This window comes from Tateyamaria sp. syn59 (assembly GCF_007995245.1).
Lineage (GTDB): Bacteria > Pseudomonadota > Alphaproteobacteria > Rhodobacterales > Rhodobacteraceae > Tateyamaria.
Genome location: NZ_VCBA01000004.1, coordinates 228723 through 340111 on the forward strand (window position 1 = coordinate 228723; position 111389 = coordinate 340111).

The 111389-nt window shown below is 61.7% G+C and carries 115 protein-coding genes and 1 pseudogene (2 of these 116 cut by a window edge); 60 read left to right on the forward strand and 56 right to left on the reverse strand.

The window, feature by feature from the left end; all coding sequences use genetic code 11:
- Positions 1–986, reverse strand: the 5' portion of a protein-coding gene (locus FD715_RS09680; RefSeq protein ID WP_189799454.1) for a substrate-binding domain-containing protein. Its footprint begins 52 nt before the window's first position; the window shows 986 of its 1038 coding nt (coding positions 1–986); its start codon is at positions 984–986; the stop codon falls past the left edge of the window.
- 414 nt (positions 987–1400) lie between these two features.
- Here FD715_RS09680 and FD715_RS09685 point away from each other — a divergent pair, with 414 nt between their 5' ends.
- A complete protein-coding gene (locus tag FD715_RS09685; protein ID WP_147108789.1) occupies positions 1401–2963 on the forward strand; it encodes an ABC transporter substrate-binding protein in 1563 nt (520 codons plus the stop codon).
- A gap of 39 nt (positions 2964–3002) precedes the next feature.
- Here the strand turns inward: FD715_RS09685 and FD715_RS09690 are convergent, their stop codons facing one another.
- Positions 3003–4805 (reverse strand): OmpA family protein, encoded by a 1803-nt coding sequence (locus FD715_RS09690; protein ID WP_147108792.1) that lies wholly within the window; start codon positions 4803–4805, stop codon positions 3003–3005.
- Positions 4806–4948: 143 nt separating this feature from the next.
- Here FD715_RS09690 and FD715_RS09695 point away from each other — a divergent pair, with 143 nt between their 5' ends.
- Genes FD715_RS09695 through FD715_RS09705 form a run of 3 tightly spaced genes read left to right on the forward strand, consistent with a single transcriptional unit; the run spans position 4949 to position 7351 of the window.
- Complete coding sequence (locus FD715_RS09695) at positions 4949–5929, forward strand: ABC transporter permease (RefSeq protein WP_147108795.1); 981 nt, start codon at positions 4949–4951, stop codon at positions 5927–5929.
- A 1-nt stretch (position 5930) separates the two neighbouring features.
- Entirely contained in the window at positions 5931–6884 is a 954-nt protein-coding gene (locus tag FD715_RS09700; RefSeq protein WP_147108798.1) for an ABC transporter permease, read from the forward strand.
- Positions 6884–7351 carry a hypothetical protein gene (locus tag FD715_RS09705; RefSeq protein ID WP_147108801.1) on the forward strand — a complete coding sequence of 156 codons (468 nt, stop codon included), beginning with the start codon at positions 6884–6886 and terminating at the stop codon, positions 7349–7351. Before FD715_RS09700 ends, FD715_RS09705 begins: the two co-directional genes overlap by 1 nt.
- A gap of 80 nt (positions 7352–7431) precedes the next feature.
- Here FD715_RS09705 and FD715_RS09710 read toward each other — a convergent pair whose 3' ends face one another.
- Both FD715_RS09710 and FD715_RS09715 read right to left on the reverse strand, forming a co-directional pair.
- The gene (locus FD715_RS09710; RefSeq protein ID WP_147108804.1) at positions 7432–7620 is read right to left on the reverse strand and encodes a hypothetical protein; all 189 of its coding nucleotides are present in this window, start codon (positions 7618–7620) and stop codon (positions 7432–7434) included.
- Positions 7621–7636: 16 nt separating this feature from the next.
- Positions 7637–7852: a hypothetical protein gene (locus FD715_RS09715; RefSeq protein WP_147108807.1), complete on the reverse strand. Its 216-nt coding sequence runs from the start codon at positions 7850–7852 to the stop codon at positions 7637–7639.
- Positions 7853–8022: 170 nt separating this feature from the next.
- On the opposite strand from FD715_RS09715, the gene FD715_RS09720 reads away from it, so the two are divergent.
- Positions 8023–9735: an ABC transporter ATP-binding protein gene (locus FD715_RS09720; protein ID WP_147108810.1), complete on the forward strand. Its 1713-nt coding sequence runs from the start codon at positions 8023–8025 to the stop codon at positions 9733–9735.
- A 131-nt stretch (positions 9736–9866) separates the two neighbouring features.
- Here the strand turns inward: FD715_RS09720 and FD715_RS09725 are convergent, their stop codons facing one another.
- The 5 genes from FD715_RS09725 to FD715_RS09745 all read right to left on the reverse strand — a co-directional run bounded on the left by FD715_RS09725 (position 9867) and on the right by FD715_RS09745 (position 14446).
- Complete coding sequence (locus FD715_RS09725) at positions 9867–11081, reverse strand: MFS transporter (protein ID WP_223274816.1); 1215 nt, start codon at positions 11079–11081, stop codon at positions 9867–9869.
- Between the two features lie 145 nt (positions 11082–11226).
- A complete protein-coding gene (locus FD715_RS09730) occupies positions 11227–12105 on the reverse strand; it encodes a cupin domain-containing protein (protein ID WP_147108813.1) in 879 nt (292 codons plus the stop codon).
- A 4-nt stretch (positions 12106–12109) separates the two neighbouring features.
- Positions 12110–13204, reverse strand: coding sequence for a patatin-like phospholipase family protein (locus FD715_RS09735; RefSeq protein ID WP_147108816.1), 1095 nt, complete (start codon positions 13202–13204; stop codon positions 12110–12112).
- Positions 13205–13361: 157 nt separating this feature from the next.
- On the reverse strand, positions 13362–14156 hold the full coding sequence (locus FD715_RS09740; RefSeq protein WP_189799455.1) for an N-acyl homoserine lactonase family protein: 795 nt from the start codon (positions 14154–14156) through the stop codon (positions 13362–13364).
- Entirely contained in the window at positions 14153–14446 is a 294-nt protein-coding gene (locus tag FD715_RS09745; RefSeq protein WP_147108823.1) for a putative quinol monooxygenase, read from the reverse strand. Before FD715_RS09745 ends, FD715_RS09740 begins: the two co-directional genes overlap by 4 nt.
- Positions 14447–14577: 131 nt before the next feature.
- On the opposite strand from FD715_RS09745, the gene FD715_RS09750 reads away from it, so the two are divergent.
- The 3 genes from FD715_RS09750 to FD715_RS09760 are packed head-to-tail and all read left to right on the forward strand — an operon-like array spanning position 14578 to position 17326.
- Positions 14578–15654 carry an isocitrate/isopropylmalate dehydrogenase family protein gene (locus FD715_RS09750; RefSeq protein WP_147108826.1) on the forward strand — a complete coding sequence of 359 codons (1077 nt, stop codon included), beginning with the start codon at positions 14578–14580 and terminating at the stop codon, positions 15652–15654.
- On the forward strand, positions 15651–16664 hold the full coding sequence (locus tag FD715_RS09755; RefSeq protein ID WP_147108829.1) for a Gfo/Idh/MocA family protein: 1014 nt from the start codon (positions 15651–15653) through the stop codon (positions 16662–16664). The genes FD715_RS09750 and FD715_RS09755 overlap by 4 nt, the downstream gene beginning before the upstream one ends.
- The gene (locus FD715_RS09760) at positions 16664–17326 is read left to right on the forward strand and encodes a GntR family transcriptional regulator (RefSeq protein ID WP_147108832.1); all 663 of its coding nucleotides are present in this window, start codon (positions 16664–16666) and stop codon (positions 17324–17326) included. The genes FD715_RS09755 and FD715_RS09760 overlap by 1 nt, the downstream gene beginning before the upstream one ends.
- Here the strand turns inward: FD715_RS09760 and FD715_RS09765 are convergent.
- The 4 genes from FD715_RS09765 to FD715_RS09780 form a co-directional block, all read right to left on the reverse strand.
- The gene (locus tag FD715_RS09765) at positions 17323–18102 is read right to left on the reverse strand and encodes an IclR family transcriptional regulator (RefSeq protein WP_147108835.1); all 780 of its coding nucleotides are present in this window, start codon (positions 18100–18102) and stop codon (positions 17323–17325) included. The two genes, FD715_RS09760 and FD715_RS09765, sit on opposite strands and share 4 nt — an antisense overlap.
- Positions 18103–18116: 14 nt before the next feature.
- The gene (locus FD715_RS09770; protein ID WP_147108838.1) at positions 18117–19478 is read right to left on the reverse strand and encodes a TRAP transporter large permease; all 1362 of its coding nucleotides are present in this window, start codon (positions 19476–19478) and stop codon (positions 18117–18119) included.
- The gene (locus FD715_RS09775; RefSeq protein WP_147108841.1) at positions 19475–20146 is read right to left on the reverse strand and encodes a TRAP transporter small permease; all 672 of its coding nucleotides are present in this window, start codon (positions 20144–20146) and stop codon (positions 19475–19477) included. The genes FD715_RS09770 and FD715_RS09775 overlap by 4 nt, the downstream gene beginning before the upstream one ends.
- A 146-nt stretch (positions 20147–20292) precedes the next feature.
- Positions 20293–21525 carry a TRAP transporter substrate-binding protein gene (locus FD715_RS09780; protein ID WP_147108844.1) on the reverse strand — a complete coding sequence of 411 codons (1233 nt, stop codon included), beginning with the start codon at positions 21523–21525 and terminating at the stop codon, positions 20293–20295.
- 109 nt (positions 21526–21634) lie between these two features.
- Between FD715_RS09780 and FD715_RS09785 the strand changes: the two genes are divergently transcribed.
- Entirely contained in the window at positions 21635–23230 is a 1596-nt protein-coding gene (locus FD715_RS09785; RefSeq protein ID WP_147108847.1) for a GMC family oxidoreductase, read from the forward strand.
- On the opposite strand, the gene FD715_RS09790 is transcribed toward FD715_RS09785, so the two are convergent.
- On the reverse strand, positions 23227–24240 hold the full coding sequence (locus FD715_RS09790) for a LacI family transcriptional regulator (RefSeq protein ID WP_147108849.1): 1014 nt from the start codon (positions 24238–24240) through the stop codon (positions 23227–23229). The two genes, FD715_RS09785 and FD715_RS09790, sit on opposite strands and share 4 nt — an antisense overlap.
- A gap of 275 nt (positions 24241–24515) precedes the next feature.
- Here FD715_RS09790 and FD715_RS09795 point away from each other — a divergent pair, with 275 nt between their 5' ends.
- The 5 genes from FD715_RS09795 to FD715_RS09815 all read left to right on the forward strand — a co-directional run bounded on the left by FD715_RS09795 (position 24516) and on the right by FD715_RS09815 (position 30827).
- On the forward strand, positions 24516–25862 hold the full coding sequence (locus tag FD715_RS09795; RefSeq protein ID WP_147108853.1) for an ABC transporter substrate-binding protein: 1347 nt from the start codon (positions 24516–24518) through the stop codon (positions 25860–25862).
- Positions 25863–25931: 69 nt separating this feature from the next.
- Positions 25932–27164: a carbohydrate ABC transporter permease gene (locus FD715_RS09800; protein ID WP_147108856.1), complete on the forward strand. Its 1233-nt coding sequence runs from the start codon at positions 25932–25934 to the stop codon at positions 27162–27164.
- Positions 27165–27294: 130 nt separating this feature from the next.
- Positions 27295–28509 (forward strand): carbohydrate ABC transporter permease, encoded by a 1215-nt coding sequence (locus tag FD715_RS09805; RefSeq protein WP_147108859.1) that lies wholly within the window; start codon positions 27295–27297, stop codon positions 28507–28509.
- Between the two features lie 8 nt (positions 28510–28517).
- Complete coding sequence (locus FD715_RS09810) at positions 28518–29771, forward strand: hypothetical protein (RefSeq protein WP_370455376.1); 1254 nt, start codon at positions 28518–28520, stop codon at positions 29769–29771.
- A gap of 3 nt (positions 29772–29774) precedes the next feature.
- On the forward strand, positions 29775–30827 hold the full coding sequence (locus tag FD715_RS09815; protein ID WP_147108862.1) for an ABC transporter ATP-binding protein: 1053 nt from the start codon (positions 29775–29777) through the stop codon (positions 30825–30827).
- 131 nt (positions 30828–30958) lie between these two features.
- On the opposite strand, the gene FD715_RS09820 is transcribed toward FD715_RS09815, so the two are convergent.
- Positions 30959–31609: an aldolase gene (locus FD715_RS09820; RefSeq protein ID WP_147108865.1), complete on the reverse strand. Its 651-nt coding sequence runs from the start codon at positions 31607–31609 to the stop codon at positions 30959–30961.
- Entirely contained in the window at positions 31606–32838 is a 1233-nt protein-coding gene (gene otnK / locus FD715_RS09825) for a 3-oxo-tetronate kinase (RefSeq protein ID WP_147108867.1), read from the reverse strand. The genes FD715_RS09820 and otnK overlap by 4 nt, the downstream gene beginning before the upstream one ends.
- A 207-nt stretch (positions 32839–33045) precedes the next feature.
- On the opposite strand from otnK, the gene FD715_RS09830 reads away from it, so the two are divergent.
- The 3 genes from FD715_RS09830 to FD715_RS09840 all read left to right on the forward strand — a co-directional run bounded on the left by FD715_RS09830 (position 33046) and on the right by FD715_RS09840 (position 35209).
- Positions 33046–34173, forward strand: coding sequence for a beta-ketoacyl-ACP synthase III (locus FD715_RS09830; protein ID WP_147108870.1), 1128 nt, complete (start codon positions 33046–33048; stop codon positions 34171–34173).
- A 215-nt stretch (positions 34174–34388) separates the two neighbouring features.
- Positions 34389–34646 carry a YjhX family toxin gene (locus FD715_RS09835; RefSeq protein ID WP_147108873.1) on the forward strand — a complete coding sequence of 86 codons (258 nt, stop codon included), beginning with the start codon at positions 34389–34391 and terminating at the stop codon, positions 34644–34646.
- Positions 34647–34669: 23 nt separating this feature from the next.
- Positions 34670–35209, forward strand: coding sequence for a GNAT family N-acetyltransferase (locus FD715_RS09840; protein WP_223274817.1), 540 nt, complete (start codon positions 34670–34672; stop codon positions 35207–35209).
- Positions 35210–35247: 38 nt separating this feature from the next.
- Here FD715_RS09840 and arsH read toward each other — a convergent pair whose 3' ends face one another.
- Together arsH and FD715_RS09850 are read right to left on the reverse strand one after the other, a co-directional pair.
- Positions 35248–35961: an arsenical resistance protein ArsH gene (arsH, locus tag FD715_RS09845; protein WP_255450640.1), complete on the reverse strand. Its 714-nt coding sequence runs from the start codon at positions 35959–35961 to the stop codon at positions 35248–35250.
- Positions 35954–36409 carry a hypothetical protein gene (locus tag FD715_RS09850; RefSeq protein ID WP_147108882.1) on the reverse strand — a complete coding sequence of 152 codons (456 nt, stop codon included), beginning with the start codon at positions 36407–36409 and terminating at the stop codon, positions 35954–35956. The genes arsH and FD715_RS09850 overlap by 8 nt, the downstream gene beginning before the upstream one ends.
- A gap of 433 nt (positions 36410–36842) precedes the next feature.
- On the opposite strand from FD715_RS09850, the gene FD715_RS09855 reads away from it, so the two are divergent.
- Positions 36843–37424: a thymidine kinase gene (locus FD715_RS09855; RefSeq protein WP_147108885.1), complete on the forward strand. Its 582-nt coding sequence runs from the start codon at positions 36843–36845 to the stop codon at positions 37422–37424.
- Here FD715_RS09855 and FD715_RS09860 read toward each other — a convergent pair.
- On the reverse strand, positions 37421–38740 hold the full coding sequence (locus FD715_RS09860; RefSeq protein WP_147108888.1) for an aspartate aminotransferase family protein: 1320 nt from the start codon (positions 38738–38740) through the stop codon (positions 37421–37423). The genes FD715_RS09855 and FD715_RS09860 overlap by 4 nt on opposite strands.
- A gap of 329 nt (positions 38741–39069) precedes the next feature.
- Here FD715_RS09860 and FD715_RS09865 point away from each other — a divergent pair, with 329 nt between their 5' ends.
- From FD715_RS09865 to FD715_RS09875, 3 genes are all read left to right on the forward strand, one after another.
- Complete coding sequence (locus tag FD715_RS09865) at positions 39070–40038, forward strand: TAXI family TRAP transporter solute-binding subunit (RefSeq protein WP_147108891.1); 969 nt, start codon at positions 39070–39072, stop codon at positions 40036–40038.
- Between the two features lie 111 nt (positions 40039–40149).
- Complete coding sequence (locus tag FD715_RS09870) at positions 40150–42777, forward strand: TRAP transporter permease (protein WP_147108894.1); 2628 nt, start codon at positions 40150–40152, stop codon at positions 42775–42777.
- Positions 42778–42789: 12 nt separating this feature from the next.
- Entirely contained in the window at positions 42790–43215 is a 426-nt protein-coding gene (locus FD715_RS09875; protein ID WP_147108897.1) for a universal stress protein, read from the forward strand.
- A gap of 70 nt (positions 43216–43285) precedes the next feature.
- On the opposite strand, the gene FD715_RS09880 is transcribed toward FD715_RS09875, so the two are convergent.
- Positions 43286–45832, reverse strand: coding sequence for an ATP-binding protein (locus FD715_RS09880; protein ID WP_147108900.1), 2547 nt, complete (start codon positions 45830–45832; stop codon positions 43286–43288).
- 42 nt (positions 45833–45874) lie between these two features.
- Complete coding sequence (locus FD715_RS09885; protein WP_147108903.1) at positions 45875–46363, reverse strand: molybdopterin-dependent oxidoreductase; 489 nt, start codon at positions 46361–46363, stop codon at positions 45875–45877.
- Positions 46364–46513: 150 nt separating this feature from the next.
- Here FD715_RS09885 and FD715_RS09890 point away from each other — a divergent pair, with 150 nt between their 5' ends.
- From FD715_RS09890 to FD715_RS09900, 3 genes are all read left to right on the forward strand, one after another.
- Entirely contained in the window at positions 46514–47131 is a 618-nt protein-coding gene (locus FD715_RS09890) for a response regulator transcription factor (RefSeq protein WP_147108906.1), read from the forward strand.
- Between the two features lie 71 nt (positions 47132–47202).
- Positions 47203–47562: a hypothetical protein gene (locus tag FD715_RS09895; protein ID WP_147108909.1), complete on the forward strand. Its 360-nt coding sequence runs from the start codon at positions 47203–47205 to the stop codon at positions 47560–47562.
- A gap of 71 nt (positions 47563–47633) precedes the next feature.
- Positions 47634–49019 (forward strand): PepSY domain-containing protein, encoded by a 1386-nt coding sequence (locus tag FD715_RS09900; RefSeq protein WP_147108913.1) that lies wholly within the window; start codon positions 47634–47636, stop codon positions 49017–49019.
- A gap of 212 nt (positions 49020–49231) precedes the next feature.
- Here the strand turns inward: FD715_RS09900 and FD715_RS09905 are convergent, their stop codons facing one another.
- From FD715_RS09905 to FD715_RS09920, 4 genes are read right to left on the reverse strand one after another with little or no spacing between them, the layout of a single operon-like run.
- Complete coding sequence (locus FD715_RS09905) at positions 49232–50182, reverse strand: D-glycerate dehydrogenase (protein WP_147108918.1); 951 nt, start codon at positions 50180–50182, stop codon at positions 49232–49234.
- Positions 50182–50520, reverse strand: coding sequence for a tRNA-binding protein (locus tag FD715_RS09910; protein ID WP_147108921.1), 339 nt, complete (start codon positions 50518–50520; stop codon positions 50182–50184). The genes FD715_RS09905 and FD715_RS09910 overlap by 1 nt, the downstream gene beginning before the upstream one ends.
- The gene (proC, locus tag FD715_RS09915) at positions 50513–51325 is read right to left on the reverse strand and encodes a pyrroline-5-carboxylate reductase (RefSeq protein ID WP_147108925.1); all 813 of its coding nucleotides are present in this window, start codon (positions 51323–51325) and stop codon (positions 50513–50515) included. Before proC ends, FD715_RS09910 begins: the two co-directional genes overlap by 8 nt.
- A gap of 30 nt (positions 51326–51355) precedes the next feature.
- The gene (locus tag FD715_RS09920) at positions 51356–51856 is read right to left on the reverse strand and encodes a YbjN domain-containing protein (protein ID WP_147108928.1); all 501 of its coding nucleotides are present in this window, start codon (positions 51854–51856) and stop codon (positions 51356–51358) included.
- A 358-nt stretch (positions 51857–52214) separates the two neighbouring features.
- On the opposite strand from FD715_RS09920, the gene FD715_RS09925 reads away from it, so the two are divergent.
- Positions 52215–52694 (forward strand): hypothetical protein, encoded by a 480-nt coding sequence (locus FD715_RS09925; protein ID WP_147108930.1) that lies wholly within the window; start codon positions 52215–52217, stop codon positions 52692–52694.
- A gap of 24 nt (positions 52695–52718) precedes the next feature.
- Here FD715_RS09925 and FD715_RS09930 read toward each other — a convergent pair whose 3' ends face one another.
- The 3 genes from FD715_RS09930 to FD715_RS09940 all read right to left on the reverse strand — a co-directional run bounded on the left by FD715_RS09930 (position 52719) and on the right by FD715_RS09940 (position 54898).
- Positions 52719–54086, reverse strand: coding sequence for a GntP family permease (locus tag FD715_RS09930; protein ID WP_223274818.1), 1368 nt, complete (start codon positions 54084–54086; stop codon positions 52719–52721).
- A 74-nt stretch (positions 54087–54160) separates the two neighbouring features.
- Positions 54161–54484, reverse strand: a complete 324-nt coding sequence (locus tag FD715_RS09935; protein ID WP_147108934.1) for a hypothetical protein — start codon at positions 54482–54484, stop codon at positions 54161–54163.
- 174 nt (positions 54485–54658) lie between these two features.
- The gene (locus FD715_RS09940) at positions 54659–54898 is read right to left on the reverse strand and encodes an accessory factor UbiK family protein (protein WP_039684264.1); all 240 of its coding nucleotides are present in this window, start codon (positions 54896–54898) and stop codon (positions 54659–54661) included.
- Positions 54899–54994: 96 nt separating this feature from the next.
- On the opposite strand from FD715_RS09940, the gene lgt reads away from it, so the two are divergent.
- From lgt to FD715_RS09960, 5 genes are all read left to right on the forward strand, one after another.
- Positions 54995–55891, forward strand: coding sequence for a prolipoprotein diacylglyceryl transferase (gene lgt, locus FD715_RS09945; RefSeq protein ID WP_147108937.1), 897 nt, complete (start codon positions 54995–54997; stop codon positions 55889–55891).
- Positions 55888–56949 carry a class I SAM-dependent methyltransferase gene (locus FD715_RS09950; protein ID WP_147108940.1) on the forward strand — a complete coding sequence of 354 codons (1062 nt, stop codon included), beginning with the start codon at positions 55888–55890 and terminating at the stop codon, positions 56947–56949. Before lgt ends, FD715_RS09950 begins: the two co-directional genes overlap by 4 nt.
- Complete coding sequence (gene pgeF, locus FD715_RS09955; protein WP_147108943.1) at positions 56946–57701, forward strand: peptidoglycan editing factor PgeF; 756 nt, start codon at positions 56946–56948, stop codon at positions 57699–57701. Before FD715_RS09950 ends, pgeF begins: the two co-directional genes overlap by 4 nt.
- Before the next feature lie 234 nt (positions 57702–57935).
- Complete coding sequence (locus tag FD715_RS22500) at positions 57936–58076, forward strand: hypothetical protein (RefSeq protein ID WP_189799456.1); 141 nt, start codon at positions 57936–57938, stop codon at positions 58074–58076.
- 325 nt (positions 58077–58401) lie between these two features.
- Positions 58402–59040 (forward strand): Hint domain-containing protein, encoded by a 639-nt coding sequence (locus FD715_RS09960; protein ID WP_223274821.1) that lies wholly within the window; start codon positions 58402–58404, stop codon positions 59038–59040.
- On the opposite strand, the gene FD715_RS09965 is transcribed toward FD715_RS09960, so the two are convergent.
- A complete protein-coding gene (locus tag FD715_RS09965) occupies positions 59037–59537 on the reverse strand; it encodes an Lrp/AsnC family transcriptional regulator (RefSeq protein ID WP_039684255.1) in 501 nt (166 codons plus the stop codon). The two genes, FD715_RS09960 and FD715_RS09965, sit on opposite strands and share 4 nt — an antisense overlap.
- Positions 59538–59739: 202 nt before the next feature.
- Here FD715_RS09965 and trxB point away from each other — a divergent pair, with 202 nt between their 5' ends.
- The 3 genes from trxB to FD715_RS09980 all read left to right on the forward strand — a co-directional run bounded on the left by trxB (position 59740) and on the right by FD715_RS09980 (position 64740).
- The gene (gene trxB / locus FD715_RS09970) at positions 59740–60705 is read left to right on the forward strand and encodes a thioredoxin-disulfide reductase (protein ID WP_147108949.1); all 966 of its coding nucleotides are present in this window, start codon (positions 59740–59742) and stop codon (positions 60703–60705) included.
- Positions 60706–60836: 131 nt separating this feature from the next.
- On the forward strand, positions 60837–62534 hold the full coding sequence (locus tag FD715_RS09975; protein ID WP_147108952.1) for an adenylate/guanylate cyclase domain-containing protein: 1698 nt from the start codon (positions 60837–60839) through the stop codon (positions 62532–62534).
- A gap of 130 nt (positions 62535–62664) precedes the next feature.
- Positions 62665–64740 (forward strand): bifunctional sulfate adenylyltransferase/adenylylsulfate kinase, encoded by a 2076-nt coding sequence (locus FD715_RS09980; protein ID WP_147108955.1) that lies wholly within the window; start codon positions 62665–62667, stop codon positions 64738–64740.
- Between the two features lie 48 nt (positions 64741–64788).
- Here the strand turns inward: FD715_RS09980 and FD715_RS09985 are convergent, their stop codons facing one another.
- The 5 genes from FD715_RS09985 to FD715_RS10000 form a co-directional block, all read right to left on the reverse strand.
- Positions 64789–65658, reverse strand: a complete 870-nt coding sequence (locus tag FD715_RS09985; RefSeq protein ID WP_147108958.1) for a PhzF family phenazine biosynthesis protein — start codon at positions 65656–65658, stop codon at positions 64789–64791.
- Positions 65659–65781: 123 nt separating this feature from the next.
- Positions 65782–66285, reverse strand: coding sequence for a winged helix-turn-helix domain-containing protein (locus tag FD715_RS22770; RefSeq protein ID WP_255450641.1), 504 nt, complete (start codon positions 66283–66285; stop codon positions 65782–65784).
- Entirely contained in the window at positions 66249–66503 is a 255-nt protein-coding gene (locus FD715_RS22775; protein WP_255450642.1) for a response regulator transcription factor, read from the reverse strand. Before FD715_RS22775 ends, FD715_RS22770 begins: the two co-directional genes overlap by 37 nt.
- Positions 66500–67963, reverse strand: a complete 1464-nt coding sequence (locus FD715_RS09995; protein ID WP_189799457.1) for an ATP-binding protein — start codon at positions 67961–67963, stop codon at positions 66500–66502. The genes FD715_RS22775 and FD715_RS09995 overlap by 4 nt, the downstream gene beginning before the upstream one ends.
- A 45-nt stretch (positions 67964–68008) precedes the next feature.
- The gene (locus FD715_RS10000) at positions 68009–68755 is read right to left on the reverse strand and encodes a hypothetical protein (protein ID WP_147108962.1); all 747 of its coding nucleotides are present in this window, start codon (positions 68753–68755) and stop codon (positions 68009–68011) included.
- Between the two features lie 350 nt (positions 68756–69105).
- On the opposite strand from FD715_RS10000, the gene FD715_RS22505 reads away from it, so the two are divergent.
- The 3 genes and pseudogenes from FD715_RS22505 (at position 69106) to FD715_RS10010 (ending at position 70333) form a co-directional block, all read left to right on the forward strand.
- Positions 69106–69303: a hypothetical protein gene (locus tag FD715_RS22505; RefSeq protein ID WP_189799458.1), complete on the forward strand. Its 198-nt coding sequence runs from the start codon at positions 69106–69108 to the stop codon at positions 69301–69303.
- Between the two features lie 77 nt (positions 69304–69380).
- Positions 69381–69692 (forward strand): annotated as a pseudogene (locus FD715_RS23030) (calcium-binding protein); the annotation flags it as partial.
- Positions 69693–69754: 62 nt separating this feature from the next.
- Complete coding sequence (locus FD715_RS10010) at positions 69755–70333, forward strand: calcium-binding protein (protein ID WP_147108969.1); 579 nt, start codon at positions 69755–69757, stop codon at positions 70331–70333.
- Positions 70334–70516: 183 nt separating this feature from the next.
- Here the strand turns inward: FD715_RS10010 and FD715_RS10015 are convergent, their stop codons facing one another.
- Positions 70517–71191 (reverse strand): aspartate/glutamate racemase family protein, encoded by a 675-nt coding sequence (locus FD715_RS10015; protein ID WP_147108972.1) that lies wholly within the window; start codon positions 71189–71191, stop codon positions 70517–70519.
- A 191-nt stretch (positions 71192–71382) separates the two neighbouring features.
- On the opposite strand from FD715_RS10015, the gene FD715_RS10020 reads away from it, so the two are divergent.
- The 4 genes from FD715_RS10020 (at position 71383) to FD715_RS10035 (ending at position 75533) form a co-directional block, all read left to right on the forward strand.
- Positions 71383–72621, forward strand: a complete 1239-nt coding sequence (locus FD715_RS10020; RefSeq protein ID WP_147108974.1) for an FAD-binding oxidoreductase — start codon at positions 71383–71385, stop codon at positions 72619–72621.
- Between the two features lie 33 nt (positions 72622–72654).
- Positions 72655–73629, forward strand: a complete 975-nt coding sequence (locus FD715_RS10025; protein WP_147108977.1) for a TRAP transporter substrate-binding protein — start codon at positions 72655–72657, stop codon at positions 73627–73629.
- 72 nt (positions 73630–73701) lie between these two features.
- Positions 73702–74223, forward strand: a complete 522-nt coding sequence (locus FD715_RS10030) for a TRAP transporter small permease (RefSeq protein ID WP_147108979.1) — start codon at positions 73702–73704, stop codon at positions 74221–74223.
- Positions 74220–75533: a TRAP transporter large permease gene (locus FD715_RS10035; protein WP_147108982.1), complete on the forward strand. Its 1314-nt coding sequence runs from the start codon at positions 74220–74222 to the stop codon at positions 75531–75533. Before FD715_RS10030 ends, FD715_RS10035 begins: the two co-directional genes overlap by 4 nt.
- Positions 75534–75943: 410 nt before the next feature.
- Here FD715_RS10035 and FD715_RS10040 read toward each other — a convergent pair whose 3' ends face one another.
- Together FD715_RS10040 and FD715_RS10045 are read right to left on the reverse strand one after the other, a co-directional pair.
- Positions 75944–76168: a DUF1150 family protein gene (locus tag FD715_RS10040; RefSeq protein ID WP_147108985.1), complete on the reverse strand. Its 225-nt coding sequence runs from the start codon at positions 76166–76168 to the stop codon at positions 75944–75946.
- A 3-nt stretch (positions 76169–76171) separates the two neighbouring features.
- Positions 76172–76582: an Hsp20 family protein gene (locus FD715_RS10045; RefSeq protein ID WP_147108987.1), complete on the reverse strand. Its 411-nt coding sequence runs from the start codon at positions 76580–76582 to the stop codon at positions 76172–76174.
- 157 nt (positions 76583–76739) lie between these two features.
- Here FD715_RS10045 and FD715_RS10050 point away from each other — a divergent pair, with 157 nt between their 5' ends.
- Positions 76740–76964, forward strand: a complete 225-nt coding sequence (locus FD715_RS10050) for a YdcH family protein (RefSeq protein WP_147108990.1) — start codon at positions 76740–76742, stop codon at positions 76962–76964.
- Here the strand turns inward: FD715_RS10050 and FD715_RS10055 are convergent, their stop codons facing one another.
- Positions 76965–77324 (reverse strand): hypothetical protein, encoded by a 360-nt coding sequence (locus FD715_RS10055; protein ID WP_147108993.1) that lies wholly within the window; start codon positions 77322–77324, stop codon positions 76965–76967. It abuts the gene before it with no gap.
- Positions 77325–77461: 137 nt separating this feature from the next.
- Between FD715_RS10055 and purE the strand changes: the two genes are divergently transcribed.
- A complete protein-coding gene (gene purE / locus FD715_RS10060) occupies positions 77462–77956 on the forward strand; it encodes a 5-(carboxyamino)imidazole ribonucleotide mutase (RefSeq protein WP_147108996.1) in 495 nt (164 codons plus the stop codon).
- Complete coding sequence (locus FD715_RS10065; protein ID WP_147108998.1) at positions 77949–79016, forward strand: 5-(carboxyamino)imidazole ribonucleotide synthase; 1068 nt, start codon at positions 77949–77951, stop codon at positions 79014–79016. Before purE ends, FD715_RS10065 begins: the two co-directional genes overlap by 8 nt.
- Here the strand turns inward: FD715_RS10065 and FD715_RS10070 are convergent.
- On the reverse strand, positions 79013–80164 hold the full coding sequence (locus FD715_RS10070; protein WP_147109001.1) for an alpha-D-ribose 1-methylphosphonate 5-triphosphate diphosphatase: 1152 nt from the start codon (positions 80162–80164) through the stop codon (positions 79013–79015). The genes FD715_RS10065 and FD715_RS10070 overlap by 4 nt on opposite strands.
- Complete coding sequence (locus FD715_RS10075; RefSeq protein ID WP_147109004.1) at positions 80145–80915, reverse strand: alpha/beta fold hydrolase; 771 nt, start codon at positions 80913–80915, stop codon at positions 80145–80147. Before FD715_RS10075 ends, FD715_RS10070 begins: the two co-directional genes overlap by 20 nt.
- Positions 80916–80985: 70 nt before the next feature.
- Here FD715_RS10075 and FD715_RS10080 point away from each other — a divergent pair, with 70 nt between their 5' ends.
- Positions 80986–81438 (forward strand): NUDIX domain-containing protein, encoded by a 453-nt coding sequence (locus FD715_RS10080; protein WP_147109007.1) that lies wholly within the window; start codon positions 80986–80988, stop codon positions 81436–81438.
- Here FD715_RS10080 and FD715_RS10085 read toward each other — a convergent pair.
- Positions 81404–82252, reverse strand: coding sequence for a DMT family transporter (locus FD715_RS10085; protein ID WP_147109012.1), 849 nt, complete (start codon positions 82250–82252; stop codon positions 81404–81406). The genes FD715_RS10080 and FD715_RS10085 overlap by 35 nt on opposite strands.
- A 99-nt stretch (positions 82253–82351) precedes the next feature.
- Here FD715_RS10085 and FD715_RS10090 point away from each other — a divergent pair, with 99 nt between their 5' ends.
- Together FD715_RS10090 and FD715_RS10095 are read left to right on the forward strand one after the other, a co-directional pair.
- Positions 82352–82645, forward strand: a complete 294-nt coding sequence (locus FD715_RS10090; RefSeq protein WP_147109015.1) for a putative quinol monooxygenase — start codon at positions 82352–82354, stop codon at positions 82643–82645.
- Entirely contained in the window at positions 82645–83079 is a 435-nt protein-coding gene (locus FD715_RS10095; RefSeq protein WP_147109018.1) for a MarR family winged helix-turn-helix transcriptional regulator, read from the forward strand. Before FD715_RS10090 ends, FD715_RS10095 begins: the two co-directional genes overlap by 1 nt.
- Before the next feature lie 4 nt (positions 83080–83083).
- Here the strand turns inward: FD715_RS10095 and FD715_RS10100 are convergent, their stop codons facing one another.
- The 4 genes from FD715_RS10100 to FD715_RS10115 form a co-directional block, all read right to left on the reverse strand.
- Positions 83084–83629 carry an AAA family ATPase gene (locus FD715_RS10100; protein WP_147109021.1) on the reverse strand — a complete coding sequence of 182 codons (546 nt, stop codon included), beginning with the start codon at positions 83627–83629 and terminating at the stop codon, positions 83084–83086.
- A gap of 201 nt (positions 83630–83830) precedes the next feature.
- Entirely contained in the window at positions 83831–85588 is a 1758-nt protein-coding gene (locus FD715_RS10105) for an ABC transporter ATP-binding protein (RefSeq protein WP_147109024.1), read from the reverse strand.
- A gap of 378 nt (positions 85589–85966) precedes the next feature.
- Positions 85967–87607 (reverse strand): chaperonin GroEL, encoded by a 1641-nt coding sequence (gene groL, locus FD715_RS10110; RefSeq protein ID WP_147109026.1) that lies wholly within the window; start codon positions 87605–87607, stop codon positions 85967–85969.
- A gap of 51 nt (positions 87608–87658) precedes the next feature.
- Complete coding sequence (locus FD715_RS10115; RefSeq protein ID WP_147109029.1) at positions 87659–87946, reverse strand: co-chaperone GroES; 288 nt, start codon at positions 87944–87946, stop codon at positions 87659–87661.
- Positions 87947–88161: 215 nt separating this feature from the next.
- On the opposite strand from FD715_RS10115, the gene FD715_RS10120 reads away from it, so the two are divergent.
- Positions 88162–89157 carry a TraB/GumN family protein gene (locus tag FD715_RS10120; protein WP_147109032.1) on the forward strand — a complete coding sequence of 332 codons (996 nt, stop codon included), beginning with the start codon at positions 88162–88164 and terminating at the stop codon, positions 89155–89157.
- Between the two features lie 48 nt (positions 89158–89205).
- Here FD715_RS10120 and FD715_RS10125 read toward each other — a convergent pair whose 3' ends face one another.
- Positions 89206–89880, reverse strand: a complete 675-nt coding sequence (locus FD715_RS10125; protein WP_223274822.1) for a DUF2161 domain-containing phosphodiesterase — start codon at positions 89878–89880, stop codon at positions 89206–89208.
- A gap of 234 nt (positions 89881–90114) precedes the next feature.
- On the opposite strand from FD715_RS10125, the gene FD715_RS10130 reads away from it, so the two are divergent.
- The 5 genes from FD715_RS10130 to FD715_RS10150 all read left to right on the forward strand — a co-directional run bounded on the left by FD715_RS10130 (position 90115) and on the right by FD715_RS10150 (position 94075).
- On the forward strand, positions 90115–91035 hold the full coding sequence (locus FD715_RS10130) for a manganese-dependent inorganic pyrophosphatase (RefSeq protein WP_147109038.1): 921 nt from the start codon (positions 90115–90117) through the stop codon (positions 91033–91035).
- A 111-nt stretch (positions 91036–91146) separates the two neighbouring features.
- Positions 91147–92019 carry a TIGR01459 family HAD-type hydrolase gene (locus FD715_RS10135; RefSeq protein WP_147109041.1) on the forward strand — a complete coding sequence of 291 codons (873 nt, stop codon included), beginning with the start codon at positions 91147–91149 and terminating at the stop codon, positions 92017–92019.
- Positions 92020–92108: 89 nt separating this feature from the next.
- Complete coding sequence (locus FD715_RS10140) at positions 92109–92552, forward strand: MaoC family dehydratase (RefSeq protein WP_147109044.1); 444 nt, start codon at positions 92109–92111, stop codon at positions 92550–92552.
- Between the two features lie 123 nt (positions 92553–92675).
- Positions 92676–93608: a bifunctional riboflavin kinase/FAD synthetase gene (locus FD715_RS10145; RefSeq protein ID WP_147109047.1), complete on the forward strand. Its 933-nt coding sequence runs from the start codon at positions 92676–92678 to the stop codon at positions 93606–93608.
- Complete coding sequence (locus tag FD715_RS10150) at positions 93605–94075, forward strand: YcgN family cysteine cluster protein (RefSeq protein ID WP_147109050.1); 471 nt, start codon at positions 93605–93607, stop codon at positions 94073–94075. Before FD715_RS10145 ends, FD715_RS10150 begins: the two co-directional genes overlap by 4 nt.
- A gap of 135 nt (positions 94076–94210) precedes the next feature.
- Here FD715_RS10150 and FD715_RS10155 read toward each other — a convergent pair whose 3' ends face one another.
- Both FD715_RS10155 and FD715_RS10160 read right to left on the reverse strand, forming a co-directional pair.
- Positions 94211–95035, reverse strand: coding sequence for an alpha/beta fold hydrolase (locus tag FD715_RS10155; RefSeq protein WP_147109053.1), 825 nt, complete (start codon positions 95033–95035; stop codon positions 94211–94213).
- Positions 95032–95631, reverse strand: coding sequence for a 2-hydroxychromene-2-carboxylate isomerase (locus FD715_RS10160; RefSeq protein ID WP_147109057.1), 600 nt, complete (start codon positions 95629–95631; stop codon positions 95032–95034). The genes FD715_RS10155 and FD715_RS10160 overlap by 4 nt, the downstream gene beginning before the upstream one ends.
- Before the next feature lie 104 nt (positions 95632–95735).
- Here FD715_RS10160 and FD715_RS10165 point away from each other — a divergent pair, with 104 nt between their 5' ends.
- The 5 genes from FD715_RS10165 (at position 95736) to FD715_RS10185 (ending at position 99770) form a co-directional block, all read left to right on the forward strand.
- Complete coding sequence (locus FD715_RS10165; RefSeq protein ID WP_147109060.1) at positions 95736–96755, forward strand: ribose-phosphate pyrophosphokinase; 1020 nt, start codon at positions 95736–95738, stop codon at positions 96753–96755.
- A 107-nt stretch (positions 96756–96862) separates the two neighbouring features.
- Positions 96863–97303 carry a hypothetical protein gene (locus FD715_RS10170; protein WP_147109063.1) on the forward strand — a complete coding sequence of 147 codons (441 nt, stop codon included), beginning with the start codon at positions 96863–96865 and terminating at the stop codon, positions 97301–97303.
- A 116-nt stretch (positions 97304–97419) separates the two neighbouring features.
- Positions 97420–98235: an ABC transporter substrate-binding protein gene (locus tag FD715_RS10175; RefSeq protein ID WP_147109065.1), complete on the forward strand. Its 816-nt coding sequence runs from the start codon at positions 97420–97422 to the stop codon at positions 98233–98235.
- A gap of 10 nt (positions 98236–98245) precedes the next feature.
- Positions 98246–99055 carry an amino acid ABC transporter permease gene (locus FD715_RS10180; protein WP_147109068.1) on the forward strand — a complete coding sequence of 270 codons (810 nt, stop codon included), beginning with the start codon at positions 98246–98248 and terminating at the stop codon, positions 99053–99055.
- Positions 99042–99770 carry an amino acid ABC transporter ATP-binding protein gene (locus tag FD715_RS10185; RefSeq protein WP_147109071.1) on the forward strand — a complete coding sequence of 243 codons (729 nt, stop codon included), beginning with the start codon at positions 99042–99044 and terminating at the stop codon, positions 99768–99770. The genes FD715_RS10180 and FD715_RS10185 overlap by 14 nt, the downstream gene beginning before the upstream one ends.
- On the opposite strand, the gene FD715_RS10190 is transcribed toward FD715_RS10185, so the two are convergent.
- From FD715_RS10190 to FD715_RS10220, 7 genes are all read right to left on the reverse strand, one after another.
- Positions 99767–101212 carry a calcium-binding protein gene (locus FD715_RS10190; RefSeq protein WP_147109074.1) on the reverse strand — a complete coding sequence of 482 codons (1446 nt, stop codon included), beginning with the start codon at positions 101210–101212 and terminating at the stop codon, positions 99767–99769. The genes FD715_RS10185 and FD715_RS10190 overlap by 4 nt on opposite strands.
- Positions 101213–101291: 79 nt before the next feature.
- The gene (locus FD715_RS10195) at positions 101292–101642 is read right to left on the reverse strand and encodes an H-type lectin domain-containing protein (RefSeq protein WP_147109077.1); all 351 of its coding nucleotides are present in this window, start codon (positions 101640–101642) and stop codon (positions 101292–101294) included.
- Between the two features lie 116 nt (positions 101643–101758).
- On the reverse strand, positions 101759–102184 hold the full coding sequence (locus FD715_RS10200) for a F0F1 ATP synthase subunit epsilon (RefSeq protein ID WP_147109080.1): 426 nt from the start codon (positions 102182–102184) through the stop codon (positions 101759–101761).
- Between the two features lie 92 nt (positions 102185–102276).
- Complete coding sequence (gene atpD, locus FD715_RS10205; RefSeq protein ID WP_147109083.1) at positions 102277–103701, reverse strand: F0F1 ATP synthase subunit beta; 1425 nt, start codon at positions 103699–103701, stop codon at positions 102277–102279.
- A 20-nt stretch (positions 103702–103721) separates the two neighbouring features.
- On the reverse strand, positions 103722–104594 hold the full coding sequence (locus FD715_RS10210) for a F0F1 ATP synthase subunit gamma (protein ID WP_147109086.1): 873 nt from the start codon (positions 104592–104594) through the stop codon (positions 103722–103724).
- Positions 104595–104606: 12 nt separating this feature from the next.
- A complete protein-coding gene (gene atpA, locus FD715_RS10215; protein WP_147109088.1) occupies positions 104607–106148 on the reverse strand; it encodes a F0F1 ATP synthase subunit alpha in 1542 nt (513 codons plus the stop codon).
- Positions 106149–106709, reverse strand: a complete 561-nt coding sequence (locus FD715_RS10220) for a F0F1 ATP synthase subunit delta (protein WP_147109091.1) — start codon at positions 106707–106709, stop codon at positions 106149–106151.
- A 368-nt stretch (positions 106710–107077) separates the two neighbouring features.
- Between FD715_RS10220 and FD715_RS10225 the strand changes: the two genes are divergently transcribed.
- Positions 107078–108637, forward strand: a complete 1560-nt coding sequence (locus FD715_RS10225) for a hypothetical protein (RefSeq protein ID WP_147109094.1) — start codon at positions 107078–107080, stop codon at positions 108635–108637.
- On the opposite strand, the gene FD715_RS10230 is transcribed toward FD715_RS10225, so the two are convergent.
- On the reverse strand, positions 108634–109377 hold the full coding sequence (locus FD715_RS10230) for a class I SAM-dependent methyltransferase (protein ID WP_147109097.1): 744 nt from the start codon (positions 109375–109377) through the stop codon (positions 108634–108636). The two genes, FD715_RS10225 and FD715_RS10230, sit on opposite strands and share 4 nt — an antisense overlap.
- A 72-nt stretch (positions 109378–109449) precedes the next feature.
- Here FD715_RS10230 and gloB point away from each other — a divergent pair, with 72 nt between their 5' ends.
- Positions 109450–110217 (forward strand): hydroxyacylglutathione hydrolase, encoded by a 768-nt coding sequence (gene gloB, locus FD715_RS10235; RefSeq protein WP_147109099.1) that lies wholly within the window; start codon positions 109450–109452, stop codon positions 110215–110217.
- Between the two features lie 195 nt (positions 110218–110412).
- On the forward strand, positions 110413–111389 hold the start of the coding sequence (clpA, locus tag FD715_RS10240) for an ATP-dependent Clp protease ATP-binding subunit ClpA (RefSeq protein ID WP_147109330.1). Its footprint extends 1345 nt past the window's final position; only the first 977 of its 2322 coding nucleotides appear in the window; its start codon is at positions 110413–110415; the stop codon falls past the right edge of the window.

Sequence of the window (111389 nt, forward strand, 5' to 3'; positions counted from 1 at the left end):
GCGAAACCACCCTCTAGATAGGCGTCCGGCGCCGCATCCAATAGGAAATCAAGGAAAGCGCCCACGAGTTCCGGATCCGCACCATCATTCCGGCGTGTCGGAGCCACTGCGATTTCTCGGCCGAAGGATGCAGCTTCAGGCACCTCGACGAAAACCAGATCCTCAGGCCAATGCTCTGCATAAAAGCGCGAGAGATGGCCGAAGAGCAGGCCCACCGGTGCAATATCATTCATCACAGCGTAGGGAATATCGCGATGCTGGATCGCGAGGCGACCCGGGAAGTCACCGGTTTCTCGAGCAAGAACAGTGTTCGCGGTCTCAGTGCCGAGCAAGGCTGAGAGCGTTTCCACATATTGCATACGAGCGCCGGTTTCGCGCGGTGTCGCCATCACGAACGGCAATTCCGAGCCCGCAAACGCCTCCAAGTCTGAGACCGCTGCCGCAGCTTCGCGGCTTACAAGCATACCCATGCCGAGATGGCGGGCAAAGGTACGCGGCGGTTCAGCCAGGAGATTCTGTCCGGCCAGGCGCGCCATCGGCCCAGAGCCCAGCATCACTAAGTCGGGATAGACTGGTGTGTCCGGGGCAACGGGAAGCTGGGCGTTACCGAACCGGAAACCGCCGCTCGCAAAACCCTGCATAATCATCACCTGAGGCAAAGTCACAACCAGAATGTCTTCGCGGGAGACTGCACACCGTTCTTCTGTCTGGCACCAGGCAACGAATTCGTCGAGAACAAGCGGTAGGAGAACCGGATAGTGATTGCCCTCGGTGAAGATGGTGAGGCTCGCGCTTCCATCGACCGGTCCGACCACGTCAGGCAGAGCATTGGTGAAGCCGTCACTGCGCTCGATGCCTCCATCGACACGCATGAACTCTCGGTCTTCGCCGTAGTTGGGCCAGTCGAGCGCTTCAGCATTAGCGGCAATAGCGGCCCCAAGAACAAACGCGGTTACGGTTCCGACTCGTTTCGTCAAAAAGTTCATTACTACCTCCATGTTATAAATACATTTGAGCCTCAATACATGGATCATCGCCTTAAAACTTCTACCCTAGGTAGCATCAAATAGGCGAGAGCTGTGTTGGGCGTTTGGGTAGTGTTCAATGCATCTACATTTCGTAGTAGCCAGTCAGATCCAAAGAACCGCTTCGAGCCGCTAAGAGCTACCGCGATCCATGGCAGTGGATGTCAACAGTGAGTCCAAAGCTACATGTGCTGCGAACTGTTCGAATGACTAGATACTGCGCTTCGCCGACATTGGGGCAGACTGCAGCATAGGTTTAGGTGGGCTCCATCCAGACCTTACCAATGTCACCAGCAGAGACACCCTTCTCTTTTGCAAGCTGCTCAGGTCTACTCCTTTACACAGGCCCGCCCCTTGCCCAAAGAAAGGATCCCCATGCTCCGCTATGCCCTACCCGTCGCAGTCGCACTCCTGGCACCACCGGCCCACGCCGAAGAGTTCAACTGGGCCGAAACCACCGACCCGCAAACCATGGACCCGCACGCAGTAAACTCGGCCGCCGTTCTGGGTTTCCTGAACAACGTCTACGAAGGGCTCGTCCGCCGCGGGAAAGACATGAGCATCGAACCCGCCCTCGCGACTGCATGGGAACCCATCGGCGACGGCGAAGGCTGGCGGTTCACGCTCCGCCAGGGTGTCACCTTCCACGACGGGGCAGAGTTCAACGCCGACGACGTGATCTTTTCCTATCAACGCGCCAGCGACGAAGCCTCCGACACGCGGTCGTGGTTTGCGCCCGTGTCCGAGGTCATCAAGGTCGATGACTACACCGTCGACATCATGACCACCGCCCCCAACCCGATCTTTCCCGACAGCATCGCCAACTGGATGATGATGGACAGCGGCTGGGCCGAAGCGAACGACACAACCCTGCCCGACAAGGAAAGCGGCAACTACGCCACGCTCAACACCAACGGCACCGGCGCGTTTAAGGTCACCGCCCGCGAGCCCGGCCTGCGCACGATGCTTGAGCCCAACGCCGACTGGTGGGACGAGGCCGAACACAACATCACCCGCGCCGAACTGACCCCGATCCAGAACCCGGCCACCGCCGTCGCAGCGCTGCTGTCCGGTGACGTCGACATGATCAACCCGGTGCCCATCCAGGACGCCCAGCGCCTCGCCGCCGCAGGCAACGTGCAGGTGATCCAAGGGATCGAAGCGCGGGTCATCATGCTCGGCTTCCCGCACGAAGCGGACGCGCTGAAATACTCGTCCGAAACGACGGACGCGAACCCGTTCGCGGACGCCCGCGTCCGGCAAGCCGTGGCCCACGCCATCAACGTGCCCGCCATTCTGCAAACCATCATGCGCGGCAACGCCGAACCCGCCAGCCAACTGGTCAGCCCCGCCATGCGCGGCTACTCGGCATCCCTCGCTGACCGCCCTGCCTACGACCCGGAGCAAGCCAGGGCCCTGCTGACCGAAGCGGGCTACGAAAACGGCTTTTCCTTTGGCCTCAAATGCCCCAATGACCGCTACCTGAACGACGAAGCGGTCTGCCAAGCCGTCACGGGCATGCTGGCGCAAGTGGGCATCACCGCCGTGCTCGACGCCATGCCGGTTCAGAACTACTGGCCCGAACTGCGCGCCGACAATTACGACATGTACCTGCTGGGCTGGTCGCCGGGCACCTTCGATGCCGAACACCCGATCCGCTTCCTCGCCTCCACCCCGAACGAAGAGAAGAAGCTGGGAAGCTGGAATTTCGGCGGCTACTCGAACGCCCGCGTGGACGAACTCCTGCCCATGATCCAGTCAGAAATCGACGACACAGAGCGGCAAGCCATGCTGGATGAGGCCACCAAAATCCTGCAGGACGAGGTGGCCTACGTGCCCATGTATGTCCAACCGCTGGTCTGGGGGGCCAAGGCCAATATCGACCTGACCCAACGCCCCGATAACTTCTTCATCCTGCGCTGGGTCACGATCAACTGAACGAACACGGGCGGGGTATTCCCCGCCCGCCTTCCCAGATCACTGCGCCCGCAGCAGCGGGGTGATCTTGCGGATCGCGACACGGCGATTGATGCGCTCCGCTTCATTGGTACGGACCTTCAGGTTCGCCTCACCATAGCCCTGCACCACAAGGTTTTCCGGCGGAATGGCGAAATACTCCGTCAGCGCAAGCGCCGTCGATTCCGCACGGCGGTCCGACAGGGCAAGGTTCATGGCCGCCCCACCGACGGCATCGGTATGGCCTTCGATCAGGAACACGGCCCCCGGATCAACGGCGATCTCGTCGGCAATCAACTGCCCGATCTCGGCCAGATCACGTGCCTCTTCTGGCGCAATGACGGCAGAGCCGCTGGCGAAGTTCACCGCTTCAACGTCGATCTCGGGCACAAGGTCGCGCACGGCACGGATCTGGCGCACCTGCTGCAGCGAATAGGCGCGGTCGGTCGGGTTCTCGAGCGCAGCCAAGGCCGCCCGCAACTCGTCATTTTCAGACGCACGCAAGGCCGGACGGACATCCCCGGTTGGTAACGTCGCTACGTCCACGGGCTGTACGGTCTGCGTATCATCGAACAGCATGACCTCGCGCCCATCAGGCAGAATGCGGGTGCGCATCAACGTCTGACCGGTAGCCGAGCGGATCGTCACCACGCGCGATCCATCCTCGCGATTGACGATGGTGCGGGTCGATCCGTCATCAAACTGCTCGGTCGACACACGCGCACCGGGACGGCGCAGCAACTCGTCGTCGTTCTTGAGCACGCGGTACCCGCCCTGCCCGTCCTGCAGAACAACCCGGTCGTCCGCAGCCACGACAACGTCGTCATCCTGGTTGAGAATGGTGGCAACAGCCGCCACACCCAACGCGCCCAGCGCGAACTTTTCAAGCTTTGATAGCCCGTCGTCGTCCTCAGCCACAGCCTCGGCGCGCGCAAACTCTTCGTCCGAGGACCGCGCAGTCTCTTCGGTGACGGTCTCAACCTCCGCACCTTCGCTCGCCTCGGCGGCAACAGGAGCCGCCGCGGCTTCGGTTTCGACCTGCGCATTGGCGGCAGCGGTCGTATCTGCGGTATCGTCCTGCACAACCTCTGGCTCGGCCTCCGCGGTCGCGTCTTCGGCGGGTGCCTCATCCGCCGGTGTCTCGGCCACCTCTTCCGTGGGTGCGTCTTCGGCGGGCGTTTCGGCAACCTCCTCTGCGGGCGCCTCTTCTGCGGGCGTCTCAACAACCTCCTCCGCCGGAGCCTCCTCTGCAGGCGTTTCAACAACCTCTTCAGCCGGGGCTTCTTCCGCAGGCGTTTCGGCGACATCGTCGGCAGGCGCCTCTTCTGTCGGTGTTTCCGCCGTCTCTTCTAACGGCGCGTCTTCGGCAGGTGCTTCGGCCACACCTTCTGCGGGGGCCTCCTCCGATGGGGTCTCTGCCACCTCCTCGGCTGGTGCCTCCTCGGCCGGCGTTTCAGCGACATCGGCAGCAGGCGCCTCTTCTACAGGCGTCTCCACGACCTCTTCCGCCGGTGCATCCTCTGCAGGCGTTTCGACTGTTTCTTCAGCAGGGGCTTCCCCCACCGGGGCATCCGCCACGCCCTCGGCCGGGGCCTCTTCAGCAGGTGTTTCAACCGTCTCCTCCGCAGGCGCTTCAACACCCACCTCAGCATCCGCAGCAACGCCCTCCTCGGCTTCAACCAGGGGCACGCAGGATGCCACACCCTCCGTCACCACCGGCGTTTCACCTTCGGCACAGGCGGCTGCATCCTGTGCAAAAACCGGCGGCGTACCAAGCATAAGGGCGGTGATGGACACCGTCTGCATCAATCGGGAAAGCATCATAAGACCTCCTGTGCTGTCCGCCCAACCAACCAAGCACCGTGCAAGAGGGTTCCCTCCCCCTCACATGCAGCCCACTGCAATCGGCTTGACCCCGCTCATGGGTGCGCGGATAACCGATGGATCATCCGAACTCAGGATCCTTGATGCTTTCCTTTGTCATCCAGCGCGTTGCGCAATCCTTTCTCGTTCTTCTGGTCGTGGGCCTCGTCGCGTTTTCCATGTTCCGCTTCGTGGGCGACCCCATTGACAACCTGCTCGGGCAGGAACGGACCATCGAAGATGTCGAACGCCTGCGCGCGCAGCTCGGCCTCGATCAGCCCTTTGTCGTGCAGTACTACCGCTTCCTAGAAGGGGCCGTGCAGGGCAATTTCGGCGTCAGCTACCGCCAGGGCCGCCCCGTCGCCGACATCCTGCTGGAACGCGCGCCTGCCACACTGGAACTGGCCGCCGTCTCAGGCATCCTCGCTATCGGCCTTGGCATCGCCCTCGGCGTCTTCACCGCCATACGACGAAACGGGCTATGGGCGAACGTGATCATGTCCGCCTCTCTCATAGGCGTATCCCTCCCCACCTTCCTCATCGGCATCCTGCTCATCTACCTATTCTCGGTCGAACTGGGCTGGCTGCCCAGTTTCGGACGGGGCGAGACAGTGAGGATAGGGAACTGGACCACCGGGTTCCTGACAGAAAGCGGGCTCAAGGCCCTGATCCTGCCCGCCATCACCCTCGGCCTCTACCAGATGACGCTGATCATGCGCCTGGTCCGATCCGAAATGCTTGAGGTCTTGCGCCAGGACTACATCCGCTTCGCCCGCGCCCGAGGGCTCAAGGAACGGGCCATCAACTTCCGCCATGCGCTCAAAAACACCCTTGTTCCTGTGATCACAGTCACCGGCCTGCAATTGGGGAGCATCATCGCCTTCGCCATCATCACCGAAACGGTGTTCCAGTGGCCGGGCGTAGGGCTCCTCTTCATCAACGCGATCCAGTTCGTCGATATTCCCGTGATGGCCGCGTACCTCATGCTGATCTCGGTCATGTTCGTCGGCATCAACCTGATCGTGGACCTGCTCTATTTCGCCATCGACCCGCGCCTGCGCGTGGACCGGGCCGGAGGACACTAAGATGACCGACGCCACCCAAACCCCGACACCGGCCAAAGCACCCACCCGCTTGCAACGCTGGGCCGACAGCGACTTCTACTATCAGTTCAAGCGCTCGCCCGTGGCCATCGTCAGCTTCGCCGTCGCGATGCTCCTGATCCTCGGCGCGGTCTTCGCACCGCTGATCGCCCCCTACAACCCGTTTGACCCCGCCTCGCTCAACCTGATGAACGGCTTTTCCAAACCGATGGAGCCCAACGCCTTCACCGGTGACACATTCTGGCTGGGCACCGACGACCAGGGGCGCGACGTCTTCTCCACCATCCTCTACGGCATGCGCATCTCGCTCTTCGTGGGCGTCGCCGCCGTTCTCTTCGCCATGGTGCTCGGCATCTCTCTGGGCCTGATCGCGGGCTATGTCGGCGGCTGGACCGAAACCATCATCATGCGCATCGCCGACGTGCAACTGACGTTTCCCAGCATCCTCGTCGCCATGCTGATCTTCGGCATCGCCAAGGGCGTCACCCCCGTCGAATACCGCGACCAGATGGCCATCTGGGTCCTGATCATCGCCATCGGCCTCTCCGACTGGGTCCAATTCGCCCGCGTCGTCCGCGGCGCAACCTTGGTTGAAAAAAGCAAGGAATACGTCCAGGCCGCCCGCCTGATAGGGCGCTCAGGCCCCGCGATCATGGTGCAGCACATCCTGCCCAACGTCCTGTCGCCGGTCCTCGTGATCGCCACAATCTCGCTGGCCCTCGCCATCATCGCCGAAGCCACGCTCAGCTTCCTCGGCGTCGGCGCGCCGCCCACACAGCCATCGCTGGGCACCCTGATCCGCATCGGCCAAGGCTTTCTGTTCTCCGGCGAATGGTGGATCCTCTTCTTCCCCGCTTGCACGCTGCTGGCACTGGCACTCAGCGTCAACCTGCTGGGCGATTGGCTGCGGGACGCGCTGAACCCGAGGTTGCGGTGATGAAATTCGCGACAAAGCTATCACTCGTTGCAAGCATCGCCCTTTGCCCGAACGCTTCGCTCTCAGAAGGCGGCCACGATAGCGAGCTCGCCACTGAAGTGGTCGAACTGAGCGATCTGCAGCAAAGAGTTTTGTCGATCTCTGACGCGGCGAAAAGACTATCGCTAACCAATTTTGTGAGTTCGGATCTGCGATCTGAGGACATTAAGAAAAGGCGAACGATTGCCATAGAGGAATGGAACCGCGCCCAAGATCGCATCAAGCAGGTCTACATCGAAGCAACGGAGACAACCCTGTCGGAGACGGAACAGCGCCTGCTCTTGGATTTTTTTGAGGATCAGGCACTTCAGGTCGCTTTGTCGAAGTTAGGTAACGTCGAACAGGCGGCCTTGCCGGACCTCGCAAGGATCGTAGATGAGACGTCGGCTATCATTTCCCAACGTATCGCAGAAGAAGTGCCTGAATAAACCATGACCTCAGTTATCATGACACGCCTTTCTTCACGCGAACGCACCTCTCGCCATATCACATGTCGCGCGGGCGGACTTCAAATGACCCGCTTCGGCTCCGCATCCAGGGCGTACTCGCCAGCGCCGGTGCACCACTCGGCCCCCACGGCCAGCCAATGCACGTCACCATCCGGCAAGTGCACCACCACACGCCCGTCTTCCACTGTCAGGTTGTTCATAGACACAAGGCTCAAAAGCATTCCAAAGGACTGGGCCGTCAAACACATCTCAAATACTCCTGTCTCAGCGGCCCGTCTCGGGACCGTACTGCGGATCAATCTGCGCAAGAAAAGACGCGGGCGTGGTATGCGGCGCGCCTGTGCACCACTCGTTGACCACGTAATGCCACTCCACATCACCGGCGGTGGCGTGCACCGTAATCGTATGGGCGTCGCCCGTGACATAGGCCATCCCGAGAATGTTCAAAAAGGCGGCCAGGCTTGCAGTTGTCAGGCACATGGGCGTTCTCCTCGCGCTGCGCGGTTGCCCTCCCTGTCGTGCTATGCCCTGAACGTGCCAAGTCGCGAGAAGGTTGCCCAGACAATTCTCGCTGCGATGCAGCAAAATTGCTGCACATGCAAAATAACGCCTAATTCTTGTGCAAATCCAGTGATGGAGCGCCTGTACCCATGACAACGCCCCTGCTCAACATCTCCGACCTCTCGGTCCACTACCCGACGCGCAAGGGCACCTTCGTCGCCGTCAACGGCGCGGACCTCACGGTGGCACCTGGCGAAATCCACGGCCTCGTCGGCGAATCCGGCGCGGGCAAGTCCACCATCGGTGCTGCGGTCATGGGCCTGATCGACCCGCCGGGCCACATCGCGGGCGGCACAGTCAACTTCCGGAACGAAGAGATCTCCGGCCGCGACGCATCAGCCATGCGCGCGTTGCGCGGCGCCAAGATCTCCATGATCTTTCAGGACCCGCTCACGTCCCTCAACCCGCTCCTCACGGTCGAGGAACAGCTGACTGAGACCATCGAAGCGCACCTCAAACTCGGCGACAAAGCGGCCAAGGCCCGCGCCGTGGAGCTCCTCGACCGCGTCGGCATCCCGGATCCGGCGGAACGGGTCAAACAATACCCCCACCAGTTCTCAGGCGGCATGCGCCAGCGGGTGGTCATCGCCCTCGCCCTCTGCTCGGAACCCGATGTCATCATCGCCGACGAACCCACAACCGCGCTCGACGTCTCGATCCAGGCCCAGATCCTCGACCTGATCAAAGAGCTTGCCCGCGAACGGCAGGTCGGCGTCATCCTCATCACCCACGACATGGGCGTGATCGCAGACACCACCGACCGCGTCACCGTCATGTATCAGGGCGAGGTGGTAGAAACCGGCACCACCGCCCAGGTGATGGGCGCGCCCGAACACGAATACACCAAATCCCTCATCGCCGCCGTCCCCCGCGCCACGCTCAAGGTCCACCGTTTCCCGCAGCTTTCCTATGGCGGTCGCAGCACCCGCTTCGCCATCGAGGACCTCGCCCGCAACTGGCCCACGCCCCCCAAATCCAAAACCGGCACGCTGGTGCAGGTGGACGGGATCACCAAGGAATTCACCCAACGCGCCTCAATCATCCCCGCATGGCGCAAGATGTTCACCGCCGTGGACAAGGTCAGCTTCGACATCCGCGAGGGCGAGGTGTTCGGCCTCGTCGGCGAAAGCGGCTCCGGCAAATCCACCGTCGCCCGCATGATCGCCACGCTCTACGACACCGATGGCGGGCACATCTACTTCGACGACACCGACATTACGCAACTGGCCTCACGCGCCCAACGCGACGCCTACCGCCGCCAGATCCAGATGATCTTCCAGGACCCGTTCAGCAGCCTCAACCCGCGCATGCGCGTGGACGCCATTGTCGCCGAACCGGTCCTCCACCACAAACTCCTCACCGGCAGCGCCGTTCAAACCCGCGTCGACGAACTGCTCGACCGCGTCGGCCTCGGCGCCGAAGCAGGCCGCAAATACCCCCACGAGTTTTCCGGCGGCCAGCGCCAACGTATCTCCATCGCGCGCGCGCTTGCCACCCAACCGCGCTTCCTCATCTGTGATGAGCCCACCTCCGCCCTCGACGTGTCGATCCAGGCGCAGGTGCTCAACATCCTCAAGGACCTGCAGGAACATCTCGGGCTCACCATGCTCTTCATCAGCCACGACCTGCCCGTCGTCCGGCAAATGTGCGACCGCGTCGGCGTCATGCGCCAGGGCCAGATGGTCGAAGTGGCCGACACCGAACAGCTCTTCGCCGCCCCTAAAGCCGCCTACACCCAGGAACTCCTGCACCTCATGCCAAAGCTCGAAGGGCTCTCCACCGAAGGTCTGGAAAACGCCTGACCCCTTCTTCTCTTTGACAAATACGGTCGGGGGAGCTCGAGGGGGCAGACAGCCCCCTCGTCAGCAAAAAACAGATCACGTCGCCGCAAGGCGCCCTTTTCCTTACGCGCTTGGTACAGCGAGCGACCGGATCACCGCTCCATCTTCAGCGACAACGCCCAGGCCAACGCACTTAGCCCGACCAGCACCAACACCGACACCGTCCACCCCTGCGCCACGAACAGCTGTCCAATGACAAAGGCGCCGACGATCCCGCCCAGGTAATAGCTCGCCAGATACAAGCCATTGGCCGCCGCCGGATCCTCCCGCGCCGTGCGCCCGACATAACCGGTCGCGACAGATTGCGCGAAAAACAATCCCGCCCCGACCAACGCCAGACCAGCAAGGAACACGGCCAGCACCGGCACCAACAACAGCAAAAGCCCGACAAGCGATGCCGCCATCGCCCCGTGAAAACTCGCGCGCGGGCCAAAGCGCGCGACAGAGGCCGCCGCCAGCGGCGTCGTCAGAATGGCCGGGGCAAACACGAAATACACGACGCCAATCATCTCCTGCGGCAGGGCAAAGGGTGCCTGTGCCAGCACGAAATTGGCATAGGTAAAGGTCGCCACAAACACGAACAGCAGGATGAACCCGACCCCGACCATCGCGACAAGCCGCAGGTTGCGCAGATGCGCGGCCCACGCATCAATCACCGACGCGCCGCCTGCCACATGAGCCTCGCGCGTATCCCGCGCCCCGATATAGAAGTAGGCAACCACCGCACCTGTCAGGTTCAACGCCGCAAACCCGAAAAAGCTCTCGGCCAGCCCGACCGATCCGGCGATCTCGGACGCGAGCAACCGACCAAACAGGTTCGACGCCACGTTGCCGGTGATGTAGGCCGCCATCGCCCCGCTCACGGCCGTCAGTGAACACTCCTCGCTCAGATAGGTCAGCGTCAGGGTAAAGGCGGCCGACATGAACATGCCCTGCACAACCCGCAGCAGGGTGAAGGTCGTCAGATCATCGGTAAAGGCCAGCAAGGTGGTCGGCACGCTCAACAGCGCCAGACAGATCCAGATCCCTCGCTTGCGATCAATGCGGCGGGCAAAAACGGCCACGACCAGCGACGCCAGGGCCATCCCGATGGTCGAGGCGTTAACGGCAAAGCCCATGGCTGCAGGCGACACGCCATAGGTTTCGACCAGCGTCGGCAACAGCGCCTGCGCGCCAAAGAGGTCGATGAGCGTGAGAAAGGCAATCAGCGCGATCATCGTCGACCGGCGGATCACCATGCGCCGATCCTCCGGCGGCTTCTCCGCCAGCGCCTCGGCCATGCCGGTCATCTGCGCCGCAACAGCCATCAGACCGGCCTCCCACTGCAACTGCCTTGCGCCGGTACCGACAAAGAAACCGTGGTTAACAAGTGATTAGCGCGCCCGGCAACCCACTGAAATAAAACACTTTGACATGTTTGTCCCCGCGGGGACAGATCTGCACCACCCATGATCAATCCCCCGAATGATGGGCCTGCACGCCCACTTGTGGCACGCCCTCCGTCTCACTCAACGGCTCAACCACGCCGAAAAACAGCACCGCCGAAACGTCGCCAGTGTTCTCCCAATAAGCCTGCGCCCCACCCCCCAGATGCGCGCCCTCTTCTGCAGCCAAAGTCACGGGCGCATCCGCATCCGACCGATGCTCGGCGACGGCCCCTTCCCAAACCCAGACCTGCAACGGCTCGCCCGCATCTACAAAGCTGGGCAACACACCGCCCGGCTCGATCACCGCTCGGTAAGCAGACAGCGCCAAACCATCGCCCTGCGCGCCGTCGTAATGCGCCTCGATGTCCACGAGGCCCAACAGCTCAAGAACCGCATCGGACGGTTCCGGGAGGTCAAAGGCTTGCTGCTCCGGCGTCTCGGTCATCACCATGTCGTCCCCGCCCGCGCTGAACACGTCAAAGGCAATCAGACGCACGTCCTCGGGGCCTTCATTCAACCACCAATGTGTCACGTCGCCTTCCTCAAGGCTCAGCCCACCGGCAGAGTGCAGGATGCGGTCTTTGGCATCGCTGCGGTACTCAAAGATCTCGCCGGTCAGCGTAAAGACGATGGCGGGCCGGTCCGCGTGGCTGTGGATCGGCACGATCCCGGTGTCGCCCGAGATGTTCCAGGACCGGGTGCGCAGGTTGTACCCGGCAATCTGGCTCAGCCCCTCATCGGCCAGCGGTGCATTCGCGATGGGCTGGTTCGAGATGTTGCTTGCCCCAGCGGGACCTTCCAACCCATTCAGAACGCGCGTCTTCACGTCCGCCAGGTCAAAGGCAAAGCCGGGGGTGCCGAGCGCCGCGATCGCGAGCCCGAGTGTTGCAGTCCGAAGTGTCATGGGATCATCCCTTTCTGGATTTCAGCTCCACGACATTGGCCCCGTGCGGGGCGCCAAAGTCGTTGAACATATGCCGAAGGTCGAGCGTGCTTTCCCGCTCGATCTTGTCGAAATTCTGGGTCAGCCAGCGATCCGCATAGTCCCGTCCCAGATCGCGCAAATGGATCAGGAACGCCCATTCGGAGTTCAGCTTGGACGAGGCATCCAGCGCCAGCATGTCCTCGCACCCATCGATCATGTGCATGTTCATCACCCGGTACTCGTTGTCCGACAGCGCGCCCTCTTCGATCAGGCGGTGAATCAGGTCGATGGTGCGCAAGTCCCGCAGAAGCGAGGCGTTGAACGTGATCTCGTTCATCCGGTTCTGGATGTCGCGTGCGCGGCGCGGTGTGCCGGGGCGTTTCAGCGGGTTGATCTGCACGATCACGATGTCCGAGGACGGCGAATGGTCGATAAAGGGAAAGAGGACCGGGTTCCCCATGAACCCGCCGTCCCAATAGGGCACCCCGTTAATCTCGACCGCCTTGAACATGTTGGGCAGGCAGGCCGAGGCCATGACCACGTCCAGCGTCACCTCGTGCCGATGGAAGATGCGCGCGCGCCCGGTCTCGACATTCGTGGCCGAGATATAGAGGCCCATGTCGTCGCATTTTGCCACCTTGTCAAAGTCGATGAACTCCTGGACCACGTCACGCAGCGGATTGAACCCCATCGGGTTCAGATCATAGGGCGAGGCCATCCGGCTCATCATGTCCATCATCAGGTAGCCGGGCGAGGCATCGAGCGACCACGACCCCAGCATCATGTCCAGCGGCGTGCGCTTGATCGGGCTGCCCTGCCCCGCGACGCTCACGGCGCGCCAGAAATCCTCCAGCGCCTGCCGCGCACCGGCCGCACCGGCGTCATACATGCCTTGCGTGGCGACGACCGCGTTCATCGCGCCAGCGGAGGTGCCGCTGATCGCTTCAATCCACAGCCGGTCCTCTTCGAACATCCGGTCGAGGACGCCCCATGTGAAGGCCCCGTGTGATCCGCCGCCCTGCAGGGCGAGGTTGATGGACTTTTCGTGCCGTTTGGCCCGGCCGTTGGTGGCAGACATCGTGACGCTCCCTTTCATGTGGAACCTCGTGTGGCCCAGACCTAGGGATGCCAAAGACGCGCAACAACTTTGCGACGCGTTTCTCTCGATCACGTGAGAAAGCGCGCCGCCCCGCCACGCGATTCATGCGGTTTCGCCCGTTTTCCGGGCGCTTTTGTTACAGTGTCGGGTCGGTCATCGGCCCCACGTCCAGCCGCGTGATATGCTCGGCCATCCCCGCGGGGAAGTGCTGGCGCACCAGCGGATCATGCCCCGGCACCACGAGTTTCGGTGCGCTGGCGAGCCGCTGGATGGTCGCGAACCCGTCCAGCATATCCTGCATGTCCACCACGATAGGGAACGGCACGCCCTGAAGAAAGTTGCCGTAGAAATGCGCCGCATCGGAGGCCAGCACCAGCCAACCGGCTTGCGTGCGCACCCGCACCGCCTGCATCCCCTTTGTGTGCCCGCCGACGCGGTGGACGGTGATGCCCTCGGCAATCTCGCTGTCGCCGTCGTGGAAGGTGACCTTGCCGGAATAGAGGCGTTTCACTGCCTCGACCACGTGCCCCACGGTGAACGGAAAGCGCAGCGCGTCGTGGCACATGCAGGGGCCGGTGGCGTAGGCCATCTCGGCCGTTTGCAGGTGCAGCTGCGCGTTGGGAAAGAGGTGCAGACCGCCCGCGTGATCGAAATGGAGGTGGGTGACGATGATTTCGGTCACGTCCTCGGGTTGCAGGCCGAAAGGCTTCAGCGCCTCGCCCGGATCGAGGCGGATGGGGCGGCCGCGCGCCTGTCCTTCGGCGGCGTCAAAGCCGGTGTCGACAAGGATCACGCGCCCCTCACCCCGGATCAGCCACATGTAGAAGTCGATCGGGTCCGGCGCGTCGTGGTTGTCGTCAAACATATAGTTGTCGCCACGCACCCGCGCCGTTTGTTCGGCGTATTTGATGGCGTAGACCTCGTAGGTCATCTGTCGACTTTCTCGTATGTTTTCAGTGTCTTATTTGCGATCATATCGCCGATCTTTGGTCCGGTTTCGAGGTAGTGCGGCATCTGCTGGTGCGCCTCAAAGGCCGCCAGATCGTCGTAGAGTTCGTAGAGGAAAACCGTGTCGGGCTGCGTGGGGTCGGTGCAGACGTCGAATTGCTGGCAGCCGGGTTCGTCCCGCACCGAACAGCGCGCATTGTTCAGGATCAGCGGCATGAATGCCTCCTGCGTGCCCGGTTTGAGGTCGAAGATGACGGTGACGGCGTAGGGCATGGGGTGGTCCTTTTGGTGCCTTGCGCAGTGGATGCGGAAGGGTATTTGATAAGTTATGCGTTAATGTATACACAAGTGCATACGAGAAGCGAGTCGCTTTTCATTAGCCTATGCCGAAAGGGACCCGTGCCATGACCAAAACATTCAACATCGCCGTTTTTGAAGGGGATGGGATCGGGCCGGAGATCATGGCCCCGACGGTCGAGTTGCTGGCGCGGATGGCGGCGGGCTCGGGCTATGAGTTGGGGTGGACGCATCTGCCTGCGGGGGCTGCGCATTATGCCAAGACCGGAGAGAGCCTGCCTGCGGCGTCGATGGACGGTGCGCGTGCGGCAGATGCGATCCTGCTGTCGGCGATGGGCCTGCCGAGTATTCGCTATGAGGACGGGACCGAGATTGCGCCGCAGATCGAGTTGCGCAAGGCGTTGACGCTGTTTGCGGGGGTGCGGCCTGTTACGATCCGGCCCGGGCAGCCGACGCCGCTCGCCACGGACAGGCCGGTGGACTTCGTGCTGATCCGGGAGAGCACGGAGGGGCTGTTTTACACCCAGGGCTGCGGTGAGGTTGAAGCGGACGAGGCGCGCGAGACCTTGCGCATCACGCGCGAGATTTCGGAGCCGCTGTTCCGCTTTGCCTTTGACATGGCGCAGGCGCGCAAGGCGTCTGGTCAGGGTCCGGGCAAGGTGACCTGCGTGGACAAGGCCAATGTGTTCCGCGCCTTTGCCTTCTTCCGCGAGATGTTTGATGCGGAAGCGGCCAAGCACCCGGAGATCGAGGCGGATCACGCCTATGTCGACGCGACCGCCCTGTGGATGGTGGAGCGGCCTTGGTCGTTTGACGTGATGGTCACCGAGAACATGTTTGGCGACATTCTGTCGGATCTGGGGGCCGGGTTGATGGGGGGCTTGGGCCTTGCCCCTTCGGCGGATATCGGGGCCGATCATGCGGTGTTTCAGCCGTGCCATGGCTCGGCCCCTGACATCGCGGGCCAAGGGGTGGCGAACCCGATGGCGATGATCCTGTCGGGCGCGATGATGCTGGAGTGGCTCGCGGGTCGGCATGATGTGCCGGAGATGGCAGCCGACGCGGCGCGGCTGCGTGATGCCGTGGACCGGGTCGTGTCCGAGGGCCATGTGCGCACACGTGATCTGGGCGGCTCGGCGGGAACGGACGATGTTGCGCGCGCCATTCAGGAGGCGCTGGCATGACACGGGTCGCCTGCGTCGGGGCGGGGTATTTCAGCCAGTTTCACTATGGCAGTTGGTTCCGGATGGAGGGCGTTGAAGTTGTCGGGGCCTGCGATCTGGATATTGAGAAGGCGCGCGCCACGGGCGCGCCTGCCTTTGATGATCTGGGGGCGATGCTGACTGAAGCGGCGCCTGACTTGCTGGATGTCATTTTGCCGCCGCCCGCCCATGCCGCGACCATCCGGGCCGCGCTGGCCGCAGGGGTCAAGTGGATCATTTGTCAGAAGCCGTTTTGCATGGATCTGGACGAGGCACGCGGGATTGTGGCGGAGGCGGAGGCTGCCGGGGCGCGGTTGGTCGTGCATGAGAATTTCCGGTTTCAGCCGTGGTATCGGGCCATCAAGGCGGAGTTGGAGGCCGGGACGATTGGCAACGTGCTGAACGCGACATTTCGGTTGCGTCCCGGTGACGGTCAGGGGCCGGAGGCCTATCTGGACCGTCAGCCGTATTTTCAGGAGATGCCCCGTTTTCTCGTGCATGAGACGGCGGTGCATTGGGTGGATACCTTTGCTTACCTGTTTGGGCCTGCGGAGGCCGTTTATGCCGATTTGCGCCGCATCAATCCGGTGATTTCGGGCGAGGATTCGGGGCATGTGATCTTTGATCACGGGCCGGTGCGGGCGCTTTTTGATGGGAACCGGCATCTGGATCATGTGGCGGACAATTTGCGGCGGACGATGGGTGAGGCGTTGATTGAGGGGACGCGCGGTGTGTTGGCGTTGCATGGCGATGGATCGGTGACGCGGCGTGCGTTTGGGTCAGATGTGGTTGAGACGGTGCTCGGTCCCGATACGTGGGACGGGTTTGGTGGCGATTGCGTGCATACGCTGCAGTCGCATGTGGTTGGCGCGATGACGGGCGGGACCGCGTTGGAGAATGAGGCGCGGGAGTATTTGCGGGTGATTGCGGTGAAGGATGCGATCTATGCCTCGGCCGCCGAGGGTCGGAAAATCGTGCTGGAGGAGGCGTGATGGGGGCCATGAGCAATGTGGAACGCGCCGTGTCGGCGCTGCGCCAGATGATCTTTGCCGGGGAATTGCCGCCGGGGTCGGATCATCTGGAGACCGAACTGGCCGAGAAGTTGGGCATGTCCCGCACCCCGGTGCGCGAGGCGGCGTTGATGTTGCAGGCGCAGGGGCTGGTTGAGATGCGGCCGCGGCGGGGTATTCGCATCACGCCTGTGTCGGCGGCGGACATGGCGGAGATTTATGACATTCTGACGGAGTTGGAGAGTTTGGCGGCGGCGCGGGCAGCGGAGGCGCAGTATTCGAAGGCGGATCTGGCCAATCTGGCGACGGCCATTCGGGATATGGATGGGGCGCTTGCGCGGGATGATCTGCGGGCCTGGGCCGAGGCGGATGATCGGTTTCACCGTGAGTTGGTGCGTTTGGGCCGGAATGCGCGGTTGAGCATGGTGGTGTCCGTCATGCGTGATCAGGTGCGCCGCGCGCGGGCGACGACGTTGTTCATGCGGCCAAAGCCAAAGCAGTCGAATGAGGATCATCGGGTGGTGTATCAGGCGATTGCGCGGGGGGATGCGCAGGTGGCGCATGATACGCACCATGCGCATCGGCAGGCGGCGCGGGATATGTTGGTGGCGCTATTGGAGAAGCACCAGTTTCACGGGCTCTAGGAGGTGTGCAGCTTGGTGAGTTCTTCGGACCCGCGCCGGAGGGCGGGCAGGAAGTCGATCAGGTCCACGAGGCTTCGGCGCTGGATGGGGGCGTGGGCCGACAGCGTCGCCAGCAGCTTGCCCTGCCCGTCCCAGATCGGGACAGCGACGGCGGCCATGCCGGGCATGAATTCTTCGTTGTCGGTGGAGTAGCCGCGCAGGCGGGTGGCCTCCAACTCGGCCTTGATCTTGTCGAGGTCGGTCAGGGTGCCTTCGGTGTGCTGCTCAAGCGGGCGGGCGGTCAGGACCGTGCGCAGGATGTGGGGGCGCAGGGTTGAGAGATACATCTTGCCCGACGCGGTGCAGTGGAAGGGGACCTGGCTGCCGATGGGCAGTTGGATGCGGAGCGGCCATTGGGTTTCGACCCGGTCGAGATAGGTCATGCCCTCGCGGTCGGCGGTGGCGAGGTTGCAGGTCTCGCCCACCTCTTCAGCCACACTGCGCAGGATCGTCAGGCGCGCGGTGCGCAGATGCTCGGATGACACGGTGCTGATCGCCAGGGCCCGCAGACGGGGGCCCGGGCCGTAGCTGCGCCCGTCGAGATCGCGTTGCAGGAACCCCTCGCTCTCAGCCGTCTGCAATAGCCTGTGGACGGTGGGTTTCGGCAGACCCAATGCGTCGATCAGGTCTGTCGGTTTGACGGCCACCCCGCGCTTGGCAACCTCCTCCATCACCATCAGCAGGCGCAGATTGGTGGGGATTTGGGTGTCCTTGCGGGGGCGGTGATCGTCAGGCATGGGTCACATCAGAGTCATTTGGCAAGCTCTACCAGATAAAGCGACAGACTTGGTATCAAGGACACCAGAAGCCACACTGAAATAAGAGCAAACAGATAAGGCACGGTATACCGCAACAACTTGAAGTAGGGAACGCCCGTTACGCCTGACGCAACGTAGAGGTTCAGACCGTAAGGCGGTGTGATGAAGCCGATAGACGCCCCCACGAGGAAGATCACCGCGAAATGGATGGGATCAACACCGATACTGGCCGCGATGGGCGCCAAGATCGGGGCCAGGATGATCGTCACAGGCAGTGATTCCAGCACCATGCCGAAGATGAACACGATGGCCATGGCGGTGAAGAGAACCGGATAGAACCCACCCATCGACGTCACGAAGTTGCCGATCACCTCCTGCGCGCCCAGAAGCGACAGGATTTGCTGCATCACCACCGAGATGGCGATGAGCGGCGCGAGGATGCCCGTGATCTGCGCGGAGCGCATGACGATGCCGGGGATTTGCGGGATGGTGAACCCTTCGACCACCAGCATTGAGATGGTGGATTTCTCCGACCAATCCTTGTTCTGGTCCATCCTGAGCGTCTTGGAGATGACCCAGCTGACGAGGCCCGCGATGATGCCGAAACCCACGGTCACACCCGCCGCTTCGGTGGGCGAGAACTTACCGGTGTAGATGCCCCAGAGGACGAGGCCGATGGCGAAGAAACCAAGCCACGCGCCGAGACCCGTCTTGAACACCCGGAAGGGCGACAGGGCGATGAGATAACCCCAGCCGTTGCGCCAGCAGATGATGAAGCAGGCGAGCATCATGCCCAGAACCATGAGCGAGCCGGGGATGATACCGGCGACGAACAGGTCCGAGATCGGCAGGTTCATCAGGAAGCCGTAGACGATGAAGATGATCGACGGCGGGATGATGATGCCGACGGTGCCGCCTGCCGCTGCCGTGGCGGCAGAGAAGCGTTCGTCATAGCCGCCCTTGACCATTTCAGGGTGCAACATCGAGCCGATGGTGGCCGTGGTGGCCGAGTTCGAGCCGGAGATAGCCGCGAAGAGGCCGCAGGCCCCGAGCGAGGCCATGGCGAGGCCGCCCCTGATCCAGCCGAGGCAGGCATAGGCGAAGTCGGACAGACGCCGCGCGATACCCGAGCGGTTGATGAGGTCACCGGTCAGGATGAAGAGCGGCATGGCAAGCAGCGCAAAGCCGTCGGTGAACACGTCCTGCAGGGCCGCGCCCATGTTCAGGAGTTGCAGGTCCAGCACATAGGACATGCCGATCACCCAATAGGCGATGACGAGGAAGACGGGCACGCCCATCATGAAGAACAGGGTAACGCCGATGGAGATCAGCGTGATGAGGGTTGGATCGCTCATGCGTCACCTCCGATCACGGCGGTTTCGATCATCTGCGCGCCGCTCTTGTATTTGATGATGTCAGCGACGAGGTTTTCGAACACGCGGGCGGTCAGAAGGATAAAGGCGATGGGCACGGTGCCCAGGAACCACCACTGCATGACGTTGTCTGTGCCAAGCATGATGGCGAAGTTTGCCGCCGCACGAACGGTTTCCTGCGAGGTGGTGACAACCACGATCCACGCAAAGCAGAACCAGAGGATCGCGTCGAGGATCAAAAAGGCGAATTGGACGGCCCGCGGGGACCCGCGGCGGAATTCGGCAAAGGCGAGGTGCGTGCGCAGCTTGACGTTATAGCTGCACCCGACCCAGGTCATGATCAGGAACAGGAACGGCGGCAGTGTTGTCGACCACGCGGGTTGTCCGCTGAGATAGAACCGCTGGATCACGCCTGCAAAGATGATGTAGCCGATGGCGAGGTAGGCCACGACCATCACGGCGGGTTCCAGGTTGCGTTCGATGAAGGGTACGGCGCGGTAGAGCAGCGCCACCAGAATGCCGCCCACAAGGGTGACGATGAAACCGAGCGGCCACATTCCGGCATTGCCGCGTAGAGCGGTTTGCACCTCGAATGAGTCGCCTGTCATTAGGGCTGAGATGATCTCTCCCATGCCCGCGATCATGTCCATGATGCACCTCCCTCGTGCCGTTCAAAGCCGTTCCGACATCTTGTCGTGTCAGGACACGGAAATCCACGCCAGTGTAAACCGGCATGGATTGCTGCTTGGGCGAATTACGCCCAAGCATCTGATTTTGTGAGCAATCCGTTGCCGGATCAGCCGCGCCACCAGCGACGGGGCTCGACATTCTCGGCCAGGGTGTGCGGGTTCTGACGCACGCCGTCGTAGATTTCCTGGTAGGTGTCGATGCCACCGGCCCAGCCGTTGATCCGCTCGCGCCACTGCTCCCACAGTTGCGGCTGGAACTCGGGCGAACACATCTCTTCGGCCTTCTTGATTTCTGCATCCGACAGCGACGCAACGCGGACGTTGTTCTTGGCAAAGATCGTTTCGGGGCCCTGGTGCGGGTGGCTGAAGCCAACCGTGTTGACCAGTGCGGCTTCGTTCGCGGCCTGGACGTGCACCTGCGTCAGGTAGGACGATTCCATTACGGCGTCCTGCAGCTCACCGCCGAGGTTGTCGAAGCTTTGGGCGTTCATCGCCGTGTGCTCGGTCCCGCAGAAGAACTTGAGGTCCACACATTGGCTGACCACGGGCGACATGTTGGCGTAGGCCACGGCCGAGGCCCATGTTTCAGCGCCGTCGATCAGGCCCTGCTTCAGACCATCGAGCGTTTCTTCCCATGCGACCGGAACGGGGTTCAGGTTCAGGGCGTTCATCGCGATGCGGCCAAGCTGTGTGCCGGTCACGCGGTTCTTGGTGCCCGCCAGTTGGTCGATGGAGGTCACGGTTGGCTTGTCTTCCCACGACAGACCCAGCTGGATGCCGCGCAGTTCGGCGTGGGTGAAAAGGAACTTCAGCCCGTGCCGCTTTTCGAACGGGTCGCGCAGGATGCGTTGGCTGTCGGGGCTGTACATGAAGTAGTACTGGTCGGCCCGGCTGCGGAACATGTAGGCGTAGTCCAGCACGTTCAGGTAGGGCGCGCCACCGGCGGAGTTCTGGGTGGAGGCGGCGTAGATGTCGACGATGCCCTGTTGCGCTTTTTCAACGCAGGACAGCTGACCGCAGATCTGGTTGTTGCCGATGAATTCGACACGGATCTCCCCGTCCGTGCGCTCTTCGAGGTCGCGGGCAAACTCAAGGCAGCCGGCACGCTCGATCAGCAGGTTCTGCTGGTTGAACCCGGCAGCACCAAATTTCAGCGTGTGTTTGGGCTCTTTCGAGAAGCGTTTCTCGTAGGTCGATTCCGCGGCGGCCGCCAGATTGGCGAGGCTCATCGCACCACCGAAGCTACCCGCTGCAAGCAGCGTGGAGCTTAGGCCGTACCGACCAGCCACACGGAAAAGATCGCGGCGCGAAATGCCCGCGAGGTTTTTCTCAAGTTTCATGCAATCCTCCCTGATACGCATTATTGAGACGTTTTATCTCAGAAAAGGCTAGCGCAGCTTAAACAATCTGCCTAGTCTTTTTTTCATCTTAAAGACGGGAGGGGTCGTTTTGGAAGCCGATTATGTCATCGTGGGTGCAGGAAGTTCCGGCTGCGTGATCGCAAATCGTCTGAGCGCGGACCCGAAAAACAAGGTGGTGCTGCTTGAAGCCGGGGGACGCGACTGGAACCCGTGGATCCACATCCCGGTCGGATACTTCAAGACAATCCACAATCCGAATGTCGACTGGTGCTACAAGACCGAGCCCGATCCGGGCCTGAATGGTCGGTCCATCGAGTGGCCGCGCGGCAAGGTGCTGGGCGGGTCATCGTCGCTGAACGGATTGCTGTACGTTCGGGGCCAGCCGCAGGATTACGACCGCTGGGCGCAGATGGGCAATCGCGGCTGGGCGTGGGACGATGTGCTGCCCCTGTTCAAGCGGTCCGAGAAAAATGAGCGCGGTGCAGATGAGTATCACGGCGACCAGGGCAACCTGTCTGTGTCGAACATGCGCATCCAGCGCCCGATCACCGACGCGTGGGTCGCGGCGGCGCAAGCGGCGGGCTACAAGTTCAACCCCGATTACAACGGCGCCGATCAGGAAGGTGTTGGTTTCTTTCAACTTACTGCCCGGAACGGACGGCGCTGTTCGTCTGCCGTGGCGTTCCTGAACCCGGCCCGCAGCCGGGACAATCTGGACATCGTGACCAACGCCCAGGTCGAGAAGATCGAGCTGGACGGCACCCGCGTGACCGGCGTGTCCTACCGCGACAAGGGCGGTGTCTGGCAGGTTGTGAAGGCCCGCAAGGAGGTGATCCTGTCGGGCGGCTCCATCAACTCGCCACAACTTCTGATGCTGTCGGGGATCGGTGAGGCGGCGCAGCTACAGGAACACGGAATCGACGTGGTCGCGGACCTGCCCGGTGTTGGCAAGAACCTCCAGGATCACCTGCAGGCGCGGCTGGTTTACAAGTGCAATGAACCTACCCTGAATGACGAGGTGTCGAACCTGTTCGGGCAGGCCAAGATCGGCCTCAAATACCTGATGTTCCGGGCCGGTCCGATGACCATGGCAGCGAGCCTTGCCACCGGGTTCATGAAGACCCGCGACGATCTTGAGACGCCGGACATTCAATTCCATGTTCAGCCCCTTTCTGCAGAAAATCCCGGCAAGGGTGCTGACCCGTTTTCTGCCTTCACCATGTCTGTGTGCCAGCTGCGCCCCGAATCAAAGGGCGAGATTCGGCTCGTCAGCAAGGACGGAAAGACCTACCCGAAGATCATTCCGAACTATCTGAGCACCGAAACCGACTGTCGCACGGTCGTCGAAGGGGTGAATATCGCCCGCCGGATCGCGCGTCATGCGCCGCTGACCTCGAAAATCTCGGAAGAGTATCGGCCGCACGCGGACCTGCCCATGGACGATTATGACGCCACGCTCGACTGGGCGCGCAACAACACCGCGTCGATCTATCACCCGACAGGCACCTGCAAGATGGGGTCGGACAAGGGTGCGGTGGTAGACGAACAACTGCGCGTGCACGGCATCAGCGGCCTGCGCGTGGCGGACTGTTCGATCATGCCCGAAATCGTGAGCGGCAACACCAACGCGCCTGCCATCATGATTGGCGAGAAGGCGTCGGACCTGATCCTGGGCGCGGCCTAAGCGCTGCGCCAGCGCGCTTCGGGTTCGTGCAGGGTCTGCAATTGATCCACGGGCACGCCTGACACGCGATCAATCAGCAGACGGGCCAGTTCGCGGCCCGTCGTCACCAGATCCTCGGCCACCGTGTCGATCTGCGGATAAAGCGTCGGCAGGATGTCCGTCGTCTGGCGGCATATCAGGTCGTAGTCGCGGCCCAAGACCTGTCCCTGATCCGCCATGCCGCCCATAAGCGCCAGCGTCGCCAGTTCATTGTTGCTGATGATCGCATCGTATCGTTCGGACCTTCGGGCCAAAGCCTGACCGAACGCGCGCGCGGTATCGGTTGAAATCAGGATGCCGGTTTCCGTCGCCACCTCGCCCGTCATGCCGTGCCGGGCAAGCGCACGGTGAAAGCCGCCGGTGATTTTGGCAAAGTTGGTCGTTGCGTCGTCTTCGGCCACCAGCAGCAGCCTTTTGCGTCCACGGTTGATCAGACGCTCCACCGCCATTTCTACATAACGCTCGGCATGAAAGTCGTGAAAGGCGTGGGCGGCGTAGAATTCGGTGCGCCCGTGCGAGACAAAGGGAAAATCAGCGTCGATCAGCATCTGGACCCTAGGATCGCGCGCGCTGGTGTGGGTCAGGATGATCCCGTCCGAGGTGCGGTTTTGCAGAACGTAGCGTACCGACTCTTCTGGCGTGGCGCCCTGCAGATCGGGGATGACGTTCAGGTGGTACTTGGTGCCCGACAGGTGTGCGCCGATCCCTTCGATCATCTGACGGGTGTAGTCGATGGTGTTCTTTGCGGGTGACAGAACTAACGTCAGGACGTTGGTCTGACCCGTACGCAAACGTACGCCCGCGCGGTTGGGGACATAGCCCACCTCTGCCGCCGCGCGTGCGATCTTGTCGCGGGTTTCCTTTTTGAGGCGGGACCCGTCGCGCAAGGACAATGACACGGTCGACAGGCTGAGGCCCGTGATCTCTGCAATCGTCTTGAGTGTCGGTGGTTTGCGGGTCGGGTCGGCCATGGTCTGCTGTGTGTCGGAACGGGGGTAATGTCAAAATATCTGACCAGCACAGGCGCGTTCAATCAACCTCGAATCACATTGCATCGTTGCAACGATGTGCGGCCGATATCTTCTGCAGCGCGGCAAAAATCTGATTTTCCTCATACTTTATGCGATGCACCGCAGCGAAATTTTTTGTTGCATCGTTGCACTAATCTGCGACCATTTATGGCAGGTTCCGTTCGGGTGCTGCGCAAGCGACCGGATCAAAAAGACGTTTCATGGGAGGACACCACATGTATGCAACCAAGGGTCTGATGACCGGCACGGCCATGGCGCTGGTGCTGGGCGCAAGTGCCGCGATGGCAGAAGACATCCGTTTCTGGACGACCGAAGAACAGCCCGAGCGCCTGGCCAAGCAGCAGGAGATGGCGGCGCAGTTTGAAAAGGCCACGGGCAACGCGGTCGAAGTAATCCCGGTGTCCGAGACGGATTTGGGCACGCGCACCACCGCCGCCTTTGCGGCAGGTGACCTGCCCGACGTGATCTACCATTCGCTTCAGTATGCGCTACCCTGGGCCGAAGCAGGGATCCTCGACACCGAAGCCGCGACAGAAGTTGTTGACGCGCTGGGTCGCGACACGTTCGCGGCCGGTCCTTTGGCGATGGCGGATTTTGATGGCGACATCGCATCCGTACCGGTCGATGGCTGGACGCAGATGGTCGTATATCGTGCCGATCTGTTCGAAGAGAACGGGCTGGAGCCACCGAACACCTTTGCAAATGTTCAGGCCGCGCTTGAGGCTCTGCACAATCCGCCGGAGATGTACGGGTTTGTCGCCGCGACCAAAGTCGATGAGAACTTCATGTCCCAGGTGCTGGAGCACGTGTTCCTGGCCAATGGTGTGAGCCCGGTCGGTGACGGTGGGTTCCAGGAGCTGGATGTGGCAGCGACGACCGAGGTGCTGGAGTTCTACAAAGCGATTGCCGAAGCCTCGCCCCCCGGGGAGTTGTACTGGAAGCAGTCGCGAGAGATCTATTTTGCGGGCGATGCGGCGATGATCATCTGGTCGCCCTTTATCCTCGATGAGTTGGCGGGTCTGCGCGACAGTGCTGCGCCTACGATCAACGATGACCCGACGACCAAGGAACTGGCGGCGAAAACCGGTATTGTGACCAACTTTGCCGGGCCATCGAATCCGGACGGGGCCGCATGGGGTGACGTGCGCTACTTCGGCATCACGACGGATGCAGACACCGAAGTGGCCCAAGCCTTTGTCGAGTTTTCGATGAATGACGGCTACATGCAGACGCTGTCAATTGCGGCGGAGGGCAAGTTCCCGGTGCGGACGGGCACGGCGGATGAGCCGGGCAAGTTCTCGGCTGCGTGGTCGGAGATCCCTGTGGGTGTGGACCGCAAGGCGCCCATGAAGGACCTGTATGCCGCCGAAATGCTGGACGAGATCGTGGGTGGTCTGAAGGTCGCGCAGCGCTGGGGTGTGGCCGAAGGGCAGCTTGCGTTGGCGTCGAAGATGATCAACAGTCAGGCGATCAACCGGATTGTGCGTCAATATATCGACGGTGAGGTCGATGCCGCCGGTGCCGTGGCCGCGATGAACAGCGAGCTGTCGGCGATCAACTAGGCCCTCCGCGGTCATCGAGAGGGCGGCTGCGCCTGCCCTCTCTCTTCCCCCGCAATCGCGAGACATCCCATGACGGTCCCTACCCCACCGACCACCCGTGGTGCGCTTGAGCGCCGCGAGGCACGGTTGGCCTGGTCACTGCTGCTGCCCACGATCACCATCGTGAGCCTGGTGATCGTCCTGCCGCTGCTGGCGATCTTCTGGATCAGCTTCAAGCCTGTGGGCCTCGCTGACCTGCGCCCCGTGGCCCCGGTGATCCGCGAGAGCCTGCGCGAGCGGTCGGGCGAGATGGTGATCGAGTACCGCGTGCGCAATTCGTCCCAGCAGAAAGAGATTGTCGGGATGGGGTTCACCGATACGCTGCATGATGGTGTGACGTTGGGGGCATTGCCGGAGCCTTGTTCCGTGGACGGTGGGTTGTTGCGGTGCACGTTTGGCGATGTCGAGGGCGGGTTCAACGAGCGTATTCGCATTCCTGTCACGCTGGACGGTGACCCCGATGCGCTGGAGGAGATTGTCGAGAGGACTGAGCCCGCGGGCTTTGGGTCGGGCAACAACATCCTGACCAATACCGAGTTCACGCTCGATAATTTCGCACGCATCTTTGACGGGGATGAGTTCTGGTCCGTGCTGTGGGCGACCACATTCTACACGGTGTTCGGCACGATTGGCGCGCTGGTCGTGGGGCTGTTTGCGGCGCTGCTGCTCAACAAGTCGTTTCGGGGCAAGGGCGTGTTGCGGGGGCTTTATCTGTTTCCTTATGTTTCGCCGATCATCGCGGTTGCGTTTACCTGGGTGACGCTTCTGGATCCGTTTTCCGGGTCCTTGAACGCGCTCCTGATCCAGATGGGTGTGACCGACAGCCCAATCAATTTCTTTGGCCAACGGCCCCTGGCCCTGATCATGGTCACGGTGTTCGAGATCTGGCGGTATTTCCCACTGTCTTTCCTGTTCATCCTGGCGCGGATGCAGTCCATCGACACGGACATGTACGAGGCTGCGGATATGGATGGCGCGTCGCCTTTCCAGAAGTTCTGGTACCTGTCGCTGCCGATGCTCTTGGGCATCCTGTCGGTCCTGTTCCTGTTGCGCTTTATCTGGACCTTCAACAAGTTCGACGACATTTTCCTGCTGACGGGGGGCAATGCGGGCACGCGGACGCTGACCGTGAACGTGTACGAACAGGCCTTTGCCATTTCCAACATAGGCGCAGGTGCTGCCGTGGCCGTGGTGATCTTTGCCACGCTTCTGCTCTTCAGCTTTTTCTTCTTCAAATACATCAGCCGGGAGGAAGGGCTGTGATCGGAACCACAAAACAAGTTTGTGGTACGCCTGCGGCGGGCGGGGGAGCGCGCTGCGCGCGCAGGGGCTTTGCCCCTCGGCCTGCGGCCTCACCCCACCGTATTTTTCAAAGAGAAGAAGGGGGCATGGCATGAACCTTCTGCGTCAAGGTGCTGTGACCGGGGCAGTGATCGGGTTGTTTTGGGCCTTTGTCATGGCGATCACAGTATCCGTCACCCTGTCTTTCGCCTCGGGTCTTGGGTTTCGCCCCGGATCCCTTGGGTGTCTGATCCTTGGGATCGGTGGCGGATTGGCGGCAATCTACGTGCGCGACGCGCGGCTGGTAATCGGTGGGTTTGTTCTGCTCTGTGTTGCGCTGATGTTCACGCCGCTGTCGCCAATCCTGTTTGGTGAGGGCATGCCCGTGCTGTGGCAGGTGATGGCGGCGCTGTCCTTTGGCGTGTTTACCATCTGGCCGCTGAAAGTGATGCTGGTCGAGGCGCATCCCGGTGCACTGAGCCGCCATGCGTTCGAGGATGCGGTGATCCGGTTTCTGACCGGGTTCGGGTACATCGTGTTCACCGCCGTTGTCCTGATCCCCTTCTACGTCATGGTGATGACCAGCCTGAAGTCCCAGCAGGCGCTGCTGCGCAATCCGTTGGACTTTTCGATTGAGCTGAGCCGAGGGTGGGACCTGTTTCGCAGCTATTCCGAGCTGTTCGGACAGTTCAATTTTGGCAGCTACCTCTGGACCAGCTTCTATGTCTCGGTGCTGACCGTACTTATCACGCTGCTGTTCTCGGTCCCCGGCGCCTATGCCATAGCGCGCCTGCGGTTCCGGGGGCGGGCGGCGTTCTCACGGTCGATCCTGCTGATCTACATGGTGCCGATGATCGTGCTGGCGCTGCCGATCTACATCGCCTTTTCTATGACGGGGCTGCGCAACACGATCCCCGGCCTGCTGATGATCTATCCAGTCACGACGATCCCCGTGGCGCTCTATATGCTCCAGGGCTACTTCCGCGGTCTGCCGGGCGAGGTTGAGGAAGCGGGTCTGATGGACGGTCTCAGCCGTCTGCAGGTGATCTGGAAGATCACCCTGCCCCTGTCACTGCCCGCGATGGTGTCGGTGTCGCTTTACGTCTTTATGATCGCCTGGAACGAGTTCCTGCTCGCCTTCATGCTGCTGGACGATCCGTCGAAATTCACGCTGACCCGTGGGGTCGCGATGTTGAACTCCTCTGAAATTCCGCGCCAGCACCTGATGGCGGGTGCCGTGATCGCGACGATCCCGATCATGGCCCTGTTTTTAGGGCTCGAACGCTTCATGACGAAAGGGCTGACCGCCGGGTCGGTAAAGGGATGATGCGAGACATGACTTCCGCAGACATGCGCGACGAAGAGGCACGCGCGATCCTGAAACGCAATGACAAGGGCGGCTACACGATCCCGACCTCGGGGCTGTACCCCTACCAGTGGAACTGGGACAGCGCCTTTGCCGCCGTGGGATTTGCAGAGTTCGACATCGACCGCGCGTGGGACGAGATCGAGACGCTGTTTTCCGGCCAGTGGGACAACGGGATGGTGCCGCACATCCTGTTCCACGTGCCCGATGACGGGTATTTTCCAAACCACGATGTCTGGCAGGGCACCGGGCCGATCCCGTCCTCCGGCATCAGCCAGCCCCCGGTGGCCGCGACTATGGCCCGTCTGGTTTTGAATAAGGAACCCCAAGCCGGGCGTACGCGGGTGGCGGCGCTGTTTCCCAAGATGGTCGCCTGGCACCGCTGGTTCATGGATTGGCGGCTGGATCAGGGTGCCGTCTGCATCACCCACCCTTGGGAAGCGGGGCGCGACAATGCCCCCGATTGGGACGCGGCCATGGCCGCGATCACGCCGGAAGGTGTAGGAGACTACACGCGCCGCGACACCGCCCATGTGGACAGTTCGATGCGGCCGACAAAGTATGATTACGACCGGTACATCTGGCTGGTGCAGCGTGGCGCGCGGCTGAGATGGGACGAGGCGGCGATGCTTCGGGGCACCCCATTCCGCGTGGCTGATCCGACGATGACCTTTATCCTGTTGCGCGCCACGCGCGACCTGATCGCCCTTGGTCAGACGCTGGGCGAAGCGGTGCACGAGCTTGAGGCGTGGGTGGCCACGCTGGAAGCTGGCGCCCAAACCCTCTGGAACAGCCAGCTTGGGTGCTATGACAGCCGGGATGTGGTGGGCGGCAGCTGGTCGGGCTCCGTCTCTAACGCGTCTTTCCTATGCTGGTACGCAGGGCTGGATGCGCCTGACATGCGCATCCGTCTGGCGGAAGTGCTCGCGCTGACAAAATATGGCGTGCCGTCGCTCAGCCCCGATGATGCGCGGTTCGATGGCAAACGGTACTGGCGCGGGCCGGTCTGGGGCATGATGAACATGATGATCGGAATGGGCCTGACCGAGATGGACCTGCCCCAGGGGGACGCACTGAGGCGCAGCACTGCCGATCTGATCGCAGAGCATGGATTTGCCGAATACTTCGACCCCCGCGATGGCACGCCTGCAGGCGGTGGCACCTTCACCTGGACGGCGGCCGTGTGGCTGGCCTGGGCCTCTCCCAACACGCAAGGAGCCTGAAACATGGGCGCGATTACACTGAACGCCGTCGAGAAGTGGTACGGTGAGGTGCAGGTCATCAAGGGCGTCGACTTGGCGATCAACGATGGCGAGTTCATCGTGTTCGTGGGCCCGTCGGGCTGCGGAAAGTCGACATTGCTGCGCATGATTGGCGGGCTGGAAGATATCAGCCGAGGGTCGCTCGACATTGATGGGAGCGATGTCACGGACCAGCCGCCCAGCAAGCGGGGGCTGTCGATGGTGTTCCAGTCCTACGCGCTCTATCCGCATATGTCGGTGCGCGACAATATGGGGTTTTCGCTGAAAACGGCGGGCGCGCCCAAGGCGGAAATTGCGGAAAAGGTCGATGCGGCGGCCGAAACACTGAAGCTGGATCAGTATCTGGACCGACGCCCCAAGGATCTGTCGGGCGGCCAGCGCCAGCGTGTGGCGATTGGCCGATCCATCGTACGTGAGCCGACCGCATTCCTGTTTGACGAGCCGCTGTCGAACCTGGATGCTGCGCTGCGGGTCGAGATGCGGTACGAGATTTCCAAGCTGCACCAGGCGCTGTCAGCCACCATGATCTACGTCACCCACGATCAGGTTGAGGCGATGACGCTGGCGGACCGGATCGTGGTGTTGGATGCGGGCCGGATTATTCAGGTTGGCACGCCACGCGAGCTTTACAACCATCCCGGCAATGTGTTCGTGGCGCAATTTATCGGCAGCCCGAAAATGAATGTGTTTGCCTGCTCGGCGTCCGGTGGCACCTACGCTGTGCCCGGCGGACGGACGGGGCCGTATCCGATGGCGGATGGCGCAACGCAGATGGGTATCCGGCCAGAGCACATCTCGGTTGGTGCATCCGGCACTGGGCAGTGCGATGGGACCGTTGACGTGATCGAGTATCTGGGCGCCGACACGTTCGTGCTTCTGGATTGCGGCGAGGCCGGGCAGATCAACGTGCGGATTTCGGGTGATGCGGATTTGAGCGTTGGCGATAGAGTTGGCCTGAGCTTTGATGCAGAGCGCACGCATTTCTTTGATACGGACGGTAATACTATCCAAAGCTAGATACCTGTTGCAGACCAGATCTGCATATTTGAGGAACAATGAAATACAGGGGCGTCGCCTTAGACTTCATTGTTCCTCAAATATGCACCGCTGGTCCTGTGCAAATGGCAGAACGGTGGACTGACGCCCAATCAGTCGTCCCACTCGACTTCGAACTTTGTGACGACAGCGCGCAACTGATCTGCCGTCAGCCCCTGCGCGCCCAGTCCGCGCGTCATTAGGGCAAGCCGGGCCGTATCCTCAAGTTCTTCAATCGCGTTACACGCAGCCTCAACATCCTTGCCCGCGACCACGGGTCCATGATTGGCCAGCATCACCGCAGACCGCTTGCCCGCCAGACCGCGCACGGCCTCTCCCATCGCCGGATCGCCGGGCAGGAAGAAGGGCAAAAGCTGCACTTTGCCCAGTTTCATGATGCCGTAGGGTGTCAACGGAGGCAGGAAGTTGTCCGCATCCGCGTCCGGCAACATCGACAGGGCGACGGAATGACAGGAGTGCAGGTGCACCACCGCACCTGCCGTGCTGCGGGTGTCGTAGAACGCGGAGTGCAGCGGCATTTCCTTGGTCGGTTTGTCCCCCGCCACGTGCTTACCTTGCGGATCGAACCGGCTGAGCCGCCCCGGATCGAGCCGCCCGAAACTGGTGCCGGTGGGCGACACGAGCAGCCCGCCATCCTCAGTCCTCGCCGAGATGTTGCCGGTGGATCCATGCGTCAGCCCGCGATCAAAGAGCGATTTGGCCAGCAGGCAAATCTGTTCGCGCAACACGCTTTCTGTGCTCATCCTGCCAGCACCCTGTCGGCTTTTTCAAAGAAGTCTTCGGTCCCGAAATTTCCCGATTTCAGCGCCACCACCAGATCGGCACCAGCGCGCAAGGCGGGCACACCGGGGTCAATCTCGGGTCCGATCTCCAGTGTATCCAGGCCCAACCCTTCGACCACCGCCCCGGAGGTTTCACCCCCAGCCGTGATGATCCGTGTGGCACCGCCGTCGCGGACAGCACGGGCGACGTCGGCAAAGAACCCTTCGAGCGCCGACGCCGATACCTCACGTCCGAACCGGTCCTGCACCTGCCGGACCACATCCGGATCGGCAGAGGAATAGAGCAGCGGCACGGCGTCCTGCGCCAAGGCCCACGCCGCCGCATCGCTTGCCGTCAACCGCCCCTCGATCACGTCCGCTGCCACAACCTCTCGCGCGGGGTGACGTGCGGCGTGATACGCCACTTGCGCCCGTGTCGCGATAGAACAGGACCCCGACAGTGCAACGGCGCGACCGCTCTGCCCCGTCCACGGCACTGCCCCCGGTGCGCAGCCGAAATTCGCGGGCAGGCCCAACGCGACACCGGACCCTCCGGTGATCAGTGGCAGGTCCGCAGCCGCCGCACCGATCGCACGCAAATCCTCATCTCGGATCGCGTCCACAACGACATGGCGCTTCCCGGCATCATGTTCGGCCTCCAACGCGGCCCGGATCGCGTCGGCTCCAGCAAAGACAGACGCAGCAGCCACATGGCCTACCTCATACCGGGTTTGCGGGCCCAGCCACCGGCGGAGGTCGGGATCGGTCATGGGGGTAAGTGGATGGTTCTGCATCCCACTTTCGCTAAGCAGCACATCGTTCACAAACAGGTGGCCCTGATAGACAGAGCGCCCCGTGCCGGGAAAGGCGGGGCATACGATTACCTGGTGTGCATCAAGCGCTTCTGCCAAAGCATCCGCGACGGGACCTATATTGCCCTCGGGCGTCGAATCGAAGGTCGAGCAATACTTGAAGAAAAACTGGGTACAGCCCTGCGCGCGCAGCCACTCCAGCGCTTCCAATGACTTGGACACAGCCTCGCCCGGATCAATTGACCGGGACTTCAGCGCAACCACGCCCGCTTCCACCGACGGATCGGCTTCACCAGAGGGCACGCCGGTGTATTGTGTCACCCGCATCCCCTCCTTGGCGAGCGTGTTGGCCAGATCACTCGACCCGGTGAAATCATCCCCAATACAACCTAGTTTCAACGCCGCTCTCCCTGCCTTTATGCGCACCAAAGCACCCCATCGCCGAGATTGGCAAGCGGTGCCGCCCGCGCCCGCGAAATTTCGACATTTCATCGGCTGTTACAGGCTTGAAACATTGACAGTTCCGCTACGGCGCACCCTCTTGCAGACACCAGTGCCACCCCTGTAGGTTCGCGCAAACATCGACAAGCCTGAAAGGGGCGCGCCGTGGCTTTCACTCCAGCGATCACCGGCACGGGCGTGTTCACGCCAGAGCAATCCATTTCCAACGCCGAACTGGTCGAGGCGTTCAACGCCTATGCCGACCTCTACAACGCGGAACATGCCGATGCGATTGCGGCGGGTGAGGTAACGGCGAAGGAGCACTCGTCCGAAGAGTTCATCGTCAAAGCCTCCGGCATCGAACGGCGCTATGTGATGGACAAGTCTGGCGTGTTGGATCCCAAGGTCATGCACCCCCTGCTCCGCCAACGCAGCGATGACGAGCCGTCGATCATGGCAGAGATGGCCGTGAACGCGGCCAAGACAGCGCTCGCGCAGGCGGGCAAGACGGCGGCGGATGTGGATGCGGTGATCTGTGCAGCCTCGAACCTTGAACGCGCCTACCCGGCGGTTGCCATCGAAATTCAAGAGCTTCTGGACGTCCAAGGCTTCGCCTTCGACATGAACGTCGCCTGTTCCTCTGCCACCTTCGGCATTCAGGCGGCCGCCGACATGGTCCGCTCCGGCTCCATCCGCTCGGCCCTCGTCGTAAACCCGGAAATTTGCTCGGCCCACCTCGAATGGCGCGACCGCGACTGCCACTTCATCTTTGGCGACGTGGCCACAGCCACCCTGATCGAGCGGGTGGAGGACGCCAAAGGCGCGTATTTCGAGATCAAGTCGACCCGCTGCGGCACCGCCTTTTCCAACAACATCCGCAACAACAACGGCTACCTGCGCCGGTCCCGCCCCGATGGCATGAAAGACCGGCGCGACATGCAGTTCATGCAGAACGGGCGCAAGGTGTTCAAGGAAGTGCTGCCCATGGTGAGCAAGCACATCGCCGACCATATGGGCGACGAAGGGGTCGAGGCGGCAGACCTTAAACGGCTCTGGCTGCACCAAGCCAACAAGACCATGAACGACTTTATCGGGAAAAAGGTGCTGGGCCGCACGCCGGAACCAGGCGAGCAGCCCAACATCCTGCAGGACTACGCCAACACCTCGTCCGCCGGGTCGATCATCGCCTTTTCCAAGTACTCCGACGATCTGGGGGACGGTGACAAGGGCATCATCTGTTCCTTTGGCGCGGGCTATTCGGTGGGCTCAGTGTTGGTCGAAAGACACGGCTGACGCTGAGCTGCGCGTCCCCCACTTGTTCGCTGTGCGCACACAGCTTAGGTCACATGCAGCATAAGGCACTCGCCTGCTGCATCGGAGATTTTATGTCAGAGCCCCGGGGCTAAAACGTTCCCTGCACCACGCATCGGGAACACGTCACTTGAAGGACACTCACGCGACCGCTGAGTGATCCCTTTTTGTTGCCCCTATGACATCAAGGCACTCCGTTGAATATCTCAAAACACGAACAGCGTGTTTTGCACGAACTCGCCCTGGGTGGAGCCATCCACTACGTGCGCGGCGAGAACGGCAAGATACGTGACATCACCTGCTACACCCGCGACGGCCACGTCCTGTCGGACTGCACGATGGCGGTTTTCACACGTCTCAAGAAGCGGCGCTTCATCCACTCCCGGAACGGGCGGCCCTACCGGGCGTCTCACGCCGGGATCAAGGCAGTGCGCGCAGAGCTGAACCAGCGATGACGCGGTATAGAAGGGAACACATTTTGGACTTCACAACCCGACACAGCGGCCACGAGGCCGAGATCATTGCGCTGTTCACAGACACCTTCAGCGCGTCCGAGGGCGCGGCGGAGGGACAGTTGATCGGAAAGCTGGTCACAGACATGTTCGCGACAGTGGACGGTCGCGACATGATCGTGGTATGCGCACAGGATGGCGGGCCCCTGATCGGGTCCATCATCTTCACCCGCATGACCTATGCCGAGGATGCTCGCACCGTCTTTATCCTGTCACCCGTGGCCGTGGCGCCGGACTACCAGCGCAAGGGCGTGGGCCAAAGCCTGTTGCGCCACGGTCTGGGCGTGCTGCGCGAAACGGGCGTTGATGTGGTGCTGACTTATGGTGATCCGGCCTATTACTCCAAGGTCGGGTTCAATCAAATCACCGAAGAGACGGCGCAAGCGCCCGCTCCTTTGTCCTACCTTCACGGATGGCTGGGGCAATCGCTGACGGGCAAAGCGTTGGAGCCGCTCAAAGGCCCATCCCGCTGTGTCCCAGCCCTCAGCGATCCAGCCTATTGGTGAGCCAAAAGAACCGCAGATCCCGGAGACTGGGTCTGCGCCTAGACTTTCTTGAGTGACACGCGCTTGTGCACGTCCTCGACGCTTTCGACACGCTCGGAATAGCGGTCGACCAGGTAGTCCTTGCGCCCGCGCACCATCCACGTGAACTTCACCAGCTCTTCCATCACATCCACGACGCGGCGGTAGAATGGCCCTTCAGGCAGCCGCCCGTCCTGAAACTCCAACCACGCCTTGGCGATGCTCGACTGGTTCGGGATCGTGACCATCCGCATCCAGCGGCCCAGAATGCGCATCTGGTTGATGGCGTTGAAGCTTTGCGAGCCACCCGACACCTGCATAACGGCCAGCGTCTTGCCCTGCGTGGGTCGTATGCCGCCCTTGAGCGACAGTGGCAGCCAGTCGATCTGTGTCTTCATCAGGCCGGTCATGGCGCCGTGGCGTTCGGGGCTGGACCAGACCATCCCCTCGGCCCAGGTGGCCAGCTCGCGCAGTTCGACCACCTTAGGATGGTCATCCTCCGCATCACCCACTAAGGGCAGACCGGAAGGGTCATACATACGCGTTTCGCACCCCAGATGGCGCAGGATACGCGCGCTCTCTTCCGCAGCACGGCGGGAATAGCTGACGTCGCGCAGTGAGCCGTAGAGCAGCAGGATACGCGGCGGATGGCCCGGATCGTCCGGGGCCTTCAACGCCTCCACATCAATCTGCGGCAGCGCGTCGATCACAAGGGCGGGCAGGTCCTCAGCCACTTTCTTCTTCCAGATGCAGCTTCATGTCGATCAGCACCTGCTGTAGCAACGTGGTTTCCTTGAGCAACCGCTTGGCCTCGTTCACGGTGATCACACCGTCCTCGATGGATTGCTGGTACTCGGTCATCAGCATGGCAAAGCGCTGGCTCAGCGCGATGACATCGGAATTCACGCCTCCGGACCGCTCGGTGTTCAGGCGGCGATCATCGTGGCTTAGCGAAATGCCCTGCAACTCGGCCAATGCGCCGGTCACATGCGGATAGCTCGCTGCCTCTTCCAGCGCGATAACTGCGTCGACAGGCATAAAGCGGTCGGCATGTTCGGGATTGTCGGAATAGTAGCGCCCGAGGGTCGCCTTGGATTTTCCGGTCAACGCGCAGGCGGGTTCAATGCCCACATCCTTGACCAGCGCTTCGGTGTGTTTCTTCAGATAACTGCCAACACTCATGCACCCACCCCCCAACGTCTTGCGACACGCATCCCCTAAGTGCGGGGAAACAGGTCGATCTTTTCCCATTAATCCCCTCGCCCGCAAATGTCATTTCTAAAAACGTCCCAGCGGTTTTCGGGACGTAACAAGTACCCGGGTCCCCAAGCCCGGGTCCGGGTGGGGTCCGCTGCGTCCTCTGTCCCATGGGGGCGACAGGCCGGGGAACCGGCAGCAGGGGCGGCGGATCCGTCGGAGGTTTTGAGTATCGGGGCAGGCACCATCCCCAAAACGGGCACCTTCGGGTGTCCTCCGCCTGTCCCCAGTTCACCAAGTGCCGAAGCGGTGCTGAGGGGGGAAACGCGACGCGGGCGACAAGACCACGCGCGCACCCCCTCGCACCCACCCGGCGTGCCCTCTTGCCCCATGTTCCAGCGCGTTCTAATCAGCCGCCATGGCCAAGCTTTACTTTCACTACTCCACCATGAACGCGGGCAAATCGACGGTGCTGTTGCAGGCAGCGCACAACTACCGCGAACGCGGGATGAAGCCCTATTTGCTGACCGCCTCCTTCGATGATCGGGCGGGCCAGGGACGCATTGCCTCGCGCATCGGCATCGGCGCGGAGGCCGACACGTTCACCGCGCAAGAGGACCTGCTTGCCAAAGTCACCACGCGGCAGGGCGATGGCCCCATTGTCTGCGTTTTCGTGGACGAGGCGCAGTTCCTGACCGACGACCAGGTCTGGCAACTCGCCCGTGTGGTGGACGATCTGCAGGTTCCGGTCATGTGCTACGGCCTGCGGGTCGATTTCCGGGGCAAGCTCTTTCCCGGCTCGGCCGCCTTGCTCGCGATTGCCGACGAAATGCGCGAGGTGCGTACCATCTGCCATTGCGGAAAAAAGGCGACGATGGTGATACGGCAGGATGCCGATGGCAACGTCATCACCGACGGCGCACAAGTGCAGATCGGGGGCAACGAAACCTATGTCTCTCTATGTCGTCGGCATTGGCGCGACGCGGTGGGCAACGTCTAGGCCAGCACCTCACGCACGGCGGCATCCAATCGGCCCACCAGCAGCCCCACATCGCTGTCATCCAGAATGAAAGGCGGTGCGAGCAGCACGTGATCGCCACGCGTCCCGTCCACGCTGCCGTCCATGGGATAACAGATCAAACCCTGCGCAAACGCCGCCGCCTTAAGCCGCGCATGTACCTTGTCCGACGGATCGAAAGGCTCTTTCGTTTCACGGTCGCGGACGAGTTCGATGGCGCGAAAGAGCCCCACGCCCCTGATGTCCCCCACATGGGGATGCTGCCCAAACCGGTCGGTCAATGCGTTATGCAGAGCATCGCCCAGCGGCGTCACGCGCCCCAGCACATCGTCGTCCAACAACCGCTCTACCACGGCCAGCGCAGCGGCACAGGCCACAGGATGGCCCAGATAGGTATGCCCATGCTGGAAAAACCCCGACCCGTCGCGAATGGTGTCATGTATGTGCGCGCTGCACAGCATGGCGCCCACGGGCTGGTATCCGGCCCCCAGCCCCTTTGCGATGGCACAAATGTCGGGCGACACGCCGTGCTGCTCGGATGCAAACACGGTGCCTGTCCGCCCCATGCCACACATCACTTCGTCAAAGATCAGCAGGATGCCATACCGGTCACACAGCGCACGGATTCGGGCAAAATAGTCTCCGACAGCCGGAACAGCGCCGAGAGTTGCACCAACCACGGGTTCCGCGACAAAGGCCATAATCGTTTCCGGACCCCGTGCCTCGATCTCCGCCTCCAGCTCGGCAATCAGCCGATTTACGTACTCCGCCTCTGTCTCACCCTCGTCCTGCCCGCGATAGGCATAGCAGGGCGACACATGGCTCACCTTCATCAACAGCGGATCAAACGGCGCACGCCGTGCCGCATTGCCACCGGTGGCCAGTGCCCCCAGCGTATTGCCGTGATAGCTCTGCCGCCGGGCGATCACGTGCGACCGCTCGGGCTGCCCCACCTCGATGAAGTACTGGCGCGCGAGCTTCAGCGCCGCCTCCACCGCTTCGGACCCGCCGGACACGAAATACACACGGTCCAGCCCCTCGGGCGCGGCGGCCACCAGCCTGTCGGCCAACGTTTCGGCCGGGGCAGAAGTGAAGTACCCGGTATGGGCAAAGGCGACCTGATCCAACTGCGCCTTGATGGCCGCAGTCACATGCGCGTCCCCATGGCCCAGACAGGACACCGCCGCATCGCCGCAATTGAGGTAGGATTTGCCAGTGTCATCAAAGAGGTAAGGCCCGGCACCGCGCGACACCATGGGCGGCGGCGCCTTGGAGTGTCGGGGAAAAACGTGGCTCATGTTCAAGGCTCCGAATCTGCCGCCCGCGTGACACCCGCCCCTGTGGACGGCGGGCCATACGGACCACGCCCAATCTATGCGCACAGGATGTCCCGAAACGGGCCGTCTGAAAAGCCCGATACAGGCACGCATTCATGCGGTACAGCCACGTATCGTGCGCTAACGCATTGTTCCGCCGCGATTTCCACCCATTCCAGCGTGCAAAAACAATGCTGGGACATTTATCGCAAAGGTTGACCTTACGGCTGCTTTCCGCAGGGTAGGAGTATCAGCCGGGTTGCGCGCCCCTGCGCGTGCATCGCGGCCAAACATAAGGGAGAAAACTGAATATGTTTGCAAAACTGAAACTGGGGGCCGCCGTTGTCGCTGGTGCGCTGATGACTGCGCCCATCGCCACAGCGCAGGAATTCATCTCGATCGGCACCGGCGGCGTGACCGGCGTGTACTACCCCACAGGCGGCGCGATCTGCCGTCTGGTGAACAAGAACCGCAAGGAACATGGCATCCGCTGCGCCGTGGAATCGACAGGTGGGTCCGTCTACAACATCAACACGATCAAGGGCGGTGAGCTTGAGTTCGGCGTGGCCCAGTCCGACTGGCAGTACCACGCGTTCAACGGCACCTCCAAGTTCGAGGGCGACGCAGCCTTTCCCGATATCCGCGCCGTGATGTCCGTGCACCCCGAACCCTTCACCCTGATTGTACGCGGTGACAGCGGCATCGAAGGCTTCGAGGATCTGGCGGGCAAGCGCGTGAACGTGGGCAACCCCGGCTCCGGTCAGCGCGCCACGATGGAAGTGGTCATGGACGCCTTCGGCATCGGCATGGACGACCTGGCTCTGGCGACCGAGTACAAGGGCTCCGAGATGGCCAAGCAACTCTGCGATGGCAATATCGACGCGATGATCTACACCATTGGCCACCCCGCAGCGGCGATCAAGGAAGCGACCACGACTTGTGACGCGCGCCTTGTGTCCGTGACCGGTGCGCCCATTGACCAACTGGTCGCTGACAACCCGTTCTACCGCGTGGCGACCATTCCGGGCGGCATGTATGCGGGCACGGATGGCGACACGACCACGTTCGGCGTTGGTGCCACCTTCGTCACCTCGGCCAGCGTGCCCGAAGAGACAGTGTATGTCGTGGCCAAAGCGGTGATGGAAAACATCGACGACTTCAAGGGCCTGCACCCGGCCTTTGCCAACCTTGATCCGGCCGAAATGGTCAAGGACGGCCTGTCGGCGCCACTGCACCCCGGTGCCGAGAAAGCCTACAAAGAACTGGGCCTGCTGAACTAAGCCCAAGACCCCAGACGCCCGGAGCCACCGCTTCGGGCGTCTCACGTTTCAAGACCATAGCCAGCAGACGGGCGCATAACGCCCGCAACGTGCCTGCACAGGGGACATTTCATGACCGATCAGAACACAGTGACGCAATCCGCCGATGACCTCGTGGCCGAGGCCGACACCGGCGCGCGCAACCCCTCTGCCGCCTGGCAGGCCAAGCTGATCATAGGCACCTGCATCGCCTGGTCCCTGTTCCAATTGTACATCGCGTCCAAGGTGCCCGGCATCGTGGCCCAGGCCACCGGCATGGGCATCTTTGCCAACATCGTGGCCCAAGCCCGCTTCGTGCACCTGGCCTTTGCCATTATGCTGGCGACCCTCGCCTTTCCGCTCTTCAAATCCTCCCCCCGCGACCGCATCCCGCTGTATGACTGGGTGCTGATCGCCCTCGGGGTCGGCTCGTGCCTCTATCTCGTCGTCTTCCGGTTCGAGATCGCGGACCGCCCCGGCCTTTGGAGCACGTCTGACATCGTCATGTCCTCTATCGGCATGATCGTCCTGCTGATCGCCGTCTACCGCTCCCTCGGCCTGCCGCTGGTCATCATCGCGTCCGCCTTCGTCGCCTTCGCCTTCTTCGGCGGCTATTCCGAATGGGCGCGCGAGATCACGAATTACGGCGGCGCATCGCTGTCCAAAGCGCTCGGTCACTACTGGATGCAAACCGAAGGGGTGTTCGGTGTGGCCTTGGGCGTCTCCACCTCGATGATCTTCCTCTTCGTCCTCTTCGGCGCACTCCTCGACCGCGCAGGCGGCGGGTCGTGGTTCATCAAGGTCGCCATCGCCCTTCTGGGCGCCCTGCGCGGCGGCCCGGCCAAGGCGTCGGTCCTGTCCTCCATGCTCACCGGCATGATCTCGGGCTCGTCCATCTCGAACACGGTGACCACCGGCACCTTCACCATCCCGCTGATGAAACGCATCGGCTTTCCGGCAGAAAAGGCGGGCGCGGTCGAGGTGGCATCCTCCACCAACGGCCAGCTCACCCCGCCTGTCATGGGGGCCGCCGCCTTCCTCATGGTTGAATACGTCAACATCCCATATATCGACGTCGTCAAACACGCCTTCCTGCCTGCGGTGATCAGCTACATCGCGCTCCTCTACATCGTGCACCTCGAAGCGCTGAAAATGCAGATGCAGGGGCTGACCAAAGCGGGGCGTCACATCGGCCCCGTCCTGATCCTCATCCTGTTCCTGTCCGGTTTCATCTTCCTGGGCGCCTGCACCTTCATCATGATCGGGCTGCGCAGCGTGCTCGACAACTTCATGGCCGAAAGCGTCTACGGCGCGGTCGCTATCGTCGCCCTGCTCTACCTCGTGCTGGTTTACTTCGCCTCGCGCTACCCGGACGTGGCGATGGACGACCCCGATGGGCCACTCGAAGCGCCCCGGCTCACGCCCACGCTGCTGGGCGGAGCCTATTTCTCACTGCCGATCTTCATCCTCGTCTGGAACCTGATGGTGCGCACCGACAGCCTCGACCGTCTGTCGCCATCGCTCTCGGCCTTCTGGGCCACCATCTTCATGATCATCGTGGCCCTCACCCACCGCCCGCTCAAGGCGATGTTCCGCGGTGAAGCGTTCAGCACAGCCACCGTCGCAGGCTGGCGCGACTTTATCGAAGGGCTGATCCTTGGTGCCCGCAACATGATCGGCATTGGCGTCGCCACCGGGGCCGCTGGCATCATCGTCGGCACCATCAGCCTGACGGGCGCACACCAGGTCATCGGCCAGGTGGTCGAGGTGATCGCAGGCGGCAACATCTGGATCCTGCTGATCCTCGTGGCTGTCATGTCGCTGATCCTCGGCATGGGCCTGCCCACGACGGCCAACTACATCGTCGTGTCCTCGCTCATGGCACCGGTGATCCTGACGGTCGGTGCATCAGCGGGATACATCTTCCCGCTCATCGCCGTGCACCTTTTTGTCTTCTACTTCGGCATCCTCGCGGATGACACGCCACCGGTGGGCCTTGCCGCCTATGCGGCGGCAGCGATCTCCCGCGGCGATCCGATCAAGACGGGGGTCCAGGGCTTCGCCTACGACATCCGCACAGCCCTCCTGCCCTTCCTCTTCATCTTCAACACGGACCTTTTGTTGATCGACGTGGGCTTTGGCAAAGCGATCCTCGTCTTCTTCATATCGCTCATCGCCATGCTGCTCTTCGCGGCAGCGACCCAGGGCTACTTCATCGCCAAGAGCAAAACCTGGGAAACGGTGGCGCTACTGGTCATCGCCTTCATGCTGTTCCGGCCAGATTACCTGCTCGATCAGGTGAGCGAGAAGTACCAGACAGCCTCCGGCCCCGCGGCACTTGAACTTATGGCGAGTGCCGAGACGGACAGGGAACTGCGCGTCGTGATCGAGGGACCGGACTTTGACAATGGAAGGCTCAGGCCCACGACCATCACCCTGCCCGCCATCAACGGCGATGCCGAAGCGGCACTTGACGCGCAGGGCCTGACCATCCTGCCCGATGGCGACGTGATTGCGATGGACGAACCGTTCCCCGGCACGCCCTTCTTCGAAAGCCTTGGCAACGAATACGACTTCTACGGCGACACCCCCGTCCAGATCATGCAAGTGCAGATCGAAAACGAACGGATGCCGAAAGAGCTGTTCTTCATCCCGGCGCTTCTGCTGCTGGGTGGTCTGATCCTGATCCAGCGCCGCCGCGCCACCCAACCCGCGTTCTAAGAAAGCACACACATGTTCAAGACGCTTCTTCTTGCCGTCGACGTCAACGCGCCCGACGGGACAGCCCGCAGCGCCGAGGCGGCCATTTCAATGGCCCGGGCCGACGGCGCCATGCTGCACCTGCTGAATGTCGTGCCCGACACGGGCATGGCGATCGTCGGCGCCTCGATGGCGGCCGATAGCATGAAAAACGCACTCGCCGCCGCCAAGTCCGAACTGGAAGGCTGGGCCAAGTCCAACGTGCCCGACGATGTCACCTACAAGGTCCATGTGGCCGAGGGCACGGTCTATGACCAGATCATCCGCACCGCAAACACGTTGCAGATCGACGCCATCATCGTCGGCGCCCACCGACCCGAGCTCAAGGACTACCTGATCGGCCCCAACGCCGCCCGCGTCGCACGCCATGCGACACAATCGGTGTTTGTGGTGCGCTAGGTCTCGCCCTCGCCACCGAACCTGACCGGCCCTTGAGGTATCATTTGGTGGCGCTCGACAGCCGCGCCCGTCAGTCGGGCACCGCAGCGGCCATCGCGCGTTCAAGGCGGCGGACAAAGCGGGCCTGCGCCACGTCCGCCAGATCAACCAATGCGACCAATTGCTTTGCATGGGCCGCAACATCGTGAGCGCGGGCCTGATCCTCGCACGTGGCCAGCACCGCCTCAAGCCGGTTCAGCCCCAACAGCGCCGCCGCACCGGTTAGCTTATGCGCAGTTTCTGCCAATGCGGTCATGTCCGCCCTGTCCCGAGCATCACGCGCATCGTCGGCAAAGGCCTGCAATTCAGCGAAAAACGCATCGCCCGTGTCCCGCACTTTCCCGGCACCGAGAACGTCGATCAATTCGCCCAGCACATCATCATCACCAATGTCGTCGTAGTCGCTTGATGTCACCTCGCCCAGATCGGCAAACAGGGCGTGTAGCGCGTTCAGACGTATGGGTTTCGTGTGAAAGCGGTTCATGCCCGCCTGTTTGGCTGGCGCGCGGTATTCCTCAACACCATGCGCCGTCAGGCCCACAACCTCGCTCTGCGCATTGGGCCCGCCGCTTGCGCGCAGTTTTCGGGTCGCCTCAATGCCATCCATCACCGGCATGCTGATGTCCATAAAGATCACGTCGAAGGGCGCATGCGCTGCTTTTTCAAGGCAATCGGCACCGTTCACCGCCTCTTCCACCCGGTGCCCCATCCCCTCGAGCATATCGCGCAGAACCCTGCGATTGATGTCGTTGTCCTCCACCACAAGGACAGCGCAGCCCGGCTTGGCGCTTACGCCCTGATCATGGACGCGCGCGGGTTCGGCAGTTTGGGCGTCACATCGGTGCAGGGGCAGGATCAGGGTAAAGGTGGATCCGACACCGGCCTCGCTGTCCAGCGTGATGTCCCCGCCCATCTCGCGGGCGATCCGGCGGGCGATGGACAGGCCCAGCCCATCACCACGGCGTTGCCGGCCCACGCCTTCGGCGAGGGACACAAAATCCTCGAACACATGTTCCTGGTCTTCGGGCACAATGCCCGCGCCCGTGTCGCACACAGAAAACCGGACCGAGGTCACATCGGGTCCGTGGATGCCTTTCACGGCCACTTTCACCTCCCCCCGGTCCGTGAACTTGATCGCGTTGCCGATCAGGTTGGTCAGGATCTGCCGGATTCGGTTGTTGTCCGCGTGAAAGCGCATTTGCATCCCGTCCGCCACATGCAGCGACAGCGACAACTGCTTTTCGCGGGCCAGCGGCTCCAGCACATCGACAAGGCTGCTCATCAGAGTCTGAAGGTCGAAATCCTGGGGTGAGAATTGCAGCGCGCCGCCCTCGATACGGGTGATGTCCAGCGCCTCGTTCACGTACTCCAGCAGGATCTCACTCGACGCGGTCGCGATCTTGGCATAGCGCTCCTGCTGCGTGGTCAGCGACGTGGTCTTGAGCAGATCCAGAACGCCCAGGATTCCGTTAAGCGGCGTGCGTATCTCGTGGCTCATGACGGTCAGAAAGCGCGTTTTGGCCTTGTCCATGGTCTGCGCGCGGTCCCGCGCGTCGATCAGCTTCTGCTCGTCAATCTTGCGCTCGCTGATGTCGCGCACATAAGCAATAAAGCTTTTCTGGCCCTCGACATCCGTGGTGGTGATGTTCAGCTCGACCGGAAACTCTTCGCCGCTCTTGCGCAGCGCCGCCAGCTCGAACCGACCCGAATCGACCACATGCGGCTCACCCGTCTTCAGGTAGCGGTCCATTCCGTCGCGATGGGCCTGCCGCATCCGGTTGGGAATGATCGTGTCTTCCATCTTCTGGCCGATGATCTCGCGGCGCCGCCAGCCAAACACGCTCTCGGCGGCGCTGTTGAACCCGATGATGCGCCCCTCGCTGTCGGCGGTCACAATCGCATCCAGCGACGCCGCCACGGTCGAGGCGAGCTTGCGCGACGAGGTCAACAGCTCCCGGTCCCGCTGTGCGGCGCGGTCCAGAAGCCGGATCAGCAACTGCAGCAGGATGCCCATCAGGAACAACAGCGCAATCGCCACACCGGCAGTCCACAGCAGCTGCCGCGCAAATCCCGCGCGCCGCGCCTCCGACTGCTCGGCGCCGAGGCGCACGCCCAACACCGCGATGCCCCGCACGTCCTGGCGCACGTCGCGCAGCATCTCCTGAATGCGGCGCAAATCATCCTCGCTCAGACCGCCGGGCGCATCCAGAAGGGCAACCGTCTCCTCGGCAAAGGCATTGATGGGGGCAATCTGCCGAGCAGCGGCCGCGTTGTCGCCAAAAATCTCGGCGGCGCGGCCCGAATTGATGATGTCCACGCGGCTCAGCGCGATATCAATGCGCAGCCGCACCTCGTCGCGGGACAAACCGCCCTCGGCCACCTGCTCGGTCAGGATGGCGTTGAGATTGGCAAACTCGGTATCGAGCTGCGCAATGCTCCACTGCGTGTTGTCGCCCGCCGCCAGCGACAGGCTGCGCATCTGCGCGGCCAGGTTCGCCACCATGACGGCCAGCAGCAGCAACAGCAGGCCAAAGCCCGCCGTAATGGCAACACGGTAGCGATTTAACCCATGCGTCATGTGCACCCTCCCCCGTCAGGTCACACGAGGCACGGTGCCAATTCAATCCACTACGTTCAAACGGGTCAACTGCCAGATGCTCTGGGCGTATTTCGTTTCTGTCCGGTAACGCCAATGGCGGTCATAGGGAAACACCACCCAGAACGGCCCCTTGTCGCGAACCGACATGTATTCCCCGTTCATGCGGGTCGCGACAAGGGGCACGTCCTCTTCGAGTTCATCATAGGGCAAGGTCACCAGATAATCGTTCAACGCGATCATCTCGACTGCAGACCCCTCGACCTGCACGGCATCAAGCAGCACCTTCAACGGCACGCCCGAAAACTGGACCGCCCCATCGGTCCAGATCGTGCTGGTCGTGAACTCGGACTGTGGCAACGCGTCAAGCTGGTCGTAGTCCAGCGTGACGGTATCCCCGTTGCCATCAGCCACCTGAAGCCTGAGCGCATCCTGCGCCATGACAGGCAGCGCCCAGGCCAGGAAAAAACAGAATAGTCCGGCCAGTGTCCGCGAGTGGTGGATCCGTGCCATGGTCAATCCTCTTTCGTCCTGAAAAATGACGTAACCTTTACGTCAGGAATTGTTTGAGGGCATTGGAGTAGCCACCTATACAAAAGGATAGGGTGCCGCGAATTTGGCGCTTTTCACCGACCCCGCACTCACTTGGCCAAAGGACCCGCAATGCCGTGCATCCTGATCGCTGATGACCACGACCTGGTACGAGATACAATTGCCGCGTATCTCGAGGCGGTCGATGAATTTACGGTGATCACAGCCTCGAATTTCGAAGCTGCCCTCGGCAGCATGAAAGGGATCAACGCGGTCGACCTGCTGATTCTCGATTACAACATGCCCGGCATGAACGGCCTCGAAGGGTTGGAGCGCGCGCGCAAGTCCCATCCGGCGATCAAGGTCGTGCTGATGTCAGGCGTCGCCAACAAGGACGTGGCACAAACCGCAATGTCCATGGGCGCCGACGGGTTCATCCCGAAACGGCTGGCCGCGAAATCCATGGTCAACGCGATCAACTTCGTTCTGGCAGGCGAACGCTACTTCCCGGTCGATTTTGCCGAACCCGAACAGGCGGCCGCACCGCCCGCCAACTTCGCCGACCTGACAGAGCGCGAGATGCAAACCCTCGAACAGCTGTGCATTGGCCTCTCGAACAAGGATATCGCCCGCAATCTCGGCGTGCAGGAGGTGACGGTCAAACTCCACGTCAAGAACCTGCTGGCCAAGCTGAACGTCTCCAACCGCACACAGGCTGCGATCCTGGCCAAGGAACAGCACCTGTTCTGACAGGCGTGCCAACTGCGGCAATCGTCCGCTGTTGCGACGGCACAAATCTTGCTACTCGGAATGCCATGGTGATGCGCGCGCTCCATCTCTGCAAAACCGGCCTGATCTGTGCCGTGATGATCGCTTTGGCGACGATCGGGTTCGCACACCAAAATGCGCAACCCGACGTGTCGCCGGAATTCGCCGCCTATATCGCGGCGGGCGGATCGCTTGCCGATCTGTGCGGCTTGCCCGGCACCGGCACCCCAGCAAACGTCCAGAACTGCGAGGCCTGCCGCATCAGCGACAGCGCGTCATGGACCCGCGCCCACGGCACCGAACCGCCCGTAATACTGGCCAGTGTCTTTGCATTCAGCTTCATCGCCAAACGGCTTGCTGAAAGGGGCGACCTGGATGCCGCGCGCCTCGTCCGCGCGCCACCCCACGCCTGATCCCTTCCAAAATCCGTATCCCTTTTCCCCGTGGCCGACCAGCTGCGGACCTTCAGGCTTGGAGCCATTCAATGACCATGACCGACACAGACGCGCAGCCCCAGGGCAGCGCAAACAAAATCTATTTCGCCGCCTGGCGGTGGCACTTCTACACAGGACTGTTCGTCCTGCCGTTCCTGACCATCCTGGCCTTCTCCGGCATGATGATGCTCTGGATCGCGTGGATTGACGGGCGCGATGGCGAACGCACCCCCGTCATCCCCCAAGGGACGGTGCAGGCCGTCTCGGATCAGGCCGCAGCGGCCGTGGCTGCCGTTCCCGGCGGCATGCTGAAGCAATACGTGGCCCCGCGCACCGATGACCGCGCCGCCCTCTTCCGGGTCGATGCAGATGGCGATGCAACCATGGTCGCCGTTGATCCCTACACGGCGCAGGTGATTGAAACCTTCCCCCGCCGCAGCGGTTGGTATGACTTTTTCGACGGCATCCACGGCAACCTGATGCTTGGCGTCACCGGCGACCGCATCCTTGAAACAGCCGCGTCACTCACGCTGATGCTGGTGGCCACCGGACTTTACATGTGGTGGCCACGCGGCACCGGATGGCGCCGGGCGCTTGTCCCAACCCTGGGCAGCGGGCGAAACCTGTGGAAATCGCTGCACGGTGTGGTCGGGATCTGGATGTCGGTCTTTCTCGTGCTCTTCCTGATCTCCGGCCTCGCATGGGCCGGGATCTGGGGCGGCAAGATCGTTCAGGCCTGGAGCCAGTTCCCGGCCGAGAAGTGGGACAACGTCCCCCTCTCTGACGATACCCACGCCAGCATGAACCACGACCGGCGCGAGGTGCCATGGGCCCTCGAACAGACGCCGATGCCGGCCTCAGGCAGTGCCGAGGGGATTGATGGGATCACTGGGCCCGTCACGCTCGACAGCGTGGATGGGCTGGCCCGCGCCATCGGCTTTGACGCGCGTTATCAGCTGAACCTGCCCAGCGGCGACACTGGCGTCTGGACCCTCAGCCGCGATTCGATGAGCAATGACAGCACCGCGCCCACCACCGACCGGACAGTCCACGTGGACCAGTTCACCGGCAAGATCCTCGCCGATGTGAGATACGAGGACTATTCGCTGGCGGGCAAGGCCATGGCCGTGGGCATCGCCCTGCACATGGGCACGCTGGGATTCTGGAGCGTTCTCGCGAACACACTCGTGTGCCTCTCGGTCCTGTTTCTTTCCTTCAGTTCCGTGGTGCTGTGGTGGAAACGTCGGCCTGCCAAGGCAGGGCGCCTCGCTGCTCCACCCATGCCGCGTGAATTGCCGCTCTGGCAGGGTGCGGTTCTTGTCGGTCTGGCCGTTTGCATGGCCTTCCCCATGGCCGGTCTGGCGCTGCTGACGGTGCTCGCGATTGACCTGCTGATCCTGTCGCGCTTGCCACGCCTACGGCAAAGCCTGACCTGACCAAAACGGGCGCAGCGACAGTGGTTGTTGCGCCCGTATTTTCGCTCTGTAAGGCGGCCAGCCGGTGCCGGGATGCAGCATGCGTTTTCGCCAGTTAAAATCCGGCAAACGGCGCGTACGCCGCCCAAGTCGTTGATCAGTGGCCCGAAACCCAGACAGGTCACGAATTCGCAAACGCACCGAACGCCTTGTCCCCGCGGGGACACATCCCCTCAAACCGCGTTCGGCAGCGGTTTTCCCTCCAGAAAAGCCGCCACGTTCTCCACCGCCATCAGCCCCATCGCCTCCCGCACCTCCAGCGCCGCAGTGCCCAGATGCGGCAGCAGGGTAACGTTATCCAAGGCCGTCAAAGCCTCCGGCACCGCGGGCTCATGCTCATACACATCCAGCCCCGCGCCCCCAATGCTCCGCGCTTCCAGCGCCGCAATCAAAGCCCCCTCATCCACCACATCCCCGCGCGCGATATTGATCAGGTGCGCGTGGCTCTGCATCGCTCCAAGGACCTCCGCATCAATCAAATGCCACGTGTCTGTCCCCGCGGGGACAGCGACCACCAACACGTCAACAGCGCCCGCCAACTCGGTTAAGGAGCGCGCGCGAGAGGTCGGAAAATCCAGCGTTTTTTCGGATCGGTTGAAATACGAAACCTCCATCCCGAACCCGAAGTGACAGCGTCGCGCGATGGCCTGCCCGATGCGGCCCATCCCAACAATACCAACCCGCTTGCCCGTGACGTGCAGCCCCAGCATCTGCGTTGGATGCCAGCCCGGCCACGCGCCTGCGCGCACCAACCTTTCGCCTTCCGCCGCACGTCTTGCTGACATCAGGATGAGCATCATTCCGATGTCAGCCGTTGCGTCCGTGACGGCGCCCGGCGTGTTGCTAACCGCAACGCCGCGAGATTGTGCTGCGGTCACATCAATATGGTTATAGCCAACGCCGAAATTGGCGAGGAGCTTACAGCGAACTTCCCGCAACTCATTGAAAACGTGACGGGAAAAGACATCCCCCAGCGTCGGCAGCACCATGTCAAAGTCCGTCAGAGCACGGCGCAATTCTTCTTTGGTGAGGGGCAGTGTCTCTTGCCGCACCTCGACCTCGCACAGGGCGCGGGCCGCATCGAGAACGGTCTCCGGCAGGGGCCGCGTGATCCAGAGCTTCATCAGTGCATCCGCCCGCCTACGGGCACCTCCTTGTCCGGTGTGGCCAGCACGATGTCACCGTTGTCATCCGGGAAGCCAAGCACCAGCACCTCAGACATGAACTTGCCGATCTGGCGGGGTGGGAAGTTTACGACCGCCATGACCTGGCGGTCCACCAAAGCCTCGGGATCGTAGTGCACTGTCACCTGGGCGGAGGTCTTGCGTTCGCCGATCTCGCCGCCGAAATCGACCCACATCTTGATGGCGGGTTTGCGGGCTTCGGGGAAAGGTTCGGCTTTGGTCACGCGACCCACGCGGATGTCGACCTTGAGGAAGTCGTCGAAGGAGATTTCAGCCACGGGACAGTTCCTTTGATCGCTCACTTGCTGCTTTAACTGCGCTCGGCAACAGTTTGGGAAAGCCTGATTTTTCATCCATCAGAACCTCAAGTGCAGCCTGCGTTGTTCCGTTGGGACTGGTAACGTTGACGCGCAGCTGCGCGGGGTCTTCCACCGCCTCCATGGCGAGATGTCCGGCGCCCGCGACGGTCGCCTTGGCCAGTTGCATGGCGAGGTCTTCGGGCAGGCCTTGCGCCACGCCGCCTGCGGCCAAGGTTTCGATCAAATGGAAGACATAAGCCGGTCCCGAGCCGCTGACGCCGGTGACGGCATCCATCTGGTGCTCGCCGTCAAGCCGGACCACGTCGCCTACGGCAGAAAGCAACATCTCGGCCTCGTCCAGCGCCCCCTGACCTGCTGCGTTGGCACATATAGCGGTGATGCCGCGACCCACGGCAGCGGGGGTATTGGGCATGGCGCGGACGATGGGGGACACCGCACCGAACGCCTCTTCAAAGGCAGACAGAGGTGTTCCGGCGGCGACGGAGACAAAGACCGTGTCGCGCCCGGCAAAGGCCGCGATGGCGGGCAAGGCGTTGCCCATCATCTGGGGTTTGACGGCGATGAGGATAACCGCGGGATCAGGCGGCAAATCGGCATTCACATACACCCCCGACCCGTGCACCCACAGGGATGGCGCGGGGTCCTGAACCCAGACCGAAGTGGCTGGCAGCCCGCGGTCAAGCCAACCGGCAAGCATCGCAGAACCCATCTTGCCACACCCCAGAAGCACGAGGCCCCGGGCTGCGATCCGACTGTCTTTCATGGAAATCCCCCGTGTTATCAGGGGCGCAGGTTAGGCGCGGCCATACGCCTCCGCAATAGCGACCTGCATCGCGTCCTTGGGTGTGCGGTCTCCCCAGACCAGCAACTGCAGCGCGGGGTAGTAGCGTTCCGCGCTCATCACGGCGGCACCGATCATGGTGTCGATCTGTTCGGCGCTGGCCATCTGGCCGCCCGACAGCACAAGGCCATAGCGGTAGACCATCAGCTTTTGCTCGGCCCAGTAGGTGAACGCGCCTGCCCAACACTGGTCATTCACGTGGTTCAGCAATTCGTAGAGACCGGCGAGTTTTTCCTCTGGCGGCTCCATCTCGAAGGTGCAGACCATGCGGAGTGTTTCGTCATAGCCCGACCAGGCGAGCGTGATGGAGTAGGTACGCCATTGTCCTTCGACGGCCATTGCGATCTGGTCGTCGGCGATGCGGTCAAAGTCCCATTCGTGGTGCTCGGCCAGATGCTCGACGATGTCGATTGGATGAATCTCTTCTTCCAGGAACTGCTCGGAAAGTGCCATGGTGCCACCTCTTATTCGCTGGTAGCGCGGGGGGCTGGCAGCGCCCCAAGCGCTAGGTGCCTGCTCTAGAAACCGGGGCGATCCCCCGTGCCTCTACCAGATATGGTGACCGTGGGGATTGCGTCTGGCAACCCTTTATTTGGGGATAACCCCAATAAGTTGGGGATATGGCGGTTTGATGTGCAAGATGGGGGGATGGGCCCACTCTCGGAAATTGAAATCGCCGGCATCGTTGCGCTGTGCTGCAAAAAGGGCACCACGGCGCATGTATGGGCACAGTCGAGGGTTGAGAGCGGATGCTTGCGGGGCACGTTTCGACACCTAACATATGAGGTCGGATAACGGCGAGGGAGAAGACATGATCTGGCTCGAAGGTTTGAGTTATCTGGTGACCATTCTTGGCTTTCCCGCCGCCATCTTCGTTATCGTGCGAGAAGAGAGGCTGCGGCGCGCCAACGAAGTCAGCGAATTGCATCGCAGTCTTTCCCAGGAATATGACGGCTTTCTTCGCATGGTGATGGACAACGCCGACCTGCTGCTGATGAGCCGCGCCTGCCTGCCGGAACCCGTCTCTGAAGAGCAGCGCGAGCGCATCGAGATCATCTATCGCATGCTGCTGTCGCTGTTTGAGAAGGCGTTTATCATCCTGCATTCGGACGACATGGACGCGGATGCGCAGCGCCGTTGGTCGTCGTGGGAAGATGACATGATGGAGTGGTGTTCGCGCGAAGATTTCCGGCGTCTTCTGAGCAAGCTGCTGGACGGCGAAGACCCGCAATTCCGCGCCTACATTCTTCACCTTGGCCAGAGATGCGCCGAGAAGGCAGCGCAGGCCTGAAGTGGTCGTGTTGAGAGCGCTCCGCTAGAACGTGCCCACAAAGGTCGCGAACCCGAGCGTCGCCAGCAGGGCAACCACGGGGATTGCGACGGCCACCACGAAAATCGGGCCGTATGCTTCGCGGTGTGTCAGTTTGGCGATGCCCAGCAGGGTCACGACTGCACCATTGTGGGGCAGCGCATCGAGCCCGCCGGTCGCCAGTGCCACGATGCGGTGGAGTGCTGCCGGGTCGACGCCTTGTGCCTGCGCGGCCTGCAGGTAGCTGGGGCCGAGCGTATCGAGCGCGATCGACATACCGCCCGAGGCCGATCCGGTCAGACCCGCCAAGAGGCTGGCTGAGGCCGCGAGGCTGGGCAGTACACCGCCCGGCATATCCGTGATCGCCGCGCTGAGCGCTGCGAACGCGGGCAGACCGGCGACCACCGCGCCGAAGCCCACAAGCGCTGCGGTGTTGAAGAGCGGCAGAAGGGCCGCCTGTGAGCCGTCGCTGAGGGCTGCGCGCGGGGTATCGAGCCTGTGCCATGTCAGCGCCAGAAGAATGACGATGGCGAGGCTGAGCGCGCCGATGAGGGCCCACATACCGATCACCTGATCGGGGGTCACCCCGCCCCATGCGGGCGCCGCGAGGTAGCCGAGATCGAGCTTTGGCAGCAGGTGGCGCGACAGGATCCAGTTGACCACGAAAACCGTGACGATGGGCAGGATCGCCACCAAGAGCGTTGGCAGCCCGCCGTCCTGTTGAGTGCGTGTCCCGAGTCCTGCGACCGGCACTGCAAAACCCGGCCTCCGGGCCATGGCTGAGAGATAGGTCAGCCCGCCCAGCGCCATGATCGTGCCAGCGATCAGCCCGAGGCCCGGAGCGGCAAAGGCCGTTGTGCCGAAGTAGGGCATGGGAATTGCGTTCTGGATGGCAGGGGAACCGGGCAGCGCGCTCATCGTGAAGGTGAAGGACCCGAGGGCGATGGCGGCGGGGATCAACCGCTCGGACATGTTGGCCTGGCGGAAGAGTGCTGTGGCCAGAGGGTAGACCGCAAAGGCCACCACGAAGAGCGACACGCCGCCATAGGTGAGCACCGCGCAGGACAGGACCACGGCCAGAAGGGCGCGCCCGGACCCGAGCCGCGTGACGATCCATTGGGCGAGCGTTGCGGCGGCGCCCGTAGCCTCCATCACCTTGCCGAAGACGGCGCCGAGGACGAAGAGCGGCATGAAGGCGATCACGAAGCCGCCCGCTGCGGGCATGAACCGTTGTGTGAGTGTCGCGAGAAGCGGGTCCGTGGCGAGGCCAGCCGCCAGCAGCGCCATGAGCGGCGCCACCAAGAGGATCGGCCAGCCGCGGTAGACCAGCCAGATCAACAGGGCGAGCGGCAGCACGAGGGTGGCGAGGATCATCATGCCCGCAAGATAAGCGCTGCGGTCCCGTGCCGGGGGAGCGCATTATGCCGCAGCGCAGCGAAAGTGGTGGTTCAGAACTTGGCGCAGTTGGCAAAGCCTTCGCTCTCGAGGAAATCACCGAAATCCAGTGCGCGGGCGTCGGCGATTTGCAGGACGAAGTTGAGCGCTGCCGCCTCGACCCGGCTGCGGTCGTAGTCGTCGTCGCAGCGATACTGGGTGGACCATTCGCTCCACCGGATGTCAAAGACCGTGCGGTCATCGCTTTGGCGATAGAAATAGCCGCGCACGCCGTCCTTTGGGACGATATAGCGTCCGTTGATGACGATCATGTCGGCTAGACCTGTTGTGGCAACAAGGCAGAGGGTGATGGCGAGGGAGGTGGTTTTGAGGGGCATGTCCGGTCCGTTTCCTGCGCGACTGCGTGCGCCTTGGTGCGGAGCGTAGCACGGTTTTTCGGTGCCGAAGATGAGCGCGCCGTTGCGAGCGGATGTTTGCCTGCGGTTCTTGTGAGGCAGAAACGGCAAAGCCCGGCGCAAACCGGGCTTTTTCATTCAAGAATGGGTGGGGCGTTACTTGCCTTCAAGCGCCTCGATCCGGGCCTTGAGCGCTTCGTTTTCCTCGCGCGCCTTTTGCGCCATGGCGCGGACGGCATCGAATTCTTCGCGCGTGACGAAATCGCGGTCGGCCAGCCAGCGGTCCATCATGGACTTCATCGCCGTCTCCGCCTCTTCCCGGGCACCCTGGGCCACGCCCATCGCGTTGGTCATCAATTGCGAGATGTCGTCAAAAATCTTGCCGCGGGCCTGCATGATGTCGTGATCCTTTCAAAGCTGTTCCCTATATGGGCACCAAAGAGAGGCGGGGCAAGGTTGACCTGCCCCGGCAGCAGAGGCATTCAGACGCAGATGACAGGCGCCCTTCCCTTTCCCGACATCTCGCCCGAGATCTTTTCGATCTCGATTTTCGGCTTTGAGCTGGCGCTGCGCTGGTATGCGCTGGCCTATATCGTCGGCATCATCATTGGCTGGCGGATGGTGGTCATGGCGCTGAAGGCGCCGCGGCTTTGGCCCGGCAACACAGCCCCACTGACCCCCGGCCAGACAGAGGACATGCTGACCTGGATTATTCTGGGTGTGCTTTTGGGCGGGCGCATCGGCTATGTGCTGTTCTACCAGCCCGGCGCCTACCTGGATGATCCGCTGTCGATCATCGCGATCTGGGAGGGCGGCATGTCCTTCCATGGCGGGATGCTGGGGGTGATCCTGGCCTTCTGGCTGTACAGCCGCCGTCACAAACTGCCCTTGCTCAACACCGCAGACGCGGTGGCGCTGGGTGTGCCGCCGGGCTTGCTGCTGGGACGTATTGCGAACTTCATCAATGCTGAACTGTGGGGTCGTCCAACCGAGGTGCCCTGGGGGGTGATATTTCCCGGACAGGCGGCACAATTCTGTCCGCAGGTTGTGGGCGCCTGTGCGCGCCATCCGTCGCAACTTTACGAGGCTTTCCTAGAAGGGTTTGTGCTGCTGGTCGTACTGTTGTGGCTTGCCTGGCGGCGAGACGGGTTCAAGCGGCCCGGGTTCCTGACAGGTGTGTTCCTGTTCGGGTACGGGGCAAGCCGCTTCGTGGTCGAGTTCGTGCGGCAACCGGATGCACAATTTATCTCGGACGGCAATCCGCTGGGGCTGGCCTGGCATATCGGAGGCTATGGGCTGACCATGGGCCAGATCCTGTCGCTGCCGATGATCCTTCTCGGGCTCTGGCTGATCTCCCGCGCGCGGCGGCTTGCTGCGGCACCCGCATGAGCCTGCGCGACCACCTGATCGCTCGGATCTCGTCCCAAGGCCCCATCACCATCGCGGACTACATGGCCGAGGCGCTGCTGCACCCGGAGCATGGATACTACACCACGCGTGACCCGCTGGGGCGTGCGGGTGATTTCACGACCGCGCCCGAGATCAGCCAGATGTTCGGGGAGCTGGTGGGGCTGTCGCTGGCGCAAAGCTGGCTGGATCAGGGTGCGCCCGCCCCCTTTACGCTGGCCGAGCTGGGCCCGGGGCGCGGCACTTTGATGGCCGACATCCTGCGCGCGACGGCGCGTGTGCCGGGGTTTCATGCGGCGGCGCGGATCACGCTGGTCGAAGCCTCGCCCGCTTTACGCGCAACGCAACGCGAGACGTTGAAGGCGTATGACATTCAGTACGCCGACAGCGCGGATGCCCTGCCAGATGCGCCGCTGTGGCTGGTGGCAAACGAGTTCTTTGATGCGCTGCCCGTCCGCCAGTTCCAGCGGGACGGCACAGGATGGCGCGAACGAAATGTGGGTATGCGGGACGGCGCCCTGTGCCTTGGCCTGTCGCCGGTGGGGCCGCAGACCAGCCTGGAACAGCGTCTGGACGACACAGAGAACGGGCAAATGGTCGAGACCTGTCCCGCCGCCCGGCCTGTCTTGTCGGCCATCGCGGAGCGCCTTGCCGCCCATGGCGGTGCGGCGCTGATCATCGACTATGGCGACTGGCGGTCGCTGGGCGACACATTACAGGCGGTGCAAGACCATAATCCTGTCGATCCGCTGGCCGATCCCGGGCAGGCTGATCTGACAGCGCATGTGGACTTCGAGGCGCTGTGTATGGCTGCAGACCCCGCCGCCCACAGCCGTGTGACACCGCAAGGCGTTTTCCTTGAACGGTTGGGCATTACGGCGCGTGCGCAGGCATTGGCCGCGAAACTGGACGGTCCCGCATTGGACGCGCATATCGCGGCACATCGGCGGTTGACGCACCCCGATGAAATGGGAAACCTGTTCAAGGTGCTGGGGCTGTTCCCCAACCACGCTGCCCCGCCGCCCGGACTGGAAAGATGACGCTTGAAATCCTGACCGCCGACAGCCTTGCGCCGATCCGGCACGGCTTTTTCACCCGAAAGGGCGGCGCATCGTCGGGCATTTTCGCCGGGCTGAACTGCGGCACCGGCAGTTCGGACCAGACAGAGATCGTTGCGATCAACCGCGCGCGCGCCGCCGATGCGATGGGCGTGCAGGCCGACATGCTGGTCAGCGTCCATCAGGTGCATTCGGGCGAGGCTGTCGCCGTCACTGCCCCACTCGACCCCAAACCCAAAGCCGATGGCATGGCCACTGCGACGCCGGGTGTCGCCCTGTCCATCCTGACCGCCGATTGCCAGCCCGTGCTGTTTGCCGATGCCGAAGCAGGCGTGATCGGGGCCGCGCATGCGGGCTGGAAAGGTGCGCAAGCCGGTGTTCTGGAGGCCACGATAGACGCAATGATCGGCTTGGGTGCGGAACGGGCACATATTCATGCGGTGATTGGTCCAACCATCAGCCAGCGCGCCTATGAGGTGGGTCCGGAGTTTTTCGAGACGTTCCTCGACGAAGATCCGGAGAACACCCGGTTTTTCGCAGGCGGCGACGGAGACCGGATGCATTTCGACCTGCCCGGCTACGGGTTGATGCGGCTGCGGGCGGCTGGCATCGCATCGGCCGAGTGGACGCGGCATTGCACCTATTTCGACCCGGATCGGTTCTATTCCTATCGTCGGTCCGTGCATCAGAAGGACCCCGATTACGGGCGTCTGCTGTCGGCCATCGTTCTGTGATTGGGGCATAATTGGGGCGTCAGGCGCCGCAGCTTGGCCCCACTGTTTCCAGATAGTGACCAAAAGGCAGTGGTGCGCCCCGAAAAATAAGGCGGATGCGCCGCGCCACATTTCCGTCCGGGCGCTTTGGATTTTGCTGTAAATTCTTCGGCCGGAGCCTAAAACCTGCCCGAATGGTTTGTCAGCTTATGGTTAACGGCGATCAGGCCCGCACCCTTGAGGACAGGACAGACCATGACGAACGCACGCTTTATCAAATCCGTGACCGACGCCGCGAAACGGGATGTGCCCCCCATGCCGTGGACGCGTGGCGCACGCCGGGCACTGATGATCGCGCGCCGCCAGGCCGCGGCAGAGACACGCAAGAGCGCGTAGCTCGAATCGAAATATGGCAGTTTGGCCCGAATGTTTTTGAACAATCGGGTCCGCGGCGCACCATTGGTGCGCCTTTTCAGGTTTATGTCCTCGATCCTTTGACAATTTGCGGCAATTTTGGGAATTAATGTCCATTAACTTGACACATGGACATGTTCCGTCTGTCGTCGTCGGTGGGGGCCGATGCAGATGTGACCAATCGCACGAGGTTACACTCTTGACGTCTCCAGCCGCATTGCGCGTACCACGCGCGTCCTACGACCGAATAACGACCACAATGCCCCGGCCTGACACTCCTGCCCTCCGTACATATGAAGTCGCTGCCTTGCGCGCTGACGGAACGCGCAGCGTTGCGACGTTCAAGGCCCCGGCGCTGCCGCTGTTCGAGGGGGCGTTTTCCGCCTTTGCGCGCGGCGTGGTCCTGTCGTCTCCGGAGGGTGGTATCGCTGTTGAGGACTTGCAGCCGGGTGACTGGCTGAATACCTCGGCCGATGCGCCCGCGCAGGTGATGTGGATCGGCTCATCCAGCTTTGTGCCGTCAGATACGGGCCGCCGGGTGCCGTTGATCCGGATCATGGCAGACAGTTTTGGCCTGAACCGGCCCGAATCCTTCATCACGGTGGGGCCAGGTGCGCGCCTGTTGCAAACGCCACCGCATTTGCGGGGTGCGACGGGCGGGGCACCGGTCCTGACGCCCGCCTCGGAATTCGTGGACGGCGTGAATGTGATCGAAGTGGTGCCACCGACCCCGATCCGCCTGTTCCACATCTGCCTAAGCCGCCATGCGGCGGTGGATGTCGGCGGGATCGAGGTCGAGACCTTCCACCCCGGCCTGCAAGCGATCCGTCAGGTGACGCACGCCCAGCGCGACCTGTTCCTGTCGATGTTCCCGCATATCGCGCATGTCACGGATTTCGGCCCCCTCGCGCATCCGCGCGCACCCGAGCCGGATACGGTGGCCTAGGCCGACTTCGCCAGCCGCTCTTCCAGCACATCAAACGGCACGCCAGGGGCATCCTTGGCCTGCCGGATCACCAGCGAGGTTTTGACCGAGGCGACGTTCGGCGTGGTCAGCAACTCACCCGTCAGAAAGCTCTGAAAGCTCGACAGGTCGGGCGCCACGCATTTGAGGATAAAATCCACCTCGCCGTTCAGCATGTGGCACTCGCGTACAAGTGGCCAGGCGCGGCATTTGTCTTCGAAGGCGCTCAGGTCCGCCTCCGCCTGGCTGGCTAGGCCTACATTCGCAAAGACCTGCACCTCGAACCCCAACTCGTGGCTGTCCACATCGGCGTGATAGCCGCGAATATAGCCGCTTTCCTCGAGCGTGCGCACACGGCGCAGGCACGGTGGGGCCGAAATACCGACACGCTTGGCCAGTTCCACATTGGTCATGCGCCCGTCCGCCTGGAGTTCTGCCAGAATCTTCCGATCAATCGGATCTAGTCGCGTGCTTGCCATCAGTGGTCCCTGAATTTGCGCCCCAAATTTGCGGTTGTTATAACAGCCTCGCAGGCGTGCGCAATAAAGTTTCACAAGCGCGCAACTTTCCGAAATCATACCCATGCGCATGCTGCAACCCGGCTGCCCAAATCACCGCTTCAAACCGCCCGCGCACCCGTCTATATCGGTTGGGCTTTCATACACCAGACGGGGGTCGAAAATGGCTGAGACGAAGCGCACCAAAGTTCTGATCATCGGCTCCGGCCCTGCGGGCTACACGGCAGGCGTCTACGCGAGCCGCGCGATGCTGAACCCGATCCTGGTGCAAGGGATCGAACCCGGCGGCCAACTGACCACCACAACCGAGGTGGAAAACTGGCCCGGCGACACCGAGGTGCAGGGCCCCGACCTGATGATCCGGATGCAGGAACACGCAAAGGCGATGGGCACCGAGATCATCGGCGACATCATCACATCCGTCGACTGGTCCAAGCGTCCCTTCGTCGCGCAATCCGACAGCGGCACGGAATACGTGGCCGACTCGGTCATCCTCGCCACCGGCGCGCGGGCCAAATGGCTGGGCCTGCCCAGCGAAGAAAAGTTCAAAGGCTTTGGCGTGTCGGCCTGCGCGACCTGCGACGGGTTCTTCTATCGCGGGCAAGAGATCGTGGTGATTGGCGGCGGCAACACGGCGGTGGAAGAGGCGCTCTTCCTGACCAACTTCGCCTCCAAGGTCACGCTCATCCACCGCCGCGACGAGTTGCGCGCTGAAAAGATCCTGCAAGACCGGCTGTTCAAAAATCCGAAGATCGAGCCGCTGTGGTTCAACCAGCTTGAGGAAGTCTATGGCACCGACAGCCCGCTTGGCGTCGAAGGGGTCAAGGTGAAGAACGTCAAGACGGGTGAGATCACTGACATCCCGGCCAAGGGTGTCTTTATCGCCATCGGCCACGCACCCGCCAACGAGTTGGTAAAAGACACGCTGGAAACGCATATGGGCGGCTACGTGGTAACCAAGCCCGACAGCACCGAAACCTCGATTCCCGGCGTCTTTGCGGCGGGTGACATCACCGACTGGCAATACCGGCAGGCGATCACGTCGGCAGGCATGGGCTGTCAGGCTGCACTCGAAGCCGAACGTTTTCTGGCAGAGACTGAAGAGAGCGCCGACCTCGCAGCAGAGTAGCGGTCCGTCTTCCCTGTTTCAAAAAAATCCCGGGGGAGTCGCGCAAGCGACGGGGGCTGGCCCCCTCCCCCGCTTGACCGCACGCGCGCGTCCGGCCACCCTGTCTGAAACGCGAGCGGAGTAGAACAGGCATGGCGCACGCGATATGGCGCGGCTCTTTGGGCACACGGATCAGGATCGCGAGCGGTCTGATCCTTATGATCTATCTGGCTCTGCACATCCTGAACCTTGCGGTGGTCCTGATTTCGCCCGCCGCCTATGACGCGGTGCAGGACGCCCGTCTTTGGGTGATCCGATCCGATGTCGGCACGGCCGTGGTTGGGGCCGCGATGGCCGCCCATGTGGTCCTGTCACTGGGCAAGGTGATCGTGGCGCGCACCTTTCGGATGCCGCTGGCGCAGTGGGTACAGGTGCTGTTGGGCCTCGCCATCCCGATCCTGCTGATCGACCACCTGATCTACATCCGTGGCGCGCACGAGATGCTGGGCGTGAACACAATGTTTGGTTACGTGACCCGGCTGATCTGGGACACGAGCGACGGCTGGGGGCAGGCCGCGCTTTTGCTCATTGCCTGGGTTCATGGCTGCATCGGTCTGCACATGTGGTTGCGTCTGACTGACTGGTGGCACCGGGCGATGCCGTGGCTGATTGGTGTGGCCGTCGTTCTGCCGGTGCTGGCGCTGCTGGGATTCGTGACCTTTGCCCGTGCCATCGACGGGCTGTTGTCCAATCCGCGCGGCGAAGAGGTCGCGTATGCCGCCTGGAACTGGCCGGATGCGGACGGCTTTGCACAGCTTGCCGCGGCATCAGACGCTGCGACCCTCGTGGTCTGGGCAGTGCTGGGCGCGGCGGTTGCCGCGTTCCTCGCGCGCCGCATCATCGCCGCCATTGCGCGGCCCATCCGCATCCATTACGTCGACGGGCCAAGCGTGCGCGCGCCCCGCGGACAGACCATCCTTGAAACATCGCAAAGCAGCGGCGTGCCACACACCGCGCTCTGTGGTGGGCGCGGGCGCTGCACCACCTGCCGGGTCATCATCGAGGAAGGGCTGGATGATCTGCCGCCCCCGTCTGAGGCAGAGGCGCGCAGCCTTGCTGCCGTGGGCGCGCCGCCCAATGCGCGCCTCGCCTGTCAGGTTCGCCCCCGCACCAACGTGCGCGTCTTTCGCGTCTTCGACCGCGACGGAAAGCGCAGCCGCGCCCATGCCAGTCAGGGAAAAGAGGCGCAACTCGCCGTTCTTTTTCTGGACATGCGCGGCTTCACCGCCCGCACCGATGGGCAGTTGCCCTACGACGTGGTCCACCTGCTCAACCGCTTTTTTGACGAGATCGTGCCGCCGATCAATGCCGCAGGGGGCACGGTCGACAAGTATATGGGCGACGGGCTGATGGCGGTTTTCGAGACTGCAACCGCGAAAGCCTCGGCCCGCGCTGCCCTGCGCGCTGTCGAAGGTATCGGCGCCGCGTTGGCTGCCTTCAACGCCCGGCTTGCCGCCGAAGGCAGCGCGCCGGTCGCGATCGGCATCGGTGTGCATCTGGGCAATGTCGTTCTGGGTGAGATTGGCGCAGCAGGTCAGGCGCCGCGCACGTTGATCGGTGACACCGTCAACATCGCCTCCCGGTTGGAAAGCGAAACCAAGCCGCGCAGCGCGCAAGCGCTGATTTCGGTCGATACGCTGCATGCCGCAGGCGTTGCCGTGCCCGATGCGGCGCTGATTTCGCTTACTTTGCGCGGGCGTGAGGCGCCGCTTGCGGCCCTGCCATTGTCGGACCTGTCGCGGATGAAGGATGCGACATTGACGTCTAAGATCACCACCGCTCCGGCCTGATCCCTGACAGGGCGCATGGGCGCTTTGCGCGGAAATCGGCCTTGCGATAAAGTTTGTTCTTTCATGAACACATTTTTGGTGACATATGTTCACGCGTGAACGCAACTTGAGTCCTTCGACCAACCTCACCATGTCCGCCGCGCCCAAACCCAATCCGGAAGCCGACGACCAGCTCTTTCGCCTGCTTCGCCAGCTCGACGAGGCGCCGGGCGCATCGCAGCGTGCCATGGCGCAAAGCATCGGTGTGTCGCTGGGCCGTCTGAATGCGCTCTTGCGCCAGGCGACTGCTGCAGGGTTCGTGCGGGTCCAGGACATGGACGGGCCGGACAAGCGACAACGCTACTCATATGCGCTCACAACGCGGGGGGCCGGAGAGAAGAACCGGCTCACCGATCAGTTCCTCGCCCGCAAGTTCGCGGAATATGACGCCCTTTTTGCCGAATTGACCGGCACCACGTCCGGGTTAAACCCCCTGAAACACAGGACCAAATTGATGGAAAACAATCTCGCTCCGATCCCCGAGCTTTTTGTCTCTTATGACAGCGCTCAGAAAATGAAGATGGAAGCGGCCGAGCTGGTCAGTTGGGATCTGACGCCGCGCCAGATCTGCGATCTGGAGCTGCTGATGAATGGCGGTTTCAACCCGCTGAAAGGGTTCCTGACCGAAGCAGATTACAACAGCGTCGTGGACACGATGCGCACCACCGACGGCGCGCTGTGGCCGATGCCCATCACCTTGGATGTCAATGACGCATTCGCGGACAGCCTGGAGATTGGTCAGGACATTGCCCTGCGCGATCAGGAAGGCGTGATCCTCGCCACCATGACCGTCACCGACCGGTTTACGCCGAACAAATCGCATGAAGCGAAGATGGTCTTTGGTGCCGATGACAGCGCACACCCTGCCGTGAACTACCTGCATAACACCGCCGGTGATGTGTATCTGGGCGGCCCGGTGACCGGCATCCAGCAGCCCGTGCACTACGACTTCCGCGCCCGCCGCGACACCCCGAACGAGTTGCGCGCCTATTTCCGCAAGATGGGCTGGCGCAAGGTCGTGGCCTTCCAGACCCGCAACCCGCTGCACCGCGCGCACCAGGAATTGACCTTCCGCGCCGCCCGCGAAGCACAGGCCAACCTGTTGATCCACCCCGTCGTGGGCATGACCAAGCCGGGCGACGTCGATCACTTCACCCGCGTGCGCTGCTACGAGGCCGTCCTCGACAAGTACCCGCAGGCCACCACCTCCATGTCGCTGCTGAACCTCGCGATGCGCATGGCTGGCCCGCGCGAAGCGGTCTGGCACGGCCTGATCCGCAAAAACCACGGCTGCACCCACTTCATCGTGGGCCGCGACCACGCAGGCCCCGGCAAGAACTCCGCAGGCGAAGATTTCTATGGCCCCTATGACGCGCAGGACCTGTTCCGTGAGCATCAGGAAGAAATGGGCATCGAAATGGTCGACTTTAAGCACATGGTCTATGTGCAGGAGCGCGCCCAGTACGAGCCTGCGGATGAGATCGCGGACAAGGACAACGTGACCATCCTCAACATCTCGGGCACCGAACTGCGCCGCCGTCTGGCCGAAGGTCTGGAGATTCCCGAGTGGTTCTCGTTTCCCGAGGTTGTGACCGAATTGCGCCGCACCAAACCGCCGCGTTCGAAGCAGGGCTTCACCGTGTTCTTCACCGGCTTCTCCGGCTCCGGCAAGTCCACCATCGCCAACGCGCTGATGGTCAAGTTGATGGAGATGGGTGGCCGCCCCGTGACGCTGCTCGATGGTGACATCGTACGGAAGAACCTTTCGTCGGAACTCGGCTTCTCGAAAGAGCACCGCGACCTCAACATCCGCCGCATCGGCTATGTCGCGTCCGAGATCACGAAGAATGGCGGCATCGCGATCTGCGCGCCCATCGCGCCCTACGCGACCACGCGGCGGGCTGTGCGGGAAGACATCGAAGCCTTTGGTGCCTTTGTCGAAGTGCACGTCGCCACGTCCATCGAGGAGTGCGAACGCCGTGACCGCAAGGGTCTCTACAAGCTGGCGCGCGAAGGCAAGATCAAAGAGTTTACGGGCATCTCCGATCCCTATGACGTGCCCGCCAGCCCCGAGCTGAGCGTCGAGACCGAGAATGTCGACGTGGACAACTGTGCCCATCAGGTCCTGCTGAAGCTGGAAAGCATGGGCCTGATCGCCGCTCAATAAGCGACGGCAACTGACCAATCGTAAGGCGCACCTTCGGGTGCGCCTTTTTCATAGATGGAGCGTGCCGCTCATCAACACATGGGCCTGCCCTTCGACCACGACGCCCGCAATGGCGTCCCGCGGCCCCAGCACCTCGACTCTCGCCTGCCCTGGACGGCCCAGACCATGCCCTTGCTCGGCCACGAAGGTCGGGCTTTCGATCAACGCTTCGGACCACAGGTAAGCTGCCATCGCACCGGTGGCCGAGCCGGTGAACGGATCCTCTGCCGGGCTGGGCGGGGCCATCAGCAGCCGGGCAAAGGTGTCGCCTGCATCGGTTGCGCCTTCGCGGGTGCACCAGAACGGCTCCATCACGTCGGTCCCGTGGACGCCCAGCGCATCCAGATAGAGGCGGAAGGCGTCCATGTCGAAACGGACACGTTCGAGGGTCGCGCGATCCTTGAGCACGGTGATGGTGAACGGCAAACCTGTGGAGGTCACGCGCGGTGGGTGGGTGATGTCATGGGCAGTAAGCCCACCGACAGCGGCGACAAGCGCCGGATCAGGTTTTGCGCCGAATGTCGGTGCCACCTGCGTCATGCGCACGGACATGCCTGACACCTCAACCGGCACGACGCCCGCACCGGTTTCGAGTGTCAGCGCGCCATCCGGGATCAACCCACGGTGCCGCATCGCAGCCACGGTGGCGACTGTGGGGTGGCCCGCGAACGGGATTTCACGACTGGCCAGAAAGTAGCGGACGCGGATGTCGGCCACGTCCGACGGACCGGTGAAGGTGCATTCGACAAGAGACGTTTCACGGACGAAGGCCATGCATGTGGCATCATCCAGGCCCGCGCCACGATGCACGACAGCGCACCCATTGCCGCCAAAGGGGCAATCTGTGAAGGCGTCAACCCAGTCGACGTCGAAGGACATGGTCATTTCACTGGCCCCCAAGCTATTTCATGCATCGTTTTACGGGGGATACTACAGTGGTTTAAGACCCCGTAGAGGCATGCGGCTACATATCTCGATTTGGTGCACGGAACCTGAGGCGCGCTACCCTTCGAAAACATAGCCGACGCCCCGGATTGTTCGAATTGTCTGCGGCTTGGACGGATTGGTCTCGATCTTGCGTCGGAGACGGGACACCCTGAGATCAATGGAGCGGTCAAAGGCGGCCCAGCCTTTTTTGTGCGCGCGTTCAAGGATCTGATCGCGGCTCAGCGCGCGGCCCTTGTTCTCGTGGAACAGTTGAAGGAGGTCGAATTCCATGGCCGTGATCGGGATCTCTTGGCCCTCCGGGCCGAACAGGCGTGCGCTATCGAGGTGCAACTGGCATGGTCCGAACGGAACAGTTTCAAGACGGCGCGTGGCACTTGCACGGCCGGTCGCGGACCCACCTTGCCGACGCAGTGCGGTTTTGATGCGCGCCTCCAACTCGCGCAGATCAACCGGTTTGCGGAGGTACTCATCGGCGCCCATTTCCAATCCCACGATGCGATCCACGACATCTACGGCCGCGGTCAGCGTGATGACGGGGACGTCTGAATGGGCGCGCATGTCCCGCAAAGCCGACAGGCCGTCGCCCCCCCGGGCATGTCGATGTCCAACAGGATCAGGTCGGGCCGATCCGTCTTGTTTCTTGCTGCACGCTCTTGCGTGTTTGCCGCCTCACTTACGTCAAACCCGCGCTCTGACAGATACTCGCTGACCATCTCTCGCAACCGCGGCTCATCATCGCAAATCAGGATCCGGGCCGGTTTTGTGTCCAACATCATGCCTCCTGTGAACCGCTGTGCTGCGCCAGCGGCAAATGGACCTCAAAGCGGGCACCGCCCAGGCTGCTTTTACCGATTGTGATTGTTCCCTGATGGCTGGTCACGATGCGATGGGACAAAGCCAGGCCCATGCCTGTCCCCTCGCCAACATCCTTTGTCAAAAACAACGGTTCAAAAACGCGGCCACGCAGGTCCAACGGGACGCCCGGGCCGTTGTCCGAAACAATAACAATGGCCCGATCGTTGGTGCTGTCCTCTTGCGTGCGCAGGGTCAAAACACCGGGATGATCGGTTCCTTGGATCGCGTGCTGGGCGTTGATGACGATGTTGTAAATAACCTGGATCAGCTGATCCGCATCGCCTGCCATGGGGCTTAGCCCCTCAGCAAAAGTCACTTGAACGTCGGTGTCCGGTTCCAGCCCGCTTTCGGCAACATCAAGCGCGCTGGCGGCAATGTCATTCAGGTCGCAGGGCCGTTTTTCAAAGGGCTGTTCCTTTGCCATGTCCAGGAACATTTCCACAATCCGGGCACTGCGGTCAGCCGCATCGGCAATCGACTCCACGCGCCGCTTGAGGACAGGATCGTCAACCTGTTCGTCCAGCATATGCGTGTAGCCCACTATGATCGACTGCGGGGTTCTCAACTCGTGCGCCATGCTGGCGAGACGTTCACCCAAGGCAGACAACCGCTCTTTCTGATGCGTGATTTCGCGTTGGCGGGTCAGCTCGTCCTCTATGACGCGCTGCTCGGTCATGTCGATGTAGGACAGCAGATACCCGTCGAGACGGGTCTTGTGGCATGAGGCGAGCACATACCGTCCATCCGTGAATTCAAGCGGAACATTGGACGAGTTTTTCTCGACCAACCTCTCGATCTGCGCCGCATATTCATCTTTGGTCACGCCCTCGGGGATTCGGTAAATGCCCGCATCAAGTTGGTGCAGAAAAGCAGTGATTGCGTGATCTCCAAGACGTACGGGGGCGTCTTCGGATACAAAGATGTCATCGAACTTTTCGTTGCTCAGCAGGATCTTCAGGTCCTTGTCGAACAGGACAACGCCGATATCCAGACTTTGCACCGCATCCGTCACAGCCGCGAGGTTGCGGGTTGCTGCGTCTTTCAGGGCGGTGACGTCTGTCACCACGACAACCCGACCGCCACTGTCGGTCTTCGCCCGTTCAACAAGGAAATGCTGCCCGGTCTTGAAGCGCACTTCAAATGGGTGAAGGTCCTCTCGTTGGCGCAGGATCGCCTCGCGAAACGCCAGCCCCAAATCGCCATGGGTCGTGTCGTTGTCGACCGAGACGAGTTGCGGCGCGAGGTAGGCCATGCGTGTTTCGGGTGACATCGCGATCGAGGCGTTGGGTGTCAGGCCGTAGGGGGCCGCAAACGCTGCATTGCAATGGGTGAACTGGCCCTGCGCATCTTCGATCGCGACACCGACCGGCAGACGCGCCATGGCGGACACCATCAGCTTTTCCGCCTGCCGGTCCTGGGTCAGGTCCTAGATCGTGAGGATACGACCGCCGAATTCCGTACCATAGACATTTCCGACCAGGGCAGAGCCATGGTTGTTCGACACCGGAAAGTCCCGCGCATTCGTCGTGATCAACGTGTCCAGCAAGTCGAGCAGGGCGGCTGGTGGCCACCCCTCCGGCACAGGGAAAAGCCCGGTTCGGATTGCGTCCGAATGGATCTGACGCATCGTGTGGCCTGGGATCAAAAGCTCATCATTGGGATCGCAATTCGCGCGGAACTTCTTGTTGGCAAAGATCAGTCGGTGCTCTTCATCAATCAGGGCCACGCCGAAATTCACATTGTCGACCGCATCCCCGAAAAGCGCGCGCGCACTGCGCCGCGCCGGCGGCGCTGTTATCAATGAGGTCAACGTCGCCGATGTGTAGCCGTCCGGCTGTGCAAAGAGTTTCAGGATATGCGGCCCGCTCAGACGATCCTGGGTTTTGATCTCCGAGGCAAAGCCGAAGTCGCACCGCCGCCGTGCGGTGTCCAGCCCCTCCAGAACCGTATCGGCCTGACGTTGGCCCAGAGCCGCAATCAGCATCTGCGAGAGCGATGCAAGACCCGTCCCACAAACGGCAGTTTGCGGGAAAGCGGCGAGGAACCGATTGTTCATGATCACGGCGTCGCCCGCAGGGCCAAACAGTGCAAACCCGTGATCGAGATGTTCGCACGCCGCAGCAAACGCACCCTGATGCGCATCTGCGACCGCAGCGGTTTTGAAATCGTCCATCCATGACACCCTCAGCCGAACAGTGCTGTTCCGAGCGTCGCTCCTAGCCGAGTATGAATGCGCCTCCGGTTTGAGACGGTTTTTTGTATCATTTGTATCCAACGCGTCCCGTCCTTGGGTCCGCAGACACAACAGTTACCTTTCCCGAAATCAGAGTGACAAGCGCGACCGTTATCGTACCGCTGCCGGTGCAGATGCTCCGGTTTCAAAGGCGGGGCCCGGACGGGTCAAACATTCCAGAGCCCGGACCCGCATCAAATCCTCACCGTGACAAAACCGATGGGCGGGAAACGCTCGAGAACCAACGGCTGACGCGGATTTGAAGCGCGGCCAGCCTTCGAGGAAAGACAATGAAGAGATTTATGAAAAACCTGCCTTTCAACAGCAAAGCAGCCAAATTTGATTTTATTCCTGTGGGTGACGCTGAACTTACGAGCCGTGACGGCCATGACACGTGGCTGGAACACTTCAACTCCTGGAGCGCACAGACACGCAGCGAGGCAACTGCTTCGACCTGGACCGTCGAAAGCACACCTGTTTTCAGGTGATCATACCCTCTCTGATCGGCGGTGGGATCCAGTCGGGTCAGGCCTATTGGTATGAGTGGACCAATGTCGACGTCTATGTGGGCGACCGGCAATCCGACTGGGCCTATGGGCTTTGGGGCGACGACCTCATGTTCCTTGGCGACGGCGATGTCCGAGGCTTTGGCGGCAGCGGCAATGACCAGATGTTCGGCGGAAACGGAAACGACATGCTGAGCGGTGGCACAGACAATGACGTCATCCAAGGCGGGTACGGCAACGACATTGTGCAAGGCGGTTCGGGCGATGACACGCTGTACGGAAACTACGGGGCGGATTCGCTGAGCGGAGGCTCGGGTGACGACTTCCTGAATGGCGGCTTTGGAAATGACCTGCTTGTGGGCAAAAGTGGCAATGACACCGTTCAGGGGGACACGGCGACAATCGGCTCCAAGGTGGCCTTGGCGAAGATATCATGGGCGGTTCGCAAGGCAACGACACGCTGGAGCGGGATGCCGGGGACGACACCCTGCATGGCGGCGACGATGACGACCTGATCTTTGGTGGCAGTGGTGCAGACCGTCTGACCGGCGGCGTCGGGAACGACATCCTGGACGGCGGGGCTGGCAACGATGTACTCAGAGGCGGAGCCGGATCCGACATCATCTTTGGCGGCGGCGGAAACGACGTGATCTATGGCGGCACTGATGATTTGGACGCCGGGGACATATTGTCAGGCGGCGCCGGGGCCGATGTCTTCCACTGTGCCATCTTCGATACAAACGCAAGTGACGACCCCGACGTGATCCTCGACTTTGAGACGGGCACCGACGTTTTGGTGTTCGAAGGGTTTGGGCCTGCGCCCTTTGCCGGGTTGCAGTCAGGCTTCTCGGATGGTGAGGGCGCTGAGGTGTATTTTGAGCACATCCAGCACGACCAATGGGGACAAGCGACGATGGTCTACCTGCGGGACGAATACGGCACCGGGGCCGATGCGCATGTGCCCCTGAACGGGCATGCCGATTTGATCGCGGACGACATCTTTGCGGTCTGACCTGCCCGCTTTGCCCATCGCGAGGAGCGGCTTTCGCGTCGCTCTTCACAAGTTCTACCTCGTTGTGTATGGGGACGGATGAACACGGACCCCACCACTGCGTCTGAATGGCATAGCATTGGTACAAGCGAAGTGGCCCGTTATGGATCCCAGCACCACCATGCAATTCGCCCGCGAGGCAGCTTATGTGGCTAGGCTGCCGCTCTTTTTCACGTGTTCGGCGTGCAGAGCGTTGACGGCGTCCAAAATCGACACGACGTGCCGCCCGGTCTCCGCTTCTATTGCTTCCCGATAAGGCGGCATGTTGGTGCATTCGAGGACGACGACATCCAAGTCTGGATGGGATTTGACGAGTGCTTGCGCACCGGCGACCAAGTCTTGTCTCGACACATGCGCATCGAGCCGGGTCTGATTTTCGAGAATGGCGGTTGCAAAATGGCTGCCGTCCACACCTTGAATTGGGACAGCTTTGGGCACCCCTGCCGCGTCGAGATGGCCGGGCGTCAGAGACGCGGACGATATGGTCAGAATGCCCGGGTTGCGTCCCCTTGCCATGAGGCCTGGTATCAATTCCAACGCCGATGACACCACGGGAACACCCGTTTCCCGCTCTACCCGATCGCGCAGCAGGGTCAGGAAACCGCAGGTCGTGGTCAGGGCTGTGCAGCCTTGCGACACCAAATCCCGGCCCGCCGCAATAAACGCCTCTACCCACGGCTCGATATCGCTGCAGACAATGGCGTGCGGCGTCGCGCCGGGCACAACGGCGTAGGTGACCGGGAAGGTGAAGCTTTCCGGATTACCCACGTCCCCTAAAAACCGTGGGAAGGCCGTATCGAGCATCAGGATTCCGATCATGACGGAACCAAGCCAGAGCGCGTGCCGCTTTTCAAGCGGCGCGGCATGGGCGCGAGGTGTCTGTCTGCACGTTCTGACGGCATATTTCGTAGGCGTCTCAAAGCGGCACTGAGTCCACGTCGCGGTCGGTTAACTATATGTTGACGTGTGGGATCACTGCGGCATTCTGCCGGAATGCAAGTGAGGAACAGATGACACGGCACGTTATTGTCATCGGCGCAGGGATCGTTGGGGCAAGCACCGCGATTTGGCTGCTGCGTGCCGGTCTTCGGGTTACGGTCATAGATCGCATTGGCTGGGGCGGCGCGACGAGCCATGGCAATGGTGGGGTGCTGGCCGCCGCGGCCATGGTGCCGGTTACCGTTCCCGGTCTAACCCGCAAGGCACCCAGCATGGTGTTTGATCCCGACGCGCCACTGTTTCTGCGCTGGCGATACCTGCCGCGCCTTTTGCCGTGGCTGACGAAGTACCTTTCCTTTGCCAACGATGCCGCGACACGCCGAATTGCATCTGGTTTGGCACCGATTGTGACGGATGCCATCGCCCAGCATCGTGCGCTTGCGCAGGGCACAGCCGCTGCAACCTGGTTGGCCGATAGCGACTATTCCTATGCCTACCGGTCACGCGCGGACTTTGATGCCGATGCATACGCCTGGGATCTGCGCGCCCAACACGGGTTTGTGCCCGTTCTGCGAGAGGGGGAGGCCGCGCGGACCTATGCACCCAACTTGGCAGAAGACATCACGTGCATTGCGACGCTGAAGGATCATGGGTTTGTGCTGGATCCCGGCGGGTATGTTCAGGCTTTGGGTAAGGAAGTGGAGACCCTTGGAGGCGCGTTCCTACAGGCGTCTGTGCACGATTTCGAGCTTGTCGGTGGTACCTTTCGCGCTGTCCTGACCGACAAGGGGCCCGTTGCGGGCGATGCCGCGGTTTTGACAACCGGTGTATGGTCAAAACCGTTGATGCAGCGCCTTGGGATCAAGGTGCCGCTGGAAACTGAGCGGGGGTATCATATCATATTCAAAGGTGCCCGGGACGGACCCGATCACCCCATGATGCTGGCCGCGGGCAAGTTCGTGGCGACGCCGATGCGCGACGGTGTGCGATGCGCAGGGATCCTTGAATTTGGCGGGCTTGAGGCTGGTCCATCAAAGGCCCCCTTCGATTTCCTGCGCCGCCACACCAAGGCCGCGTTCCCGAACATGACGTGGGAGGACGAGGTGGAATGGCAAGGGCATCGCCCTGCCCCCGCGGATTCCCTTCCCCTGATCGGAGAGGTGCGTGCCTCCCGCATCTTCACCGGCTTCGGCCATCACCATATCGGGCTGACCGGAGGGCCGAAAACGGGACGCCTTTTGGCGCAACTGATCGGCGGCGCGATGCCAAACCTTGATCTGACACCCTACGCACCGGCACGATTTGCATAACACACATAACCAAAACCAGTAAGGGAGACCCTCATGACACTTAAACTGACTATGACCGCGATTGCGCTTGCATCCGTCAGCTTGCCAGCGATGGCGCAGGAAAACTGGGACATGCCGTTGGCGTATTCCGCATCGAACTACCATTCGGAAAACGCCGCCGAGTTTGCCGCCTGCGTGACCGACGGCACCGGTGGCGCAATTTCAATTACCACGCATCCGGGCGGGTCGCTGTTTGGTGGCTCAGACATCAAACGTGCCATCCAGACCGGGCAGGTTCCGATTGGCGAACGGCTGTTGTCGGCCCATGCCAATGAAGACGCCGTATTCGCCTATGACAACGTGCCGTTTCTGGCGACCTCTTTCGACGATGCGGAAGCACTTGCCGAGATTGCGCGCCCCACCATTGAACAGGTGTTGGCGGAACAGAACCTGACGCTGCTCTATTCTGTCCCTTGGCCGCCCCAGGGCCTCTATTTCAAAAAGGAGGTCAACGCCGTCGCTGACATGGAGGGCGTCAAGTTCCGCTCGTATAACTCGACGACCGCGCGACTGGCCGAACTGACCGGCATGCTGCCTGTCACAATCGAAGCCGCCGAAATCAGCCAGGCGTTTGCGACAGGGGTTGCGGAGTCGATGGTATCATCGGGGGCCACGGGCTATGACCGGAAAGTCTGGGAAAGCCTGTCGCACTTCTACGAGGTGAACGCCTGGTTGCCGCGCAACTCGATCATGGTGAATTCCGAAGTCTGGGCCGATGTCTCGGACGAGAACAAGGCGATCATTACTGGCTGCGCAGATGCCGCAGCCGCCGCGGGGCTTGAGAAAGCCATCGCATATACGCAGTTCACCATGGATGGCCTGGCCGCTGGCGGGATGAACGTTGGGCCAGCCAGCGACACGCTTGTCGAAGAACTGAAAGGCATTGGTGAGACGATGGCCGCAGAATGGCTGGAGACCGCAGGCGAAGAAGGTGCCGCGATCATCGAAGCGTTCAACGCCGCGAACTGATCGCGCAGCGGCGGCCCCGTCGAACATGCGGGGCCGCCGTTTTCAGACAAGCATTCAATCCGGAGGCCAGCCATGGCGACGCTGCGGCGCATTCTCGATTTTCTCTACGGCCTCAGCGGTCTATGCGCCGCATTCTGCCTGATCGCCATTCTTGGATTGATCGTGTTGCAAATGCTGGCCCGTTGGACGGGCGAAGTGTTCCCGGGCGCGCCGAACTACGCAGGCTACGCGATGGCGGCGGCCTCGTTCTTTGCCTTTGCCAATGCCCTTGGGCGCGGCGCGCATATCAGGGTGTCCATCCTGTTGAATGCTGTTCCGGTCAAAATCAAATACGCCATGGAGCTTTGGTGTTTCGGCTTGGGCACCGCCATTGCCGCCTACTTCACCTATTTCGCCTATGAGTTTGTCCATTTCTCGTGGCGGTTCAACGAGATCAGCCAAGGGCAGGATGCCGTTCACCTGTGGATCCCGCAATCAGTGATGGTGATTGGCGGCGGGCTGCTGACACTCTGCCTGTGTGACAACCTGCTGCACCTGATTTTGCGGGGCGAGCATCGTGTGCTCCGCGACACTGTCGAAAGCCACGCAGAATGACCGTTGTTTCCATCACTCTCATCTTGATCGCCGTCCTGTTCCTGTTGCTGGGCTCGGGCCTTTGGGTGGGCTTATCCTTGATCGGCGCGGCGTGGTTCGCCTCGGAATTCCTGACCACCAAAAACCTTCAGACGGGTGCCAACATGGTATCCGAGATCTGGGCCTCGTCCTCGAGCTGGACCTTGACCGCCTTGCCCATGTTCATATGGATGGGCGAGATCCTGTTTCGGACGCGCTTGTCCGAGGACATGTTTCGCGGATTGTCGCCCTGGCTGGCGCGACTGCCGGGCGGATTGGTCCACACCAACATTGTGGGATGTACCGTTTTTGCCGCCGTATCCGGGTCGTCCGCTGCGACGCTCACGACGGTTGGCAAAATGTCGATCCCGGAACTGCGCGCGCGCGACTATCCCGAACATATGGTGATCGGCACCCTGGCGGGCGCGGCCACGCTGGGCCTGATGATCCCGCCATCGCTCGCCCTGATCGTCTATGGCGTGACCGTCAATGAAAGCATCACCAAGCTGTTCTTTGCAGGTGTTTTTCCCGGACTGATCCTGGCGCTGATGTTCATGGCCTATGTGGCTATCGTGTCCAAAACATCCCGAACCTGGAACCCGAAGGTCGAAACAGGGATGGGATTTGCCGAAAAGCTGCGCAACTCGCGGTTCCTGATCCCCGTCTTTGCCCTGATCCTTGTGGTGATTGGTTCCATGTATATGGGCTATGCAACCGCAACCGAAGCGTCAGCGATCGGGGTCATTGGTGCGCTGCTGCTGGCGGCGTCTCAGCGCTCGCTCACCTGGGGCAGCTTCAAAGCCTCGCTGATGGGGGCGATGCGGACGTCGGCCATGATTGCACTCATTCTGGCGGGCGCTGCATTCCTGAAACAATCCATGGGCTTTACTGGTATTCCTCGGGCTTTGGCCGACTGGATCGCGGTTCTGGAACTCAGCCGTTTCCAACTGCTAATGGCGCTTTTGGTATTCTACATCATCCTCGGCATGTTCCTGGACGGCATCTCGGCTGTGGTGCTCACCATGGCCGTGGTCGAGCCTATGGTCCGTGACGCGGGCATTGATCTGATCTGGTTCGGGATCTTCGTTGTTGTGGTTGTCGAAATGGCGCAGATCACGCCACCCATCGGGTTTAACCTGTTCGTGCTGCAGGGCATGACGAACCACGAAATGGGATACATCACCAAAGCAGCTTTGCCGATGTTCCTGATCATGGTGTTGATGGTCTTTGTGCTGATCGCGGTCCCAGACATCGCCACATGGTTGCCGGACAACATTCGACAAAGCCCGTGAGGAATTTGCTGTCTGACCGACAACTCCTTCGAAGCTTTTCCCACCGTCGAATGGCCTCGCAGTTGCGCCCGGAATGACGCTGACCGTTCATTCCTCTCTTGGCCAGATCTGCCGGACCGACCGACCACTACAGTTTCTCAGTTTCTGCGCGCAACTTGGTTGAATTCGCGACACCCAAACTTAACAAAAATCTCGATCCTCAAATCGCGCCTTGAGAAAGAACGAGCGTGCACATGATTGCGGCGAATTTGGATTTTGTCCTGTGTTCCGAAATACAGCTTGCCCGATCTGTGATATGAAGGCACGCCAGAATCTCATGTTTTCTGGTCACGACAATCCTGCGCGCGCGCAAACACAATGCGCGACACGCAGACATCGCCTTTCCGAGCGAGTGTAGCCCCGCGTGACCGCTAGTGAAGCGGTTGCGGGGCGTAGTCGTGCTGCCGCGCCAAAGCGAACGCCAGTTTGCGGTCGGCAACCAGCGCCAGTTGCTGTCCTTCGGCATCGTGGACGGCAAAAAGCTGGTCAAGCCCTTCGGCCTGCTCCTGCACTTCTTGGGGAAGTGCCTCTACATCAATGGCTTTGACATAGACCATCCGGCCCACATCGGCGTTCAAATCAAAGGGTGTGTTCATGACTTATCCTTTCCGAATGTTGATCGTCTGGACGATTGTTTCGGGCTTGGCCTGCGTCAGATCGACATGCAGGAGACCGTTTTCCATCACAGCTTCTCCGACCTCAACGCCGTCAGCGAGCACAAAGCTCCGTTGAAATTGCCGAGCGGCAATGCCGCGGTGCAGAAATACACGCTCCTGCGTGTCTTCGCCCTGCCGGCCACGAATGACCAGTTGGCGGTCTTCCACAGTGATCGACAGGTCATTTTCGGCAAATCCGGCAACGGCCAGGGTGATCCGGTAAGAATGGTCCGAGGTCTGCTCAATATTGAACGGCGGATAGCCTTCGGCGCTTTTCGCGGTGCGTTCCAGCAGCCGTTCCAGTTGCTCGAACCCCAGCATATGGGGGTATGAGGCAAGGGTCATCTTCGTCATGCGACACGTCCTTTTGGTCAAGCGACAGTCAGTACCCGCCCCTGCGTGCGGCGACGGGTACGATAAATATGGGCAGAAACCTTGGCCGGAACAAGGTCTAGGCGTATCGCAGCGTTGCGATTATATTAAAGGCTCCGCAATTGCTTGGAATCGCGCCATGAATGCACCTTCGGACATCTCCATGAAGACGGATGAGGTGTTGCGCGTTGAGCTTGAGGTGTTCCGGCGTGAGCATCGGGACCTGGACGAAGCGATCCTGGCCCTGCAGGAGAAAGCCACAGGCGACCAGCTGACCATCCGGCGGCTGAAGAAGAAAAAGCTGATGCTGAAGGACAAAATCGCGCTCATCGAGGATCGGCTGACCCCAGACATCATCGCCTGATCAATCAGCACGTGTGAGCGCGCGCCAGCCGTCTTCATCCACTGATCTGAGCCGCGCAAGAGCCCGTTCTGCATCTGCACGCAGCGTCTCCTTGCTCTGATCTTTGATCGTGTTGATATCCGCGACCAGTTTGTCGATCTCCGGCAGATCCGTTTTGGTTGCTTTTGCCAAGATCTGAAGCGCATCGAGCACTTTGCCCAATTGGGTGCCGTAGCTGGCCACGTCGGTATGGATCTTGGCCTCGATCTCGGGCGCGCCAGCGATGTCCGGCGATAGGATGCGCGGGACGATTTCCTGGGTCACATCGCCGGAAAAGGGCGCACGGAACATGGGCGCCCAGACGTCGAAGGGGGTCATCATGGTCAAATCTCCTGTGATCAATATCGCCAGCTTTGCCGCAGCGCAGCATAGTGTCAAATGAAACACCGGTCCTGCCCATTGCCCCACAGACTGATCTGGCTATAGTGCGCGCTTTCTGACCTTGAAGGCCGCACGACATGACCCAACCCCCTGCCCCCGTTGGCATTATCATGGGCAGCCAGTCCGACTGGCCCACGATGCGCGAGGCCGCCGAGATGCTGGATGCGCTTGAGGTACCCTATGAGACGCGGATCGTGTCGGCGCATCGCACTCCGGATCGGTTGTGGGACTATGGCAAGACGGCAGTAGACCGGGGCCTAAAGGTGATTATCGCGGGCGCGGGCGGTGCGGCGCATTTGCCGGGTATGATGGCATCCAAAACGCGGGTACCTGTTATCGGTGTGCCGGTACAGACCAAAGCGCTGAGCGGCGTCGATAGCCTTTATTCCATCCTGCAGATGCCTCGGGGGTTTCCTGTGGCGACCATGGCCATCGGGGCTGCGGGAGCCGCCAATGCTGGCCTGATGGCGGCGGGTATTCTGGCAGTGTCCGACGACGCACTGGCCGCGCGACTTGAGGCGTGGCGCGAGGCGCTATCGGCGTCCATCCCAGAGGTGCCCAGCGATGACTGAACCGCTGGCACCGGGCGCGACCATCGGCATCCTGGGTGGCGGCCAATTGGGCCGCATGCTGTCCGTGGCCGCCAACCGTTTGGGCTTTCGCACGCATATCTTCGACCCGTCAGATCTGCCGCCCGCAGGCGATGTGGCGCATCTGGTGACCACCGCGCCCTACGAGGACAGCGATGCGCTTTTCGCCTTTGCCACCACAGTCGATGTGGTCACCTACGAGTTCGAAAATATCCCAACCCTGACGCTGGACGCGCTGGAAGACCATGCGCCGATCCGGCCGGGGCGCGAAGCGCTGCGAGTCAGCCAGGACCGTCTGGTGGAGAAGGAGTTTCTGCAAGGGCTGGGACTTAAGACAGCGCCATTTGCCGATGTGCCGGACATGGCCGCGCTGGCCACGGCCCTGCCTCAGATCGGCGCGCCCGCCATCCTGAAGACGCGGCGCTTTGGGTATGATGGCAAGGGACAGGCCCGGATCATGGACCCGACCGGGGCGGAGACGGCGCTGGCCGAGATGCAGGGCGCGCCCGCAATTCTAGAAGGGTTCGTGGAATTCAGCCATGAGGTGTCTGTTATTGCAGCGCGTGGCGCAGACGGGTCGGTCGCCTGCTTTGATCCCGGAGAGAATGTGCACCGCGACGGCATCTTGCACACCACGACAGTGCCTGCACGGCTGAGTGCCAGCCAACGGACAGATGCGGTCTTGCTGGCCGCCAACATCCTGAATGCGCTGGACTATGTAGGCGTGCTTGGCGTTGAGCTGTTTGTCACGGCGCAGGGCCTGATCGTGAACGAGATCGCCCCGCGCGTTCATAACTCTGGCCACTGGACACAAAATGGCTGTGTCGTGGACCAGTTTGAACAGCATATCCGCGCGGTCGCCGGTTGGCCGCTGGGCGACGGCAAGCGGCATGCGGATGTGGTGATGGAGAACCTGATCGGCGACGATATGGACCGTGTATCGGAGCTTGCGAAAGAGCCTGCGGCGGCCCTGCATCTTTATGGCAAGGCCGAAGCGCGGCCCGGTCGCAAGATGGGCCACGTGAACCGCGTGGTCGGTTAGGCCGCGGCGACGAACCGCTGTGCGATGTCGCCCGTCATATAGCTGACCCGCCCGCCCGAGATGGTGGCGGCAACGCGGTCGCGGTCATCGAGGATCACGAGGTCGGCGCGCTTGCCGGGTTCGAGCGTGCCCCGGTCTGTCAGACCCAGCACAGCGGCAGGCCCGGATGACACCAGCGCCCATGCCCCTTCGATCCCCATCAGACCGCTTTTGGCCAGCATCAGCGCCGCACGGCGCGGCGATGGGTAATGATAGTCGGACGCAATGGCGTCGCAGATCCCCATGGCGATCAGGTCGAGGGCGGATGCGTTGCCTTTGTGCGATCCGCCCCGGACCACGTTCGGAGACCCCAGCACCACGAGGTCGCCGGCTGTCTTCGCGGCTTCTGCCGCCTCAAGCGTTTCAGGGAATTCAGCCACATGTGCGCCGCGCGCCTGCCAGGTCGCGCGTTGACCGGTCGTATGGTCATCATGGCTGCCCAGTCGCACGCCCTGTTCCGCAAGCGCTTTACACAGCGCGTCGAGCGCTGCAGGCACGTGGCCGCCGCGCGCGTGCATGTCGAGCAGCATCTGGAAATGCACATCCGGGTTGCGCCCGGCTTTCAGTGCTTGCCCCGTCAAACGCGGTGGTTTGCGCCCTTGCGCCAGACGGTCATGCGGCAGGTGATCGTTGAAGACAACATATTCGACCTGCCAGTCTGCAATGCGCGCGGGAAGGTCGTCATAGAGCTCGAGCATATGTGTCTCGAACCGCAATTGCGGGCGCAGATCAGTGACGACGTCCTCGCGTGTGGCACGCATTGCGTCAAAGACCTGATTGGCAAAGTCGAGCCCGCGCAACCCGCCCTCCCAGCTGACGAATTGGGCCAGGACAGCTGTGGTGATTCCATTGGCCGCGATTTCGGCCTCCGCGGCCGCGATCCCTTCGTTCATCTGCTTCATCGCGCCCCGGCGCGGGGCCATGTGGCGTTCGAACCCGTCGCCATGCACGTCGATGATGCCGGGCAGGATACGGTAACCTGTCAGATCGACAGCACGCCCCGCCGGCGCGTCCGCGATCTGACCTTGGGCCAAGGACAGGGTTGCCGCCTCAATGCCCGATGGCATCAAAACCTCGGCCCCGGTCAGTTCAATTTCGATCATCTTCATTTCCCGTCAGGCAGTCGCCTTCGGGACAGCCCAACTGCTCAAGCACCGCATCGACCCAGCGCAAGTCCCGGTCGAAGGCCCCGTTTTCCAGAAAGTTCAGGACCTGTGCAATCACATTCGGGTTGTTCATCATGAAGGTGTGCGTGACCGGCAACACGAGGTGGTCGGTCATGCCTGCCACCGGGGTGGCAACGACCGACACCTTCCCATCGTCATGCCCCGGCAGGAGCGAGGAAAAGTAGGGGTTTAGGGATTGTTCTCCTGCAATGATCCCGACCGGATATGTCACCCCCGGCAAATTGCGCGGCAGGCTCGCGGGACCAGTGCCAAGCTGGCGACCGGCAGGACCGTTGAACCACCCGAACGCTTCCAGGTCGCCCAGTTCATCCACCACTTCGCTGCCACGATTGGGAGGTGCCAGCATGACAGTCCGGCCCAGGTTGTCCGGCACGGCCGTGTTTGCGAACCAGTAGCGCACGAGGATGCCGCCCATGGAGTGCGTGACGAAATGGACGGTGTCCTCGCCACACGCCTCCATCGCACGCGGCATCACGTCGAGCGCGAGTGTTTCGACCGTTTCAGTGGTCGAAGGGTAGCCGGGCCGCACCACGCGGTAGCCATCGTTCAACAGGGCCTGTTCCAGCACCAGAAGCGATGCTTCGGTCCGCGCAAGGCCGTGCAGGAGCACAACGCAATCAGCGCGCGCGGTGCTGGCCATGAGTGCAAAGACAAGGGCGGCGATCCATCTCATGTTCTTGAGATAGCTTTCTCTGGCCCGCTATGGAATGGTAACGCTTCGTCTTTCACTCAAAGGTGTGATCATGCGCCCGAAATCTCCCCGCATTGCTGTCCGTGCTGTCATCGTCGAGGACGGGAGGTTGTTGATGGTCAACGCCTGGCACACCGCCAAGAGCGATCTGATGTGCGCGCCCGGTGGCGGAGCGGAGGTGGGCAGCAGCCTGCCTGCGAATCTGGCGCGCGAGGTGTTTGAGGAGACCGGGTTGACGATTGAGGTTGGGCCGCCCTGCCTCGTGAACGAATATCACGACGCCCCCAGCCAGTTTCATCAGGTCGAGGTGTTCTTTCGCTGCACCGTCAAGCCGGGCACTCTGCGTCCCGAAGTATGGCACGATGCCGAGGCGGTCGTGACAGAGCGCCGGTGGCTAACGCCAGAGGAGTTGGCGCGCGTCCCGCACAAACCAGACAGTCTGGGCGCTGTGGCGTTTGGAGCGACGGGTGTCAGCTATGACCCGCTTGAGCCCTTGATGCGGTGACGGCGACCGCAATGCCGCCGACAACAAGGGCAGATGCAAGCGCGAGAGTGAACGACAACGCCTCGCCCAGCAGAAGCGCCCCCGCCGCAATGGCGATCAGCGGAACGCTGAGTTGTAGAACGGCTGCAGTTTGGGGCGTCAGGCGCGGCAAGATGCTGTACCACAATGCGTAGCCCAGGCCAGAGGTAACCGCCCCTGACAGGATCGCAAGCGCTATACCTGACGGCGCGGCGTGGAGATTGGTGCCGAAAAGCAGCAGAGCCAGAAGCGGTAGCGTCCAGACGAAGTTGGCCGCCGTCGCTGCAAGCGGGTCGGTTGCGCGTTTGCCCACCAGAGTGTAGGCGGCCCAGCCAAGCCCAGCCACGACCATGAGCGCTGCGCCCACGATGTCTCCGCCCGAGGTGTCATCAGGCCACAAAGCAATCAGCAGGCCCGTAAAAGCGATGCTTGCCCCCGTGAGTTGCCGCACGGTTGAATGTCCGCCGCGCAACGCGGTCCAGCCAAACATGGTGACCTGCACGGTGCCGAACAGGATCAGCGCGCCCAGCCCGGCATCCAGCGTGACATAGGCCAGCGAAAACCCGATCATGTAAGCGGCGAGGCTGAAGGCCCCGACAATCCGGTCGCGGTGCAGCATTGGCAGCCCCCCGCCCCGCACTGTCAGGATCATGCACAGCGCCACTGCGCCTGCCAGCACCCGGATCATGGCAAAACTCGACGGGTCAATGCCACCGCCATCCACCGCCATACGGTTCAGGACGGAGTTCGATGCAAAGGCGATCATCGTTAGGCAGGTCAACAGGATCAGGCGCATTCCTGTCCCTTATCCTTCCGGGTTTGCGACGCCAAGTGCGGGGTTGAGAATCCATGGCATTGCCCATATAGTTATTATGCTAACTAATTGGAGATCTTCATGTCAGAGCTCAGCATTTTCGCCACGATTCGCCCCAAACCCGAACACCGGGCCGAAGCGCTTGCCGCGATCGAGGGCATCCTTGCCGCGACACGGTCAGAGCCAGGGTGCCAGCGCTTTGAATTGAACGTGGATGCGGGCAATGACGACGCCCTCTACCTGGTCGAACACTGGACAGACGAGGCAGCACTCGAGGCACATTATGCGCAGGTCTACGTGCAAGACGTCTTTGCTGCCTACGAAAAGTGGCTGGCAGAAACTGTCCAGATCGTGCGGATGCGGCGCGCGGCCTGATGTTTTTTCTCAAGGAGTTGCCGGATGAGGACATGATCGCAGGCGTAACAGCCGACCTGCCTGACGTGTCCCCGACACATATCCTGACCGTCCTCACCCGCTTGCGCGCGGCCAGCGTGCTGTTGCGCAACATCGAAGCCTATTTGCGCAGACACGGCCTGTCACAGACGCAATTCCTTGCCATGATGATGATCGTACGGGAACCGGACCGCGCCAGCCTGTCGGCAGCAGAGATCGCGGCGCGGCTCGACATCTCGAAACCGGTTCTCAGCAAAGCCTTGGGCAGCCTCGCGGACAAGGGGCTGATCGGACCGGCAACGTCACAGCCAGCCGACCGCAGGCAAACGCAATTGTCACTGACGCCGGACGGCCAGCGGCGATTTGATCAGCTTTTGCCGGGATACTTCCAGCAACTGCACGCCGCCGATATGTAACGAGCTAGCGGTGTGGAATGCCTAGATTGCCAATGGCCACCGCCTCTGACAAACCCTCCAAGAAGCGGCGGACGGATGCTGGCGATGTCAGATGGTACCTCGTCTTGTCTGCCGGTGCGCTGTCAAACAGTGCGTGCATCGCGGCCCGGCTCGTGTTCCGGGTCCGCCAGATATAGGACAGGAATTCGGCGCTGAATTGCTCGGGGCAACCTTCTGGCAGGTCGGGCCGCACCCGACCATAGTCCCTTAACGTGCGCCACAGGACGCGGCGCAGACGCAGGCCAAGCGGCATGTCCAACCAGATCAGCGTGTCGGCCCGTTCAAGCCGCTGGGGCCACGTCCGGCTGTGCCCCCCTTCAAAGACCCAAGTGGGGCGTGCAATGACATCAAGTGTCATTTTCGACTTTTCCGCCGCTGCACGTTCGACCCAGCCGGATTTCCAGTGGATCATATCAATATGCACCACGGGCAGATGGGTTATGTCGCCCAAATGCCGTGCAAGGGTAGATTTTCCCGATCCAGGTTGTCCGATAATCATCACACGCTGCATGGCGAAACCGTGCGGCAAAGGTGGGACGGTGGCAAGACACACCGGGCGCGTTGGGCGAACGCCCGCATTGTAGCGGCGATGTCGAAGGGCTGCTTGGACATTCGGAAATGGCTTTCTGTATCTATCGCGGCATTTGAAGATGCGCCGCTCGACGGGGCTGCGCGGCGCCGGGACTATCCCTGGCGCCGCACTGTTTTGTGGTTATGCGGCCAATGTCTGCCGCTGACGCAAGGCCCGATAGAGGCCATCCTTGCGCGCCAGCAATTCAGCGGGCATGCCGTCCTCGACGATACGGCCCTGATCGAAGACCAGGATGCGGTCCATCCGCTCGACCGTGGCCAGCCGGTGCGCGATGACGAGCGTCGTACGCCCCTCCATCAGCCGCTCGGCAGCCTCGGCCACACGCGCTTCAGCCTCAGAGTCGAGCGATGATGTCGCCTCGTCCATCACCAGCACGGGCGCGTCGGACAGGAAGGCGCGCGCAATGGCGACACGCTGGCGCTCACCGCCGGACAGTTTAACGCCACGCTCGCCCACCTCGGTACCGTAGCCCTTGGGCAGGGTGGAGATGAACCCGGCCGCCCCGGCTCGTTCCGCCGCCTCGCGCACCTCCTCTGGCGTGGCGCCAGGTCGAGCATAGGCGATGTTTTCGGCCAGCGAGCGGTGAAACAACACCGGCTCCTGCGGCACAAGCGCGATGTGGCGGCGCAGCTCGTTCAGCGGCACTCGCGCGATGTTCACTCCGCCCAGCGTGATAGCACCCTCCGTCACCTCGTGGATCCGCTGGATCAGCTTGACAAAGGTCGTCTTGCCCGAGCCAGACCGCCCGACAAGCCCAACCTTCTGTCCCGCAGGGATCGAGACGTTCAGGTCCACGAAAAGTGGCGTCGCCGCTCCTGCATAGCCGTAAGTGACGTTGTCAAAGGCAAGCGCAGCCGCGCGCGCTGGCAGCGCCTGTGCCGGTTGATGCACGACCTCCTGTTCCGGCGTGGTAGCCATCAAATCCACCAACTCTTCGGCGTCGTTGATCGACTTCTGCAGCGTGCGGACATGATTGCCCATCTGGCGCAAGTAGCCGTCCATCATGCCGAGGGCCGAGACAACAAAGGCGATCTCGCCCGCGCCTGCCGCGCCTTGAACAAAGGCGAGGAGTGCACCACCGAGCACGGCCGCCCGCAGGATCCAGAGCGAGCTGTCCTGAACCAAACCGGACCACGTGCCGCGCCGCCATGTGCGCCGTGTGCGGTGCGCCCATTTCGACAGGACCTGCCCCAACCGTGTGTCCTCGCGTGCCTCGCCTGCGTGCGCGCGCACCACGGGGTTCGACGTTATGGCGTCAGCCAGTGCGCCCGACACGCGGCTGTCCTGTGCGTTTGACAGCCGTGCAGCGGGTGCCACCCAGGTCAGCGTCAAAGTGAGCGACAGGCCCAGGAACACGGCAGCGCCCAGTGCTGCGACGAGCCCGATGTCCCAGCGAAAGGCCGCCAAGGTGCCGATGGTGCCCAGCAACACAAGGGTCGACGGCAAGAGGGCCAAAAGCAACACGTCGGCCATGTCATCGAGCGCCCAGGCCCCGCGCGTGATCTGCCGCACCGTCGAGCCGGCGAATGCGTTTGCGTGCCAATCGGCAGGCAGGCGCTGCACGCGTGCAAACGCCTCTTGTTCCGCCGTGCGCATGGTCGGCACGGTCAGGGCAATGATTGCAAAATAGCTTAGGATCTTGCCCCCGATGGACACGACACCAAGCGTCAGCAACGTCGCAAAGGGCATCCAAGGAGATACACCCTCGGACACGGCGGCCACCAGACGACCGGTGATGACAGGGATCGTGACATCCGCCGCCGTCGACAGCAGCACAAGGCCGAGGATCGCCGCAACAAGGCCGGGATGGCGACCCCAGAGGCGGATGGCGAAGGACAGAACGCGCGCAATGGCGCCATTGGAGGACAGCAGAGACATGAAATGATCACGGGTGTGAGCCCGTGCCTCAGATGTAAAGATTTTTGGGGTGTCCGGGTGTTGGACGCAGCGACTGACGTACAGGGCAAAGGCCCTATTGGGTCAGGATGGTACTCGTAGGTGAGTGCCCGCCAAGAAGGTGCGCATTTCGAAAATCATGTTCGCCCTCCTTTGGTTTGGGTGTCGCTGGGTTTTAGCTACGGTGGCGCACACGGCTTGGTCAAGCGATGTCACGCAGTGCAATTTCCGTTGGCGAAAACCCGCTCAACCTCTGCGGGAAGCGTCAACGCTTGGACGTGCCAACAAACGAAGAGGGGCTGCCCGATGGACAGCCCCTCGTCATGTTTTGTGGAGCGGCCGACGGCCGTCCGGGATGACTTACATCATGCCGCCCATGCCGCCCATGTCGGGCATGCCGCCGGGTGCGCCTGCGCCTTCTTTGGCAGGCTTATCAGCGACCATGGCTTCGGTGGTGATCAACAGCGATGCCACGGATGCGGCGTCTTGCAGGGCTGTGCGAACCACCTTGGCGGGGTCGATCACGCCGAAGGAGAACATGTCGCCATATTCTTCGGTCTGCGCGTTGAAGCCAAAGGACAGGTCGTCGCTTTCGCGAATCTTGCCCGCCACAACGGCGCCGTCGACACCGGCGTTTTCGGCGATCTGGCGCAAAGGCGCTTCGATGGCCTTGCGCACGATCGAGATACCAACGTTCTGGTCGTTGTTCTCACCGGTGACGCCGTCCAGCGATTTGGCAGCCTGAACCAGCGCAACACCACCACCGACAACAACACCTTCCTGCACAGCAGCACGGGTTGCGTTCAGGGCGTCATCGACGCGGTCCTTACGCTCTTTCACTTCGACTTCGGTCATGCCGCCGACGCGGATCACAGCAACACCGCCAGCCAGTTTGGCAACGCGCTCTTGCAGCTTCTCACGGTCGTAGTCCGAGGTGGTTTCTTCGATCTGCTGACGGATCTGCGTCACGCGGGCTTCGATCTCCGCCTTCTCGCCGTTGCCGTCGATCACGGTGGTCTCGTCCTTGGTGATTTGAACGCGCTTGGCGGTGCCCAGCATGTCCATGGTCACGTTCTCGAGCTTCATGCCCAGATCTTCGGAGATCACCTGGCCACCGGTCAGGATCGCGATGTCCTGCAGCATGGCTTTGCGGCGGTCGCCGAAGCCGGGTGCTTTGACAGCCGCGATTTTCAGGCCGCCGCGCAGCTTGTTGACAACCAGAGTTGCCAGCGCTTCGCCTTCGACGTCTTCCGCAATGATCAGCAGCGGCTTTTGCGACTGGATCACGGACTCGAGCAGGGGAACCATCGGCTGCAGCGACGACAATTTCTTCTCGTGCAGCAGAATCATGCAGTCTTCGAGCTCGGCGGTCATCTTGTCAGCGTTGGTCACGAAGTAAGGCGACAGGTAGCCGCGGTCGAATTGCATACCTTCGACAACGTCGGTCTCCGTTTCGAGGCCTTTGTTCTCTTCGACGGTGATGACGCCTTCGTTGCCGACCTTTTGCATCGCGTCTGCGATCTGCTGGCCGATTTCAGCTTCGCCGTTGGCGGAGATGGTGCCGACCTGCGCCACTTCGGCGCTGTCGTTCACTTCACGCGACGCAGCTTTGATGGCTTCGACCACTTTCGAGGTTGCCATGTCGATACCGCGCTTGAGGTCCATCGGGTTCATGCCAGCGGCAACCGACTTCATGCCCTCTTTGACGATGGCTTGCGCCAGCACGGTTGCGGTTGTGGTACCGTCACCCGCTTCGTCGTTGGTGCGCTGGGCCACTTCCTTGACCATTTGCGCGCCCATGTTTTCGAACTTGTCTTCCAGTTCGATTTCCTTGGCAACCGATACACCGTCCTTGGTGATGCGGGGTGCGCCAAAGGATTTGTCGAGCACCACGTTGCGGCCTTTGGGGCCCAGTGTCACTTTGACGGCGTCAGCCAGAATGTTCACGCCGGTCAGCATGCGCCCGCGGGCATCTGTGTCGAATTTGACGTCCTTAGCCATTGGTAGTCTCCTATGAGAATGTCGTGAAAGAGATCAGAGAAGCGGGGCCGCTTACTCGATGATCCCCATGATGTCGCTTTCTTTCATCATCAGCAGCTCTTCGCCGTCGATGGTGACTTCGGTGCCGGACCATTTGCCGAACAGCACTTTGTCGCCGGCTTTCACACCCATCTCGATCAGCTCACCGCTGTCTTTACGGGCGCCGGGGCCTGCGGAGACGATTTCGCCTTCGCTGGGCTTTTCCTTGGCGCTATCGGGGATGATCAGCCCGCCAGCGGTTTTCTCTTCGCTTTCGGTGCGGCGTACCAGCACGCGGTCATGAAGCGGTTTCAATGCCATCTTTGCAGCTCCTTGAGGCTCAAAGTTTTCTCCCTTGACCCCTTGATCGGGGTCGTTAGCACTCATCACACGCGAGTGATAACGTTGCGTAGGTAAGGAAGCGCCCCGGGTGAGTCAACCACGCGAGACCGCAATTTTTGCCTTCTTCCGATCAGGCCGACTTGGAACACGGCCCGCCATTGCCTAGCGTGGCTAAAACACAGGATGAGGACAGCATGCAGACCCTTTTGAAATGCGCCATTTACGCTGTTGCCTTGCTGGTGCCAGCAGCTTTGCACGCGGCCTGCGCAGGCCCGGATGTCCGCCCCAGCCTGAGCGCAGAGGCGCAGGCAGAGATCGCGGCGCGAACAGCCGCCCTGCCCTATCCCGAGGGCAACCATTGGCGCGCGACGCGACAAGGTCAGACCATCACGCTGATCGGAACAATGCACCTGCACGATCCACGCATGACGGATATCGTTCAGCGCCTTGCTCCCACAATAAGCGCAGCCGACCTTTTGATGGTCGAGATCACGAGCGAAGAAGAAGCCGGCCTTCTTAACGCTGTATCGACAGACCCCACCATCGCCTTTCTCACCGACGGCCCCAGCTTGATCGATCGCGTCTCGCCCGAGGTCTGGACAGTGCTGTCCGAAGCCGCGCAAAAGCGGGGAGTGCCTCCGTTCATGGCGGCCAAGTATCAGCCCTGGTTCCTGTCCATGACATTGGCCATTGCCCCATGTGCGATGGCTGATCTGCATGCAGGCAAGGTTGGGCTCGACAAGATGATCATGGCAGCAGCCACCGCGGCAGATGTGCCAATCGCAGCGCTGGAAACGCATCGCGAATTGATCGATCTCCTGGCCGCCGATCCGATCGAAGAACAAGTGCAATTCCTGCCACTCGTTGCGCAGATGGAGCGTACCGTGGACGATGCGACCGCCACCACCATCGCTGCCTACTTCGAAGAACAGCATGGCGCGCTGCTTGCCTTTTCCCGCGTATACACGCGCGATCAAATTGATTTCCCGGCAACCGAATTCGAGACCTTGTTTGACGAGATGATGACCATGCTGCTGGACCAACGAAACCTGCTGTGGATGGACCGCATCGACCAGCGGACCGAGACTGACATCGTCATTGCGGTAGGTGCGGCACATCTGGGGGGCGAGACAGGATTGTTGAACCAGTTGGATGAGCGCGGATTTACCCTCGAACGCCAGCCATTCTAGGGCACCCGCCCCGACAGGGGCACTGACCGGAATTGGCGAAGAAGTCCGTCAGGCCCCAAGAACCTGCCCAGATTGCGCCACAGCCTCCGCCCCTTTTGGCGTCAGGCCGTAAACGCCCGTTTCGACCTTTTCGAACCAGCCATAATGATCGTCACGCATCATTCTGGTGGCGCGCGTGACCCCCGTTTCGCGGGCCACATCCGCACCTTTGCTGGCGCCCGCTTCATACAGGAACATCGCCAGTTTCAGCGCATCTTGACGATAGGCGGTGATCAATCCGACGCGGGTCTGCCCACCATCATTTGGATCGCCCTGCCGGGACGCGAATTCCTTGAGCAGTGCGCCCTGCCGCTTGATGTTCTTGCGCGGTGCGTAGGGACCGGGGTCGCAATGCACCTGCACCAGACCATCGGACAGGCGAACCGTCATCAGCCCCAGCCCCAGACGCCGACACAGGCGGGTCATGTCCTTGATGGCCTTCAGAAACCGTTTCCCCTTGCCCCGTTCGACGGCCATGTAGACATCATCACTGACTGACAGGCGCGCCACGCATTGATGCACCAACGCCAGCGAGAACCCCAGCTTCAACTCGACAATCACAGCCCCTTCGCCCCCGCGAACGGCAACAACATCCGCGGCACCCACTTCGGATTTCACAACATATCCCTGCCCTTCGAGAAAGGACTTGATGGGTCGGTACAGATCAGTTTCGCGGGTCGTCACGTTTTGGGGTCCGGATTGGCCACTGCGAAAAAAACCTCGGATGCGACTTTTGGCAAGAGCCTGCATGCTTCGGCGACCTGATTGTCGGCATCAATTGCGATGGATCCATTGTGGGCACGTGACATATAGCAAAAACAAGCGCGACAATTGCACACTGCTGTGCCCCCCGTGACACCCATGCAGAGGTTGTTATAAGGGCGCCGAAATACTCCCTCCCCCAAAGGACGCATTCGCATGAGCACGCTTGTATTTGGTCATAAATCTCCTGACACCGATTCCACCGGATCGCCCATCATCTGGGCCTGGTATCTGAACGAAATCAAAGGCGTCGAAGCCGAGCCCGTGCTGCTGGGTGAGCCCAACACCGAAGCGGCCTTTGTCCTGAAGAAATGGGATCTGACCAAGCCGCGCATCATCGACGGCGTGGATGCCGACCAGCCGGTCGTGATCGTGGACACCAACAACCCCGCTGAACTGCCCGACGCGATTAACGACGCGGACATCACCGCCATCATCGACCACCACAAGCTGGTGGGCGGGCTGGAAACCAAGGGCCCCATCGATATCCGGATCGAGCCGCTGGCCTGCACAGCCACCATCATGTGGAAGATGATCGGCAAAGACATGGCGCAGATGCCCACGGGCGTGAAAGGCGCGATGCTGTCCTGCATCCTGTCCGACACGCTGGAATTCCGCTCGCCCACCACAACGCAAGAAGACAAGGCGATTGCCCATGATCTGGCGAAGGATCTGGGCGTGGACCTGACCGCCTATGCCTCAGAGATGTTCGAGGCGAAGTCCGATGTCTCCGCCTTTTCAGATGCCGAACTGCTGCGCATGGACAGCAAGGAATACGCCGTCGATGGCACGCAGTTCCGCGTCTCCGTGCTGGAAACCACCGCGCCGAAGCTGGTGCTGGACCGCAAGGACAGCCTGATGGACTCCATGGTTGATGTGGCGAAAGAGGACGGCGCGGACGAGGTTCTGCTTTTCGTGGTCGACATCCTGAACGAAGAAGCGACCATGCTCATCCCCAACGACCGGGTGAAGGGCGTGGCTGAAAAGAGCTTTGACGCCACCGTGTCTGGCGATACCGTGGTGCTGCCCGGCATCATGAGCCGGAAAAAGCAGATCATCCCGAACCTCAAGGTGTGATTGCAAAGGCGGAGGACACCTCCGCCTTACAATTTGAATCACGTGGCCTATGTTGCCGCGGGACAGGCGGACCATGGGTCCGCCTTACTCATTTGACGACGGAGCGCCGCCATGGCCCAGATCATTTCCGCCCTTTCCGAAATCTCCGACCGCTATGACGCTTTGTTCGTGGACCTTTGGGGGTGCGTGCACAACGGGGTGAAGGCGCTGCCAGAGGCGGTTTCAGCATTGCAGGACTACCGGAAAAAGGGTGGCAAAGTCGTGCTGGTGACAAACTCGCCCCGCCCGCGCGCAGGGGTTCAAAAGCAGCTGTTGCATTTCGGGGTGCCGGATGACGCGTGGGACACCATTGCCACTTCTGGCGACAGTGCGCGTGCCGCGATGTTCCGAGGGGTTGTGGGCAAAAAGGTCTACTTCATCGGACAGCCGGGGGAGGATAAGTTCTTTCACCCCATCGGCGTGATCAAGGACCCTGTTCAGATCGACATGGTACCGTTGCAGGAGGCTGAGGGCATCGTGTGCACCGGTCCGCGTGATCCCTTGGCCGACCCGGAGGTTATGCGGCCCGAGTTCCTGATGGCCAAGCAACTGGGGCTGAAGCTGCTCTGTGCCAACCCCGACATCGTCGTGGACCGGGGCGAGGTCCGCGAGTGGTGTGCGGGCGCGCTGGCGAAGCTGTATACCGAGATGGGCGGTGAGAGCCTGTATTTTGGCAAGCCGCATCCGCCGATCTATGATCTCGCGCGGCGGAGGTTGGCGGAATTGGGACTGGACGTACCCGACAGCGGCATTCTGGCGATTGGCGATGGGGTGCTGACGGACATTGCCGGAGCGATGGGAGAGGACATCGATTCCCTGTTCATTTCGGGCGGATTGGCCGCTGCGGAAACCAAAACGTCGCACCAACCGGACCCAGATGCACTAAGTGCTTACCTTGAAAAGGAAAACTCTGCGCCGACTTTCGCCATAGGGCATCTCCGCTGACCTACTTTTGTCTTGCTTTTCTGCGCGCGCAAAGTAATTAGATTGCGCAGAGGCCGGGCAAGCGGTCATATAGTTACCGGAGCTGATCCATGTTGGACAATCTGCCACGCGGCACGATCTGCATCGAAGACATCGAAATGGGCATGTCCCGTCACCTGCGCAAAGTAGTGACGGACGAAGATATCGAGATGTTCGCCCAGATCTCCACCGACAGGAACCCGGTGCACCTGGACGATGACTATGCGCAGGACACGATCTTCCAGGGCCGTATCGCGCATGGGATGCTGACGGCGGGTCTGATCTCTGCCGTGATTGGTGAGCAGCTGCCGGGGCACGGCACGGTCTATATGGGACAATCGTTAAAATTCCTTGCACCCGTGCGTCCGGGCGACATGGTTTGTGCCGAGGTGAAGGTGATCGACATCGATTTCGCCAAGCGCCGGGTGAAGCTGGATTGCCAGTGTACCGTGGACGGTAAGAAGGTGTTGATCGGGGAAGCGACTGTGCTGGCGCCGTCGCGGAAATTCGACTGACGACTTGCACTTCGTTCTGAACTTAGGGGCGCTGGCCTTTAGCCTGCAGCCCTACCCCGTGGCATCTGTGATCAGAAGAAACGGATGCTTGCCCTTGTTTGGTCGCTTGGCTAGGCAGGGGTCATGAAGATTATACGGGATTATCAGTTTGTTGACGCGGCGGACCGTGGCGCAAGCGTGGCAATTGGCAATTTCGATGGCGTCCATGTCGGACACCGGTCGGTGATCGAGCTGGCAGAGTCCGCGGCGCCGGACGCGCCGGTGGGCGTGCTGACGTTCGAGCCGCATCCCCGTGAGTATTTCGCACCCGATGCACCCCCCTTTCGTCTGATGAGCCAAGCCGCACGCGCAAGCAGGCTGGAGAAAATGGGAATCCGCTATCTCTTTGAGTTGCCGTTTCATTCCGGGCTCGCCAGCCTGAGCCCCAAGGAATTTGCACGGGATGTGATTTGCGACGGTTTGGGGCTGAGCCATGTGGTTGTGGGCGCCGATTTCTGCTTTGGCCGGAAACGGGCCGGAACAGCCGCGCACCTTGTAAAGTTTGGCGAGGACATGGGATTTGGGGTGACCATTGCGCCACTGCTTGAGCACGCGGAACACACGGTTTCATCGACCGCCATTCGTGACGCATTGTCAGACGGACGACCACAGGACGCGGCTGAAATGCTAGGCCATTGGCACCGCATAGAGGGCCCCGTGATCGGCGGAGAGCAGCGCGGGCGCACCCTTGGATACCCCACCGCAAATATGTCGATTGACGGGCTGCATCCCCCCGCCTTTGGGGTTTACGCCGTTCTTTTCAATGTGTTGGAGGGGCCACATGCCGGGGCGTATCACGGCGTCGCATCCATGGGTGTGCGTCCGATGTTCGGGGTGAACACGCCAAACCTTGAGACGTATGTTTTTGACTTCTCAGGCGACTTGTACGGCGCCCCGGTTTCGGTCGCACTGGTAGCGCATCTGCGGGGCGAGGAGAAATTCGACAGTCTCGAAGCGCTGATTGCGCAAATGGACAAAGACAGCGCACAGGCCCGCGACATCCTGGCTGCATTATGAATGATCCGATTGACCGAAACGGTCTGGCACCCCGTTTCTGGGAAAAGAAACCAATCACGAAACTCTCCCGGAAAGAGTGGGAAGCGCTGTGTGACGGGTGCGGGAAATGCTGCTTGAATAAGTTGGAAGACGAGGACTCTGGTGAGGTTGCGCTGACTCGGGTGGCGTGTCGGCTGCTGGATGACGAGACATGCCGGTGCAGCCAATATGAGATCAGGCATCAGTTTGTGCCGGATTGCATCGTATTAAAGCCATCCAACATCGCGGATCATCTATACTGGATTCCACAGACCTGCGCCTATCGACTCGTCTACGAAGGCAAACCCCTGTTCGAATGGCACCCGCTGATCTCTGGCACAGCCGACACGGTGCACGCGGCAGGCGTGTCGATGCGGGGGCGGACGGTGAGTGAATTTGATGTGGCAGACGACGATTGGGAAGACCACATTATTGATGAACCAACCTGAGCGAAGCTCGCCCAGTTAATCTGGGCTTTGTGCGTGGAAACCTGGTGTGTTGTGCAACCGTTCGGTGGAAACGACCACGTTTGGGGCCAAAATGCACAACGTTCCGAGAGCTTACCAAGTTACCAACAAAGCCACCTAATCCGCCGTGATATTCCGCCGTCCGTCGACGCGATCCATGAAGGCTACCCACGCGTGTGCCACTGTTTCCGGATGCGTGATGGGCCCCATATGCCCAACCCCGTCCAATGTCTGCGACTGCACATTCGGCAGGCGGCGCGCGATGGCGCCGTTGACCTCGGCCGCCCAGTGTGCCGTGGCGCCCGCTATCAGGAGGGCGGGCATAGCGGCGCGGTCGAATTGGCCCGGAGCCAGCAAGCCGGGGCTGTCGTGCAGAACCATAGGCGTGCTGTGCCTGACGAACTGGATGCGGTCGATCATGTATTGCCGGGTTGCAGCTGGGATGTCGGCCCAAGGCGGGCCGTCGCCCCAGGCGCGGTTGAAGGCGCGCGCGGCCTCTTCGTCGTCGCCTGCGGCGAGTGCTGCGTCGAAATCGGCAGTGTCGGCGGCGTAGCGGTCGGCAAAACCGGGATCGTCTGCGATGGCAGGCGCGAAAAAGACCGGTTCAAACATGGCGACGCTGCGCACGCGTTCGGGGCTTTCAATGGCCAGCCGCAAGGCAACTGTCGCGCCAAAGCTATGGCCGATGATGTCGATGGGGTCCGGGCCGATGTCCTCCATCACGGCGCGTGCCATGGCCGTGGCGGTGTCGTGCAGGATACCCTGCCCGTCCCAGTCGCCCGACTTGCCGTGATTGGGCAGGTCGAACGCGTGCAGCGTCAGCCGGTCGCCCAGCACGGTCCCCACACCGCGCCAAGCGCCGGAATGGGCGAGCGTGCAGTGGATGGCGAGCGCAGGCCGAAGACCGGACCCGAAGGTCCGGCTGTGGATGTGCGGGATCACAGTTGGCCGGAGAGGTGCAGGTCGAGATCGTCGAGCTTGTCCTGCCCCCAGAAGCGCTGGTCGCCGTCCACGATGTAGAAGGGCGCGCCGAAGACGCCCTTGTCCACCGCTTCTTCGAGATTGGCGGCGTAGGTGTCAGCACCTGACAGCAGGCCACTGTCCGCGAGTGCAGGGTCGAACCCGGCTTCGGTCAGGCAGGATTTGATCACGTCGTCCTGGGCGATGTCCTTGTCCTCGGCCCAGACGGCGCGGAGGATGGCGTGGACCAGCGTGCCCAGATCACCGCCGCCTGCGTTCTGCGCAGCGATGATGGCATAAGAGGATGGGGCGGCGTTCGTAGGCCAGTGCGCGGGTTTCAGCTTGAACGGCAGATCGTGCTTTTTGGCCTGCCGGACGAGTTCCTGCGCCCGGTATTCGACGCGGTTGATGTGCCGGTCCTTTGGTGGGGTGCCGCCCGTGCGACCGAAAAGTGCAATCACATCAAGCGGTTTGTAGGTGACCGAGCATCCGTATTTTTCGGCGAGCGCCTCGAACCGTTTCCCGGCAAGGTAGGTGTAGGGAGACAACGTTGCAAAATAATAGTCGATGTGGGGCATTTTCGTCCTCGGTCGCGGGTCTTGTGTTTCGCGGGACGGTACCCCCGTGCTAAGCGGAGTCAACATCACGAATCTGTCACAATCGTGCTGCGCGGGGATACGACATGCCAACCATTCAAGAGCCCAAGCTGATCTCGGGCAATGCCAATCTGCCATTGGCAAATGCAATTGCGCGGCGCATGTCGCTGCATCGCGGTGTGAACGTTGGGCTGGTGGATGCCCGCGTGGAACGCTTTAACGATGGCGAGATTTTCGTCGAAGTGTTCGAGAATGTCCGGGGCGAGGATATGTTTATCATCCAGCCGACGTCGAACCCCGCGAATGACAACCTGATGGAGCTCTTGATCATGTGTGATGCGCTGCGCCGGTCGAGTGCCGCCCGCATCACTGCCGTGATCCCGTATTTTGGTTATGCGCGGCAAGATCGGCGCAGCAAGGCGCGGACGCCGATTTCGTCGAAGCTGGTGGCCAACATGCTGGTCGGTGCGGGGATCGAGCGGGTGCTGACCATGGACCTGCATGCCGCACAGATCCAAGGATTCTTCGATATTCCGGTGGACAACCTTTATGCCTCACCCGTGTTTGCGCTGGATCTCAAGACGCAGTTTGCGGGCAGTATGGATGACGTGATGATCGTGTCGCCCGATGTTGGCGGTGTGGCCCGCGCCCGTGATCTGGCCAAGCGCATCAATGCGCCCCTGTCCATCGTGGACAAGCGGCGTGAGAAGGCCGGTGAAGTGGCCGAGATGACCGTTATTGGCGATGTGACCGGCAAGACCTGCGTCATTGTCGATGACATCTGTGACACCGCCGGGACGCTGTGCAAGGCGGCCGAGGTTTTGATGGAGAACGGGGCGAAGGAGGTTCACTCCTATATCACCCATGGCGTTCTGTCGGGGCCTGCCGTGGACCGGGTGACAAAGTCGGTGATGAAGTCGCTGGTGATCACTGACAGCATTCAGCCGACCGAGGCGGTGAAGGCGGCGCCCAATATTCGGATTGTGCCGACTGCACCCGTGTTTGCGCAGGCGATCCTGAACATCTGGCATGGCACTTCGGTGTCATCGCTGTTCGAGGCGGAGACCTTGTCGCCCATCTATGACGGCATGTACGCGGCGGAGTGATCGGAGCGCCGCAGCTTTTCCATCTGTGCCCACCCGATTTGCGCGGGCCTGACTTGTTGCCCCTGTCTGCGCTGGAGACACGGCAACCGGGTCTTTATGCCCGCGCCATGCGCAAATATTGCAATCGCATGGCGGCCCCTTTGCGCCCGTTGCCGGAGCTGGGGTGCACGTGGTCGGATTGCGTTTTGCTGTCCCCCGTGCATCCGGAGGCCCTGCGGGCGGCCCGGATTGCGTGCGGGTTGAGCTGGCCGGAGGCCGGGCACCGGTTTCTGGTATTTGATGCGGCCAATTTTGATGCGCGGGCGGAGCGGATGTGCATTTGGCTCTACTCCGATACGCGGCCGCAGGATTTCGCAGCGGCGAAGACCGATGTGGTGCCCTATGCCTCGGATCGGCTGGAGGGGTTGGGGACCGTGTCAGACGCGGCCCGCAGCTACATGTCGGAGATGGCCCGTCTGGGCAAGGCGCCCCTGATGTATGTCGGTGTCCCGCATGTGCTGCATCGCGGGGCGATCCCGCTCGCGTGGTCGCGTACCGTAACGATCTGACGGCTGCTTATGTTTGCGGCACTGCGCGGGGCCGCAGCGGTTGCGCGCGGCGCTCCGCTCTGGACAGCCCTGCCCCGTTGCCTGAATATCGCGGCAAAATGATGGGGAGATTTCACATGAAGACCATTCTGACCGCTGCCGTGCTGAGCGCCCTTGCCAGCGGTGCTTTTGCGGCGGGCCATTGTGCTGCCGGCAAGACCCTGACCGACGGCACCCTGACCATCGCGACCGGCAACCCGGCCTACTACCCTTGGGTTTTGAACGACGCACCCGAGGCGGGTGAAGGGTTTGAGGCTGCGGTGGCCTATGCCTTGGCCGAGGAGATGGGGTTTGCGGCGGATCAGGTGGCGTGGGTGCGCACGTCCTTTGATGAGGCGATCCAGCCCGGGGCCAAGAACTTCGATCTGAACATGCAGCAATATTCGATCACCGAAGAGCGTGACAAGGTCGTGGACTTTTCGGCCCCCTACTACACCGCGCCGCAGGCGGTGCTGACGACGCAGGCCATTGTCGATGGCGGGGCGACTGGCACGATGGAGAGCCTGAAGGGGCTGAAATGGGGTGTTGTCGCCTCGACCACCGCGCTGCCTGTGGTGATGGAGCAGATCGAGCCTGATGCGAGCCCGCTGGTCTATGACGACAACACCAACGTCACGGCCGCATTGCAGGCGGGGCAGATTGATGCGGCCCTGTTCGACTTGCCCACAGCGCTGTACCTGTCCGCGGTGGTGGTCGAAGGCGGTGCGATCCTTGGCCAGTTCGACCCGGCGGCGGCTGAGAACCCGGATCAGTTCGGGATGTTGATGCCTGAGGGGTCGGCACTGAAAGCCTGTGTGGACGAGGCGCTGGCGGCCATGACCGAGAGCGGCAAGCTGGCTGAGATCGAGGCGCAGTGGCTGCAGGAAGCCACCGGGGTTCCGCTGATCCAGTGACAGATCAACTATGACACGGCGCGCCGCCTATGAGGCCCAGCAAAAACGCCGGGCAAACATGATTGCCGGGGTCAGCACAATGATCGTGCTGGCCCTTGTCATTGTGCTGGTCCCGCTTGCGCCGGGGTGGGAGGCGGTGCGCGCCTCGTTCTTCAATGGTGAGGTGTTTGTCCGGGTCTTTCCGGACCTGTTGCGCGCCTTCATGCTGGATGTGGCGATCTTTGCATGGTCGGTGCCGATGATCTTTGCCCTGGGCCTTGCCATCGCGCTGGCGCGTGGCAATTCAAACCCGGCCCTGTTTCCCCTGCGCATCTTCGGCGCTGTCTATGTGGACCTGTTTCGGGGCATTCCTGTTGTCCTGCTGGTCTATCTGGTGGGCTTTGGCATTCCGGGTCTGGGCCTGCCACGTCCGTGGAACTCGCCCTATATCTGGGGCACCGTGGCGCTGGTGCTGACCTATTCGGCTTACGTGGCCGAGGTGCTGCGGTCGGGGATCGAGAGCATCCATGCAAGCCAGCGCAATGCCGCCATCTGTCTGGGCCTGAGCGAGCGGGACACGATGCGCTATGTGATCCTGCCCCAAGCCATCCGCCGCGTGGTGCCTGCGAATATGAATATGCTGGTGGCGTTGCAAAAGGACGTGGCGCTTTTGTCCTTTATCGGGCCGGTTGAGATCTTGCGGCAGGCGGGGATTTTCAAATCATTGCTGGCGAATTTCACGCCTTATGTGGCGGCGGCGGTCATCTTTCTGTGTGTGACAGTGCCCGCGACCCGCTATGCCGATTACCTGCTGAACAGGGACCGTGATGCCAGATCCTAGGCTGTCGCTGCGCGGCGTGACCAAGAGCTTTGACGACGTGCAGGTGCTGCGCGGGATCGACATGGACATCGCACCGGGCGAGATGGTGTGCCTGATCGGGGCGTCGGGGTCCGGCAAATCGACCCTGCTGCGCTGTATGAACGGGCTGGAGCCTGTCGACGATGGCGAGGTGCGGCTGGACGGGGTGGATATTGCCGAGCCGGGGTTTGACCTTGGCCCCATACGCCAGCGCATCGGCATCGTGTTCCAGAGTTTCAACCTGTTTCCGCATATGACGGCCTATGACAACGTGGTCCTCGCCCCACGTCGGGTGCTGGGTGAGGACGCGCGGGAGCGGATCGAGGTGCTGTTTGCCCGGTTCGGGCTGGCCGATCACATGAAGAAGTACCCCGACCAGTTGTCGGGCGGCCAGCAACAGCGGGTGGCTGTGATCCGGGCGCTGGCGATGCGACCGCAGACGATGCTCTTGGACGAGATCACCTCGGCCCTGGATCCGGAACTGGTGGGCGAGGTGCTGGACGTACTGCGGCAGCTGCGTGACGACGGGATGACGATGGTGCTGGCCACGCACGAGATGGCCTTTGCCCGTGAGGTCGCTGATCGCGTGGTGTTCATGGACCAAGGTGTCGTCGCCGAGGAAGGCACGCCGGCGGCGATGTTTTCAACGCCGCAACAGGAACGAACCCGCCGCTTTCTCGCCAGCGTGCTGCGTTAGAACAGAAGCGCGTCGGGGTCGAACTGGGCGAGAGTGCGTCCGCTCAGCAGGATTTCATCTGCGCCGAGGTCGATTACGAGCCCGGAGGCTGTGTCTCGCAGCGCGAGGTCCGACGCGTCGTTAAACCCGTAGGCCGTCAGGTCAATCTCATCGGCCTGCATATCAAACCACTCGATCACGTCGCGGCCCGATCCGGGGCCGAACACAAAAACGTCCGCGCCAGAGCCGCCATTGAGCGTATCGCGGCCTTCCCCGCCTTCAAGCGTGTCATTGCCCGAACCGCCGACAAGGCTGTCATTGCCTGCGTCGCCAAACAACTCGTCGTGGCCCGTGCCGCCCAGCAACAGGTCGGCGTGCGCGCCGCCGTCAAGCGCATCGTCACCCTTGCCCCCCGACAGGGTGTCACGGCCCGTGCCGCCATACAAACGGTCGTCGCCAGTGCTGCCAGCAAGCGAATCGTGGCCGCTGCCGCCAAATAAACGATCGTCCCCGGTGCCGCCATAGAGGCTGTCTTTGCCGCTGCCGCCGTAGAGCCTGTCGTCGCCGTTGCTGCCGTTGAGCAGGTCTTGTCCAATGTCCCCGTTCAGGGTGTCATCGTCGTTGCCACCGTACAGGCTGTCGTTGCCGCTGCCGCCATGCAGCACGTCGCGGTCAGAGCCGCCATAGAGCACGTCAGCGCCTGACCCACCGTCAAGCGTATCGCGGCCTGTGTCACCCCACAGGGTGTCGTCGCCGTTGCCGCCGTTCAACTCATCGCGGCTGGAGCCGCCGAGCAGCGCGTCGTCGCCACTGCCGCCGTCCAGCGTATCGCGGCCGGAGCCGCCACGGATGTTGTCGTTCCCACCACCGCCGTTCAGCACGTCCCGGCCCGAACCGCCATGCAGCATGTCATCGCCACTGCCACCGTTCAGCGAGTCACGACCGGAACCACCCAACAGGCTGTCATTCCCGTCGCCGCCGTTCAGGAGGTCGCGCCCGGCCTCACCTTCAAGTCGGTCCGCACCTGCGCCGCCGGACAGCTGGTCCTGACCACTGCCACCGTTCAGAACATCGTCGCCCTGACCACCAAAAAGCGTGTCCTTGCCCATCGCACCGAGAAGCAGGTCGTTGCCGTTGCCGCCAAAGGCGAGATCCGAGCCGAAGCTTCCGTCGATCGTGTCGTTGCCGTCATCGCCGTAGGCAGTGTCGTCGCCATGGCCCGCGAACAACATGTCATCACCATCGCCCCCGCGCAGCGTGTCATCGCCCGTGTCCGCCATCAGGAAGTCATTGCCCGCGCCACCGCTCAGCAGATCGTCACCATGACCGCCAAAGAGCGAATCTAGCCCGTCTATGCCAATCAGCGTGTCCTCGCCCGACTTTCCGTGCAGGATTTCAGACGCTGGGCTGCCGCGCAGCAGGTCATCAGTGTAAGTACCAAGGATCAATGGGCGCGTCATCATGGGGCAGGCTCTGGGTCACGTTACAAACCCAGCCTATGTCATCCATGAAAGCGGCAAAATTTAGGCAAATTGAAAGCGATTAATAGAGATCCCAATCGTCGTTTTGCCGCAACTCTCCCATCGCCATCCAGGCAACGCGAATGCGGGCAACGCGAGTGTCGCCCCATGTTCGAAAGACCAGATCGAACCCATCGAGGGTGATTGTTTCGGCCTTGATATCCGCGCGCAGCGGCATGTTCGTATCGACATCCCACATCGAAATGGACACATGAACAGACGGCTCCGTCCGGAATGGTTCGGAGAAGGCAACGCGGCGGCGCCGTTCGCGCTGGCCGCGGCCGGTCCACATCTCGCCCCCATCTTCGAAGTCGGAAAACAGGACCGTATCTCCTTGGTCGATCCCTATCAGGTGATTGCGCAATCGTTTCATCGGGTCGTTCTTTAAGGTGCTACAGTTTTGTAACACCCTCGCATCGTATTTTATGCCTCACAAAGTGAAAAGGCCCCGCGCAATGCAGGGCCTTTTTTCCATTCGGTGGCGCAGGGTCAGAGGCTGGGCTGCTTCGTGCTCAGCCCGATCTCTCCACCCACGGCGACCATGTCGGCGAGCAGCTTGGCTGCGTCATCTACAGGGCCGGGTTCGTTCTGGAAGTTGTCCTTGGCGCGCGTGTAGGCCTCTTGCGCCTCATCGAACATGGCGTCCATATCGTCCTGGGTCATGTCGCCCTTGGCGACGGCTCGTTCGGCCAGCACTGACACGCCAGCGGCACCGATTTCTGCAAAGCCGCCGGTCACGACATATTCATGCGTTTCACTGCCCGCCTCGACCTTGAGCACGCCGGGGCGCAGGGTCGTGATCGTGGGCGCGTGGTCGGCCATCACGGTCATGTCGCCATCAGCACCGGGGATCTGCACCGCCGTTGCGTCCATGGACGCGAGGCTGCGCTCGGGCGATACCAAATCAAATTGCATTGTATTCTCCTGTGATGGGCGGTGAGGTGAGACCCCACCCTACGCCCGGAGTGCGTTCGGAGATGTAGGGCGGGTTGAAACCCGCCTCACGATTAAGCTGCGTCGGCGGCCATCTTCTCGGCTTTGGCTTTCACCTCATCGATGCCGCCCACCATGTAGAAAGCGCCTTCGGGCAGGTGGTCGTACTCGCCAGCCACAACCGCCTTGAACGAGGCAATCGTGTCTTCCAGCGGGACCTGCACACCGTCCGAACCGGTGAACACTTTGGCCACGTCGAAGGGCTGCGACAGGAAGCGCTGGATCTTACGCGCACGCGCAACGGTCAGCTTGTCCTCTTCCGACAGTTCGTCCATCCCGAGGATGGCGATGATGTCCTGAAGCGACTTGTAGCGCTGCAGAATCTGCTGCACGTCGGAGGCCACCTTGTAGTGCTCTTCACCCACGATCTGCGGGTCCATCAGGCGCGAGGAGCTGTCGAGCGGGTCCACGGCGGGGTAGATGCCGAGTTCCGAAATAGCACGGGACAGAACGGTTGTCGCGTCGAGGTGAGCAAAGGTGGTTGCAGGCGCGGGGTCGGTAAGGTCGTCCGCAGGCACGTACACGGCCTGGATCGAGGTGATCGAACCCGACTTGGTCGAGGTGATCCGCTCCTGCATCGCACCCATGTCGGTGGCCAGTGTTGGCTGGTAGCCCACCGCCGAGGGGATACGGCCGAGCAGAGCCGACACCTCGGAGCCCGCTTGGGTAAAGCGGAAGATGTTGTCCACGAAGAACAGAACGTCGGTCCCGGAGGCGTCACGGAACTGTTCCGCCAGCGTCAGACCGGTCAGGGCCACACGGGCACGCGCACCGGGAGGTTCATTCATCTGGCCGTAGACCAGCGCCACTTGGCTTTCTTCCAGGTTGTCCGGCTTGATCACGTTCGACTCGATCATCTCGTGATAAAGGTCGTTGCCCTCGCGCGTCCGTTCACCCACACCGGCGAACACCGAGTAACCCGAGTGCACTTTCGCGATGTTGTTGATCAGTTCCATGATCAGAACGGTCTTGCCCACACCGGCACCGCCGAAGAGGCCAATTTTACCGCCCTTCGAGTAGGGGGCCAGCAGGTCCACAACCTTGATCCCGGTCACGAGAATCTCGGATTCGGTCGACTGTTCAGCGAATTCAGGCGCAGGCGCGTGAATCGCACGCTTTTCCTCGGCTGCGACGGGGCCACCTTCGTCCACGGGCTCGCCCACGACGTTCAGGATACGGCCCAGCGTTTTTGGACCCACGGGCACCATGATCGGGCCACCGGTGTCGGACACGTCCTGACCGCGCACCAGACCTTCGGAGCTGTCCATCGCGATGGTGCGGACAGTGTTTTCACCGAGGTGTTGCGCGACTTCAAGCACCAGCTTGTTGCCGTTGTTGTCGGTTTCCAGAGCGTTCAGAATCTCTGGCAGGTGGTCATCGAACTGCACGTCGACGACGGCCCCGATGACTTGTGTTACTTTACCTTTAGCGTTTGCCATTATCTCGTCTCCGGGTGTCTTTAGAGCGCTTCCGCGCCCGAAATGATTTCAATCAGCTCGTTGGTGATCACGGCCTGACGCGAGCGGTTGAATTCGATGGTCAGCTTGTCGATCATCTCGCCCGCGTTGCGGGTCGCGTTGTCCATGGCGCTCATCCGGGCGCCCTGTTCAGAGGCGCCGTTTTCGAGCAGGCCAGAGAAGATCGCAGTGGCCACGCCGCGCGGCAGAAGGTCGGCGAGGATCGCCTCTTCGTCCGGCTCGTAATCATAGAGCGTGTCTGCCCCTTCGTAATCCTCCGGGATCGCGAACGGGATGATCTGTTGTGCGGTGGGGATCTGCGTCACGACGTTCTGGAACTTCGAGAAGAAGATCGTCGCTACGTCGAACTCGCCCGCATCAAAGCGACCCAGCACGTCCTTGGCCACGCCCTGCGCATCCGCGTAGGACATCCGCTTGACCTCGGTCAGGTCCACGTGACCCACGAAGTTATCTTCGTAGTCGCGCTTGAGCTGGTCGCGGCCTTTCTTGCCGACCGTCAGGATCTTGACGGTCTTGCCTGCGGCGATCAGGTCCGCCGCCTTGGCCTTGGCCAGTTTGGCGATGTTGGTGTTGAAACCACCGCAGAGGCCACGCTCGGCTGTCATCACCACCAGAAGGTGGATCTGGTCCGAGCCGGTGCCCGACAGCAGCTTGGGCGCGCTGTCAGAGCCAGCCGCAGCGGATGCCAGCCCCGCCATCACGGCGGTGAACCGTTCGGCATAGGGGCGCGACATTTCAGCCGCTTCCTGTGCCCGCCGCAGTTTCGCGGCGGCCACCATCTGCATAGCCTTGGTGATCTTCCGCGTGGATTTCACGCTTTCGATCCTGTTTTTCAGGTCCTTGAGATTTGGCATTGCCCGATCTCCTTATGCGAAGGTCGAAGCGAACTCGTCGAGGACCGCCTTCATCTTGTCGACGTTTTCGCCGCCCTTGAACTTGGGATCTTCGTCGGCGATCCACTTCAGGAAGTCGGCTTTCTGCGAGCGCAGGAAGGCCAGAAGGCCCGCTTCGAACTTGCCCACTTCGCTGACGTCGATGTTGTCGAGGTAGCCGTTGGTGCCCGCGAAGATCACGCAGACGATTTCAGCGTTGGTCAGCGGCGCGTATTGCGCTTGCTTCATCAGCTCCGTCAGGCGTGCGCCACGGTTCAGCAGCTGCTGGGTGGCCGCATCCAGGTCGGAGCCGAACTGGGCGAAGGCCGCCATTTCGCGGTACTGGGCCAGCGAAAGTTTCACCGGACCGGCAACCGACGACATTGCGTCTGTTTGCGCCGAGGAACCCACGCGGGACACCGACAGACCGGTGTTCACAGCGGGACGGATGCCCTGGTAGAACAGTTCCGTTTCAAGGAAGATCTGGCCGTCGGTGATCGAAATCACGTTGGTCGGGATAAAGGCCGACACGTCGCCGCCTTGCGTTTCGATGATCGGCAGGGCCGTCAACGAACCCGCACCGTTGTCTTCATTCAGCTTGGCTGACCGCTCCAACAGGCGCGAGTGGAGGTAGAAAACGTCGCCGGGATAGGCTTCGCGGCCCGGCGGGCGGCGCAGCAGGAGCGACATCTGACGGTAGGACACGGCCTGTTTCGACAGGTCATCATAGATGATCAGCGCGTGGCGGCCGTTGTCGCGGAAGTATTCAGCCATGGCGGTCGCCGCGTAGGGTGCCAGGAACTGCATGGGCGCCGGGTCGGACGCGGTGGCGGCCACGACGATCGAGTAGTCGATCGCACCGGATTCTTCCAGTTTCTTCACCAGCTGCGCCACGGTGGACCGCTTCTGGCCGACGGCGACATAGATGCAGTAGAGCTTTTTGCTCTCATCATCGCCTGCGGCGTCGTTGTAGGATTTCTGGTTCAGGATCGCGTCGAGCGCCACGGCAGTTTTACCGGTCTGACGGTCACCAATGATCAGTTCGCGCTGGCCACGGCCAATCGGGATCATCGCGTCCACGGCTTTGAGGCCGGTTGCCATTGGCTCGTGCACCGATTTACGCGGGATGATGCCGGGCGCTTTGACGTCAGCAACGCGACGCTCGGACGCCTTGATCGGGCCCTTGCCGTCGAGCGGGTTGCCCAGACCGTCCACAACGCGGCCCAGAAGTTCGTCACCGGCGGGCACGTCCACGATGGAGTTGGTGCGCTTGACGGTGTCACCTTCTTTAATGTCGCGGTCGGAGCCGAAGATCACGACGCCGACGTTGTCGTTTTCGAGGTTTAGGGCCATGCCCTGAATGCCGCCGGGGAATTCAACCATCTCACCGGCTTGCACATTGTCGAGGCCGTAGACGCGGGCGATCCCGTCCCCTACCGACAAAACGCGGCCCACTTCGGCCACTTCTGCTTCCTGACCAAAGTTCTTGATCTGGTCTTTCAGGATCGCAGAAATCTCTGCTGCTTGGATACCCATTTATCCGACCTCTTTCATTGCATTCTGGAGTGAAGCGAGCTTGGAGCGGATCGACGTGTCGATCATCTTCGAGCCCACTTTAACGATCAAACCGCCGATGAGGCTTTCATCGACGGAGGCATTGATGGTGACGTCCTTACCCATGCGGGCCTTGAGCGTCTTGGCGAGTTTGTCCGACTGCGTCTTGGTCAGCGCCTTGGCCGAGGTGACGTCGGCGGTCAGTTCGCCCTTGTCTTCGGCGATCACCTCGCGCAGCGCCTGCACCAGTTGCGGCAGCACGAACAGGCGGCGCTTTTCGGCCATGAGGGCCAGCGTGTTGGCCATCAGGTCGGTCAGCTTGGCTTTCTTGGCAATCGCTGTGATGGCGGCGGCCTGCTCTTCCCGGCTGTAGACGGGCGAGTGGATCAGGGCATTGAAGTCGCCGCTTTCGGACATGGCCGCGGTCAGGGTATCAATGTCGCCTTCGAGGGATTTTACGGCTTTGCCTTCCTTGGCAAGTTCGTAGACAGCTGTGGCATAGCGCGCGGCGATGCCTGTGGAGATCGAAGCTGGTTCGGACACGTCCACCCTTTCGATGTCTTGGCCCGGATTGCTGCACGAGGGATGCGTGGCCCGGGGTGTTGGACCGCCCTGATTTTGGCCAAGGCGTGAAAATCAGGGGGGATGTAGCAGAGGGTTTGCCACCCCGCAACATGTGTTCGTGAACAGGCCTTTCGGCGCTTCTTCAACCTTTTCAGAGGGTTAACCAAACTGCGACCTATTGGCCCGCAGGAATTGCAAGAATTCCGTCACAAAACGTGCGCGTTTGGGTGCGATTCCTGCGCGCCGCCAGACCATACTAGCTGAAAAAGGCATCGTTCGCACCTGTTCGGCAATCCTCGACCCCTTCGGGCATTGTTCGCAAAGCGCATCGCAATCGGCCCCTTCAGTTGACTCTCTTTCGTGTCGCCGACACGCTGCGTGTCAAACTGGGGGATGTAAAGATGGGTGCTTTGGGCTTGCTTGCACTGCTGGGCGGTGCGCTGTTTCTGGGCGTCGCGCAAGACGGTGACGACATCGAGGACGATACACCACCGGAGATCGAAGACGCCCCTGTCGATCCGCAACCGGCAGACACCGGCGCCACGTTCGAAGCCGATGAGACAGGTGTGCGTATAGACGTTGGCGAGGACGAAACGGGCACGATCGCGTCCATCATATACGTCGACAGCGAGGACGATCCCGACAATTTCTATCAGACCTACGAGGCCCGCTTTTACCTCGTACCCGAGGGCACTGATCTGAGTGACGGTGACTTTGAAGGGCGCGGCGCTATTCCGGGCGGTCAGACGTTCGAAGGCAACCCGTTTGACTACGAGTTGGCCGACTTCGAGGCCGAACTTGGGCTGGAATTGTTAGGCACCGTGCCCCTCAAACTGCCCGAAGACGGCTTTCCGCTTCCCGATCCAGGCACAATGCGCGACGTGCTGCCCACGATTTCCTCTAACGCGCCGGTGGCCGTGCATTATCTGGAAGCCACCACCGACGGCGACGAGTTGATCACCTTTCTGAACGAAGACTACATCGTCACGCGCAATGGCGTGCCTGAACAGGTCGTGACCGAAAGCACGACAGGCACGGCGGGGGCAGATTGGCTGACCGCGGGAGCCGCCGGACTTCGTCTTGAGGGCGCGGCCGGTGACGACATTCTGATTACCGATTTTGCCAACACGACGCTCGACGGCGGCGCGGGAAACGACACAATCGAAGGGGTGTTTGCAGAGCGTAATGGAGGTTTTTCGCGCATCGACGGCATGGAACCTACCAGCACAATCAACGCTGGCGATGGCGACGACGTCGTGCGTACGTCGAATGCTATAGTTGATGCAGGTGTAGGCAATGATCAGGTGAACCTGTTTGGCGGTGAAGCGCGCGGCGGCGATGGCGACGACCTGCTCTCAGCCCAGGGCAGCGGCGTCGCGACCCTGATGGGCGATGCGGGTGACGACCGCCTGATCATCGGTGGTGTGGGCTCGCAAGCCTCTGGCGGTGACGGCAATGACTTTCTCTCGGTTGAGACAGGCGCTTTGGGCAACGGCGACGCGGGCAACGACATTTTGCAGATCGCCGACGGCGCCACCGGCCTTGGTGGGGCCGGTGATGATCGGTTCAACGTTTGGAATTTTCATGATGAGGCAACGGCCACAGTGACCGGGGGAGAAGGCGCGGACACTGTCAGTGCATTGGTGCGCGGTGCGCGGGATGGCGAAGCTGACGAAATTTATCTGAACATCACCGATTTCGATCCGGCAGAGGACATTTTGCAGATCGGCACGTTCCAGACGGACAACAGCGTTGACGACATCGAAATCGTTGAGGCTGCGGACGGCAGCTTTACAGATGTGCGGGTGACTTTCACTGCTGCGTCGGGTCAAACTCCGGGCATTGCAGTCATCCGTCTGGATGGAACACCCGGCATCACCCCGTCCGACATTGTCATCGTCGCCTAGATCCTGCCTGCCACCGGCGCGGCCACCCCTTGCGGCACGGTTTGCCGCTTGGCCTTTGACCGCGCGACCTTGCCCTTGGGCGGGTAGACCAGTTTCGACGCTTCCACCATAAACGCTCCTCCAGCCACCATGCCAGGCATCAGCCGCCCCACCTGTTCAAACATGGGGGCTGACTTCATCCAGACGCGTCGGGCCGAGGGGAACTGGTAGAGCGCGCCAACATGGCGCTCGGGCAGAAACTGGTGCTTGCGCAGCTGCGTTTCAAGCTGGCTGGCGGAATAAGGCCGTCCGTAGCCAAAGGGCGTCCTGTCGCGGCGGCTCCACAGGCCAGCGCGGTTCGGAACGATAAAAAGCGCTTTGCCGCCTGGCCCCAGCACGCGCCACGCCTCTTCCAGCAGGTCATAGGCCCGTTCGGACGTCTCAAGCCCGTGCAGCATGACCAACTTGTCTATATGTCCGGTCTCGATGGGCCATAGGGTCTCTTCAGTCAGGACCGACACGTTTTGCATGTCCGCTGGCCAAGGCATCACACCCTGGGGCCCAGGCATCAGGGCAATCACACGACGTGCGTCGTTCAGATAAGGACGCAAAAGAGGCGCGGCAAAACCGAAACCCGCCACCGTCTGACCCTGTGCTTCGGGCCAAATCTCCACGAGCCTGCGCCGCAGTGACGCCTGTGCCGCGCGTCCCAGCGCGTTGCGGTAGTAGAAGTTGCGCAGGTCCTGCACATCAAGATGCATGATCGTCTCTTGTCCATCCGGCCCTTTGGGACCACGTTGAGTGTAACAGTAAGCACCACGAGCCGAATTGCCATGCCCCTCGACATCCGTACGATCCCTTGCCTCAGCGACAACTACGCCTTTCTGGCCCATGATCCGGACACTGGAGCGACAGCGCTGGTGGACGCCCCAGAGGCTGCACCGATCCTCGCGGCACTGGACGCGACGGGATGGCGGCTTAGCGATGTGCTTCTCACGCATCACCATTCCGACCACGTGGACGGGTTGCCCGATATCCTGGCCGCCCACCCTGCCCGCGTCGTAGGAGCCGCCGCTGATGCGCACCGCCTTCCCGCGCTCGATGTGCAAGTGAGTGAAGGAGACAGCGTGGCCATCGGGGCCGAAACCGGCACCATTATAGACGTGTCAGGACATACAATCGGGCATATCGCCTTTCATTTTCCCGGTGCGCAGGCCGTGTTTACCGCCGACAGCTTGATGGCACTGGGGTGCGGCCGCGTGTTCGAGGGCACCAAGCCGCAGATGCACGAGAGCCTGCAAAAGCTGGCCGCCCTGCCCGGTGACACGGTTGTCTATTCAGGCCATGAATATACCGCCGCCAACGGAAAATTCGCCCTGACCATTGATCCCGAAAATACCGACCTTATTTCTCGTGTCCGCGAGGTGACCCAAAAACGCGCATTGGGCACCCCGACCGTTCCATCGCTTCTGTCCGAAGAATTGGCCACAAATCCATTTCTGCGCGCCCATGATCCCACCATTCAGGCCCATTTGGGCATGAAAGGTGCCAACGCCGCCGACGTGTTTGCCGAAATCCGGACCCGGAAGGACAACTTCTGAGACGGACAGGTCCACCAACACGCCCAAAACGACACCATCGTAGCGTCACTCACGGACATTGTGAGGGTCAAGGCGTAAAAAGTCCTTGAAGCCGCGCGATCTTCAACCAAACTTAAACACATGAGGCCATGGTTGGTACGGGGCCTCGATATTCCTTGGCGCCCCCACCCGACCCCGATCGAAAGGAGCACGCTCGTGCCTTCATTCTCGACGACACTCGAAAAAGCCATTCATCAGGCGCTTGCGCTGGCCAACGAACGCCGGCACGAATTCGCAACGCTCGAGCACCTATTGCTGTCTTTGATCGACGAACCCGATGCCCGCCGCGTCATGCAGGCCTGTTCGGTCGATATTGACGAGCTGCGCGGCACGCTTGAGGAGTTCGTGGACGACGATCTGTCGAACCTGGTCACTGACATTGACGGCTCCGAAGCGGTGCCAACTGCTGCCTTCCAGCGCGTGATCCAGCGTGCGGCGATCCACGTGCAATCCTCGGGCCGCACGGAAGTCACCGGTGCCAACGTGCTGGTTGCCATCTTTGCCGAGCGCGAATCGAATGCGGCCTATTTCCTGCAAGAGCAGGACATGACCCGCTACGACGCGGTGAATTTCATCGCCCATGGCGTCGCCAAGGACCCGGCCTTCGGCGAAGCGCGTCCCGTATCTGGGGCACCCGAGGCCGAGGAAGAACCACAAGGCGTGACCGAAGGCGAGAAGAAGGAAAGCGCGCTGGCCAAGTACTGCGTGGACCTGAACGAAAAGTCGCGCGAAGGCGACATCGACCCGCTGATCGGTCGCTCGGATGAAGTGGAGCGCTGCATTCAAGTGCTTTGCCGCCGCCGCAAGAACAACCCACTGTTGGTGGGTGATCCGGGCGTGGGCAAGACCGCCATTGCCGAGGGGCTGGCGCGTAAGATCGTGGCCGGTGAAACGCCCGAGGTGCTGTCGGGCACCACAATCTATTCGCTGGACATGGGCGCGCTGCTCGCTGGCACGCGCTATCGCGGTGATTTCGAGGAGCGTCTGAAGGCGGTCGTAACCGAGTTGGAAGAGCACAAGGATGCTGTTCTGTTCATAGACGAGATCCACACTGTTATCGGTGCAGGCGCAACCTCCGGCGGTGCAATGGATGCCTCGAACCTTCTGAAACCTGCGTTGCAGGGCGGCAAACT

What these genes read in the sequence shown, in the direction of transcription:
- FD715_RS10020 (WP_147108974.1), top strand. Translation starts at nt 71,383, where the DNA reads ATGACACGGCACGTTATTGTCATCGGCGCAGGGATCGTTGGGGCAAGC.
- FD715_RS10065 (WP_147108998.1), top strand. Translation starts at nt 77,949, where the DNA reads ATGACTGAACCGCTGGCACCGGGCGCGACCATCGGCATCCTGGGTGGC.
- FD715_RS09995 (WP_189799457.1), bottom strand. Translation starts at nt 67,963, where the DNA reads ATGGCGCGTCTGCCGGTCGGTGTCGCGATCGAAGATGCGCAGGGCCAG.
- FD715_RS09725 (WP_223274816.1), bottom strand. Translation starts at nt 11,081, where the DNA reads ATGGCTGTTGCGGCGCAGATGACCGGCATGGCCGAGGCGCTGGCGGAG.
- FD715_RS10085 (WP_147109012.1), bottom strand. Translation starts at nt 82,252, where the DNA reads ATGCGCCTGATCCTGTTGACCTGCCTAACGATGATCGCCTTTGCATCG.
- trxB (WP_147108949.1), top strand. Translation starts at nt 59,740, where the DNA reads ATGGCTGAGACGAAGCGCACCAAAGTTCTGATCATCGGCTCCGGCCCT.
- FD715_RS10095 (WP_147109018.1), top strand. Translation starts at nt 82,645, where the DNA reads ATGTTTTTTCTCAAGGAGTTGCCGGATGAGGACATGATCGCAGGCGTA.
- FD715_RS22770 (WP_255450641.1), bottom strand. Translation starts at nt 66,285, where the DNA reads ATGCGCGCCCATTCAGACGTCCCCGTCATCACGCTGACCGCGGCCGTA.
- FD715_RS10035 (WP_147108982.1), top strand. Translation starts at nt 74,220, where the DNA reads ATGACCGTTGTTTCCATCACTCTCATCTTGATCGCCGTCCTGTTCCTG.
- FD715_RS09815 (WP_147108862.1), top strand. Translation starts at nt 29,775, where the DNA reads ATGGGCGCGATTACACTGAACGCCGTCGAGAAGTGGTACGGTGAGGTG.
- FD715_RS09765 (WP_147108835.1), bottom strand. Translation starts at nt 18,102, where the DNA reads ATGCCTGACGATCACCGCCCCCGCAAGGACACCCAAATCCCCACCAAT.
- FD715_RS10130 (WP_147109038.1), top strand. Translation starts at nt 90,115, where the DNA reads ATGAGCACGCTTGTATTTGGTCATAAATCTCCTGACACCGATTCCACC.
- FD715_RS09985 (WP_147108958.1), bottom strand. Translation starts at nt 65,658, where the DNA reads ATGTCCTTCGACGTCGACTGGGTTGACGCCTTCACAGATTGCCCCTTT.
- FD715_RS09865 (WP_147108891.1), top strand. Translation starts at nt 39,070, where the DNA reads ATGTTTGCAAAACTGAAACTGGGGGCCGCCGTTGTCGCTGGTGCGCTG.
- groL (WP_147109026.1), bottom strand. Translation starts at nt 87,607, where the DNA reads ATGGCTAAGGACGTCAAATTCGACACAGATGCCCGCGGGCGCATGCTG.
- FD715_RS09805 (WP_147108859.1), top strand. Translation starts at nt 27,295, where the DNA reads ATGAACCTTCTGCGTCAAGGTGCTGTGACCGGGGCAGTGATCGGGTTG.
- FD715_RS09700 (WP_147108798.1), top strand. Translation starts at nt 5,931, where the DNA reads ATGACCGACGCCACCCAAACCCCGACACCGGCCAAAGCACCCACCCGC.
- FD715_RS10210 (WP_147109086.1), bottom strand. Translation starts at nt 104,594, where the DNA reads ATGCCAAATCTCAAGGACCTGAAAAACAGGATCGAAAGCGTGAAATCC.
- FD715_RS10145 (WP_147109047.1), top strand. Translation starts at nt 92,676, where the DNA reads ATGAAGATTATACGGGATTATCAGTTTGTTGACGCGGCGGACCGTGGC.
- FD715_RS10100 (WP_147109021.1), bottom strand. Translation starts at nt 83,629, where the DNA reads ATGCAGCGTGTGATGATTATCGGACAACCTGGATCGGGAAAATCTACC.
- FD715_RS09875 (WP_147108897.1), top strand. Translation starts at nt 42,790, where the DNA reads ATGTTCAAGACGCTTCTTCTTGCCGTCGACGTCAACGCGCCCGACGGG.
- FD715_RS09855 (WP_147108885.1), top strand. Translation starts at nt 36,843, where the DNA reads ATGGCCAAGCTTTACTTTCACTACTCCACCATGAACGCGGGCAAATCG.
- FD715_RS10055 (WP_147108993.1), bottom strand. Translation starts at nt 77,324, where the DNA reads ATGATGACCCCCTTCGACGTCTGGGCGCCCATGTTCCGTGCGCCCTTT.
- pgeF (WP_147108943.1), top strand. Translation starts at nt 56,946, where the DNA reads ATGACGCTTGAAATCCTGACCGCCGACAGCCTTGCGCCGATCCGGCAC.
- FD715_RS10090 (WP_147109015.1), top strand. Translation starts at nt 82,352, where the DNA reads ATGTCAGAGCTCAGCATTTTCGCCACGATTCGCCCCAAACCCGAACAC.
- FD715_RS09800 (WP_147108856.1), top strand. Translation starts at nt 25,932, where the DNA reads ATGACGGTCCCTACCCCACCGACCACCCGTGGTGCGCTTGAGCGCCGC.
- FD715_RS09790 (WP_147108849.1), bottom strand. Translation starts at nt 24,240, where the DNA reads ATGGCCGACCCGACCCGCAAACCACCGACACTCAAGACGATTGCAGAG.
- FD715_RS10135 (WP_147109041.1), top strand. Translation starts at nt 91,147, where the DNA reads ATGGCCCAGATCATTTCCGCCCTTTCCGAAATCTCCGACCGCTATGAC.
- FD715_RS10070 (WP_147109001.1), bottom strand. Translation starts at nt 80,164, where the DNA reads ATGAAGATGATCGAAATTGAACTGACCGGGGCCGAGGTTTTGATGCCA.
- FD715_RS09895 (WP_147108909.1), top strand. Translation starts at nt 47,203, where the DNA reads ATGCGCGCGCTCCATCTCTGCAAAACCGGCCTGATCTGTGCCGTGATG.
- FD715_RS10030 (WP_147108979.1), top strand. Translation starts at nt 73,702, where the DNA reads ATGGCGACGCTGCGGCGCATTCTCGATTTTCTCTACGGCCTCAGCGGT.
- FD715_RS09795 (WP_147108853.1), top strand. Translation starts at nt 24,516, where the DNA reads ATGTATGCAACCAAGGGTCTGATGACCGGCACGGCCATGGCGCTGGTG.
- FD715_RS09775 (WP_147108841.1), bottom strand. Translation starts at nt 20,146, where the DNA reads ATGGACATGATCGCGGGCATGGGAGAGATCATCTCAGCCCTAATGACA.
- FD715_RS09710 (WP_147108804.1), bottom strand. Translation starts at nt 7,620, where the DNA reads ATGTGTTTGACGGCCCAGTCCTTTGGAATGCTTTTGAGCCTTGTGTCT.
- FD715_RS09720 (WP_147108810.1), top strand. Translation starts at nt 8,023, where the DNA reads ATGACAACGCCCCTGCTCAACATCTCCGACCTCTCGGTCCACTACCCG.
- FD715_RS10075 (WP_147109004.1), bottom strand. Translation starts at nt 80,915, where the DNA reads ATGAGATGGATCGCCGCCCTTGTCTTTGCACTCATGGCCAGCACCGCG.
- FD715_RS09905 (WP_147108918.1), bottom strand. Translation starts at nt 50,182, where the DNA reads ATGAAGCTCTGGATCACGCGGCCCCTGCCGGAGACCGTTCTCGATGCG.
- FD715_RS09820 (WP_147108865.1), bottom strand. Translation starts at nt 31,609, where the DNA reads ATGAGCACAGAAAGCGTGTTGCGCGAACAGATTTGCCTGCTGGCCAAA.
- FD715_RS09690 (WP_147108792.1), bottom strand. Translation starts at nt 4,805, where the DNA reads ATGATGCTTTCCCGATTGATGCAGACGGTGTCCATCACCGCCCTTATG.
- FD715_RS10160 (WP_147109057.1), bottom strand. Translation starts at nt 95,631, where the DNA reads ATGCCCCACATCGACTATTATTTTGCAACGTTGTCTCCCTACACCTAC.
- FD715_RS10115 (WP_147109029.1), bottom strand. Translation starts at nt 87,946, where the DNA reads ATGGCATTGAAACCGCTTCATGACCGCGTGCTGGTACGCCGCACCGAA.
- FD715_RS09735 (WP_147108816.1), bottom strand. Translation starts at nt 13,204, where the DNA reads ATGTCTGCCACCAACGGCCGGGCCAAACGGCACGAAAAGTCCATCAAC.
- FD715_RS10010 (WP_147108969.1), top strand. Translation starts at nt 69,755, where the DNA reads ATGGGCGGTTCGCAAGGCAACGACACGCTGGAGCGGGATGCCGGGGAC.
- FD715_RS09705 (WP_147108801.1), top strand. Translation starts at nt 6,884, where the DNA reads ATGAAATTCGCGACAAAGCTATCACTCGTTGCAAGCATCGCCCTTTGC.
- FD715_RS09885 (WP_147108903.1), bottom strand. Translation starts at nt 46,363, where the DNA reads ATGGCACGGATCCACCACTCGCGGACACTGGCCGGACTATTCTGTTTT.
- FD715_RS10000 (WP_147108962.1), bottom strand. Translation starts at nt 68,755, where the DNA reads ATGGACGATTTCAAAACCGCTGCGGTCGCAGATGCGCATCAGGGTGCG.
- FD715_RS10040 (WP_147108985.1), bottom strand. Translation starts at nt 76,168, where the DNA reads ATGAACACACCCTTTGATTTGAACGCCGATGTGGGCCGGATGGTCTAT.
- FD715_RS09940 (WP_039684264.1), bottom strand. Translation starts at nt 54,898, where the DNA reads ATGCAGGCCCGCGGCAAGATTTTTGACGACATCTCGCAATTGATGACC.
- FD715_RS22505 (WP_189799458.1), top strand. Translation starts at nt 69,106, where the DNA reads ATGAAGAGATTTATGAAAAACCTGCCTTTCAACAGCAAAGCAGCCAAA.
- FD715_RS09935 (WP_147108934.1), bottom strand. Translation starts at nt 54,484, where the DNA reads ATGCCCCTCAAAACCACCTCCCTCGCCATCACCCTCTGCCTTGTTGCC.
- FD715_RS09975 (WP_147108952.1), top strand. Translation starts at nt 60,837, where the DNA reads ATGGCGCACGCGATATGGCGCGGCTCTTTGGGCACACGGATCAGGATC.
- FD715_RS09760 (WP_147108832.1), top strand. Translation starts at nt 16,664, where the DNA reads ATGGGGGCCATGAGCAATGTGGAACGCGCCGTGTCGGCGCTGCGCCAG.
- FD715_RS09920 (WP_147108928.1), bottom strand. Translation starts at nt 51,856, where the DNA reads ATGGCACTTTCCGAGCAGTTCCTGGAAGAAGAGATTCATCCAATCGAC.
- FD715_RS10045 (WP_147108987.1), bottom strand. Translation starts at nt 76,582, where the DNA reads ATGACGAAGATGACCCTTGCCTCATACCCCCATATGCTGGGGTTCGAG.
- FD715_RS10190 (WP_147109074.1), bottom strand. Translation starts at nt 101,212, where the DNA reads ATGATGACGCGCCCATTGATCCTTGGTACTTACACTGATGACCTGCTG.
- FD715_RS09930 (WP_223274818.1), bottom strand. Translation starts at nt 54,086, where the DNA reads ATGATCCTCGCCACCCTCGTGCTGCCGCTCGCCCTGTTGATCTGGCTG.
- FD715_RS10080 (WP_147109007.1), top strand. Translation starts at nt 80,986, where the DNA reads ATGCGCCCGAAATCTCCCCGCATTGCTGTCCGTGCTGTCATCGTCGAG.
- FD715_RS22775 (WP_255450642.1), bottom strand. Translation starts at nt 66,503, where the DNA reads ATGATGTTGGACACAAAACCGGCCCGGATCCTGATTTGCGATGATGAG.
- FD715_RS10165 (WP_147109060.1), top strand. Translation starts at nt 95,736, where the DNA reads ATGCCAACCATTCAAGAGCCCAAGCTGATCTCGGGCAATGCCAATCTG.
- FD715_RS09740 (WP_189799455.1), bottom strand. Translation starts at nt 14,156, where the DNA reads ATGACCTACGAGGTCTACGCCATCAAATACGCCGAACAAACGGCGCGG.
- lgt (WP_147108937.1), top strand. Translation starts at nt 54,995, where the DNA reads ATGACAGGCGCCCTTCCCTTTCCCGACATCTCGCCCGAGATCTTTTCG.
- FD715_RS09695 (WP_147108795.1), top strand. Translation starts at nt 4,949, where the DNA reads ATGCTTTCCTTTGTCATCCAGCGCGTTGCGCAATCCTTTCTCGTTCTT.
- FD715_RS10150 (WP_147109050.1), top strand. Translation starts at nt 93,605, where the DNA reads ATGAATGATCCGATTGACCGAAACGGTCTGGCACCCCGTTTCTGGGAA.
- FD715_RS10105 (WP_147109024.1), bottom strand. Translation starts at nt 85,588, where the DNA reads ATGTCTCTGCTGTCCTCCAATGGCGCCATTGCGCGCGTTCTGTCCTTC.
- atpA (WP_147109088.1), bottom strand. Translation starts at nt 106,148, where the DNA reads ATGGGTATCCAAGCAGCAGAGATTTCTGCGATCCTGAAAGACCAGATC.
- gloB (WP_147109099.1), top strand. Translation starts at nt 109,450, where the DNA reads ATGCCCCTCGACATCCGTACGATCCCTTGCCTCAGCGACAACTACGCC.
- FD715_RS10140 (WP_147109044.1), top strand. Translation starts at nt 92,109, where the DNA reads ATGTTGGACAATCTGCCACGCGGCACGATCTGCATCGAAGACATCGAA.
- FD715_RS09810 (WP_370455376.1), top strand. Translation starts at nt 28,518, where the DNA reads ATGACTTCCGCAGACATGCGCGACGAAGAGGCACGCGCGATCCTGAAA.
- FD715_RS10230 (WP_147109097.1), bottom strand. Translation starts at nt 109,377, where the DNA reads ATGCATCTTGATGTGCAGGACCTGCGCAACTTCTACTACCGCAACGCG.
- FD715_RS09715 (WP_147108807.1), bottom strand. Translation starts at nt 7,852, where the DNA reads ATGTGCCTGACAACTGCAAGCCTGGCCGCCTTTTTGAACATTCTCGGG.
- FD715_RS22500 (WP_189799456.1), top strand. Translation starts at nt 57,936, where the DNA reads ATGACGAACGCACGCTTTATCAAATCCGTGACCGACGCCGCGAAACGG.
- FD715_RS09900 (WP_147108913.1), top strand. Translation starts at nt 47,634, where the DNA reads ATGACCATGACCGACACAGACGCGCAGCCCCAGGGCAGCGCAAACAAA.
- FD715_RS09890 (WP_147108906.1), top strand. Translation starts at nt 46,514, where the DNA reads ATGCCGTGCATCCTGATCGCTGATGACCACGACCTGGTACGAGATACA.
- FD715_RS09870 (WP_147108894.1), top strand. Translation starts at nt 40,150, where the DNA reads ATGACCGATCAGAACACAGTGACGCAATCCGCCGATGACCTCGTGGCC.
- FD715_RS10170 (WP_147109063.1), top strand. Translation starts at nt 96,863, where the DNA reads ATGCGCAAATATTGCAATCGCATGGCGGCCCCTTTGCGCCCGTTGCCG.
- atpD (WP_147109083.1), bottom strand. Translation starts at nt 103,701, where the DNA reads ATGGCAAACGCTAAAGGTAAAGTAACACAAGTCATCGGGGCCGTCGTC.
- FD715_RS09755 (WP_147108829.1), top strand. Translation starts at nt 15,651, where the DNA reads ATGACACGGGTCGCCTGCGTCGGGGCGGGGTATTTCAGCCAGTTTCAC.
- FD715_RS09730 (WP_147108813.1), bottom strand. Translation starts at nt 12,105, where the DNA reads ATGACACTTCGGACTGCAACACTCGGGCTCGCGATCGCGGCGCTCGGC.
- FD715_RS09685 (WP_147108789.1), top strand. Translation starts at nt 1,401, where the DNA reads ATGCTCCGCTATGCCCTACCCGTCGCAGTCGCACTCCTGGCACCACCG.
- FD715_RS09950 (WP_147108940.1), top strand. Translation starts at nt 55,888, where the DNA reads ATGAGCCTGCGCGACCACCTGATCGCTCGGATCTCGTCCCAAGGCCCC.
- FD715_RS10025 (WP_147108977.1), top strand. Translation starts at nt 72,655, where the DNA reads ATGACACTTAAACTGACTATGACCGCGATTGCGCTTGCATCCGTCAGC.
- FD715_RS09925 (WP_147108930.1), top strand. Translation starts at nt 52,215, where the DNA reads ATGATCTGGCTCGAAGGTTTGAGTTATCTGGTGACCATTCTTGGCTTT.
- FD715_RS10185 (WP_147109071.1), top strand. Translation starts at nt 99,042, where the DNA reads ATGCCAGATCCTAGGCTGTCGCTGCGCGGCGTGACCAAGAGCTTTGAC.
- FD715_RS09980 (WP_147108955.1), top strand. Translation starts at nt 62,665, where the DNA reads ATGTCCGCCGCGCCCAAACCCAATCCGGAAGCCGACGACCAGCTCTTT.
- FD715_RS09780 (WP_147108844.1), bottom strand. Translation starts at nt 21,525, where the DNA reads ATGAAACTTGAGAAAAACCTCGCGGGCATTTCGCGCCGCGATCTTTTC.
- proC (WP_147108925.1), bottom strand. Translation starts at nt 51,325, where the DNA reads ATGAAAGACAGTCGGATCGCAGCCCGGGGCCTCGTGCTTCTGGGGTGT.
- FD715_RS10015 (WP_147108972.1), bottom strand. Translation starts at nt 71,191, where the DNA reads ATGATCGGAATCCTGATGCTCGATACGGCCTTCCCACGGTTTTTAGGG.
- FD715_RS10050 (WP_147108990.1), top strand. Translation starts at nt 76,740, where the DNA reads ATGAATGCACCTTCGGACATCTCCATGAAGACGGATGAGGTGTTGCGC.
- FD715_RS09850 (WP_147108882.1), bottom strand. Translation starts at nt 36,409, where the DNA reads ATGAGTGTTGGCAGTTATCTGAAGAAACACACCGAAGCGCTGGTCAAG.
- FD715_RS10180 (WP_147109068.1), top strand. Translation starts at nt 98,246, where the DNA reads ATGACACGGCGCGCCGCCTATGAGGCCCAGCAAAAACGCCGGGCAAAC.
- FD715_RS09770 (WP_147108838.1), bottom strand. Translation starts at nt 19,478, where the DNA reads ATGAGCGATCCAACCCTCATCACGCTGATCTCCATCGGCGTTACCCTG.
- FD715_RS10195 (WP_147109077.1), bottom strand. Translation starts at nt 101,642, where the DNA reads ATGAAACGATTGCGCAATCACCTGATAGGGATCGACCAAGGAGATACG.
- FD715_RS09745 (WP_147108823.1), bottom strand. Translation starts at nt 14,446, where the DNA reads ATGCCCTACGCCGTCACCGTCATCTTCGACCTCAAACCGGGCACGCAG.
- FD715_RS09860 (WP_147108888.1), bottom strand. Translation starts at nt 38,740, where the DNA reads ATGAGCCACGTTTTTCCCCGACACTCCAAGGCGCCGCCGCCCATGGTG.
- FD715_RS10120 (WP_147109032.1), top strand. Translation starts at nt 88,162, where the DNA reads ATGCAGACCCTTTTGAAATGCGCCATTTACGCTGTTGCCTTGCTGGTG.
- FD715_RS10200 (WP_147109080.1), bottom strand. Translation starts at nt 102,184, where the DNA reads ATGCAATTTGATTTGGTATCGCCCGAGCGCAGCCTCGCGTCCATGGAC.
- purE (WP_147108996.1), top strand. Translation starts at nt 77,462, where the DNA reads ATGACCCAACCCCCTGCCCCCGTTGGCATTATCATGGGCAGCCAGTCC.
- FD715_RS10175 (WP_147109065.1), top strand. Translation starts at nt 97,420, where the DNA reads ATGAAGACCATTCTGACCGCTGCCGTGCTGAGCGCCCTTGCCAGCGGT.
- FD715_RS09880 (WP_147108900.1), bottom strand. Translation starts at nt 45,832, where the DNA reads ATGACGCATGGGTTAAATCGCTACCGTGTTGCCATTACGGCGGGCTTT.
- FD715_RS09750 (WP_147108826.1), top strand. Translation starts at nt 14,578, where the DNA reads ATGACCAAAACATTCAACATCGCCGTTTTTGAAGGGGATGGGATCGGG.
- FD715_RS09965 (WP_039684255.1), bottom strand. Translation starts at nt 59,537, where the DNA reads ATGGCAAGCACGCGACTAGATCCGATTGATCGGAAGATTCTGGCAGAA.